The sequence below is a fragment of the Streptomyces peucetius genome, from assembly GCF_025854275.1.
GTDB classification, from domain to species: Bacteria; Actinomycetota; Actinomycetes; order Streptomycetales; family Streptomycetaceae; genus Streptomyces; species Streptomyces peucetius_A.
The window spans coordinates 1312594-1425026 of record NZ_CP107567.1; the positions used below are offsets into that span (position 1 = coordinate 1312594).

106 protein-coding genes and 7 tRNA genes (2 of these 113 only partly in view) are annotated in these 112433 nt (G+C 71.6%); 25 read left to right on the forward strand and 88 right to left on the reverse strand.

Annotation, left to right across the window (positions count from 1 at the left end; translation table 11 throughout):
* Both OGH68_RS06000 and fmt read right to left on the reverse strand, forming a co-directional pair.
* Window positions 1-713, reverse strand: partial view of an RsmB/NOP family class I SAM-dependent RNA methyltransferase gene (locus tag OGH68_RS06000; RefSeq protein ID WP_264242267.1) — the beginning only. Its footprint begins 721 nt before the window's first position; only the first 713 of its 1434 coding nucleotides appear in the window; the start codon lies at window positions 711-713; its stop codon lies beyond the left edge, outside the window.
* A 32-nt stretch (window positions 714-745) separates the two neighbouring features.
* A complete protein-coding gene (fmt, locus tag OGH68_RS06005) occupies window positions 746-1690 on the reverse strand; it encodes a methionyl-tRNA formyltransferase (protein ID WP_264242268.1) in 945 nt (314 codons plus the stop codon).
* A 199-nt stretch (window positions 1691-1889) separates the two neighbouring features.
* Between fmt and OGH68_RS06010 the strand changes: the two genes are divergently transcribed.
* Window positions 1890-2399, forward strand: coding sequence for a hypothetical protein (locus tag OGH68_RS06010; RefSeq protein WP_264242270.1), 510 nt, complete (start codon window positions 1890-1892; stop codon window positions 2397-2399).
* A 735-nt stretch (window positions 2400-3134) separates the two neighbouring features.
* On the opposite strand, the gene OGH68_RS06015 is transcribed toward OGH68_RS06010, so the two are convergent.
* From OGH68_RS06015 to pyrR, 14 genes are all read right to left on the reverse strand, one after another.
* Window positions 3135-5279: a primosomal protein N' gene (locus OGH68_RS06015; RefSeq protein WP_264242271.1), complete on the reverse strand. Its 2145-nt coding sequence runs from the start codon at window positions 5277-5279 to the stop codon at window positions 3135-3137.
* Between the two features lie 122 nt (window positions 5280-5401).
* Complete coding sequence (gene metK, locus OGH68_RS06020; protein WP_264242272.1) at window positions 5402-6610, reverse strand: methionine adenosyltransferase; 1209 nt, start codon at window positions 6608-6610, stop codon at window positions 5402-5404.
* A 259-nt stretch (window positions 6611-6869) separates the two neighbouring features.
* A complete protein-coding gene (gene coaBC, locus OGH68_RS06025; RefSeq protein ID WP_413470941.1) occupies window positions 6870-8111 on the reverse strand; it encodes a bifunctional phosphopantothenoylcysteine decarboxylase/phosphopantothenate--cysteine ligase CoaBC in 1242 nt (413 codons plus the stop codon).
* A 74-nt stretch (window positions 8112-8185) separates the two neighbouring features.
* Window positions 8186-8458: a DNA-directed RNA polymerase subunit omega gene (gene rpoZ, locus OGH68_RS06030; RefSeq protein WP_005319902.1), complete on the reverse strand. Its 273-nt coding sequence runs from the start codon at window positions 8456-8458 to the stop codon at window positions 8186-8188.
* Window positions 8459-8500: 42 nt separating this feature from the next.
* Window positions 8501-9064 carry a guanylate kinase gene (gene gmk, locus OGH68_RS06035; RefSeq protein WP_264242274.1) on the reverse strand — a complete coding sequence of 188 codons (564 nt, stop codon included), beginning with the start codon at window positions 9062-9064 and terminating at the stop codon, window positions 8501-8503.
* 38 nt (window positions 9065-9102) lie between these two features.
* Entirely contained in the window at window positions 9103-9426 is a 324-nt protein-coding gene (locus tag OGH68_RS06040) for an integration host factor (protein ID WP_005319887.1), read from the reverse strand.
* Between the two features lie 344 nt (window positions 9427-9770).
* Window positions 9771-10613: an orotidine-5'-phosphate decarboxylase gene (gene pyrF / locus OGH68_RS06045; protein ID WP_264242275.1), complete on the reverse strand. Its 843-nt coding sequence runs from the start codon at window positions 10611-10613 to the stop codon at window positions 9771-9773.
* Window positions 10610-11716: a quinone-dependent dihydroorotate dehydrogenase gene (locus OGH68_RS06050; RefSeq protein ID WP_264242276.1), complete on the reverse strand. Its 1107-nt coding sequence runs from the start codon at window positions 11714-11716 to the stop codon at window positions 10610-10612. Before OGH68_RS06050 ends, pyrF begins: the two co-directional genes overlap by 4 nt.
* A gap of 58 nt (window positions 11717-11774) precedes the next feature.
* Entirely contained in the window at window positions 11775-15083 is a 3309-nt protein-coding gene (gene carB, locus OGH68_RS06055) for a carbamoyl-phosphate synthase large subunit (protein WP_264242277.1), read from the reverse strand.
* Complete coding sequence (carA, locus tag OGH68_RS06060; protein ID WP_264242278.1) at window positions 15076-16212, reverse strand: glutamine-hydrolyzing carbamoyl-phosphate synthase small subunit; 1137 nt, start codon at window positions 16210-16212, stop codon at window positions 15076-15078. Before carA ends, carB begins: the two co-directional genes overlap by 8 nt.
* Window positions 16209-16754, reverse strand: coding sequence for a hypothetical protein (locus OGH68_RS06065; protein WP_413471088.1), 546 nt, complete (start codon window positions 16752-16754; stop codon window positions 16209-16211). Before OGH68_RS06065 ends, carA begins: the two co-directional genes overlap by 4 nt.
* 17 nt (window positions 16755-16771) lie before the next feature.
* Window positions 16772-18058, reverse strand: coding sequence for a dihydroorotase (locus tag OGH68_RS06070; RefSeq protein ID WP_264242281.1), 1287 nt, complete (start codon window positions 18056-18058; stop codon window positions 16772-16774).
* A 4-nt stretch (window positions 18059-18062) separates the two neighbouring features.
* Entirely contained in the window at window positions 18063-19040 is a 978-nt protein-coding gene (locus tag OGH68_RS06075; RefSeq protein ID WP_264242282.1) for an aspartate carbamoyltransferase catalytic subunit, read from the reverse strand.
* A gap of 90 nt (window positions 19041-19130) precedes the next feature.
* On the reverse strand, window positions 19131-19706 hold the full coding sequence (gene pyrR, locus OGH68_RS06080) for a bifunctional pyr operon transcriptional regulator/uracil phosphoribosyltransferase PyrR (RefSeq protein ID WP_264242283.1): 576 nt from the start codon (window positions 19704-19706) through the stop codon (window positions 19131-19133).
* 229 nt (window positions 19707-19935) lie between these two features.
* Between pyrR and bldD the strand changes: the two genes are divergently transcribed.
* Entirely contained in the window at window positions 19936-20436 is a 501-nt protein-coding gene (gene bldD, locus OGH68_RS06085; RefSeq protein WP_005319862.1) for a transcriptional regulator BldD, read from the forward strand.
* 168 nt (window positions 20437-20604) lie between these two features.
* Here bldD and nusB read toward each other — a convergent pair whose 3' ends face one another.
* From nusB to OGH68_RS06160, 15 genes are all read right to left on the reverse strand, one after another.
* Window positions 20605-21033 carry a transcription antitermination factor NusB gene (gene nusB / locus OGH68_RS06090; RefSeq protein WP_264242284.1) on the reverse strand — a complete coding sequence of 143 codons (429 nt, stop codon included), beginning with the start codon at window positions 21031-21033 and terminating at the stop codon, window positions 20605-20607.
* A 2-nt stretch (window positions 21034-21035) separates the two neighbouring features.
* Window positions 21036-21602 carry an elongation factor P gene (gene efp, locus OGH68_RS06095; protein ID WP_264242285.1) on the reverse strand — a complete coding sequence of 189 codons (567 nt, stop codon included), beginning with the start codon at window positions 21600-21602 and terminating at the stop codon, window positions 21036-21038.
* A gap of 62 nt (window positions 21603-21664) precedes the next feature.
* Window positions 21665-22774, reverse strand: coding sequence for an aminopeptidase P family protein (locus OGH68_RS06100; protein WP_264242286.1), 1110 nt, complete (start codon window positions 22772-22774; stop codon window positions 21665-21667).
* A 153-nt stretch (window positions 22775-22927) separates the two neighbouring features.
* The gene (locus tag OGH68_RS06105; protein WP_264242287.1) at window positions 22928-23800 is read right to left on the reverse strand and encodes an ATP-binding protein; all 873 of its coding nucleotides are present in this window, start codon (window positions 23798-23800) and stop codon (window positions 22928-22930) included.
* Window positions 23801-23976: 176 nt separating this feature from the next.
* Window positions 23977-24417, reverse strand: a complete 441-nt coding sequence (locus OGH68_RS06110) for a type II 3-dehydroquinate dehydratase (protein ID WP_264242288.1) — start codon at window positions 24415-24417, stop codon at window positions 23977-23979.
* Window positions 24414-25508: a 3-dehydroquinate synthase gene (gene aroB / locus OGH68_RS06115; protein WP_264242289.1), complete on the reverse strand. Its 1095-nt coding sequence runs from the start codon at window positions 25506-25508 to the stop codon at window positions 24414-24416. Before aroB ends, OGH68_RS06110 begins: the two co-directional genes overlap by 4 nt.
* Entirely contained in the window at window positions 25505-25987 is a 483-nt protein-coding gene (locus OGH68_RS06120) for a shikimate kinase (protein ID WP_264249929.1), read from the reverse strand. Before OGH68_RS06120 ends, aroB begins: the two co-directional genes overlap by 4 nt.
* Before the next feature lie 29 nt (window positions 25988-26016).
* Complete coding sequence (gene aroC / locus OGH68_RS06125) at window positions 26017-27201, reverse strand: chorismate synthase (protein ID WP_264242290.1); 1185 nt, start codon at window positions 27199-27201, stop codon at window positions 26017-26019.
* Window positions 27202-27373: 172 nt separating this feature from the next.
* Window positions 27374-27703, reverse strand: coding sequence for a hypothetical protein (locus OGH68_RS06130; protein ID WP_264242291.1), 330 nt, complete (start codon window positions 27701-27703; stop codon window positions 27374-27376).
* A gap of 39 nt (window positions 27704-27742) precedes the next feature.
* Complete coding sequence (locus OGH68_RS06135) at window positions 27743-28573, reverse strand: shikimate dehydrogenase (protein WP_264242292.1); 831 nt, start codon at window positions 28571-28573, stop codon at window positions 27743-27745.
* Entirely contained in the window at window positions 28573-30321 is a 1749-nt protein-coding gene (gene mltG / locus OGH68_RS06140) for an endolytic transglycosylase MltG (protein WP_264242294.1), read from the reverse strand. Before mltG ends, OGH68_RS06135 begins: the two co-directional genes overlap by 1 nt.
* 102 nt (window positions 30322-30423) lie before the next feature.
* On the reverse strand, window positions 30424-30894 hold the full coding sequence (gene ruvX, locus OGH68_RS06145) for a Holliday junction resolvase RuvX (RefSeq protein WP_413470942.1): 471 nt from the start codon (window positions 30892-30894) through the stop codon (window positions 30424-30426).
* On the reverse strand, window positions 30894-33563 hold the full coding sequence (alaS, locus tag OGH68_RS06150) for an alanine--tRNA ligase (RefSeq protein WP_264242295.1): 2670 nt from the start codon (window positions 33561-33563) through the stop codon (window positions 30894-30896). The genes ruvX and alaS overlap by 1 nt, the downstream gene beginning before the upstream one ends.
* Entirely contained in the window at window positions 33563-33982 is a 420-nt protein-coding gene (locus tag OGH68_RS06155; protein WP_264242296.1) for a DUF6167 family protein, read from the reverse strand. The genes alaS and OGH68_RS06155 overlap by 1 nt, the downstream gene beginning before the upstream one ends.
* 3 nt (window positions 33983-33985) lie before the next feature.
* Window positions 33986-34417 (reverse strand): DUF948 domain-containing protein, encoded by a 432-nt coding sequence (locus OGH68_RS06160; RefSeq protein WP_264242297.1) that lies wholly within the window; start codon window positions 34415-34417, stop codon window positions 33986-33988.
* 155 nt (window positions 34418-34572) lie between these two features.
* Between OGH68_RS06160 and OGH68_RS06165 the strand changes: the two genes are divergently transcribed.
* Window positions 34573-36723, forward strand: coding sequence for an ATP-binding protein (locus OGH68_RS06165; RefSeq protein WP_264242298.1), 2151 nt, complete (start codon window positions 34573-34575; stop codon window positions 36721-36723).
* Between the two features lie 52 nt (window positions 36724-36775).
* Here the strand turns inward: OGH68_RS06165 and rpsD are convergent, their stop codons facing one another.
* The gene (gene rpsD / locus OGH68_RS06170) at window positions 36776-37390 is read right to left on the reverse strand and encodes a 30S ribosomal protein S4 (RefSeq protein WP_100106216.1); all 615 of its coding nucleotides are present in this window, start codon (window positions 37388-37390) and stop codon (window positions 36776-36778) included.
* Window positions 37391-37578: 188 nt separating this feature from the next.
* Here rpsD and OGH68_RS06175 point away from each other — a divergent pair, with 188 nt between their 5' ends.
* Window positions 37579-38274, forward strand: coding sequence for a DUF2470 domain-containing protein (locus OGH68_RS06175; protein ID WP_264242299.1), 696 nt, complete (start codon window positions 37579-37581; stop codon window positions 38272-38274).
* Between the two features lie 40 nt (window positions 38275-38314).
* Here OGH68_RS06175 and OGH68_RS06180 read toward each other — a convergent pair whose 3' ends face one another.
* The 4 genes from OGH68_RS06180 to OGH68_RS06195 all read right to left on the reverse strand — a co-directional run bounded on the left by OGH68_RS06180 (window position 38315) and on the right by OGH68_RS06195 (window position 42547).
* A complete protein-coding gene (locus OGH68_RS06180) occupies window positions 38315-39673 on the reverse strand; it encodes a replication-associated recombination protein A (RefSeq protein WP_264242300.1) in 1359 nt (452 codons plus the stop codon).
* Between the two features lie 70 nt (window positions 39674-39743).
* Window positions 39744-40391 (reverse strand): vitamin K epoxide reductase family protein, encoded by a 648-nt coding sequence (locus tag OGH68_RS06185; RefSeq protein ID WP_264242301.1) that lies wholly within the window; start codon window positions 40389-40391, stop codon window positions 39744-39746.
* Between the two features lie 172 nt (window positions 40392-40563).
* A complete protein-coding gene (hisS, locus tag OGH68_RS06190) occupies window positions 40564-41826 on the reverse strand; it encodes a histidine--tRNA ligase (protein ID WP_264242302.1) in 1263 nt (420 codons plus the stop codon).
* A 13-nt stretch (window positions 41827-41839) separates the two neighbouring features.
* Window positions 41840-42547: an MBL fold metallo-hydrolase gene (locus OGH68_RS06195; RefSeq protein WP_264242303.1), complete on the reverse strand. Its 708-nt coding sequence runs from the start codon at window positions 42545-42547 to the stop codon at window positions 41840-41842.
* Between the two features lie 184 nt (window positions 42548-42731).
* Here OGH68_RS06195 and OGH68_RS06200 point away from each other — a divergent pair, with 184 nt between their 5' ends.
* Together OGH68_RS06200 and OGH68_RS06205 are read left to right on the forward strand one after the other, a co-directional pair.
* On the forward strand, window positions 42732-43511 hold the full coding sequence (locus OGH68_RS06200; protein WP_264242304.1) for a peptidylprolyl isomerase: 780 nt from the start codon (window positions 42732-42734) through the stop codon (window positions 43509-43511).
* 174 nt (window positions 43512-43685) lie between these two features.
* Complete coding sequence (locus OGH68_RS06205) at window positions 43686-44915, forward strand: DUF349 domain-containing protein (protein WP_264242305.1); 1230 nt, start codon at window positions 43686-43688, stop codon at window positions 44913-44915.
* Window positions 44916-44994: 79 nt separating this feature from the next.
* On the opposite strand, the gene OGH68_RS06210 is transcribed toward OGH68_RS06205, so the two are convergent.
* From OGH68_RS06210 to pgsA, 15 genes are all read right to left on the reverse strand, one after another.
* Window positions 44995-47478 carry a RelA/SpoT family protein gene (locus OGH68_RS06210; RefSeq protein WP_264242307.1) on the reverse strand — a complete coding sequence of 828 codons (2484 nt, stop codon included), beginning with the start codon at window positions 47476-47478 and terminating at the stop codon, window positions 44995-44997.
* A gap of 189 nt (window positions 47479-47667) precedes the next feature.
* Window positions 47668-48213 (reverse strand): adenine phosphoribosyltransferase, encoded by a 546-nt coding sequence (locus tag OGH68_RS06215; protein ID WP_264242308.1) that lies wholly within the window; start codon window positions 48211-48213, stop codon window positions 47668-47670.
* A complete protein-coding gene (gene secF / locus OGH68_RS06220) occupies window positions 48210-49319 on the reverse strand; it encodes a protein translocase subunit SecF (protein WP_264242309.1) in 1110 nt (369 codons plus the stop codon). Before secF ends, OGH68_RS06215 begins: the two co-directional genes overlap by 4 nt.
* A 1-nt stretch (window position 49320) precedes the next feature.
* Entirely contained in the window at window positions 49321-51096 is a 1776-nt protein-coding gene (gene secD / locus OGH68_RS06225; protein WP_264242310.1) for a protein translocase subunit SecD, read from the reverse strand.
* Window positions 51097-51245: 149 nt separating this feature from the next.
* Window positions 51246-51719, reverse strand: coding sequence for a preprotein translocase subunit YajC (gene yajC, locus OGH68_RS06230; protein ID WP_264242311.1), 474 nt, complete (start codon window positions 51717-51719; stop codon window positions 51246-51248).
* A gap of 266 nt (window positions 51720-51985) precedes the next feature.
* Window positions 51986-53047 (reverse strand): Holliday junction branch migration DNA helicase RuvB, encoded by a 1062-nt coding sequence (ruvB, locus tag OGH68_RS06235; protein ID WP_264242312.1) that lies wholly within the window; start codon window positions 53045-53047, stop codon window positions 51986-51988.
* A 99-nt stretch (window positions 53048-53146) separates the two neighbouring features.
* Window positions 53147-53755, reverse strand: a complete 609-nt coding sequence (gene ruvA / locus OGH68_RS06240; RefSeq protein WP_264242313.1) for a Holliday junction branch migration protein RuvA — start codon at window positions 53753-53755, stop codon at window positions 53147-53149.
* The gene (gene ruvC / locus OGH68_RS06245) at window positions 53752-54294 is read right to left on the reverse strand and encodes a crossover junction endodeoxyribonuclease RuvC (protein ID WP_264242314.1); all 543 of its coding nucleotides are present in this window, start codon (window positions 54292-54294) and stop codon (window positions 53752-53754) included. Before ruvC ends, ruvA begins: the two co-directional genes overlap by 4 nt.
* A 118-nt stretch (window positions 54295-54412) precedes the next feature.
* Window positions 54413-55165: a YebC/PmpR family DNA-binding transcriptional regulator gene (locus OGH68_RS06250; protein ID WP_264242315.1), complete on the reverse strand. Its 753-nt coding sequence runs from the start codon at window positions 55163-55165 to the stop codon at window positions 54413-54415.
* A gap of 62 nt (window positions 55166-55227) precedes the next feature.
* Window positions 55228-55827 (reverse strand): pyridoxal 5'-phosphate synthase glutaminase subunit PdxT, encoded by a 600-nt coding sequence (gene pdxT, locus OGH68_RS06255; RefSeq protein ID WP_264242316.1) that lies wholly within the window; start codon window positions 55825-55827, stop codon window positions 55228-55230.
* Window positions 55827-56735 carry a pyridoxal 5'-phosphate synthase lyase subunit PdxS gene (gene pdxS, locus OGH68_RS06260; protein ID WP_264242317.1) on the reverse strand — a complete coding sequence of 303 codons (909 nt, stop codon included), beginning with the start codon at window positions 56733-56735 and terminating at the stop codon, window positions 55827-55829. The genes pdxT and pdxS overlap by 1 nt, the downstream gene beginning before the upstream one ends.
* A 163-nt stretch (window positions 56736-56898) precedes the next feature.
* Complete coding sequence (locus OGH68_RS06265; protein WP_264249933.1) at window positions 56899-57393, reverse strand: hypothetical protein; 495 nt, start codon at window positions 57391-57393, stop codon at window positions 56899-56901.
* Window positions 57394-57748: 355 nt separating this feature from the next.
* Window positions 57749-58912, reverse strand: a complete 1164-nt coding sequence (locus tag OGH68_RS06270) for a glycosyltransferase family 4 protein (RefSeq protein WP_264242318.1) — start codon at window positions 58910-58912, stop codon at window positions 57749-57751.
* Window positions 58909-59805, reverse strand: coding sequence for a phosphatidylinositol mannoside acyltransferase (locus OGH68_RS06275; protein ID WP_264242319.1), 897 nt, complete (start codon window positions 59803-59805; stop codon window positions 58909-58911). The genes OGH68_RS06270 and OGH68_RS06275 overlap by 4 nt, the downstream gene beginning before the upstream one ends.
* Window positions 59805-60470, reverse strand: a complete 666-nt coding sequence (gene pgsA, locus OGH68_RS06280) for a phosphatidylinositol phosphate synthase (RefSeq protein ID WP_264242320.1) — start codon at window positions 60468-60470, stop codon at window positions 59805-59807. The genes OGH68_RS06275 and pgsA overlap by 1 nt, the downstream gene beginning before the upstream one ends.
* 276 nt (window positions 60471-60746) lie before the next feature.
* Here pgsA and OGH68_RS06285 point away from each other — a divergent pair, with 276 nt between their 5' ends.
* Window positions 60747-62957, forward strand: coding sequence for an elongation factor G-like protein EF-G2 (locus OGH68_RS06285; protein ID WP_264249934.1), 2211 nt, complete (start codon window positions 60747-60749; stop codon window positions 62955-62957).
* A 197-nt stretch (window positions 62958-63154) separates the two neighbouring features.
* On the forward strand, window positions 63155-64810 hold the full coding sequence (locus tag OGH68_RS06290; RefSeq protein ID WP_413470943.1) for a hypothetical protein: 1656 nt from the start codon (window positions 63155-63157) through the stop codon (window positions 64808-64810).
* Window positions 64811-64813: 3 nt separating this feature from the next.
* Here OGH68_RS06290 and OGH68_RS06295 read toward each other — a convergent pair whose 3' ends face one another.
* The 4 genes from OGH68_RS06295 to OGH68_RS06310 all read right to left on the reverse strand — a co-directional run bounded on the left by OGH68_RS06295 (window position 64814) and on the right by OGH68_RS06310 (window position 69336).
* On the reverse strand, window positions 64814-65377 hold the full coding sequence (locus OGH68_RS06295) for an HIT family protein (RefSeq protein ID WP_264242322.1): 564 nt from the start codon (window positions 65375-65377) through the stop codon (window positions 64814-64816).
* 82 nt (window positions 65378-65459) lie between these two features.
* Window positions 65460-67433 carry a threonine--tRNA ligase gene (gene thrS / locus OGH68_RS06300; RefSeq protein ID WP_264242323.1) on the reverse strand — a complete coding sequence of 658 codons (1974 nt, stop codon included), beginning with the start codon at window positions 67431-67433 and terminating at the stop codon, window positions 65460-65462.
* 104 nt (window positions 67434-67537) lie between these two features.
* On the reverse strand, window positions 67538-68770 hold the full coding sequence (locus tag OGH68_RS06305) for a hypothetical protein (protein ID WP_264242324.1): 1233 nt from the start codon (window positions 68768-68770) through the stop codon (window positions 67538-67540).
* Window positions 68770-69336, reverse strand: coding sequence for a DUF4365 domain-containing protein (locus OGH68_RS06310; protein WP_264242325.1), 567 nt, complete (start codon window positions 69334-69336; stop codon window positions 68770-68772). Before OGH68_RS06310 ends, OGH68_RS06305 begins: the two co-directional genes overlap by 1 nt.
* Before the next feature lie 121 nt (window positions 69337-69457).
* Between OGH68_RS06310 and OGH68_RS06315 the strand changes: the two genes are divergently transcribed.
* The gene (locus OGH68_RS06315; RefSeq protein WP_264242326.1) at window positions 69458-70183 is read left to right on the forward strand and encodes a 3'-5' exonuclease; all 726 of its coding nucleotides are present in this window, start codon (window positions 69458-69460) and stop codon (window positions 70181-70183) included.
* A 55-nt stretch (window positions 70184-70238) separates the two neighbouring features.
* Here OGH68_RS06315 and OGH68_RS06320 read toward each other — a convergent pair.
* Both OGH68_RS06320 and OGH68_RS06325 read right to left on the reverse strand, forming a co-directional pair.
* Window positions 70239-70310, reverse strand: a tRNA-Val gene (locus OGH68_RS06320).
* Between the two features lie 39 nt (window positions 70311-70349).
* Entirely contained in the window at window positions 70350-70796 is a 447-nt protein-coding gene (locus OGH68_RS06325; protein WP_264242327.1) for an SRPBCC family protein, read from the reverse strand.
* Between the two features lie 92 nt (window positions 70797-70888).
* On the opposite strand from OGH68_RS06325, the gene OGH68_RS06330 reads away from it, so the two are divergent.
* Entirely contained in the window at window positions 70889-73405 is a 2517-nt protein-coding gene (locus tag OGH68_RS06330; protein WP_264242328.1) for an SCO7613 C-terminal domain-containing membrane protein, read from the forward strand.
* Between the two features lie 71 nt (window positions 73406-73476).
* Here OGH68_RS06330 and OGH68_RS06335 read toward each other — a convergent pair.
* A tRNA-Val gene (locus tag OGH68_RS06335) sits at window positions 73477-73548 on the reverse strand.
* Window positions 73549-73629: 81 nt separating this feature from the next.
* Complete coding sequence (locus OGH68_RS06340; RefSeq protein ID WP_264242329.1) at window positions 73630-74118, reverse strand: TIGR02611 family protein; 489 nt, start codon at window positions 74116-74118, stop codon at window positions 73630-73632.
* A 210-nt stretch (window positions 74119-74328) separates the two neighbouring features.
* Between OGH68_RS06340 and OGH68_RS06345 the strand changes: the two genes are divergently transcribed.
* Together OGH68_RS06345 and OGH68_RS06350 are read left to right on the forward strand one after the other, a co-directional pair.
* Window positions 74329-74742, forward strand: a complete 414-nt coding sequence (locus OGH68_RS06345) for an SsgA family sporulation/cell division regulator (protein ID WP_264242330.1) — start codon at window positions 74329-74331, stop codon at window positions 74740-74742.
* Between the two features lie 202 nt (window positions 74743-74944).
* The gene (locus OGH68_RS06350; protein WP_264242331.1) at window positions 74945-75502 is read left to right on the forward strand and encodes a CGNR zinc finger domain-containing protein; all 558 of its coding nucleotides are present in this window, start codon (window positions 74945-74947) and stop codon (window positions 75500-75502) included.
* 20 nt (window positions 75503-75522) lie between these two features.
* On the opposite strand, the gene OGH68_RS06355 is transcribed toward OGH68_RS06350, so the two are convergent.
* A complete protein-coding gene (locus tag OGH68_RS06355; protein ID WP_189884660.1) occupies window positions 75523-75675 on the reverse strand; it encodes a hypothetical protein in 153 nt (50 codons plus the stop codon).
* A gap of 116 nt (window positions 75676-75791) precedes the next feature.
* Window positions 75792-76262, reverse strand: coding sequence for a hypothetical protein (locus OGH68_RS06360; protein ID WP_264242333.1), 471 nt, complete (start codon window positions 76260-76262; stop codon window positions 75792-75794).
* A gap of 176 nt (window positions 76263-76438) precedes the next feature.
* Between OGH68_RS06360 and OGH68_RS06365 the strand changes: the two genes are divergently transcribed.
* On the forward strand, window positions 76439-76951 hold the full coding sequence (locus OGH68_RS06365) for a DsbA family protein (protein ID WP_264242334.1): 513 nt from the start codon (window positions 76439-76441) through the stop codon (window positions 76949-76951).
* A 6-nt stretch (window positions 76952-76957) separates the two neighbouring features.
* On the opposite strand, the gene OGH68_RS06370 is transcribed toward OGH68_RS06365, so the two are convergent.
* The 3 genes from OGH68_RS06370 to OGH68_RS06380 form a co-directional block, all read right to left on the reverse strand.
* Window positions 76958-77797: a GNAT family N-acetyltransferase gene (locus OGH68_RS06370; RefSeq protein ID WP_264242335.1), complete on the reverse strand. Its 840-nt coding sequence runs from the start codon at window positions 77795-77797 to the stop codon at window positions 76958-76960.
* A gap of 63 nt (window positions 77798-77860) precedes the next feature.
* Complete coding sequence (locus OGH68_RS06375) at window positions 77861-78691, reverse strand: aminotransferase class IV (RefSeq protein ID WP_264242336.1); 831 nt, start codon at window positions 78689-78691, stop codon at window positions 77861-77863.
* Entirely contained in the window at window positions 78688-79737 is a 1050-nt protein-coding gene (locus tag OGH68_RS06380; protein ID WP_264242337.1) for a chorismate-binding protein, read from the reverse strand. The genes OGH68_RS06375 and OGH68_RS06380 overlap by 4 nt, the downstream gene beginning before the upstream one ends.
* 189 nt (window positions 79738-79926) lie before the next feature.
* On the opposite strand from OGH68_RS06380, the gene OGH68_RS06385 reads away from it, so the two are divergent.
* From OGH68_RS06385 to OGH68_RS06405, 5 genes are all read left to right on the forward strand, one after another.
* Window positions 79927-79999: transfer RNA gene (locus tag OGH68_RS06385), tRNA-Gly, on the forward strand.
* Window positions 80000-80037: 38 nt separating this feature from the next.
* Window positions 80038-80111: transfer RNA gene (locus OGH68_RS06390), tRNA-Cys, on the forward strand.
* A 1-nt stretch (window position 80112) separates the two neighbouring features.
* Window positions 80113-80184: transfer RNA gene (locus OGH68_RS06395), tRNA-Val, on the forward strand.
* 20 nt (window positions 80185-80204) lie between these two features.
* Window positions 80205-80276: transfer RNA gene (locus OGH68_RS06400), tRNA-Val, on the forward strand.
* A gap of 43 nt (window positions 80277-80319) precedes the next feature.
* Window positions 80320-80394: transfer RNA gene (locus OGH68_RS06405), tRNA-Val, on the forward strand.
* A gap of 130 nt (window positions 80395-80524) precedes the next feature.
* Here the strand turns inward: OGH68_RS06405 and OGH68_RS06410 are convergent.
* The 4 genes from OGH68_RS06410 to OGH68_RS06425 all read right to left on the reverse strand — a co-directional run bounded on the left by OGH68_RS06410 (window position 80525) and on the right by OGH68_RS06425 (window position 82894).
* Window positions 80525-80812, reverse strand: coding sequence for a zf-TFIIB domain-containing protein (locus tag OGH68_RS06410; RefSeq protein WP_264242338.1), 288 nt, complete (start codon window positions 80810-80812; stop codon window positions 80525-80527).
* A 68-nt stretch (window positions 80813-80880) separates the two neighbouring features.
* On the reverse strand, window positions 80881-81861 hold the full coding sequence (locus OGH68_RS06415) for a phosphotransferase family protein (RefSeq protein ID WP_264242339.1): 981 nt from the start codon (window positions 81859-81861) through the stop codon (window positions 80881-80883).
* 373 nt (window positions 81862-82234) lie between these two features.
* A complete protein-coding gene (locus OGH68_RS06420; protein WP_264242341.1) occupies window positions 82235-82441 on the reverse strand; it encodes a hypothetical protein in 207 nt (68 codons plus the stop codon).
* 219 nt (window positions 82442-82660) lie between these two features.
* Window positions 82661-82894 carry a hypothetical protein gene (locus tag OGH68_RS06425; RefSeq protein ID WP_264242342.1) on the reverse strand — a complete coding sequence of 78 codons (234 nt, stop codon included), beginning with the start codon at window positions 82892-82894 and terminating at the stop codon, window positions 82661-82663.
* Between the two features lie 232 nt (window positions 82895-83126).
* Between OGH68_RS06425 and OGH68_RS06430 the strand changes: the two genes are divergently transcribed.
* The gene (locus OGH68_RS06430) at window positions 83127-84308 is read left to right on the forward strand and encodes a serine/threonine protein kinase (RefSeq protein WP_264242343.1); all 1182 of its coding nucleotides are present in this window, start codon (window positions 83127-83129) and stop codon (window positions 84306-84308) included.
* 3 nt (window positions 84309-84311) lie between these two features.
* Here OGH68_RS06430 and OGH68_RS06435 read toward each other — a convergent pair whose 3' ends face one another.
* From OGH68_RS06435 to OGH68_RS06475, 9 genes are all read right to left on the reverse strand, one after another.
* Window positions 84312-85127 carry a TrmH family RNA methyltransferase gene (locus tag OGH68_RS06435; protein WP_264242344.1) on the reverse strand — a complete coding sequence of 272 codons (816 nt, stop codon included), beginning with the start codon at window positions 85125-85127 and terminating at the stop codon, window positions 84312-84314.
* A 64-nt stretch (window positions 85128-85191) separates the two neighbouring features.
* Window positions 85192-86424, reverse strand: coding sequence for a uroporphyrinogen-III C-methyltransferase (gene cobA / locus OGH68_RS06440; protein WP_264242345.1), 1233 nt, complete (start codon window positions 86422-86424; stop codon window positions 85192-85194).
* A 230-nt stretch (window positions 86425-86654) separates the two neighbouring features.
* Window positions 86655-90530, reverse strand: coding sequence for a nicotinate-nucleotide--dimethylbenzimidazole phosphoribosyltransferase (cobT, locus tag OGH68_RS06445; RefSeq protein ID WP_264242346.1), 3876 nt, complete (start codon window positions 90528-90530; stop codon window positions 86655-86657).
* 308 nt (window positions 90531-90838) lie between these two features.
* Window positions 90839-92089 (reverse strand): precorrin-6y C5,15-methyltransferase (decarboxylating) subunit CbiE, encoded by a 1251-nt coding sequence (cbiE, locus tag OGH68_RS06450; protein ID WP_264242347.1) that lies wholly within the window; start codon window positions 92087-92089, stop codon window positions 90839-90841.
* A 123-nt stretch (window positions 92090-92212) separates the two neighbouring features.
* Complete coding sequence (locus tag OGH68_RS06455; protein WP_264242348.1) at window positions 92213-92860, reverse strand: GNAT family N-acetyltransferase; 648 nt, start codon at window positions 92858-92860, stop codon at window positions 92213-92215.
* 164 nt (window positions 92861-93024) lie between these two features.
* A complete protein-coding gene (locus OGH68_RS06460; RefSeq protein WP_264242349.1) occupies window positions 93025-93885 on the reverse strand; it encodes a MetQ/NlpA family ABC transporter substrate-binding protein in 861 nt (286 codons plus the stop codon).
* Window positions 93886-93960: 75 nt separating this feature from the next.
* A complete protein-coding gene (locus OGH68_RS06465) occupies window positions 93961-94632 on the reverse strand; it encodes a methionine ABC transporter permease (RefSeq protein WP_264242350.1) in 672 nt (223 codons plus the stop codon).
* Window positions 94629-95693: a methionine ABC transporter ATP-binding protein gene (locus tag OGH68_RS06470; protein WP_264242351.1), complete on the reverse strand. Its 1065-nt coding sequence runs from the start codon at window positions 95691-95693 to the stop codon at window positions 94629-94631. Before OGH68_RS06470 ends, OGH68_RS06465 begins: the two co-directional genes overlap by 4 nt.
* A gap of 380 nt (window positions 95694-96073) precedes the next feature.
* Window positions 96074-96721, reverse strand: a complete 648-nt coding sequence (locus OGH68_RS06475) for an HAD family hydrolase (RefSeq protein ID WP_264242352.1) — start codon at window positions 96719-96721, stop codon at window positions 96074-96076.
* A gap of 86 nt (window positions 96722-96807) precedes the next feature.
* Between OGH68_RS06475 and OGH68_RS06480 the strand changes: the two genes are divergently transcribed.
* Window positions 96808-97167 (forward strand): hypothetical protein, encoded by a 360-nt coding sequence (locus OGH68_RS06480; protein WP_264242353.1) that lies wholly within the window; start codon window positions 96808-96810, stop codon window positions 97165-97167.
* 2 nt (window positions 97168-97169) lie between these two features.
* Complete coding sequence (locus tag OGH68_RS06485) at window positions 97170-97586, forward strand: hypothetical protein (RefSeq protein ID WP_264242354.1); 417 nt, start codon at window positions 97170-97172, stop codon at window positions 97584-97586.
* Window positions 97587-97688: 102 nt separating this feature from the next.
* On the opposite strand, the gene OGH68_RS06490 is transcribed toward OGH68_RS06485, so the two are convergent.
* The 3 genes from OGH68_RS06490 to OGH68_RS06500 form a co-directional block, all read right to left on the reverse strand.
* Window positions 97689-98192, reverse strand: coding sequence for a GNAT family N-acetyltransferase (locus OGH68_RS06490; RefSeq protein WP_264242355.1), 504 nt, complete (start codon window positions 98190-98192; stop codon window positions 97689-97691).
* Between the two features lie 38 nt (window positions 98193-98230).
* A complete protein-coding gene (locus tag OGH68_RS06495; protein ID WP_264242357.1) occupies window positions 98231-98770 on the reverse strand; it encodes a sigma-70 family RNA polymerase sigma factor in 540 nt (179 codons plus the stop codon).
* A 153-nt stretch (window positions 98771-98923) separates the two neighbouring features.
* Window positions 98924-100087, reverse strand: a complete 1164-nt coding sequence (locus OGH68_RS06500) for a glycerophosphodiester phosphodiesterase (RefSeq protein ID WP_264242359.1) — start codon at window positions 100085-100087, stop codon at window positions 98924-98926.
* A 230-nt stretch (window positions 100088-100317) separates the two neighbouring features.
* Between OGH68_RS06500 and OGH68_RS06505 the strand changes: the two genes are divergently transcribed.
* A complete protein-coding gene (locus OGH68_RS06505) occupies window positions 100318-101007 on the forward strand; it encodes a lysophospholipid acyltransferase family protein (RefSeq protein WP_264242360.1) in 690 nt (229 codons plus the stop codon).
* Window positions 101008-101143: 136 nt separating this feature from the next.
* On the opposite strand, the gene OGH68_RS06510 is transcribed toward OGH68_RS06505, so the two are convergent.
* The 3 genes from OGH68_RS06510 to OGH68_RS06520 are packed head-to-tail and all read right to left on the reverse strand — an operon-like array spanning window position 101144 to window position 104612.
* The gene (locus OGH68_RS06510; protein ID WP_264242362.1) at window positions 101144-102688 is read right to left on the reverse strand and encodes an MFS transporter; all 1545 of its coding nucleotides are present in this window, start codon (window positions 102686-102688) and stop codon (window positions 101144-101146) included.
* Window positions 102685-103236, reverse strand: coding sequence for a TetR/AcrR family transcriptional regulator (locus tag OGH68_RS06515; protein WP_264242364.1), 552 nt, complete (start codon window positions 103234-103236; stop codon window positions 102685-102687). Before OGH68_RS06515 ends, OGH68_RS06510 begins: the two co-directional genes overlap by 4 nt.
* 38 nt (window positions 103237-103274) lie before the next feature.
* Window positions 103275-104612, reverse strand: coding sequence for a BTAD domain-containing putative transcriptional regulator (locus OGH68_RS06520; RefSeq protein WP_264249936.1), 1338 nt, complete (start codon window positions 104610-104612; stop codon window positions 103275-103277).
* Window positions 104613-104730: 118 nt separating this feature from the next.
* Here OGH68_RS06520 and OGH68_RS06525 point away from each other — a divergent pair, with 118 nt between their 5' ends.
* Both OGH68_RS06525 and OGH68_RS06530 read left to right on the forward strand, forming a co-directional pair.
* Complete coding sequence (locus OGH68_RS06525; protein WP_264242365.1) at window positions 104731-105273, forward strand: hypothetical protein; 543 nt, start codon at window positions 104731-104733, stop codon at window positions 105271-105273.
* Between the two features lie 216 nt (window positions 105274-105489).
* Window positions 105490-106695, forward strand: a complete 1206-nt coding sequence (locus OGH68_RS06530) for a glycosyltransferase (RefSeq protein WP_264249938.1) — start codon at window positions 105490-105492, stop codon at window positions 106693-106695.
* Window positions 106696-106977: 282 nt separating this feature from the next.
* On the opposite strand, the gene argH is transcribed toward OGH68_RS06530, so the two are convergent.
* Window positions 106978-108408, reverse strand: a complete 1431-nt coding sequence (gene argH, locus OGH68_RS06535; RefSeq protein ID WP_264242366.1) for an argininosuccinate lyase — start codon at window positions 108406-108408, stop codon at window positions 106978-106980.
* A 141-nt stretch (window positions 108409-108549) separates the two neighbouring features.
* A complete protein-coding gene (locus OGH68_RS06540; protein WP_264242367.1) occupies window positions 108550-109746 on the reverse strand; it encodes an argininosuccinate synthase in 1197 nt (398 codons plus the stop codon).
* Between the two features lie 217 nt (window positions 109747-109963).
* On the opposite strand from OGH68_RS06540, the gene OGH68_RS06545 reads away from it, so the two are divergent.
* On the forward strand, window positions 109964-110551 hold the full coding sequence (locus OGH68_RS06545; protein WP_264242368.1) for a pyridoxamine 5'-phosphate oxidase family protein: 588 nt from the start codon (window positions 109964-109966) through the stop codon (window positions 110549-110551).
* A gap of 109 nt (window positions 110552-110660) precedes the next feature.
* On the opposite strand, the gene OGH68_RS06550 is transcribed toward OGH68_RS06545, so the two are convergent.
* The 3 genes in view from OGH68_RS06550 to argB are tightly spaced (at most 7 nt apart) and all read right to left on the reverse strand, a layout consistent with a single transcriptional unit that may run on beyond the window.
* Entirely contained in the window at window positions 110661-111197 is a 537-nt protein-coding gene (locus tag OGH68_RS06550; RefSeq protein WP_264242369.1) for an arginine repressor, read from the reverse strand.
* A gap of 7 nt (window positions 111198-111204) precedes the next feature.
* Complete coding sequence (locus OGH68_RS06555) at window positions 111205-112410, reverse strand: acetylornithine transaminase (protein ID WP_264242371.1); 1206 nt, start codon at window positions 112408-112410, stop codon at window positions 111205-111207.
* On the reverse strand, window positions 112407-112433 hold the final stretch of the coding sequence (argB, locus tag OGH68_RS06560; protein WP_264242372.1) for an acetylglutamate kinase. 876 nt of this gene lie beyond the right edge of the window; the window shows 27 of its 903 coding nt (coding positions 877-903); its start codon lies off the right edge, out of view — the gene reads right to left on this strand; the stop codon is at window positions 112407-112409. The genes OGH68_RS06555 and argB overlap by 4 nt, the downstream gene beginning before the upstream one ends.

A 112433-nucleotide genomic window follows, 5' to 3' on the forward strand; every position in this document is an offset into this window, starting at 1 on the left:
TACGGGGACCAGCGGCCGGGCAGGCCGGAGTCCTCGCCGAGGACGTCGAGCAGCTCGTCGGGGGTCGAGCGCCCCGGCCGGGCGACCAGGGTGACCTCCGGCCTCTCGTTGTCGGCCTCCAGCAGGTCCTCGATGCCCGCCCGGCCGCCGCCGAGCGAGTCCCACAGCGCCGAGACGACCCACCTGGGGTGCGAGTGGACGACCGCGAGATGGTCCTCGGCGTCCTCTTCGTACGGCGGCGCGACCCGCTCCAGCCAGGCGTCCAGGTCGTGCTGCGAGATCCTGCGGAGCACGGCGTTCACGAACTTCGCACGCCCGTCGCCGAGCACCACCCGCGCCAGCTCCACGCTCGCGGAGACCGCGGCGTGGGTCGGGATGCGCGTGCCCAGCAGCTGGTGCGCGCCGAGCGCGAGTACGTCCAGCACCGGCGGGTCGACCTCGCGCAGCGGCCGGTCGATGCAGGCCGCGATGATCGCGTCGTAGGTGCCCTGGCGGCGCAGCGTCCCGTACACCAGCTCGGTGGCCAGCGCCGCGTCCCGGCCGTCGAAGTCCTTCTTCTCCCGCGCCTTCTTCAGCAGTGGCGGCAGGACGAGGTTGGCGTACGCGTCCCTCTCGTCGACGGCCCGCAGCGCCTCGAAGGCCAGGATCCGCACAGGGTCCTTCTTCGGGCGGCGGTGCGGCTTGGGGGGACGCTGACGGGACTGCTCGCTCAAAAGGTGCTCCGCGTTCGAAGGTCTGATCCCTCTCAGCCTACGACCGGTGCGCCGACGCTCTCACCATGGGCGATCCGCACACCGCGCGCCCAGTCGGCCGCACGCATCGGCTTCTTGCCCTGCGGCTGGACCCACACGAGCTCGACGGCGTGCGACCCGGTGCCGACGTGGACATGGTTCTTGCCCGCGTCGAGCTCGCCGGGCCCGAGGTCCGTGCGGTCCGGCAGCAGACCGACCTGGACGAGCTTGAGCCGCTCACCGCGGAAGACCGTCCAGGCACCCGGCGCCGGCGTGCAGCCCCGGACGACCCGGTCGACGCGGAGCGCGGGGGCGGCCCAGTCGACGTGGGCGTCCTCGACGGTGATCTTCGGCGCGAGCGTGACGCCGTCGGCCGGCTGCGGTACGGCGTGCAGCGTGCCGTCCTCGATTCCGTCCATGGTCGCCGCGAGCAGCCCGGCCCCGGCGAAGGCCAGCCGGGTCAGCAGGTCTCCGCTGGTGTCCGTCGGGCGGACGGGCTCGGTGATCACCCCGTAGACGGGCCCGGAGTCGAGCCCCTCCTCGATCTGGAACGTCGACGCGCCCGTCATCTCGTCGCCCGCCAGGATCGAGTGCTGCACGGGGGCGGCGCCGCGCCACGCCGGCAGCAGCGAGAAGTGGAGGTTCACCCAGCCACGGGCCGGTACGTCGAGGGCCACCTTGGGCAGCAGGGCGCCGTAGGCGACGACCGGGCAGCAGTCGGGGGCGATCTCGCGCAGCCGCGCCAGGAACTCCTCGTCCCGCGGCCTCACCGGCTTCAGCACCTCGATCCCGGCGTCGGCCGCGCGCTGGGCGACGGGGCTGGCGACCAGCCGCCGGCCGCGGCCCGCGGGTGCGTCGGGCCGGGTGACGACCGCGGCCACCTCGTGCCGGTCGGAGGCGATCAGGGCGTCCAGGGCGGGGACGGCGACCTCGGGTGTACCTGCGAAGACGAGCTTCATCTGTGGCTGACTGCCTCTCAGGCGGGTGTGTGCGGTGACGAGCAGCACACCAGTCTATGAGCCGTGACCGCAGGGGGCGTACGGGAGACCGTGCGCCCCGCGCATATGCGCATACGCTCCGAAGCGTGACCAGACCGGGCGCCGACGCGTTGGTCAAGAGAGATTGACCCTTTTAATCGCCGGTTCGAGAGGCTTGTCAATGGCCGACCACGCAACCCACGACGCCCAAGCCAGGGCCAGCCTGCACCTGTTGGTGCGGGACATCGAGCGGGTCCGCCGGCAGGTGGACGCGTTGCGCACGCTCACCGCCCAGCTGGGGAACGTCTACCGCCCGCGCCGCTCCGGCCCGTCCACGGGCTTCGTCGTCTACGGCAGGGCCCCCGCCCCGACCGTCCGCCTCGCCCAGGAGCTACGGGACAGCGTCGAAACCCTCGTGACCGCGGCCGTGGACTTCGACCGCTCTCTCGGCTTCTCCTGGGACGCCGTCGGCTCGGCGCTCGGGGTCACCAAGCAGGCGGTGCACCGCCGCTACGGCTCGCGGCGGCAGGCCGCGGCGGCGGCTGCCGCCGCGCCGGCGGAGGGGGAGGCGCCCGCGGCGACCCGGACGCTCCCGCCGCCCGGGCTGACCGCGGTCCCCGCGGCGCGCTCCATGCCACCCCAGCCGGCGGACACCCGCCCGAACGCCTTCCCGGGCCCCCGCAACGGCTGACCCCTCTCCACCTCCGACGGGGCCCCACCTCCCCACGAGCGTGTCCGGGCCCATGTCCGCGCCCTGCTCGGCGGGTATTACCGGGCCGGGCCGGGCCCGTGCGGCTCCGCCGGTGGGTGGTGCCGGGGGCCTCCGGAGCGCGGCACCCGGACTGCTTTCCCGTACCTGCCCCGCCCCAACTCACGACGCCTTACGTCCGGGCACCCCACTCCTCCGACCCCACCCCCCTCCCGCCCCGGCGCCTGTTCCGGCCAGGGGCCGCCGCCCGCGCAGGAGCCCATTCCGGCCGGGGACGGGCTCTCCCGCACGGGGGGCGCCTCCCCTTCCCGGGTCGGGAGGAGGGGGCGGAGCCCCTTCCGGCCGGGCCCGCGCGCGTGCGCGGGGCGACTCCCCGTCCCGGGCCGGGAGGTGAGGGCGGAGCCCCGCCGGGGCAGGTCCCCGTGCACGGGGACCTGCCCCGGGGTCCAGGGGTCTGGGGCGGAGCCCCGGTTTCGGGAAGGGGCGGGGTGGGGCTTCTCCCTGCCCCGCACCGGCGCACCGGTGGGGGCGACGGCGTCGGCCCGGGGGCAGGGGGACGCGCAGGGGGCGTGTTCGGGACGTAAAGCGTCGTGAGACAGGGCGAGGCAGGTACGGGAAAGCAGTCCTGGACATGCCCCCGGAGCGGCACCCGGACGCCACGCAACACGGACCGGGCCCCGCCCGAGAAGCACACGGAGCCGGTCACGCCCGGCGGTGTCAGCCGATGTCCGGGGGGTCTATGCGGAGGCGGACCTGGTCCGGGCCGCCGCGGGCCAGGCGGGACGCCTGGGCCGACTTGAGCGCGGCCGCCAGCGCCGCGCCCTTCCCCGGCGGCACCCGGACCAGCGCCCGCTCCCACTGCTCCCCCACGGGCGGCTCCCCCGGCCTCCGCGCCCGCCCCGGCCCGGGCACCGGCAGGGCCACCGGTCCCAGTACCTCCGCCTCCTCCGGGAGCTCCGCGCCCGCGAGGAAGGCGGTCACGGTCGACGCGCGCCCCGTCACTTCCGCCATCCGCGAGACCGGCGGGAAGCCGAGCTCCGCCCGCTCCGCGAGCTCCCGCAGCGCGTGCCCCACCGGGTCCCAGCGCACCAGTGCCTGCACGGGACGCAGCGTCGGTTCGGCGACGACGACCACGACGCCTCCTTCGGTCTGCGGCCGCACCAGCGCTCCCGCCGCGATCCAGCGGCGCAGCGCCTCCTCGCCGGCCCGCAGGTCGGGCCGGCCGAGCATGGCCCAGCCGTCGAGGAGCAATGCCGCCGCGTATCCGCCGTCGGCGACGGGCTCGGCGCCGGGCGTGGAGACGACGAGCGCGGGCCGTGAGGGCACCGAGTCGAGGATGTGGTCCCGCCCGGAGGTCCGTACCGGCACGGCCGGGAACGCGCGTCCGAGTTCCTCGGCCGTGCGCCGGGCGCCCACGATCTGCGCCCGCAGCCGTACGGACCCGCACGCGGCGCAGTGCCACGCGGGTTCGCCGCGTCCGCACCAGGCGCACCGGAGGTCGTGTTCGTCGGGTGCTTCGAGGGGGCCGGCGCACTGGCGGCAGCGGGCAGGCGTGCGACAGCGCTCGCAGGCGAGCCTGGGGGCGTAGCCGCGCCGCGGCACCTGTACGAGCACAGGGCCGTGTGCGAGGCCGTCGCGCGCGGCCTGCCAGGCGATGCTGGGCAGCCGTGCGGCGCGGGCGGCCTCGTCACGGGCCAGGTCGTGGTCGCCGACGGTCCGCACCAGGGGCGCGAGGTCGCGGACCTGCGGCCGGTCGGCGACGAGCGGCGCCGCCCAGCCGCTCTGCACGAGCTGGGCGGCCTCGACGGTGCAGCTCGTGCTGCCCAGCAGGAAGGCGCATCTGTCGTGGGCGGCCCGCAGCTCGAGGACCTCGCGGACGTGCGGGAAGGGTGCGTTGTCGTCGCTGTGGCTGGCGTCCCCGTCGTCCCAGACGACGACGAGCCCCGGATCCCGCACGGGCGCGAACATCGCGGCCCTGGTGCCGACCACCGCGCGGACGGAGCCCCGGCGCACGGCGAGCCACTGGCGGTACCGCTTCTGGGGCCCTGACTCCGCGGTCAGCAGGGCGTGGTGGCCTGCGCCGAGCAGCGCGGTGAGCGCGGCGTCGACCCGGGCGGCGCGCCGGCCGTCGGGGACGACGACGACCGCGCCCCGCCCGGAGGCGAGGGTCGCGGCGACGGCGCGGGCGAGTTCGTCGGGCCAGTGGGGCCCGGGCAGCGCGGTCCACACGGCACGCGGTGCTCCGCCGGCGGCGAGCGATTCGATGAAGGCGGGGCCGCGTCCGTACCGCTCCCAGGTGCCGGGGGCGGGCGGGGGCGGCGGCGGCAGGGGCTCGGGCGAGGGTTCGGCCTCGGCCCGGCCGTTCCTGGGCGGTACGGCGAGCTGGAGGACGTCGGCGAGGCTGCCCGCGTACCGGTCGGCGACAGCGCGGGCGAGGCCGAGGATCTCCGGGCTGAGCACCGGCTCGGGCGAGACGACGTAGGCGAGCGCGGCGAGCGCGCCCGGGTAGTCGGATTCGGCGCGGCGCTCGATGAGGAAGCCGTCCACCAGTCCGCCGCCCTCGCGGCGTCCGTCGCGGACCCGGTGCGCTCCGGCGCCGAAGCGCACCCGCACCCGCACTCCGGGGCGGGCGTCGGCGTCGAGCTCCTCGGGGACGGCGTAGTCGAAGAACTGGTCGAGGTGGAGCACGCCCTTGTTGACCATGACGCGCGCGACGGGCAGTTCCTTGGCGAGCGCGGCCCCCCGCCAGGTGCGCGGCTTGGCCTTGGGCACCTTCGCCTTGCGGACGCTCTCGCGGATGAGCGCAAGCTGCTCCGGCCCGTCACCTGCGGGCTCCGAGGGCTGCTTGTCTTCGCTGCTCACAGAAAGATCCTGCCAGAGGCCACTGACAGCGCCGCCCCCGGACGCCGGTCCTGCCGGGCACACGCCGGGGCCCCGGACCGTTCCCGGTCCGGGGCCCTGAGCGATGCTTGGGTGCGTGCGGCCTAGAGGCCCGCCGCCGCGCGCAGCGCGTCGACGCGGTCGGTGCGCTCCCAGGTGAAGTCGGGCAGCTCGCGGCCGAAGTGGCCGTACGCCGCGGTCTGGGCGTAGATCGGGCGCAGCAGGTCGAGGTCGCGGATGATCGCGGCCGGGCGCAGGTCGAAGACCTGGGCGATGGCCTGCTCGATCTTGTCGACGTCGACGGTCGCGGTGCCGAAGGTCTCGACGAACAGACCCACCGGCTCGGCCTTGCCGATCGCGTACGCGACCTGGACCTCGCAGCGCGCGGCGAGGCCGGCGGCCACCACGTTCTTCGCGACCCAGCGCATGGCGTACGCGGCCGAGCGGTCGACCTTGGACGGGTCCTTGCCGGAGAACGCGCCGCCGCCGTGGCGGGCCATGCCGCCGTACGTGTCGATGATGATCTTCCGGCCGGTCAGTCCGGCGTCACCCATCGGGCCGCCGATCTCGAAACGTCCGGTCGGGTTCACCAGGAGGCGGTAGCCGTCGGTGTCCAGCTTGATGCCGTCCTCGACCAGCTGCTTCAGCACGTGCTCGACGACGAACTCGCGGATGTCGGGCGCGAGCAGCGAGTCGAGGTCGATGTCGGAGGCGTGCTGCGAGGAGACGACCACGGTGTCGAGGCGGACGGCCTTGTCGCCGTCGTACTCGATGGTGACCTGCGTCTTGCCGTCCGGGCGCAGGTAGGGGATGGTCCCGTTCTTGCGGACCTCGGACAGGCGGCGCGAGAGCCGGTGCGCGAGGTTGATCGGCAGCGGCATCAGCTCGGGCGTCTCGTCGCACGCGTACCCGAACATCAGGCCCTGGTCGCCGGCGCCCTGCTTGTCGAGCTCGTCCTCGTCGCCCTCGACGCGCTTCTCGTAGGCCGTGTCGACGCCCTGCGCGATGTCCGGCGACTGGGCGCCGATGGAGACGGAGACACCGCAGGAGGCGCCGTCGAAGCCCTTCTTGGAGGAGTCGTAGCCGATCTCGAGGATCTTGTTCCGCACGAGGGTGGGGATGTCGGCGTACGCCTTGGTGGTCACTTCACCGGCGACGTGCACGAGGCCGGTGGTGATCAAGGTCTCCACGGCTACCCGGGACGTCGGGTCCTCCCGGAGGAGGGCGTCGAGAATGGTGTCGCTGATCTGATCGGCGATCTTGTCGGGGTGACCCTCGGTCACGGACTCCGAGGTGAAGAGACGGCGGGACACATCGCTCCCTGGGGTTGCAGCGGCTGCTGGCTGATCATTGGCGGACCGGCAGGGGGCTGCGCCCCGCGACGTTCCGCGACCAGTTTATCGGTCCGACTCCGGCACCGGACAACCCGTCTCGCAGGCTGGGAGTCCGCTGACCTGGGGTCACGGCCGTGGTCGGTACGACGATAGCGCCTGAAGCCGAGCGATTCGCCACATTCCGCGGGTTTCCGTGGCCGAGCCGTCGCCCAGCCTCGCTTCCTTCGGGGCGAGCTTCTCAGCGCAGCCGCGGGTCGACCAGGTCCCAGACGGTGTCGGCGAGGGCTTCCTTGGGGCCGTGCGGCACCGGCGTCTCGGCGCCGTCGGCGGCCAGTACGACGGCCTCGTTCTCCTCCGAGCCGAATGTCCTGCCCTCCCCCACCTCATTGACGACGAGCAGGTCACAGCCCTTGCGGCGCAGCTTTTCGCGGCCGTTGGCGAGGACGTTGTCGGTCTCCGCGGCGAAGCCGACGATCACCTGGCCGGGGCGGGCGCGGTCGGCCGAGATCTCGGCGAGGATGTCGGGATTGCGCACCAGCGGGACGGTCGGCGCCTCGACGCCGTCCTTCTTCTTGATCTTTCCCTCGGCGTACGCGGCGGGGCGGAAGTCGGCGACCGCGGCCGCCATGACCACGGCGTCGGCGTCCGCGGCGGCCTTGAGTACGGCTTCGCGGAGCTGCACCGCCGTACCGACGTGGACGACGTCGACGCCGGCGGGGTCCGGCAGCCCGGTGTTCGCCTCGACGAGCGTGACCCTGGCGCCGCGGGCGGCGGCCGTGCGGGCCAGTGCGTAGCCCTGCTTCCCGGAGGAGCGGTTGCCCAGGTAGCGGACCGGGTCGAGAGGTTCGCGGGTGCCGCCGGCGCTGACGACGACATGCCGTCCGGCCAGGTCGGGCGCCTGGACACCACGGGCGAGGACCCGCCGGCAGATCTCGAAGATCTCGTCCGGGTCGGGCAGCCTGCCCTTGCCCGTGTCGACGCCGGTGAGCCGGCCGACGGCGGGTTCGACGACGACGGCCCCGCGGCGGCGCAGCGTGGCGACGTTCTCCTGCGTGGCGGGGTGCTCCCACATCTCGGTGTGCATGGCCGGGGCGAACACGACCGGGCAGCGGGCGGTGAGGAGGGTGTTGGTCAGCAGGTCGTCGGCGAGGCCGTGGGCGGCCTTGGCGAGCATGTCGGCGGTGGCGGGGGCGACCACGACGAGGTCGGCGTGCTGCCCGATGCGTACGTGCGGCACCTCGTGGACGTCGGACCACACCTCGGTGGAGACGGGATGGCCGGACAGCGCCGACCATGTCGCCGCGCCGACGAAGTGCAGGGCCGACGCGGTCGGCACGACCCGGACGTCATGAGCGGACTCGGTCAGTCTGCGCAGCAGTTCGCACGCCTTGTAGGCGGCGATGCCGCCGCTGACTCCGAGAACGACCTTCGGCCTGTTCGCCGCCCGGCCCACTGCCTGATCCACTGCGTCTCCCCGCACTCGGCTATTCCTTCATGACACACCACAGGCCCGGCAGCTGCTGCGCCGGGCCTGTGGTGAAGGACTTCTCGCGACTACTGCGCCGGGCCCTCGATGGCCTCGGACGTCAGCAGACCCGCGTTGATCTCGCGCAGGGCGATCGAGAGCGGCTTCTCGTGGACGTGGGTGTCCACCAGCGGCCCGACGTACTCGAGCAGGCCCTCACCGAGCTGCGAGTAGTACGCGTTGATCTGACGGGCACGCTTGGCCGCGTAGATCACGAGGCTGTACTTCGAGTCGGTGGCCTCGAGCAGCTCGTCGATCGGAGGGTTGATGATGCCCTCGGGCGCGGTGATGGAAGAGGACACGCTATGCCTTCCGAAGAACTTGCAGAAAGATCGGACAAAAGATCAAACAACTGCCATCAAGGCTAGCAGCTCACGCGCCACGTCCTCGACGGAGGTGTTGACCAGGGTGGTGTCGAACTCCGACTCGGCCGCCAGTTCCACCCTGGCGACGGCGAGACGGCGCTCGATGACCTCGGGGGACTCGGTGCCGCGGCCGGTGAGGCGGCGGACCAGTTCCTCCCAGCTCGGCGGGGCCAGGAAGACCAGCTGCGCCTGAGGCATGGACTCCTTGACCTGACGGGCGCCCTGGAGATCGATCTCCAGCAGCACGGGCTCGCCCGCCTCGATGCGGTCGAGGACCGCACGGCGGGGCGTGCCGTAGCGGTTGCCCGCGAACTCGGCCCACTCCAGCAGCTCGCCGTTGGCGACCAGCTTGTCGAACTCCTCGTCACCGACGAAGAAGTACTGGACGCCGTGCTTCTCGCCGGGGCGCGGCTTCCGGGTCGTTGCCGACACCGAGAGCCAGACGTCGGGGTGGACCTTGCGCATATGAGCGACGACCGTGCTCTTGCCGACCCCGGAGGGGCCGGAGAGCACGGTCAGCCGCGGACGTACCTCTGCTGCCATGCAGCGATTATCCAGCTTCTCGGGAGTGCCCGGGAACGTCAGGCGGCGCCACCGCCGAACTCGCGCTCCAGGGAGGCGATCTGGTTGGAGCCGAGACCTCGCACCCGGCGGCTCTCGGAGATGCCGAGCCTTTCCATGATCTGCTTGGCGCGGACCTTGCCCACGCCCGGCAGGGACTCGAGGAGGGCGGAGACCTTCATCTTGCCGATGACGTCGTTCTCCTGGCCCTGCTTGATGACCTCGTGGAGCGAGGCGCCGGAGTGCTTGAGTCGATTCTTGACCTCGGCCCGCTCCCGGCGAGCCGCGGCGGCCTTTTCGAGCGCGGCTGCGCGCTGTTCAGGGGTAAGGGGCGGAAGAGCCACGCCTACGTCACCTCGGATGTCGAACTGTCGGATACGGACCGGTGAGGAACCTAGTCGCCCCACACCAGGCGAGCAACGAGCAACGCAGTGCGTCTGCCCTGCACGTTCTCTCTCCGACGGAGACTAGCGGCCATGACCGCTCCAGTCAGCGAGAACAGACGAAAAGTCCTGGTCAGCATCGACCGACCAGGACATTTCCGGCATATCGACCGGGTTTTGCGTGAAGAAAATGTCAAGGCAGCCTCCGGCAGGACCCTGACTCCGCTCCGGCACCGCTCCGCCACCCGTCAGCCGCCGGTGCGCCGCCGGTCCCGCGCGGGTCCCGCACCGGTCCGCGGACGCCGCTACGCGCCCGCCACGGCCTCGCGCACCTCGTCGGCGAACCGTTCCGCCGCCGACCGCAGCCCCGCCACATCCGGTCCCTGCCTCAGGACGCCGCGGCTCACGCTCGGCACCACGTTGCGCACCGCCGCGCCGAAGACCCGCGGGAGGTCGGCCGGCGTCGCGCCCTGCGCCCCGATACCGGGGGCGAGCAGCGGTCCGTTGATGTCGAGATCCGCGCCGGCGTCCCCGAGGGTCGCGCCCACGACGGCGCCGACCGGGCCGAGGGGCTGCGCGCCCGCGTTCTCGGCGGCCATGTGGTCGAGCATCACCTGGGCCAGCGACCTGCCGCCGGCCGCAGTGGAGCGCTGGACCTCCGCACCCTCCGGGTTGGAGGTGAGCGCGAGGACGAAGACACCGCAGCCGCTCAGCACGGCCTGGTCCAGCGCGGGCCGCAGAGAGCCGAAGCCCAGGTACGGGGAGACCGTGACCGCGTCGGAGAAGAGCGGGGAGTCCTTGCGCAGGTACGTCTCTGCGTACGCGCCCATGGTGGAGCCGATGTCGCCGCGCTTGGCGTCCATCAGCACCAGCGCACCGGCCGCGCGCGCCTCCGCCACCGCCTTCTCCAGCACGGCGATGCCGCGCGACCCGAAGCGCTCGAAGAACGCCGACTGCGGCTTGAGCACGGCGACCCGGTCGGCCAGCGCCTCGACCGTCGTGCGGGTGAACCGTTCCAGACCGGCCACGTCGTCGTTCAGGCCCCACGCGGTGAGCAGCGAGGCGTGCGGGTCGATGCCGACGCACAGCGGGCCACGGGTGTCCATGGCGTGGCGCAGCCGTGCGCCGAAGGTCTCAGGGAGGGTCATGCGCGGGTGGCCTTTCGCGTCTCGGCGCCGACGGCCTCGGCGAGGGTGGCGTACGGGCTCGCCGCGAGGCGCGCGGCGAGGCCCTTGTGGATGGCGCGGGCGTAGAACGGGCCCTCGTAGATGAAGGCGCTGTAGCCCTGGACGAGGGTGGCGCCGGCGAGGATGCGCTGCCAGGCGTCCTCTGCGGTCTCGACGCCGCCGACGCCGACGAGGGTGATGCGGTCGCCGACACGGGCGTAGAGGCGGCGCAGGACCTCCAGGGAGCGTTCCTTGACCGGCGCGCCCGACAGGCCGCCGGTCTCGCTCGTGAGGTGTGCCGGGGACTTCAGGCCCTCGCGGGCGATGGTGGTGTTGGTGGCGATGATGCCGTCCAGGCCCAGCTCCAGGGCGAGGTCGGCGACGGCGTCGACGTCCTCGTCGGCGAGGTCGGGCGCGATCTTGACGAGCAACGGCACGCGGCGGCCGGTGACCGTGCGGTCGGCGGCCTCGCGGACGGCGGTCAGCAGCGGGCGCAGCGACTCGGTGGCCTGGAGGTTGCGAAGGCCCGGGGTGTTCGGCGAGGAGACGTTGACGACGAGGTAGTCGGCGTGGACGGCGAGGCGCTCGGTGGAGGTGACGTAGTCCCCGACCGCTTCCTCCTCCGGGACGACCTTGGTCTTGCCGATGTTGACGCCGACGACCGTACGGAAGATCTCACGGCGGGCGGCGAGCCGTTCGGCGACTGCCGCCGAGCCGTCGTTGTTGAAGCCCATGCGGTTGATCAGGGCACGGTCAGCGACCAGCCGGAAGAGGCGCTTTGGGGGGTTGCCGGGCTGCGGTCGAGCGGTGACCGTGCCGATCTCGACGTGGTCGAAGCCGAGCATCGCCATGCCGTCGATCGCGACGGCGTTCTTGTCGAAGCCGGCCGCGAGCCCGAAGGGGCCGTGCATCCGCAGGCCGAGCGCCTCGGTGCGCAGTTCCTTGTGGCGGGGTGCGAGCACGGCGGCGACGAAGGTGCGCAGCACGGGGACGCGGACCGCGAGCCGGATCCAGCGGAAGGCGAGGTGGTGGGCCTGCTCCGGGTCCATCCGCTTGAAGACCAGGTGGAAGAAGAACTTGTACATGGGAAGTGGTGTCCTCATGAGGAGGGGGACACCGTTTCCGGTGTCCCCCTCGTGGTGGCTAGTCGCGGGCCGCGGTCAGGTGCTGTGCGTGTTCCTGCAGGGAACGGACGCCGACGTTGCCTTGGTTGAGTGCGTCGATGCCCTGGACGGCGGCGGCGAGCGCCTGCACCGTCGTCAGGCACGGGACGCCGCGCGCGACGGCTGCGGTGCGGATGTCGTAGCCGTCGAGGCGGCCGCCGGTGCCGTAGGGGGTGTTGACGATGAGGTCGACCTCCCCGTCGTGGATCAGCTGGACGATGGTCTTCTCGCCGTTCGGGCCCTCGCCCTCGGACTGCTTGCGCACGACGGTCGCGTTGAGGCCGTTGCGCTTGAGGACCTCGGCGGTGCCGGAGGTGGCCAGCAGCTCGAAGCCGTGGGCGACCAGTTCGCGGGCCGGGAAGATCATCGAGCGCTTGTCGCGGTTGGCGACGGAGACGAACGCGCGGCCCTTGGTCGGCAGCGGGCCGTACGCGCCGGCCTGCGACTTGGCGTACGCCGTGCCGAAGACCGTGTCGATGCCCATGACCTCGCCGGTGGAGCGCATCTCCGGGCCCAGCACGGTGTCCACACCGCGGCCGTGGACGTCCCGGAAGCGGGACCACGGCATGACGGCCTCCTTGACGGAGATCGGCGCGTCGAGCGGCAGCGTGCCGCCGTCACCGGTCTTCGGCAGCAGGCCCTCCTCGCGCAGTTCGGCGACGGTGGCGCCGAGCGAGATACGGGCGGCGGCCTTCGCCAGCGGCACCGCGGTCGCCTTCGAGGTGAAGGGGACGGTGCGGGAGGCGCGCGGGTTGGCCTCCAGCACGTAGAGGATGTCGCCGGCCATCGCGAACTGGATGTTGATCAGTCCGCGGACGCCGACGCCCTTGGCGATGGCCTCGGTGGAGGCGCGCAGGCGCTTGATGTCGAAGCCGCCGAGCGTGATCGGGGGCAGGGCGCACGCCGAGTCGCCGGAGTGGATGCCGGCCTCCTCGATGTGCTCCATGACGCCCCCGAGGTAGAGCTCGTGGCCGTCGTAGAGCGCGTCGACGTCGATCTCGATGGCGTCGTCGAGGAAGCGGTCGACGAGGACGGGGCGGGTCGGGGAGATCTCGGTGGACTCGGCGATGTACGCCTCGAGGCGCGCCTCGTCGTAGACGATCTCCATGCCGCGGCCGCCGAGCACGTACGACGGGCGGACCAGGACCGGGTAGCCGATCTCGTCGGCGATGGCCTTGGCGCCGGCGAAGGTGGTGGCGGTGCCGTGCTTCGGCGCGGGCAGCCCTGCCTCGGCGAGCACCTGGCCGAACGCGCCGCGGTCCTCCGCGGCGTGGATGGCCTCCGGCGGGGTGCCGACGACCGGGACGCCGTTGTCCTTCAGCGCCTGGGCCAGGCCCAGCGGGGTCTGGCCGCCGAGCTGCACGACGACACCGGCGATCGGGCCGGCCAGCGACTCGGCGTGCACGATCTCGAGCACGTCCTCGAGCGTCAGCGGCTCGAAGTACAGGCGGTCGGAGGTGTCGTAGTCGGTGGAGACCGTCTCCGGGTTGCAGTTGACCATCACGGTCTCGTACCCGGCGTCGTGCAGCGCGAAGGAGGCGTGGACGCAGGAGTAGTCGAACTCGATTCCCTGGCCGATGCGGTTCGGCCCGGAGCCGAGGATGATCACGGCGGACTTGGAGCGCGGCGCGACCTCGGACTCCTCGTCGTAGGACGAGTAGAAGTACGGGGTGCGGGCGGCGAACTCGGCCGCGCAGGTGTCGACCGTCTTGTAGACCGGGCGGATGCCGAGGGCGTGCCGGACCTCGCGCACGACGTCCTCGCGCAGCCCGCGGATCTCGGCGATCTGGGCGTCGGAGAAGCCGTGGCGCTTGGCGTCCGCGAGCAGCTCCGGGTGGAGTTTCTCGGCGGCGGCGAGCTCGTCCGCGTGCTCCTTGATCAGGAACAGCTGGTCGGTGAACCAGGGGTCGATCTTCGTCGCCTCGAAGACCTCCTCGGGCGTGGCGCCCGCGCGGATGGCCTGCATGACGGTGTTGATCCGGCCGTCCGTGGGGCGCACGGCCTCGCGCAGCAGCTCGTCCTTGTCCCCCGGCTCACCGGTGAAGGAGAACTGGCTGCCCTTCTTCTCCAGGGAGCGCAGAGCCTTCTGCAGCGCCTCGGTGAAGTTGCGGCCGATGGCCATGGCCTCGCCGACCGACTTCATGGTGGTGGTGAGGGTGGCGTCCGCCTGCGGGAACTTCTCGAAGGCGAATCGGGGGGCCTTCACGACCACGTAGTCGAGGGTCGGCTCGAAGGAGGCGGGCGTCTTCTCGGTGATGTCGTTCGGGATCTCGTCCAGCGTGTAGCCGACGGCGAGCTTCGCGGCGATCTTGGCGATCGGGAAGCCGGTGGCCTTGGACGCGAGCGCGGAGGACCGGGAGACGCGCGGGTTCATCTCGATGACGATGATCCGGCCGTCGTCCGGGTTCACCGCGAACTGGATGTTGCAGCCGCCGGTGTCGACGCCGACCTCGCGGATGATCGCGATGCCGATGTCGCGCAGCCGCTGGTACTCGCGGTCGGTGAGCGTCATCGCCGGGGCGACCGTGATCGAGTCGCCGGTGTGGACGCCCATCGGGTCGAAGTTCTCGATGGAGCAGACGACCACGACGTTGTCGTGGTTGTCGCGCATGAGCTCCAGCTCGTACTCCTTCCAGCCGAGGATGGACTCCTCCAGGAGCACCTCGGTGGTCGGCGACAGGGTCAGGCCCTGGCCGGCGATGCGGCGCAGCTCGTCCTCGTCGTGGGCGAAGCCGGAACCGGCGCCGCCCATCGTGAAGGAGGGACGGACGACGACGGGGTATCCGCCGAGCGTCTCGACGCCGCCCAGGACGTCGTCCATGGAGTGGCAGATGACCGAGCGGGCGGACTCGCCGTGCCCGATCTTCTCCCGGACGGCCTCCACGACCTCCTTGAAGAGGTCGCGGTCCTCGCCCTTGTTGATGGCCTCGACATTGGCGCCGATCAGCTCGACGCCGTACTTCTCCAGCACACCCTGCTCGTGCATGGAGATGGCGGTGTTGAGCGCGGTCTGGCCGCCGAGGGTGGGCAGCAGCGCGTCGGGGCGCTCCTTGGCGATGATCTTCTCGACGAACTCCGGGGTGATCGGCTCGACGTACGTGGCGTCGGCGATCTCCGGGTCGGTCATGATCGTCGCCGGGTTGGAGTTGACCAGGATGACGCGCAGACCCTCGGACTTGAGGACGCGGCACGCCTGGGTACCGGAGTAGTCGAACTCGGCGGCCTGGCCGATGACGATCGGGCCGGAGCCGATGACCAGGACGGACTGGATATCGGTGCGCTTAGGCACGCTCGGCCTCCATCAGGGATACGAAGCGGTCGAAGAGGTACGCGGCGTCGTGCGGGCCGGCGGCCGCCTCGGGGTGGTACTGGACGCTGAAGGCCGGCTGGTCGAGCAGCTGGAGGCCCTCCACCACGTTGTCGTTGAGGCAGACGTGGGAGACCTCGGCGCGGCCGTACGGCGTGTCGGAGACCTTGTCGAGCGGGGCCTCGACGGCGAATCCGTGGTTGTGCGCGGTGACCTCGACCTTGCCGGTCGTGCGGTCCTGCACGGGCTGGTTGATGCCGCGGTGGCCGTACTTCAGCTTGTACGTGCCGAAGCCGAGGGCGCGGCCGAGCAGCTGGTTGCCGAAGCAGATGCCGAACAGCGGGGTCCTGCGCTCCAGCACCGCCTTGATGACGGTCAGGTCGGCGGTGGCGGGGTCGCCGGGGCCGTTGGAGAGGAAGACGCCGTCGGGGTTCACGGCGTACACCTCCTCGGCGGTGGCGGTGGAGGGCAGGACGTGGACCTCGATGCCGCGCTCGGCCATCCGGTGCGGGGTCATGCCCTTGATGCCGAGGTCGAGGGCGGCGACGGTGAACTTCTTCTCGCCGATCGCCGGGACGACGTACGCCTCGGTGGTGGCGACCTCAAAGGAGAGGTCGGCGCCCTTCATCTCGGGGGCCTGCTGGACCCGGGCGAGCAGTGCGGCGTCGTCGGCCAGTGCCTCGCCGGAGAAGATGCCGACGCGCATCGCGCCGCGCTCACGCAGGTGGCGGGTGAGGGCGCGGGTGTCGATGCCGCTGATGCCGACGATGCCCTGGGACTCCAGTTCGTCGTCGAGCGTGCGGCGCGAGCGCCAGTTCGAGGGGATGCGGGCGGGGTCGCGTACGACGTACCCGGCGACCCAGATCTTCCTCGACTCGTCGTCCTCGTCGTTGACGCCGGTGTTGCCGACGTGCGGCGCGGTCATCACGACCACCTGGCGGTGGTACGAGGGGTCGGTGAGGGTCTCCTGGTAGCCGGTCATGCCGGTGTTGAACACCGCCTCGCCGAAGGTCTCCCCCACGGCCCCGTAGGCACGGCCGCGGAACGTGCGGCCGTCCTCCAGGACGAGTACGGCGGGAGCTTGTGCGGCTCCCCGGGTGGAGATCGTCATCGTGCGGTGCCTTCCGTCGTGTTGATCATGTTGTTGAGGGTCTCGACCCACTCGCTCTGCTCGGCCGCGTGGTCGGAGCGGAAGCCGGAGTCGATCAGCTTGCCGCCGTGCGCCCAGGTGACGATCAGCAGACCGCCCTCGGCGAGGACCTTGCCGGCGATGCCCTTGTCGAGCCGGGCCTCGCGCAGCGCCGCCGCCGGTACGAAGAAGTCCTGCGCACCGGGACGCTCCACCGCCAGTCCCGCGTCGGTGAGCGTGAGCTCGGCGCGGCTGCGGGTCCCGAGCCCGTGGGCGACGATCCGGTCGAGCCACTGCCCGGCGGTGGTGGAGCCGTGGTAGCGGCCGGTCATCGTCAGTTTCGCGTCACTGGGCGCGGTCGGCGCAGTGGGCAGCTCGGGCAGGTCGGACTGCAGCGAGCCGCGCCACTTCCAGCCCTGGCGCATCAGCCAGTAGACGAACGCGATGAACAGCAGCAGGCCGACGACCCAGCCGATGCGCGCGGCCCAGTCGGTCACCTCCGCCGACTTCTGTTCCACGGCCATGGTGATGAGTGCAGGTGTCACGCCAGCTTCCCGTCCACGAGCGTCGCCCGGCCCCGCAGGAAGGTGTGGGTGACGCGTCCCGGCAGCTCGCGGCCCTCGTAGGGGGTGTTGCGGCTGCGGGAGGCGAAGCCCGCGGGGTCCACCTCACCACGGTATGCCGGATCGACCAGGGTGAGGTTCGCGGGCTCACCAGCCGAGACGGGCCGACCGTGTCCCTTGGCCTGTCCGATCTGCGCGGGCTTGAACGACATCCGGTCGGCGACGCCCGCCCAGTCGAGCAGACCGGTCTCGACCATCGTCTGCTGGACGACGGAGAGCGCCGTCTCCAGGCCGACCATGCCCATGGCGGCCGCGGCCCACTCGCAGTCCTTGTCCTCGTGCGGGTGCGGGGCGTGGTCGGTGGCGACGATGTCGATCGTGCCGTCGGCGAGGGCCTCGCGCAGGGCCATGACGTCCCGCTCGGTGCGCAGCGGCGGGTTGACCTTGTAGACCGGGTTGTAGGAGCGGACCAGCTCGTCGGTGAGGAGCAGGTGGTGCGGGGTTACCTCGGCGGTGACGTCGATGCCGCGGGACTTGGCCCAGCGCACGATCTCGACGGAGCCGGCGGTGGAGAGGTGGCAGATGTGGACCCGGGAGCCGACGTGCTCGGCGAGCAGCACGTCGCGCGCGATGATCGACTCCTCGGCGACGGCGGGCCAGCCGCCGAGCCCGAGCTCGGCGGAGACGATGCCCTCGTTCATCTGGGCGCCCTCGGTGAGCCGCGGCTCCTGGGCGTGCTGGGCGACGACACCGCCGAACGCCTTCACGTACTCCAGCGCCCGGCGCATCATCACGGCGTCGTCGACGCACTTGCCGTCGTCGGAGAAGACGGTTACGCCGGCCGCGGACTCGTGCATGGCGCCGAGTTCGGCGAGCTTCTTGCCCTCGAGGCCCACGGTGACGGCGCCGATGGGCTGGACGTCGCAGTAACCGGACTCCTTGCCGAGCCGGTAGACCTGCTCGACGACACCGGCGGTGTCGGCGACGGGGAAGGTGTTGGCCATGGCGAACACGGCCGTGTAGCCGCCGCTCGCGGCGGCGCGGGTGCCGGTGAGGACGGTCTCGGAGTCCTCCCGGCCGGGCTCGCGCAGGTGGGTGTGCAGGTCGACGAGGCCCGGCAGCAGGATCTGTCCCTGGGCCTCGATCACGGTCGCACCCTCGGCCTCGAGGCCGGTGCCGACCCGGGCGACGGTGCCGTCCTCGATCAGGACGTCCTGGGCCTCGCCGCCGAGTACCTTCGCACCGCGGATCAGGGTCTTGCTCATGGTCTTACTTCTCCTCGGTACGGGTGGTGGGGGCGTCGGATTCGTTGCCGCCGAGCAGCAGGTACAGCACGGCCATGCGGATGGAGACGCCGTTGGCGACCTGCTCGACGACCGTGCAGCGGTCGGAGTCGGCGACCTCGGCGGTGATCTCCATGCCGCGGACCATCGGGCCGGGGTGCATCACGATCGCGTGCCCCGGCATCTTCGCCATCCGCTCGCCGTCCAGGCCGTAGCGCCGTGAGTACTCGCGCTCGGTCGGGAAGAAGGCGGCGTTCATCCGCTCGCGCTGGACGCGCAGCATCATCACGGCGTCGGATTTGGTGAGGGTGGAGTCCAGGTCGTACGAGACCTCGCAGGGCCAGGTCTGAACGCCGACGGGCACCAGGGTCGGCGGGGCGACGAGGGTGACCTCGGCGCCGAGGGTGTGCAGCAGGTCGACGTTGGAGCGGGCGACCCGGCTGTGCAGCACGTCGCCGACGATCGTGATGCGCCGGCCGGCCAGGTCCTGGCCGATCCCGGCGTCCTTGCCGACGAGGCGGCGGCGCATGGTGAAGGCGTCGAGCAGGGCCTGCGTGGGGTGCTGGTGGGTGCCGTCGCCGGCGTTGATGACGGGCGCGTCGATCCAGCCGGAGTTGGCGAGGCGGTAGGGGGCGCCGGACGCCCCGTGCCGGATGACGACGGCGTCGACGCCCATCGCCTCCAGCGTCTGCGCCGTGTCCTTGAGGGACTCGCCCTTGGAAACGCTCGAGCCTTTGGCGGCGAAGTTGATGACGTCGGCGGAGAGGCGCTTCTCCGCCGCTTCGAAGGAGATCCGGGTCCGGGTGGAGTCCTCGAAGAAGAGGTTGCACACGGTGCGGCCGCGCAGGGCCGGCAGCTTCTTGATCGGCCGGTCGGCGACCCGGGCCATCTCCTCAGCGGTGTCGAGGATGAGGACGGCTTCGTCGCGGGTGAGGTCGGCGGCCGAGATGAGGTGGCGCATCATCGGGGGTTTTCTCCAGGTCTGTGGAGGTTTTCGAGACATGCGGGCGCACGGAAGGGCACGCCGTACGAAGGGGTGGGCCGTACGGGGGTGCTACCGCTCGCCGGCCGCGGTCTCTCTCACGCCGAGCAGCACGGTGTCGCGACCGTCCTCCTCGTCGAGCAGGACCTTGACCGTCTCCCGCAGCGACGTTGGGAGGTTCTTGCCGACGTAGTCGGCACGGATGGGCAGCTCGCGGTGGCCGCGGTCGACCAGGACGGCGAGCTGCACGGCCCGGGGGCGGCCGAGGTCGCCGAGGGCGTCGAGGGCCGCACGGATGGTGCGGCCGGAGAAGAGGACGTCGTCGACGAGGACGACGAGACGGCCGTCGATGCCGTCGCCGGGGATCTCGGTGCGGGCCAGCGCGCGGGCGGGCTTGAGCCGCAGATCGTCCCGGTACATGGTGATGTCGAGCGAGCCCACCGGGATCTTCCGCCCGGTGATGCCCTGAAGCTTTTCGGCCAGCCTGCGGGCCAGGCAGACACCGCGGGTGGGAATGCCGAGGAGAACCACGTCGTCGGCGCCCTTGGCGCGCTCGACGATCTCGTGGGCGATGCGGGTCAGTACCCGCGCGATGTCGGGGCCCTCGAGAACGGGCCGGGCGGCATCGGAACTGCTGGAAGCGTCCATGAAAAAGGACCTCCTTCTCCGCCTCACGGGACGGACCTTAAAGGACGTCGGAATTGCGCCGTCCACGTTACCAGGGCTTGATGGGTGTATTGATCCGCGTCGGCCGGCCGCTGGCCGAAACCGGTCCGGACCATTCGGCTTGACTCATCCAAGTCACGCTGCGTAACCTCACAGTGAGTTACCAGTCGCGCGGCGGAGCCGCACGTTGTCACAGCGTCCGGGGAGCTATATGTCCAGCGAATACGCAAAGCAGCTCGGGGCCAAGCTCCGCGCCATCCGCACCCAGCAGGGGCTGTCCCTCCATGGTGTCGAGGAGAAGTCCCAGGGCCGCTGGAAGGCCGTCGTCGTCGGCTCGTACGAGCGCGGCGACCGTGCCGTGACGGTGCAGCGCCTCGCCGAGCTGGCGGACTTCTACGGCGTCCCGGTCCAGGAGCTGCTCCCGGGCACGACGCCGGGCGGGGCCGCCGAGCCGCCGCCGAAGCTCGTCCTCGACCTCGAGCGCCTGGCCCACGTCCCCCAGGAGAAGGCCGGCCCGCTGCAGCGGTACGCGGCGACGATCCAGTCGCAGCGCGGGGACTACAACGGCAAGGTGCTGTCGATCCGCCAGGACGACCTGCGCACCCTGGCCGTGATCTACGACCAGTCGCCGTCGGTGCTGACCGAGCAGCTCATCAGCTGGGGCGTGCTGGACGCGGACGCGCGCCGTGCGGTCGCGCACGAGGAGAGCTGACCGCGGCTGAGCAGAAAAAACGTCACGCCGGAGGGCGGGACCGGTCCGGACCGGTCCCGCCCTCCGGCGTCCCCGCCCGCTCCCTCACACGTCCGGGCAGACGTCAGGCCCGGGGCGGAAGACCATGGTCTTCCGCCCCGGGCCTGATGCAACCGGTACCGGCTCGCGTCAGTCGCGGCGCAGGCTCGGCTTGAGGTCCTTGAAACGGCCCAGCAGGCCGTTCACGAACGCCGGGGACTCGTCCGTGGAGAACTCCTTGGCGAGCTGGACCGCCTCGTCGATCACCACCGCGTCCGGAGTCTCGTCCTTCCAGACCAGCTCGTAGGCCCCGAGCCGGAGGATGTTCCGGTCGACGACCGGCATGCGGTCGATCGTCCAGCCGACGGCGTAGGTGGCGATGAGCTCGTCGATACGGTCCGCGTGCTCCGCGTACCCCTCGACGAGGTCCATCGTGTACTCGGCGACCGGCGGCTGCCGCTCGTCGGTACGGGCGTGCCGGACCCAGTCCGCGAGGACGCTCTGCACGGACGCCCCGCGCTGGTCGGCCTCGAAGAGGATCTGGAAGGCGCGCTTGCGGGCCTTGTTACGGGCAGCCACGGTTAGCTGTTCACCCGGCCGAGGTAGTCGCCGGAACGGGTGTCGACCTTGATCTTCTCGCCCGTCGTGATGAAGAGCGGGACCTGGATCTCGTAGCCGGTCTCGAGGGTGGCCGGCTTGGAGCCACCGGTGGAACGGTCACCCTGCACGCCGGGCTCGGTGTGCTGGATGGTCAGCTCGACGGCGGCCGGCAGCTCCACGTAGAGCACCTCGCCCTCGTGCTGGGCGACGCTGGCGGTGAAGCCCTCGACGAGGAAGTTCGCGGCGTCGCCGACCTGCTTGCGGTCGACCATCAGCTGGTCGTACGTCTGCATGTCCATGAAGACGAAGTACTCGCCGTCCATGTACGAGAACTGCATGTCGCGCCGGTCGACGGTGGCCGTCTCGACCTTCACGCCGGCGTTGAAGGTCTTGTCGACGACCTTGCCGGAGAGCACGTTCTTGAGCTTGGTGCGCACGAAGGCAGGGCCCTTGCCGGGCTTGACGTGCTGGAACTCGACGACGGACCAGAGCTGGCCTCCGTCGAGCTTGAGCACCATGCCGTTCTTGAGGTCGTTCGTGGAAGCCACGGTTGCGGAATCTCCTGGACTGACGCTGGGTGGACGACCAAGGCTTTCGCACCGCAGCTCGGCTACAGCGCGAGCAGCTCCTTGGTCGTGATGGTGAGTAGCTCGGGTCCGCCGTCCGCCTCCTGGCGCACGACGAGCGTGTCATCGATCCGGACCCCGCCCCGGCCCGGGAGGTGGACCCCCGGTTCGACGGTGACCGGCACACAAGCGTCCAGTTTACCCATGGCCGCAGGGGCGAGCTGCGGGTCCTCGTCGATTTCGAGCCCGACACCGTGGCCCGTACGCCGCGCGAGCTCCTCCCCGTGGCCCGCGGCGTCCAGGATCTGCCGGGCCGCGTGATCGACCTCCCGGTACGCGGTCCCGGGCACCAGGGCCTCCCGGCCGGCCCGCTGAGCGGCGAAGACGAGATCGTACAGCTCGATCTGCCAGCCGGCCGGGGACGTGCCGATCACAAAGGTCCGGCCGATCTCGCAGCGGTAGCCGCGGTAGTTCGCGCCGAGGCACACGGAGAGGAAATCCCCCTCCTCGACCCGGCGGTCGCCCGGACGGTGGTCCACGCGGCCCGAGTTGGGACCGGTGGCGACGGAGGTCGCGAACGCGGGGCCGTCGGCGCCGTGGTCGACGAGCCGGCGCTCCAGCTCGAGGGCGAGATGCCGCTCGGTGCGGCCCACCAGGATGGACTCCAGCAGCTCGCCGAGGGCCTGGTCGGTGATCTCGGCCGCGATCCGCAGACAGGCGATCTCGTCCTCGTCCTTGACGATCCGCTGCTGCTCGACCGCGAGCCCCAGATCGGCGAGGCGCAGGCGGGGTGCGACGGAGCCGAGCGCGCGGTGTCTGGCGACGGTCAGATGGTGCTCCTCGACCGCGAGCGACTCCACACCGTCCGTGCGTGCCAGCTCCGCGGCCGCGACCGCGGCGTCGCCCGCGGACGTCGGCAGTACGACGAGCCGCAGCCCGTCGTCCGGCCGGCCGTCGGCGGGGTCGCCGGCGGCGGGCGTGCGGGGGCAGAGCAGCACGTCGTCGTCGGGCCCGAGGAGCAGTACGGCGCCGGGCGGGGCGCCGCCCGCGAGATAGCGGACGTTGGCGGGCCGGGAGATCAGGGCTGCCGCGCTGCCGGTCGCGGCACAGCGGTCCCGCAGTAGGCCGCGGCGGACGCCATACACCTCAGACATTCTCCGAGCGTACGAGTGCGGGGGGCCGGGGGCCCGGTGACACGGCCGAGCGGCTCCGCCACGTGGGTCGCGGGCGCGGGTCGCCGTGCGGGCGGGCGCGGCGCCTGCGGCGGGGAGGGGAGAAGGCTCCGCGCAGCGGGCACCGCACGGTCCCTACCAGCTCGGCGGGCTCGCGATCGCCCGTGCCAGGACGTCGTCCAGCACCCGCGCCGTCGTCTCCACGTCGTACTTCGAGTTGTCGATGATCGGCAGGCCCGATCCGTACCACCCGGCCATCCGGCCGTGGATGCCGGCGACCTCCTCGTCGGACAGGCGGCGGTTGCCGCTGCGCTCCGCGTTGCGCTCGAGGACGATCTCGAGGCCGGGCAGGAGCACCACGGGCAGCAGACCGGGGCCGACGTGGCGCTTCCAGCCGCCGAGGCCGACGGCGGGGCGGTCGGGAAAGACGGCGTCGTCGAGGATGCAGGAGATGCCGTTCGCCAGGAAGTTGCGGGCGGCGAAGCCGCAGGTGCGGCGGGCGAGGCGGTACTGGGCCTCGGAGTTGTCGTTCCAGCCCGACTGGGGATCGGCGAAGCCAGAGCAGACCCATTCGCGTACGTCGTCGAGGCTGATGTGCGCCGTGGGCACCCGGCGGTTGTTGGCCCAGTGGCGTGCCACCGTGGTCTTGCCCGCTCCGGCCGGGCCGATGAGCAGCACGGCCAGCATGGCCGCGCCCGTGCCGCTGTCCGCCGGGGGCGGGGCGGGTATGGGAACGGGCCCGCCGGGCGGGAGCTGGACGTGGCCGGTCGACTCACGCGGAGGCTGCTGCGACGGCGCCGGTCCGGTCCAGCCGGGAGGCGGCGGCCCTGCGGGGGCCCCGGGCGGCGCGGAGGGCGGTGGGGGACCGGCCGGGGCCGCGGGCGGCGGTGGCGGCCCCGGGGGCAGACCCGGGCCGGGGCCCGGGTGCTGTGCGCTGTGTATCCATCCGGCCGGTCCCTGCCCCGGTCCGTGGGGCGGCGGCAGCGGAGCCCCCACTGCGTCCTGCATCCGGTGCCACTCCGTCTCGTGCGACTGACGCTTGATCGGACGGCCGATGGCCGTCGCGCTACCGAACGGTACCTTCCTGGTGCCGCTCGGATGTGCCGCCGGCCCGGCCGCCGTAGCGTCAACGGCCGGGAACGGCGTGAAGTGCCCTCGTGCAGGGCGGCCCGGCACGGGGCGGTTCAGCCGCCGAGCTCCTCCGCCAGCGCGCGCAGCGCGAGCCGGTAGGAGCCGATGCCGAAGCCGGCGACCGTGCCGCTGGCCACCGCCGCGACGACCGACGTGTGGCGGAAGGTCTCGCGGGTGTACGGGTTCGAGATGTGGACCTCGATGAGCGGGGCGGTGCGCTGGGCGGCGGCGTCGCGCATCCCGTACGAGTAGTGCGTGAAGGCACCGGGATTGAGAACGACCGGAATCGAACCGTCCGCCGCCTCGTGCAGCCAGCGGATCATCTCCCCCTCGTCGTTCGTCTCCCGGACGTCCACGTCGAAGCCGAGCTCCTTGCCCAGCGCCCGGCAGGTGTCGACCAGACCGGCGTAGGAGGTCGCTCCGTAGACGTCGGGCTCACGGGAGCCCAGGCGTCCGAGGTTCGGCCCGTTGAGCACCAGCACCCGGCGGCTCATGCGGAGACCTCGCCGTAGGCCGCCAGCAGCACCGCAGGGTCGGGGCCCTCCAGCACGGTCGGCTTGCCGAGGCCGTCGAGGACGATGAAGCGCAGCACGTTGCCGCGGGACTTCTTGTCGACCTTCATGGTCTCGAGCAGCTTGGGCCACTGGTCGCCCCGGTAGGTGAGCGGCAGTCCGACGGACTCCAGCACGGCGCGGTGGCGGTCGGCGGTGGCGTCGTCCAGCCGTCCCGCCAAGCGGCCGAGTTCGGCGGCGAAGACCATGCCGACGGAGACGGCCGCGCCGTGCCGCCACTTGTAGCGCTCGTTCTTCTCGATGGCGTGGGCGAGGGTGTGCCCGTAGTTGAGGATCTCGCGGAGGCCGGACTCCTTGAGGTCGCTGGAGACGACGTCGGCCTTCACCTGGATGGAGCGCACGATCAGCTCCGCGGTGTGCGGCCCCGCGGGCGTACGGGCGCCCTGCGGGTCGGCCTCGACGAGGTCGAGGATGACCGGGTCGGCGATGAAGCCGGCCTTGATGATCTCCGCCATGCCGCTGACGTAGTCGTTGACCGGCAGCGAGTCCAGCGCGGCGAGGTCGCACAGCACACCGGCCGGCGGGTGGAAGGCGCCGACGAGGTTCTTGCCCTCCGCGGTGTTGATGCCGGTCTTGCCGCCGACGGCGGCGTCGACCATGCCGAGCACGGTGGTGGGCACGGCGATCCAGCGCACGCCGCGCAGCCAGGTCGCCGCGACGAAACCCGCGAGATCGGTCGTGGCGCCGCCGCCGACGCCGACGACGACGTCGGTGCGGGTGAACCCGGTCTGGCCGAGCGCCTTCCAGCAGTAGGCCGCGACCTCGGCGGTCTTGGCCTCCTCCGCGTTCGGCACCTGGATCGCGACGGCCTCGTAGCCCTGGCCGGCGAGGTCCGCGCGCAGCGCCTCACCGGTCTCCGCGAGCGCCTCCGGGTGGATGACGGCCACCCGCTGGGCCCTCGTCCCGATCAGGCCCGGCAGTTCGCCGAGCAGCTGCCGGCCGACCAGTACCTCGTACGGGTCGGAGCCGGCCGTGCCGCCGACCTGGATACGGGTCATTGCCTGGTCAGTCATGCGTCCTTCAGCTCCAGTGCGTCGAGGACCGCCTGCGCGACCTCTTCGGGGGTGCGGTCGTCGGTGGCCACGACCACGCGGGCGACGTCGGTGTACAGGTGGCGGCGGGCGTCCATCAGCTCGCGCCACTGGCGGCGCGGGTTGACGGCGAGCAGCGGCCTGGCGGTGTTGAGGCCGACGCGCTTCACCGCCTCCTCCACCTCCATCGAGAGGTAGGCGACGGGCAGGCCCGCGAGCAGTGCACGCGTGCCGTCGTCGAGGATCGCGCCGCCGCCGAGGGCGAGTACGCCCGTGTGCTCGGCGACGGCCGTCCGCACGGCCGCACGTTCGAGGGCGCGGAAGTGGGCCTCCCCCTCCTCGACGAAGATGTCGGAGATCTCGCGTCCCTCTGCGGCGACGATGTCGGCGTCGGTGTCCCGGAAGGCCACGCCCAGCCGGTCGGCGAGCAGTTCGCCGACCGTGGACTTGCCCGAGCCCATCGGCCCGATCAGGACGATCTGCGGCCCGCTCACCGGATGTGGAGGTTGTCGAGGTAACCGCGGACGTTGCGGCGCGTCTCGGTGACGCTGTCGCCGCCGAACTTCTCGGCGACGGCGTCCGCGAGGACGAGGGCCACCATCGCCTCGGCCACGATGCCCGCGGCGGGCACGGCGCACACGTCGGAACGCTGGTGGTGGGCCGCCGCGGGCTCGCCCGTCTCGACGTCGATGGTCTTCAGGGCCCGCGGCACGGTCGCGATCGGCTTCATCGCGGCGCGGACGCGCAGCAGCTCACCGGTGGTCATGCCGCCCTCGGTGCCGCCGGAGCGACCGGACGTGCGGCGGACGCCCTCGTCGGTGGGGACGATCTCGTCGTGAGCCTTGGAGCCGGGCACCCGCGCCAGCTCGAAGCCGTCGCCGACCTCGACGCCCTTGATGGCCTGGATGCCCATCAGGGCGGCCGCGAGGCGCGCGTCGAGCCGGCGGTCCCAGTGGACGTGCGATCCGAGGCCGACCGGCACGTTGTACGCCAGGACCTCGACCACGCCGCCGAGGGTGTCGCCGTCCTTGTGGGCCTGGTCGATCTCGGCGACCATCGCCTTGCTCGCGTCGGCGTCGAGGCAGCGCACCGGGTCCGCGTCGAGGCGTTCCTCGTCGGCGGGGACGGGGACCACCCCGTACGGCGCCTTGGCCGCGGCCAGCTCCACCACGTGGGAGACGATCTCGATGCCCGTCGTCTCCTTCAGGTACGACCGGGCCACCGCGCCGAGCGCGACGCGTGCCGCGGTCTCCCGGGCGCTCGCGCGCTCCAGGATCGGGCGCGCCTCTTCGAGCGCGTACTTCTGCATGCCGGCGAGGTCGGCGTGACCGGGCCGGGGCCGGGTCAGCGGCGCGTTGCGGGCGAGCTGGGCCAGCTCGTCGGGGTCGACGGGGTCGGCCGCCATGACCTTCTCCCACTTCGGCCACTCGGTGTTGCCGACCATGACGGCCACCGGCGACCCCATGGTCAGACCGTGGCGCACACCCCCGAGGAAGGTGACCTCGTCACGCTCGAACTTCATCCGGGCACCGCGCCCATAGCCGAGGCGCCGCCGGGCGAGATGGTCCGCCACCATGTCGGTGGTGATGGGCACACCGGCGGGAAGACCCTCCAGCGTCGCCACCAGTGCGGGTCCGTGCGACTCGCCCGCGGTCAGCCAACGCAACCTGCTCAACGGTGCTCCTCATGCTCGCGCCTCGAACTGCGACGGCGCGACCGGGTGCGCGGCCCTGGCCCGCCTGCTCCGATCCTCCCACGTCCCGGGCCACAACTCGGTCGCCGGTCCAGCAGGCGGACGTCGGACGGACAGCCGACGGACGGCCGACGGAGCCCGCGAAGGACGCTGGTCAGTCGCCGTCGCGGCGCTGCGCCGGGGCGTACGGGCCGAGGAAGTCCGCCCCGCTCGGCGTGTGCGGCGTGGGCTGGGCGGCGGTGGGGGCGTACGGACCGAGGTGGTCGGCGCCACGTCCCTGGCCGCCCGGCGGCGGGGGAACGGGCTGCGGGGCCCTGGCGGCACGCCGCCGGGCGACCCTCCCCCGGATCGACTGCACCCACCCGAACAGGATCACCGCGAGGAGCAGGCACAGGAGCGGGATCTCCAGCCAGTCGGGCAGGAACTGGATCAGCCCCTCGAAGACGTTCTTCAGGATCGACGCCTGCGGCGTGCCGGTGTCCATGACTGCTCTCCCCCAGCGCTCTGTCGGAACCAGGAGATCCTAGCGGGAACCGAGCGCCTGTTCGCCTGCTGCCCGCATCTCCCGCAAAGGTGCCGGTGAGCGGCCCGTCATCCGCTCGACCTGGAACACCGCCTGGTGGACGAGGAGGTCGAGTCCTCCCACGACCCTGCCGCCGTTGCCCGACCAGGCCGCCGCGAGGGCCGTCGGCCACGGTTCGTACAGCACGTCGAAGAGGGTGCCGGGAGCGGCTGGGATCTGGTCGGCGAGGGCGTCCGTCGTACCGGCGGGCGTCGTGGCGATCACCAGCGGGGCGCGCAGCGCCTCGGGCGCGTCCGACCAGTCCGCGATGCGCACGTCCACCCCGAGGCGCTCGCCCCAGCCGCGCATCTCGGCGGCCCGGGCCTCACTGCGCACATACGCGGTGACGGGGCCGGTGCAGACACGGGCGAGGGCGGCGAGCGCAGAGGACGCGGTGGCGCCGGCGCCGAGGATCCCGGCGGAGTCCACCTTCTCGACGCCGCGCTCCCGCAGCGCGGCGATCATCCCGGGGATGTCGGTGTTGTCGCCGAGACGGCGGCCGTCCTCGGTGAACACCACCGTGTTGACGGCCTCGACGGAGGCCGCCGTGTCGCTGATCCCGTCGAGCAGCGGGATGATCGCCCGCTTCAGCGGCATGGTCAGCGACAGTCCGGCCCAGGTCGCGTCCAGCCCGGCGACGAACCCGGGCAGCGCGGCCTCGTCGACCTCGAACCGGTCGTAGGACCAGGCGGTCAGGCCGAGCGCGGCATAAGCGGCGCGGTGCAGCACCGGGGAGAGAGAGTGCGCGATGGGCGAGCCGAGCACCGCTGCGCGGTTGCGGGACGGAGTCATCAGTTGCCCCGCGAGTCGTTGAACTTGTCCACCAGCTTCTGGTGTTCGGCGAGCGTCTTGGCGAACTCGGTCTTCTTCATCCCGTCGGTCGCCACGAAGTAGAGCCAGCCGTCGTCCGTCGGATTGAGGGCCGCCGTCAGGGCCTCGTTGCCGGGGTTGCTGATGGGCCCCGGGGTCAGACCCCTCTGGGTGTACGTGTTGTACGGGTCCTGGTTGCTGTTGATCTCGTCCTCAGAGATGTCGATCTTGCTCTGACCCTTGAGGTAGTTGAACGCGGAGTCGAACTGCAGCAGCTGGTTCGTCTCCGTGTTGTCGGGCTTGAGACGGTTGTAGATGACCTCGGACATCTTGCGGAAGTCGTCGTGCGTCTTCCCCTCGACCTGGACCAGGCTGGCGAGCGTGAGCAGCTGCCAGGGGCCTTCGAGACCGAGACCCTCGGCCTTCGACTCGAGGTCGACCTTCTCGTACTCCGCGTCGGCGCGGGCGACCATCTTCTTGAGGACCGACTCGGGCTTGTCGTCCTTGGAGACCGGGTACGCGGCGGGGAAGAGGAAGCCTTCCAGGGGGTCCTTGACGTCCTCATGGTTCTTGGCCCAGTCAGGCAGGCCGAGGCTGTCCGCCTTCTCCTCCGCGACCTTCTCGGTGGTGCCTGCCTTGAGTTCGAGGCGCTTGTCGATCCGCTCGTAGACCTTCGCGTTCCGCCAGCCCTCGGGAATCGTCAGGTTGTTGCGGCTGGCCGGGTTCAGCATCGACTCGACCGCGCTCTTCGCCGACTGCTCCTTCTTCAGGAGGTAGACGCCGTCCTGAATGGTGCCGCCCTTGGGGTTCTTGATCTGGGCGGAGATGAACGCGTCGACGCTCTTGACCACGCCGTGCTTCTTGAGGATGTTGCCGATCTCGCTGCCGGTGGCGCCCTTGGGGATCGTCACCTCGACGGTCGTGGCGATGCCGGTGCCCTCGTAGTCCTCAGGCTCGCCGAACTGGCCCTGGACGAACTGGTAGCCGAAGTAGCCGACGGCCCCGAGGCCGCCCACGAGGACCGCGGCGACCACCAGGCAGGCCAGGCCGTTGCGGCCGCCCTTCTTCTTGGTCTTGCCCTTGCCGCGGCGGTCGCGGCCGTCGCCGCCACCGCGCGGCTCGCGCGGGTCGTCGTCGGGGTCGTCGCGGTCGTCACGGGTTTGGTCATCGTCGTCCGCGCCGGTGAAGAAGGGGTGGGTCTCCTCCTGCCGGGCCTCGGCCTCCCAGTCGGTGGCCGGTTCCGGCTCGGCCTGCCGCCGGCCCGGGGGCTGCGGCGGCGGGTAGGCCTCGGACGTGCCGTAGTAGTCGGCCTGCTGCTGGGGCGCGTAGCCGTCCGGCTGGCCGCCGTAGGTGGCCGACGGGTCGTCCCCGTACGGAACGGGCGCCTGCCGGCCGGTCTCCCAGCCGCCGTCGTAGTGCTGCTGCTGGTACTGCTGCTGTCCGCCCTGCTGCTGGTACGGATCGTGGTACTGCTGCTGTCCGCCGGGCTGCTGATACGGGTCCTGGTACTGCTCTCCGCCCAGTTGCTGTCCGCCCTGCTGGTGGCCGTACTGCGCCTGGGCGTACTGCTCCTGGGCGTACGGGTCCTGCTGCGGATACTGCTGCTGGGCCTGGTCGCCGTACTGAGCGTGGCCGGCCGCGGCCTGCTGTCCTCCCCATCCCTGGTCCCCGTAGAGGGGGTCCTCGGGGTGCCACGGTTCGGAGCCGGGGCCCCGGCCATACTCAGTCATCGATCCCCTAGGGCCGCGAGACGGTGCGAAACGATCCGCCTCTTCTCTGTGCGGCGGCTGTTCGAACACCGCCGCATCGCGCGGAACGTTACCGTATCGCGATCAGACAATCGGTTCGACGCCCTCGCCCGGGGCAGTGCCTGACGCCCGTTCGGACTCCAGAGCGTTCTGAAGGATCACCACAGCGGCAGCCTGGTCGATGACGGACCTCCCCTTTTTGGACTTCACGCCCGAAGCGCGCAGCCCCTGAGTGGCCGTCACTGTGGTCATCCTCTCGTCGACGAGGCGGACCGGTACCGGTTTGACGCCCTGGGCGAGCGTCTGTGCGAAGCTCCGGATCTTCTTCGCCGCCGGCCCTTCCCGTCCGCTGAGCGAGCGGGGCAGACCGACCACGATCTCGATCGGCTCGTACTCCTCGACGAGTTGGCGCAGCCGCCGGTGGGCGGCCGGGACGTCGCGTCCCGGCACGGTCTCCACCGGTGTGGCGAGGAGCCCGTCGGGGTCGCACGAGGCGACCCCGATCCGGGCGTCCCCGACGTCGATCGCGAGCCGACGCCCTCTGCGCATGGTCATCAGGCGGTCTCGGCGACGAGGCGCTCGACGGCGGCCACGGCGTCGCCGATGGCGTCCGGGTTCTGGCCGCCGCCCTGGGCGACGTCCGGCTTGCCGCCTCCGCCGCCGCCGAGGGTCTTGGCGGCGGTACGGACCAGGTCGCCGGCCTTGAGACCGCGCTCGCGGGCGGCCTCGTTGGTGGCGATGACGGTCAGCGGACGCCCGTTCGCCGTGGTGAACACGGCGACGACGGCCGGACGGTCACCCGGAATGCGGCCGCGGACGTCGAGGACCAGCTTGCGCAGGTCGTCGGCGGAGGTGCCGTCCGGCACCGTGCCCGTCACCAGGGCGACGCCGCGGACGTCCTTGGCGCCCTGGGCGAGACCGGCGGCGGCGCCGAGCACCTTCTCCGCGCGGAACTTCTCGATCTCCTTCTCGGCGTCCTTCAGCTTGCCGAGCATGGCGGCGATCTTCTCCGGCAGTTCCTCGGAACGGCCCTTGACCAGCTCCTGGAGCTGGGCGACGACCGTGTGCTCCTTGGCGAGGAAGTTGTACGCGTCGACGCCGACCAGGGCCTCGACACGGCGGACACCGGAGCCGATGGACGACTCGCCGAGCAGCTTCACCAGACCCAGCTGGGCGGTGTTGTGGACGTGCGTGCCGCCGCACAGCTCCTTGGAGAAGTCGCCGATGGTCACGACGCGCACCCGCTCGCCGTACTTCTCGCCGAACTCGGCGATGGCGCCCTGCTTCTTGGCCTCGTCGATGCTCATCACCTCGGCGTGCACGTCGAGTTCGCGGGCGAGGACTTCGTTGATCTTCTGCTCGACGTCGGTGAGTACCGTGCCGGGGACGGCGTTCGGCGAGCCGAAGTCGAAGCGGAAGCGGCCCGGGGAGTTCTCCGAGCCGGCCTGGGCGGCCGTCGGGCCGAGGGCGTCGCGCAGCGCCTGGTGGGTCAGGTGGGTGGCGCTGTGGGCGCGGGCGATGGCCCGGCGGCGGCGTACGTCGATGACGGCGTAGGCGGAGGCGCCGACGGTCACCTCGCCGACCTGGACGACACCCTTGTGGACGCTGACGCCGGGGACGGGCTGCTGCACGTCGCGGACCTGGATGACGGCCCCGGAGTGCAGCTTGATCCGGCCCTGGTCGGCGAGCTGGCCGCCGCCCTCGGCGTAGAAGGGGGTGCGGTCGAGGACGACCTCGACCTCGTCGCCCTCGGAGGCGGCCGGGGAGGAGACGCCGTCGACGAGCAGGCCGACGACGGTGGACTCGCCCTCGGTTGAGGTGTAGCCCGTGAACTCGGTGTTGCCCGAGCTGTCGGCGATCTCGCGGTAGGCGGTGAGGTTGGCGTGGCCGGTCTTCTTGGCCTTGGCGTCGGCCTTGGCCCGGTCCCGCTGCTCCTTCATCAGGCGGCGGAAGCCGTCCTCGTCCACGGACAGGCCCTGCTCGGCGGCCATCTCGAGGGTGAGGTCGATCGGGAAGCCCCAGGTGTCGTGGAGCAGGAACGCCTTGTCGCCGGAGAGGACGGTGCCGCCGGCGGCCTTGGTCTCCGTGACGGCGGTGTCCAGGATGTTGGTGCCGCCCTTGAGGGCCTTGAGGAAGGCGGCCTCCTCGGCGAGCGCGACGGTCTCGATCCGCTTGCGGTCGGTGATCAGCTCCGGGTACTGCTGCCCCATGGTGTCGATGACGACGTCGACGAGGTCCTTCACGACCGGGCCGTTGGCGCCCATCAGACGCATGTTGCGGATGGCACGGCGCATGATGCGGCGCAGCACGTAGCCGCGGCCCTCGTTGCCGGGGGTGACGCCGTCGCCGATGAGCATCGTGGACGTGCGGATGTGGTCGGCGACCACGCGCAGGGAGACGTCGGAGTCGTGCTTGTCGCCGTAGCGGACGCCGGTCAGCTCCGTGGCCTTGTCCATGACGACGCGCAGGGTGTCGGTCTCGTACATGTTCTGCACGCCCTGCAGGATCATGGCGAGGCGCTCGAGGCCGAGACCGGTGTCGATGTTCTTCGACGGCAGGTCGCCGAGGATCGGGAAGTCCTCCTTGCCGTCGCCGGCGCCGCGCTCGTACTGCATGAAGACCAGGTTCCAGATCTCCACGTAGCGCTCGTCGTTGACGGCGGGGCCGCCCTCCTCACCGAACTCCGGGCCGCGGTCGTAGTTGATCTCGGAGCACGGGCCGCAGGGGCCGGGGACGCCCATGGACCAGAAGTTGTCCTTCTTGCCGAGGCGCTGGATGCGCTCGGCGGGGACACCGATCTTCTCGCGCCAGATCTGCTCGGCCTCGTCGTCGTCCAGGTAGACGGTGATCCAGAGCTTCTCCGGGTCGAGGCCGTAACCGCCCTTGTCCTGGGGGCTGGTGAGCAGCTCCCAGGCGAGCTCGATGGCGCCTTCCTTGAAGTAGTCGCCGAACGAGAAGTTGCCGCACATCTGGAAGAACGTGCCGTGCCGGGTGGTCTTGCCGACCTCTTCGATGTCGGGCGTGCGCACGCACTTCTGCACGCTGGTCACGCGCGGGGCGGGCGGCTTGACCTCGCCGAGGAAGTACGGCTTGAACGGGACCATGCCCGCGGGGACGAGGAGCAGAGTCGGGTCGTCCGCGATGACCGACGCCGAAGGGACGACGGTGTGCCCGCGCTCCTCGAAGAAGCTCAGCCAGCGGCGGCGGATTTCAGCCGACTCCATCAGTGGTCCTCATTCCGGTTGTACGAGTGGTCGTCGTAGGGCTCTTCGCCGTGCGACGGCTCGGTGTTCGAACGCCTGTCGTGCTGCGCAGGCTTGTGGTGTGACGTCTTGCTGTGCAGGTAGGTGATCTGCGCGGGCTCACCCCGCCCGATCGCCGCCTTTCCCCGCTGCGCGGGGAGTCCGGGGTCCGCGGACGCGCGCAGCCCCAGCACCTCGGCGAGTTCGCCTTCGCGCTGGACCATGCCCGACCTGACGTCGAGGGCGAAGTCCTTCAGCCGGTGGCCGGCGTCGACCGCCTTGTTCGCGGCCTGTGCGGCGAGGCTCTCGGGGGTGAGCTGCTTGAGCTTGCGGTTCACCTTGGTGGTGGCCCACACACCGGCTGCGGCGCCGGCGGTGAACCAGAAAGTGCGGCGGAACATGCCTCAGCCCTTCCGGTCCTTGCGCCGGGCACCCGGCACGGTACGGCCGACGATCACGGCTCGGCGCGACGGCCCGGCCGGCTTGTCGTCGTCCTTGCGGCTCATGGCGCGGCGGACGCCGTAACCGAACGCGGCGACCTTGACCAGCGGGCCGCCGAAGGTGGAGGCCACCGTCGTGGAGAGCGCGGAGGCGTTGGAGGTGACCTCCTGGACGTCCGTCGCGATGGCGTCCACCCGGTCGAGCTGGGTCTGCGCGGAGCGGACCGTCGCGGAGGCGTCGGCCAGCAGGGGCACGGCCTGTTCGGTCACGTCCGCCACGAGTTCGGTGGTCGCCCTGAGCGTCTGGGCCAGCCTCACCAGCACCACGGCGAGGAAGGAGACCAAGATCGCCCAGAAGACGGCCACCAGAATTCCGGCAACCTCTCCACCGGTCACTGCGCACCGCTCTCTGCTCGTCTACGGGTACTCGGAAATCGTCCTCCGAGCCTATCGCGCCCCAGGCGGCGGGCCGCACCGCATTACCGGTGCACAGGGGGAGTCACCCGGAGCGATTGTACGCACTGCTTACGCACGAGTACGCTGCGTGTTCCATGCGACGCCGTCATCACACTCTTCCCGCGGAACTGAACCGGTTCGTGGGCCGCAGCAGCGAGTTGACCGCGCTGACCGCAGCGCTCGAGGACTCCCGGCTGGTCACTGTCGTCGGGGTCGGCGGTGTCGGCAAGTCACGCCTGGTGTCGCACGCGGCGGCGACCGTGCAGAATCGGTACACCGACGGGATCCGGCTCTGCGAACTGTCACCGCTGCGCGATCCGGGCCTGCTCGCCCACGCCCTCGCCGAGTCGCTCGGCATCACCGACCACACCAGCAGGCCGCCTCACGAGGTCCTGCTGGACGAACTGTCCGACAGCCGCATGCTGCTCGTCCTGGACGGCTTCGAGCACCTCGTCGACGCGTGCGCCCGGCTCGTACGGGACCTGCTGCGCCACGCGCCGGGTGTGCGGGTGCTCGCGGCCGGCCGCCGGCCGCTGCGGGTCGACGGGGAGCAGGTTTTCGACCTGGCCCCGATGACGGAAGGCGATGCCGCGAAGCTGTTCACGGCCAGGGCGGCGGCGGTGGTCCCGGGCTTCCGCGGCGGTGACGCCGACCGGGCCTCGGTTCTCGAGGTGTGCCGCCGGCTCGAGGGCATTCCGCTGGCGCTCGAACTCGCCGCCGGACGCATGCCCGTGCTCTGCCTCGACCAGTTGCTGCGCCGGCTCGACGACCGTTTCGACCTGCTCACCGGGGGCTGCCGGGGCTCCCTGCCGCGCCACCGGACCCTGCGCACCGCCATCGGCTGGAGCCATGAACTGTGCACGCCCGAGGAGCGGCTCCTGTGGGCCCGGCTGTCCGTCTTCGCCGGACAGTTCGACCTGGACGCGGTCGAGTACATCTGCAGTGGCCCCGAACTGCCCGTCGACAGCATCCTGGACGTCCTGGCGGAGCTGGTCGCCCAGTCGGTGGTCCGCCGCGAGGAGTCGCCCGCGGGTCTGCGCTACCGCTTGCTGGACACGGTCCGCGCGTACGGTGCCGAGTGGCTGGAGGCGATCGGCGACGCCGAGCGGCTGCGCAGACGTCACCGCGACTGGTACATGGGGCTCGCCACCTGGTGCGAGCTCGAATGGTTCAGCCCCCGCCAGGCCGAGGTGGCGGCCTGCGCCGACAGTGCGCTCCCCGATCTGCGGGCAGCGCTGGAGCTGTGTCTGGACAACCCGCGGGAGGCGCATCTGGGCCGGCACCTGGCCGGCACGCTGTGGTTCTACTGGGTCGGCTGCGGCCGGCTGGCGGAAGGCAGGCACTGGCTGGACCGGTGTCTGGCCCAGGAGTCGGATCCGGGCCACGCGGACGCGAGGCTCAAGGCGCTGTGGGTGCTCGGCTATGTGGCGATCCTGCAGGGCGACTTCACGGCGGCCGCGGGTGCGCTGCACGAGTGCGCCGAGGGGGCGGACCGCGCCGGCAACCGGCTCGCCGCCGCCTATGCCACGCACCGCAAGGGCTGTCTGGCGCTGCTCTCCGGTGAGCCGGGCCGCGCCGAGGAGCTGCTGCGCTCGGCACTCGCCTCGTACGAGGCGGTGGGCGAACTCAACAGCAACGTCCTGATGGCCAGGGTCGAACTGGCCATGGCGCTCGTCTTCCAGGACCGGCTGGACGTGGCGGTGGGGCTGTGCGAGGACGTCGGCCGGGTCTGCGAGGAACACGGCGAGCGCTGGACCCGTGCGTACGCGCTGTACGTGCTGGCGTACGCGGCCTGGACGGCGGGCGAGCACCGGCGGGCGCGTGCGCTGCTGTGCGAGTGCATCACCATCGACCACCGGTTCAACGACCTGGTGGGACTGGTCCTCGCCTTGGAGCTGCTGGCCCTGGTGACGGCGAGCGAGGGGAACCCGGCGGAGGCGGCGGTGCTCCAGGGCGCGGCCGCCCCGGTCTGGGGCTCGGTGGGCCCGGCACTGTTGGGTTCCGGCCACCTCGGCGCGCCCCGGGCACTGTGCGAGGAGCAGGCCGTCGCGCTGCTGGGTGCCGAGCGTTACGAGGCCTGTGTACGGGAGGGGGCCGCGCTCGGTGTCGATGCGGCGGTGCGGCGGGCCCTGTCGGCGCCGGAGCCACCGCGGCCCCGGCCGGTGGTTCCGCAGCAGGTGCAGCCTCCGGAAACGCGGGAGCCCGCCGGCTCCCCCGCCGGGAACGGCGGGGGAGCGGCGGGCTGACGCGCTGTGAGCGGCTACTCCCCCAGCGCTGCCGCTGGAAGAGGCCCCCGGATCAGCGGGCGTAGTACTCGACGACCAGCTGCTCGTCGCAGATGACCGGAACTTCCTTGCGCTGCGGGTCACGGTCCAGGCGGAACGCCAGGGCCTTGAGGTTGACCTGCAGGTAGCGCGGGGTCTCACCGTCGGCGGCGAAGCCACCCTCGCGAGCGACCTGGAACAGGGCCTTCTCACGGGAGCGCTCGCGGACCATCACGACATCGTCGGGGCGCACGCGGAACGACGGCTTGTCGACCTTGCCACCGTTGACCTCGATGTGGCCGTGGACGACCATCTGACGGGCCTGGTAGATGGTGCGGGCGATGCCGGAACGCAGGACCAGGGCGTCGAGACGACGCTCGAGCTCGATGACCAGGGCCTCGCCCGTCTTGCCCTCGGCCTTGCGGGCGCGGTCGTAGGCGCGGGCCATCTGCTTCTCGCTGATGTCGTACTGCGCGCGCAGGCGCTGCTTCTCGAGCAGACGCACCTTGTAGTCCGAGTTCTGCTTGCGGCCACGGCCGTGCTCGCCCGGCGGGTAGGGGCGGGCTTCGAAGTACTTGACAGCCTTCGGCGTCAGCGCAATACCGAGCGCACGCGACTTCTTGACCTTGGGACGCGACTGGTTAGGCACGTTCTCCAGACCTCCGTTGTAGGTTAGGTTAGGCTCACCTTACTCAAGGAGATCGCATGTCTCGCCCTGGGAACACCAAGCGCATCACGGACAGCACGAAGAACACCGACGCTTCTGCGAGCGTCGAAGTGACGGAGGTCCGATCAGCTCATGGTCAGCCGCGTCCCAGCGGGCTTGAAATCACTCGGATGCCGTCAGCAGCCGAGCGCACACGAACTCTCGTACAGAGTACATGCTCAAGTGTGCTGCTCGTGCCCGGCCTCGAAGGGGCCCGGCCGGAGCAGCTGAGCCCGCAGGCCCGGGCCGTCGGCACCGACGGCGAGGTCTTCCTGCTGTTCCCGGCCGACTCCCCCGCCGTACGGGCCGCGACCCACGCCCAGGACGACGAGCTCTCCGCCGTGCTGGAGATCACCGACGTGGCGCCGGTCGCCGTGCCCAACCGTATCCGGGGGCGCGCCTGGGTCTCCGGCCGGCTGACCAGCGTGCCGGGCCTCGCCACCGAACCCGGGTACATGATGCTCCGGCTGGAGGTAGGCGAAGCGGAGGTCGACGACCTGTGGGGCGCCTCGCACGTGGAGCCCGAGGCGTTCGCGAGCGCGTCCGCCGATCCTCTCGTGGCCCACGAGACCGAGCTGCTGCAGCACCTCGCCTCGGCCCACAGCGACCAGGTGCAGGCGCTCGGCTCCCTGCTCGGCGAGCGGGGACGACTTCAGGAAGCGGCCGGGCGGCGGGCCGTGCCGCTGGCGCTGGACCGCTTCGGGCTCCGGGTGCGGTTCACCGGCGAACGCTGCTTCGACGCACGCTTCGACTTCCCCGCGCCGGTGGCGGACATCACGGAGCTGCGCCGCGCCATGCACACCCTCTTCGAGGCCGCGGCCGCCTGACACGGGACGGCGGGGCGCGCGCCCGACCGGCCGGCGCCGGTCAGTCGCCGTCGCCGCGCAGGTGCTCGCGCACCTTCTCCACCACGTCCGCGTACCGCGCCTCCGCGCCGTAGCGCGTCGGCTCGTAGTACCGCCGGCCGTGCACGGCGTCAGGGGCGTACTGCTGGGCGGCGATGGCGCCCGGGACGTCGTGCGGATACACATAGCCCTGGGCGTGGCCGAGCTTGGCCGCACCCTTGTAGTGGCCGTCGCGCAGATGCGGCGGCACCGGGCCCGCGAGGCCGTCGCGCACGTCCTGCCGGGCGGCGGAGATCGCCGTCGTCGCCGCGTTCGACTTCGGGGCGAGCGCCAGGGCGATGGTGGCATGGCTGAGGGTCAGGGCCGCCTCGGGGAAGCCGATCATGGCGACGGCCTGGGCCGCCGCCACCGCCGTCGGCAGAGCGGTCGGGTCGGCCAGTCCGATGTCCTCGCTCGCCGAGATCATCAGCCTCCGGGCGATGAACCGCGGGTCCTCCCCCGCCTCGATCATCCGGGCCAGATAGTGCAGCGCCGCGTCCACGTCGGAGCCGCGAATCGACTTGATGAGCGCACTGGCGACGTCGTAGTGCTGATCGCCGTCGCGGTCGTACTTCACGGCCGCCCGGTCGACGGTCTCCTCCACGGTCAGGAGGCTGACGGCGCCCTCGCCCTTGTCCAGGGCCGCGCCCGCCGCGGCCTCCAGGGCGGTCAGCGCCCTGCGGGCGTCGCCGCCCGCGATGCGCAGCAGATGCGCCTCCGCCTCCTCGGGAAGCGAGACGGTGCCGCCGAGACCGCGGTCCTCCGTGAGCGCACGGCGCAGCAGACCTCGGACGTCGTCGTCGGTGAGGGACTCCAGCGTGAGGAGCAACGAGCGGGAGAGCAGGGGCGAGATCACCGAGAAGTACGGATTCTCCGTGGTGGCCGCGATCAGCGTGACCCATCGGTTCTCGACGGCCGGCAGCAGGGAGTCCTGCTGGGCCTTGGAGAAACGGTGGATCTCGTCGAGGAAGAGGACCGTCTCCTTGCCGAAGCCGCCTGCGGCGCGCTTCGCGCCCTCGATGACCGCGCGGACCTCCTTGACACCCGCGGTGATCGCGGAGAGTTCGACGAAGCGCTTGTTGGTCGCCCTGGAGACGACATAGGCGAGCGTGGTCTTGCCGGTGCCGGGCGGGCCCCAGAGGATCACCGACGAGACGCCGGCCGGCCCTCCTCCCCCGCCCTCGCCGACCAGGCGGCGCAGCGGTGATCCGGGCTTGAGCAGATGCTGCTGGCCGACCACCTCGTCCAGGGTGCGCGGACGCATCCGGACCGCCAGCGGGCTGCTGGTCGGGTCCTTCTCCTGGCGTTCTTCGGCTGCGGCGGTAAAGAGGTCGGGCTCCACGCTGTGAAGCCTATGCCAGCCCACTGACAGCGCCGGTCCCGGTCACGGGTCCCGGCAGGCCTGGTCCCGGTCAGCTGGTCCAGAAGTCCCACCAGCGGGTCAGGATCAGCATCCCGATCACGCCGATGTGCAGGACCGGCACCACCCAGGTGAACTCGTCGAGGAAGCCGCGCACCCACGTGGGGGCGGGCAGCAGCCCGTGGCGGACGTTGTGCGAGGTCACGTACCAGAACATGAGGATCGTGGCGACCCAGGCCAGGCAGCACCACAGGCAGAGAGCGTTGATCTCGTACAGCGACTGCTGCATCAGCCAGGTGCAGAAGCCGACGCCGAAGAGCGTGCCCGCGTTGAACGTCAGCCAGTACCAGCGGGGGAACCGCGCCCCGGCCAGCAGGCTCATGCCGACGCAGATGACGATGCCGTAGGTGACGAGCCCCAGCATCGGGTTGGGGAAGCCGAAGACGGACGCCTGGTCGCTCTCCATGACGCTGCCGCAGGAGACCACCGGGTTGAGGCTGCAGCCGGGCGTGAAGGTGGTCCCGGCGACCTTCGCCTCGAGGATCTTGAACTTGTCGATCGTGATGACCCACGCGGCCAGCACCCCGGCGGCGCCCGTGACGACGAGCAGCCAGGCAAGCCCGCGGCTGCCGCCGACGCGGCGGACGCCGTCGGGCACACCGTGGTCGGAGGACACGCCGTCAACTGCTGCAGTCGTCATATCGCTGTTCCGTCGCTCGCTGGTCCGTCGGGCAGGGTCATTGTGCCGTACCGGGGCGGCCTTCCTCCGTTCGATCCGCATAAGGGCATCCGAAGGAGGAGGCTGCTTCGGCGCACAACACAGCGGGGGCCCGGGGCAGTTGCCCGCCCCGGGCCCCCGCACGCGCAGTGCGTCAGCCGAGCCTGGCCCGCAGCTGGGTCACCAGTTCGGCGAGCGCCACCGGCTCCTGCTCGCCGGACTCCATGTCCTTGAGCTGGACCACGCCCTCGGCGAGGTCGCGCTCGCCGGCGACGATCGTGTAGCGGGCGCCGCTGCGGTTGGCGTTCTTCATCGCGCCCTTGAGGCCCTTCCCGCCGTACGAGAAGTCGGTCGCGACACCCGCCTTGCGCAGCTCGGTCACGACGCCGAACAGCACGCGCCGCGCCTCGTCGCCCAACGGCACCGCGAACACGCTGGTGGCAGCCGGGATGTCGAGCTCGACGCCCTCCGCCTCCAGGGCCAGGACCGTGCGGTCCACACCGAGGGCCCAGCCGACGGACGGGAGCGCGGGGCCGCCGATCATCTCGGACAGTCCGTCGTAGCGGCCGCCGCCGCCCACCGCGGACTGCGAGCCGAGACCGTCGTGGACGAACTCGAAGGTCGTACGGGTGTAGTAGTCGAGGCCGCGCACCAGCTTCTCGTCGTCCTCGAAGACCACGCCCGCCGCGGTCAGCAGTTCCCGCACCTGCTCGTGGTACGTCTTGCACGCGTCGCACAGGTAGTCGCGCAGCATCGGCGCGCCGACCAGCTGCTTCTGCACCGCGTCGCGCTTGTCGTCGAGGACCCGCAGCGGGTTGATCTCGATACGCCGACGGGTGTCCTCGTCCAGGTCGAGGTCGCGCAGGAAGGTCTGGAGCGCCTCGCGGTACACGGGCCGGCAGGTGCTGTCCCCGAGCGAGTTGAGCAGGATGCGGAAGTTGCGCAGTCCCAGCGTGCGGTACGCCTGGTCGGCCAGGATGATCAACTCGGCGTCCAGCGCCGGGTCCTCGGCGCCGATCGCCTCGGCGCCGACCTGGGAGAAGTGCCGGTAGCGGCCGGCCTGCGGGCGCTCGTAGCGGTAGTACGAGCCCGAGTACCAAAGCTTCACCGGAAGGTTCCCGGCCTTGTGCAGGTTGGCCTCGAGCGCCGCGCGCAGCACGGACGCGGTGCCCTCGGGGCGCAGGGCCAGCTGATCGCCGCCCTTGGTGGTGAGCGTGTACATCTCCTTGGTGACGATGTCGGTCGACTCACCGACACCGCGCGCGAACAGCTCGACGCTCTCGAAACCGGGGGTCTCGATGTAGCCGTAGCCGGAGTTCTTCAGCGGGGCCGAGATCGCCTCGCGCACCGCGAGGTACACCGCGGAGCGCGGCGGGATCAGGTCGTACGTGCCCTTGGGGGCCTTGAAGGTGCTCACGGGGATTCTCTCGTCACATTCCTCGTCGGGGAGCGTCCATGCTCCCGAGGCCGGCGGCCACCTCGCGCAGATACGGGTTGGTGGCGCGCTCACGGCCGATGGTCGTCTGGGGGCCGTGGCCGGACAGCACCACGGTCGAGTCGTCGAGCGGCAGGCACACCCGTGCCAGCGACTCGAGCATCTCTTCCATGTCGCCGCCGGGCAGGTCCGTGCGTCCGATGGAGCCGGCGAACAGCAGGTCGCCCGAGAAGAAGACGGACGGGACGTCCGCGGACTCGGGCATCTTGAAGGTCACCGACCCCTTGGTATGGCCGGGCGCATGGGAGACGGAGAATTCGAGGCCGGCCAGGTTCAGCGCGGCACCGTCGGTCAGCTCCTTGACGTCGTCCGGTTCGCCCACGGTGAGCTCGCCCATCAGAGGCATCCCGATGGAGCGCCCGAGGGCCTTCTCCGGGTCGCTCATCATGTAGCGGTCCTCGGGGTGGATCCAGGCCGGTACGTCGTGGGCACCGCAGACGGGGACGACGGAGGCCACGTGGTCGATGTGGCCATGGGTGAGGACGACCGCGACGGGCTTGAGCCGATGCTTCTTCAGCGCTTCCTCGACACCCTCGGTGGCCTGGTGGCCCGGGTCGATGATCACGCACTCCTCGCCTGCGGCCGGGGCGACCAGGTAGCAGTTGGTCCCCCAGGCCCCGGCGGGGAACCCGGCAATAAGCACGATCGTCCTCAGTTCGGTCGTCGTCGGACAGCTAAGGCGGTGGATTGCAGCAGATCAGAGCCTACCGGCGCTGCTCATCGCACAGCCAACCCGTATACGGTACGGGGCAAGCTCGGCGGTCGTGACTACGCGACGTGATGACGCGACGTATCCAGACGGACAAGACGCACAAGGAGAAGACCCGGTGGTCAGCAGCGATCAGCGGCGGCGGCAGCTCGCCAGGGAGAAGTTCGAGCGCCAGCAGCAGCGTCGGGAGCAGGCGCGGCGGAAGGCCAAGGTGCGCAACTCCGCCATCGCGGCGGCGGTGGCCGTGGTGCTCTGCGCCGGCGGCGGCGTCTACGCCATGGGCCTCACCGGTGACGAGAAGGACGACGCCGCGTCGCCCGGCGCCTCGCCGAGCCCCTCCGCCTCGGAGACGAGCAACCCCGAGCCGGCGATGGCGATCGACCAGAAGGCGAAGTACTCGTTCTCGATCGCAACCAGCGCGGGCGACATCAAGATCGCCATGGACGCCGCGAAGACGCCGCACACGGTGAACTCGTTCAAGTCGCTGGCGGACAAGGGTTACTTCGACGGCACGAAGTGTCACCGTCTGACCACGGAGAACATCTTCGTGCTGCAGTGCGGCGACCCGAAGGGCGACGGCACCGGCGGTCCCGGCTACACCATCCCCGACGAGAACCTCGACGCTCTCGGCAAGGCGGCCGCGGACGGCACGGTCACCTTCCCGGCGGGCACGGTCGCGATGGCGAACACCGGCCAGCCGGGCTCGGGCGGCAGCCAGTTCTTCCTCGTCTACAAGGACACCAAACTGCCGCCCGCCTACACGCCCTTCGGGACCATGGACGACAAGGGCCTGAAGGCCGTGAAGGACGTGGCGAAGGCCGGAGTCGAGGGCGGCGGCGCCGACGGTCCCCCGAAGAAGGCCGTCACTGTCGAGAAGGCCACGGTCACGAAGGTGTGAGCGGCGTAATTTCGGTCGCGCTGAGTGCGGACAGCCGGGCGGCCGGTCGCCTAGATTGGGCGTTGTGCAGCGTGCGCTGACGCGCGTTGTGGAGGGCGGGCGAGGCCCGTCCAGGAAACTGTGGACGATGCCCGGGGGGACGAACCCTCGTCGGCATCAGGTTGAGGAGGCGCTGTGAGCAGCGACCCGTGGGGCCGCGTCGACGAGACGGGCACCGTGTACGTGCGTACTGCCGAGGGCGAGCAGGTCGTCGGATCGTGGCAGGCCGGGAGTCCAGAGGAGGCTCTGGCCTACTTCGAGCGCAAGTACGAGGGCCTGGTGGTCGAGATCGGCCTCCTCGAGCGGCGGGTGAAGACGACCGACCTGTCGGCCAAGGACGCCCAGGCCGCCATCGACCATCTGCGTCAGCAGGTGGACGAGCACCACGCGGTGGGCGACCTGCAGGCGCTCCGGGTGCGGCTCGACGCGCTGGTGGAGACGGTCGAGAAGCGTCGCGAGGAGCGCAAGGCCCAGAGGGCGAAGCAGACCGACGAGGCACGCCGGGCCAAGGAGGCCCTGGTCACCGAGGCGGAGGAGCTGGCGCAGAGCGAGCAGTGGCGGGCGGCGGGCGAGCGGCTGCGTGCACTGGTGGACACCTGGAAGGGCCTGCCCAGGCTCGACCGGAAGTCCGACGACGAGCTGTGGCACCGCTTCTCACACGCGCGTTCCGCGTTCTCCAAGCGCCGCAAGGCGCACTTCGCGTCGCTGGACGCGCAGCGCGAGGAGGCCCGCCAGGTCAAGGAGCGGCTGGTCGCGGAGGCCGAGGCGCTCTCCGGTTCCAAGGACTGGGGCCCCACCGCGGCCCGCTACCGGGACCTGATGGCGCAGTGGAAGGCCGCGGGCCGTGCCCAGCGCGAGGCGGAGGACGACCTGTGGAACCGTTTCCGCGGTGCGCAGGACGTCTTCTTCGCCGCGCGCAGCGGTGTGTTCGCCGAGCGTGACGCGGAGCAGGCGGAGAACCTCAAGCTGAAGGAGGAGCTCGCCGCCGAGGCCGAGAAGCTGGTGCCGGTGACCGACCTGAAGGCCGCGCGTGCCGCCTTCCGTTCGATCAACGAGCGCTGGGAGGCCATCGGCCATGTGCCGCGCGACGCCCGTCCCAAGGTCGAGGGCCGGATGCACGCGGTGGAGCGGGCCCTTCAGGAGTCCGAGGAGAACGAGTGGCGCCGGACGAACCCGGAGGCGCGTGCGCGTGCCGAGGGTCTGACCGGTCAGCTCCAGGCGGCCGTCGACAAGCTGCGCGGGCAGATCGACGCGGCCCGCGCCTCGGGCAACAACGCCAGGGCGGACAAGCTCGCCAAGGAGCTCGAGGGCCGTCAGGCGCTGCTGGACCAGGCGCTGAAGGGTCTGCAGGAGTTCGGGGGCTGAGACAGTCGGCCGCACACGAAAGGGGCCCGGTACGGATGCGTAATGCGTACCGGGCCCTTTCGTGTGCCGAGTCCGCCGGCTACGGCCGCCGGGCGGAGGTCACGCGGTAGACGTCGTACACGCCCTCCACACCCCTGACGGCCTTGAGGACGTGGCCCAGGTGCTTGGGGTCGCCCATCTCGAAGGTGAAGCGCGAGGTGGCCACCCGGTCGCGGGAGGTCTGCACGGCCGCCGAGAGGATGTTGACGTGCTGGTCGGACAGGACCCGGGTCACGTCGGACAGCAGCCGGGAGCGGTCCAGCGCCTCGACCTGGATGGCGACGAGGAAGACGGACGACTGGGTGGGGGCCCATTCGACGTCGAGGATCCGTTCGGGCTGTTGCGAGAGCGAGTCGACGTTGACGCAGTCCGCGCGGTGCACCGACACGCCGCTGCCGCGCGTGACGAAGCCGATGATCGGGTCGCCCGGTACCGGCGTACAGCAGCGGGCGAGCTTGACCCAGACGTCCTCGACGCCCTTGACCACGACACCGGGGTCGGCGCTCTTGCGGCGCTTGCCGCGGCCGTGGGACGGCGGGGTGGACTCGGCGATGTCCTCGTTGGCGGCCTCCTCGCCGCCGAGGGCCTGCACCAGCTTCTGCACGACGCCTTGCGCGGCCACATGGCCCTCGCCGATGGCCGCGTACAGCGACGAGATGTCGGGGTAGCGCATCTCGTGCGCGAGGGTGACCAGGGAGTCGCCGGTGAGGATGCGCTGGATCGGCAGGTTCTGCTTGCGCATGGCCCGCGCGATGGCGTCCTTGCCCTGTTCGATGGCCTCGTCCCGGCGCTCCTTGGAGAACCAGGCGCGGATCTTGTTGCGGGCCCGCGGCGACTTGACGAAGCCGAGCCAGTCGCGGGAGGGCCCCGCGCCTTCGGCCTTGGAGGTGAAGACCTCCACCAGGTCACCGTTGTCGAGGGTGGATTCGAGCGGCACGAGACGCCCGTTGACGCGGGCGCCTATGGTGCGGTGGCCGACCTCGGTGTGCACCGCGTAGGCGAAGTCGACGGGGGTGGCGCCCGCGGGGAGCGCTATGACGTCGCCCTTGGGCGTGAAGACGAAGACCTCGTTGCGGGAGAGGTCGAAGCGCAGCGACTCCAGGAACTCGCCCGGGTCCTCCGTCTCCTTCTGCCAGTCCAGCAGCTGCCGCAGCCAGGCCATGTCGTTGACGGTGTCCTGGCCGGCGGTGCCCTTGCCTGCCTTGGGGACGTCGGTGCGGATCTTGGAGGCGCCGGCGACGGTCTCCTGCTTGTACTTCCAGTGCGCGGCGATGCCGTACTCGGCGCGGCGGTGCATGTCGAACGTGCGGATCTGGAGCTCGACCGGCTTGCCGTTGGGACCGATGACGGTCGTGTGCAGCGACTGGTACATGTTGAACTTCGGCATCGCGATGTAGTCCTTGAACCGGCCGGGGACCGGGTTCCATCGCGCGTGCACGGTGCCGAGGGCGGCGTAGCAGTCGCGGACCGTGTCGACCAGGACACGGATGCCCACCAGGTCGTAGATCTCCGCGAAGTCACGGCCTCGGACGATCATCTTCTGGTAGACGCTGTAGTAGTGCTTCGGCCGGCCCGTGACGGTGGCCTTGATACGGGCGGCCCGCAGGTCGGACTGGACCTCGTCGGTCACTATGGCGAGGTACTCGTCGCGCTTGGGCGCGCGCTCGGCGACGAGGCGCACGATCTCGTCGTACATCTTGGGGTAGAGGATCGCGAAGGCGAGGTCCTCGAGCTCCCACTTGATGGTGTTCATGCCCAGCCGGTGGGCCAGGGGCGCGTAGATCTCGAGGGTCTCGCGGGCCTTCTTCTCCTGCTTCTCCCGCTTGAGGTAGCGCATGGTGCGCATGTTGTGCAGCCGGTCGGCGAGCTTGATGACCAGGACCCGCGGGTCCTTGGCCATGGCGACGACCATCTTGCGCACGGTCTCGGCCTGCGCGGCCTCGCCGAACTTGACCTTGTCGAGCTTGGTGACACCGTCGACGAGGAGCGCCACCGAGTCGCCGAAGTCGCGGCGCAGCTGGTCGAGGCCGTACTCGGTGTCCTCGACCGTGTCGTGCAGCAGGCCGGCCATCAGGGTCGCCGGGTCCATGCCGAGTTCGGCGAGGATGGTGGTCACGGCGAGCGGATGCGTGATGTACGGGTCGCCGCTCTTGCGCTTCTGGCCGCGGTGCCAGCGCTCGGCGACCTGGTAGGCCTTCTCGACCTGGCGCAGCGTGGACGTCTCGATCTTCGGGTCGTTGCTGCGCACGATCCGCAGCAGCGGTTCGAGCACGGGGTTGTACGGCGAGGAGCGCTGCACGCCCAGGCGCGCGAGGCGTGCGCGCACGCGGTTCGAGGAGCCGCCGGTGCGTGCCGGGCCGGGCGGCAGCGGCTTCGGGGCGGTGACGGGGACCTGGCTCACCCGCTCGGGCGCGGCGGGGGCCGGCCCCTGGGTCCGCTTCGGCTCGGGCGTGACAGGGTATGCCGCGGCCTGGTCGGCCTTCTGGTCGGGCTGCGGGGCGGCGGGCTGGGCCTCGTCTGGCAAGAGCGCTCCTCGTGCGGTTCCGGGTCCCCCGGTCAGGCCCGGAAAGGCCATGGTATCGACCTCGGCGTCCCCGATCGCGCGGGGACCAGGGCCTCTCACAACGCGAGACGGGCGCCCAGGTGTTCCCGGGCGCCCGTCTCGGCGGGACGCTCTGTGAGCGAGGCGGAGAATCCGCAGCTCACAGGCGTGTCACAGGGTGATCAGTGCCTCCAGCGGCGCACCGGCCAGCGCCGGCTCGAGCCGGGCACGGCCGCCCAGGAATCCCAGCTCCATCAGGACCACGACGCCGACGACGTCCGCCCCGGCGCGTCGGATCAGCTCCAGCGACGCCTCGGCGGTGCCGCCGGTGGCGAGCACGTCGTCGATGACCACGACACGGTCTCCCGCGCTGAGGTCCTCGGCGTGCACCTCGATCTCGGCGCTGCCGTACTCCAGCTCGTACGCCTGGGAGAGCGTCGCTCCGGGGAGCTTGCCCGCCTTGCGCACCGGGATGAACCCGATGCCGGCGCGCACGGCGACCGGGGCGGCGAGGATGAAGCCGCGCGCCTCGAGGCCGATGATCTTCGTCGCGCCGTGGCGCACACAGAACTCGCTCAGCGCGTCCGTCAGCGCCGTGAACGCGACCGGGTCGGCGAGCAGCGGCGTGATGTCCTTGAAGACCACGCCCGGCTTCGGATGGTCCGCGACGTCACGGATGCGGCTGAGCAGCAGCTCCTGGGTGGCGTTCACCGTCATCGACGCCTGCCCGAAGGACGGCCCCGGCCGCGGCCGCGCGGTCCGACGACCGCTCCGGCGGCCGCCGCCTCGGCGGGCGCCAGGTCGGCCGGCCCGTCCTGCTCGTCCGCCTCGTCCTGCCCGGTCTCGCCCTTGGCCTCGGCGGCCGCGCGCTTGGCGAGCACCCGCTTCTTCAGGGCCTTGATCTGCGGGTCGCGTTCCTTGAGGTCGGCGACGAGCGGTGTGGCGATGAAGATCGAGGAGTAGGCACCGGCCGCGAGACCGACGAACAGCGACAGCGAGATGTCGTTGAGCATGCCCGCGCCGAGGAAACCGCCGCCGATGAACAGCAGACCGGCTACCGGCAGCAGCGCGACGACCGTGGTGTTGATGGAACGCACCAGGGTGCTGTTGATGCTGCGGTTGGCGATCTCGCTGTAGGTGAAGCGGGTCTGCTTGGTGATGCCCTTCTGCCCCTCCTTCAGGCTGTCGAAGACGACCACCGTGTCGTACAGCGAGTAACCGAGGATCGTCAGCAGACCGATGACCGTACCGACGGTGACCTCGAAGCCGACGAGGGAGTAGATGCCGACCGTGATGGTGATGTCGTGGATCAGCGCGACCAGGGCCGCCACGGCCATCCGCCACTCGAAGGCGATGGCCAGGTAGACCACGACGAGGAGCATGAAGACGGCGAGGCCGGTCCATGCCTTGTTGGCGATCTGCTCACCCCAGCTGGGTCCGACCAGATCGGCGTTGATCTGCTCGGCCGGGATGTTGAGTTCCTGGGCGAGGTCCTTCTGGACACGGTCGGCCTCGGCCGTGTCCACACCGCTGATCTGGATGCGCAGACCGCCGGTGCCCAGCTCCTGCACGATCGGGATGTGGTCGGAGACCGCTTCCGCCGCCTCGGTGGCCTGGCTGACGCTGACGTCCGCCTTGGGCGTCGTGAAGACGGCGCCGCCCTTGAACTCGATGCCCATGTTCAGGCCCTGAACGGCGAGGGCGACGACCGCGGTGATCGTGATCAGGATGGAGACGCCGTACCAGAGCATGCGCTTGCCGACGAAGTCGTACCCGACCTCGCCCTGGTAGAGCCTGGCGCCGAGATTGCCGAGTCGGGACATCTCACGCCTCCTTCGGGTCGGTCGTCGGGGCGGTGGTGCGGCGCGAACGCCGCAGCGGCGGCTTGGCGCCGAGCCGCTTCGGGTCGAGTCCGGACCACGGGTGGCCGTCGGCGAAGAACTTCCTGCGGGCCAGCAGCGTCATCACCGGCTTGGTGAAGAGGAACACCACGACCACGTCGAGGAGGGTGGTCAGGCCCAGCGTGAACGCGAAGCCCTTGACCTTGCCGACGGTGACCGCGAACAGCACCGCGGCGGCGAGGAACGACACGAAGTCGGAGACGAGGACGGTGCGGCGGGCACGCGGCCAGGCGCGCTCGACCGCCGGCCGCAGGGTGCGGCCTTCCCTGATCTCGTCCCGGATGCGTTCGAAGTAGACGATGAACGAGTCGGCGGTGATACCGATGGCGACGATGGCGCCGCAGACGGCCGGCAGGTTCAGCGCGAAGCCGATGGCCGGGCCGAGCAGAGTCATCAGCGTGTACGTCAGGATCGCCGAGGCGGCGAGGCTCAGCAGGGCGATCAGTGACAGGCCCCGGTAGTAGACGACCAGGTAGATGACGACGAGGGCGAGGCCGATCGCACCGGCGATCAGGCCGGCCCTGAGCTGCTCACCACCGAGGGCGGCCGTGACGGTGGTGACGCTGTCCTCCTCGAAGGACAGCGGCAGCGCGCCGTACGACAGGATGTTGCCCAGGTTCTGGGCGGACTCCTGATCGAAGTCGCCGGTGATCTCGGCGCTGGCGCTCAGCGTCTGGTTCACCTGCGGGGCGGAGACCACTTCACCGTCGAGGACGATGGCGAACTGGTTCATCGGGGGCTGCTGCTGGGAAAGACGGCTGGTGATCTTCTGGAACTTCTTGGCACCGGTGTCGGTGAAGTCCATCGTGACGATCCACATGCCGCGCGTCTGGTCGAGCTGGCCCTTGGCCTCGTCGACGTCCCGGCCGTCCACCTCGGCGGGGCCGAGGATGTACTTCTCCCACTGGCCGGCGCTGTTCTTGCCGCAGGCGATGGCCGTGTCGGACGGCTTGACGTTGTCGCCGAGCTTGCCGCGGGCCTTCGGGTCGGTGCAGTCCAGAGCGGTGAACTGCTTCTCGAGCGCGCCGGTGGCCGGGTCGGACGGCTTCGGCTCGGGGCTCTCACCGGGCTTGGGGCTCTCGGATGCCTTCGGCTCACCGGAGCCGGAAGGGCTCGGGCTCGCGGCGGGCGCCTTGAGGCCGTCGGTGACCGCGCGGCCCTGGGCGGTGGTGCTGGGCGAGGGGCTGGAGGACGGGGAGCCCGACGGCGTGGTGCCCGCCTTGTCCTTGTCCTCCTTCGCCTTGTCGCTCGACGAGGCGCTGGGCGAGGGCTCCGGGGCGGCGGGACCGCCGGCGGCGACCGTCAGAACGGGCCGGAAGAACAGCTGGGCGGTGGTGCCGACCTGCTGACGGGCCTGCTCCGAGTTCGTGCCCTTGGGGATGTTCACAATGATGTGATTGTCGCCCTGGGTCTGAACCTCGGCCTCGGAGACACCGAGACCGTTGACACGGCGCTCGAGGATCCCGACCGCCGTGTTCATGTTGGTCTCGTTGACGGCGTCCTTCTGGCCGGGCAGGCTCTTGGCCTGGAGCGTGATGGACGTACCGCCCGCCAGGTCGATGCCCAGACGTGGCGTGAACTCGCCCGCTGCGAACATCCCGCCCGTGAGCGCGACCATGGCGATCAGGATCAGAGCCAGGGCACGCCCCGGCTTGCCCTGAGCCCCCGCGGGCCTTCGGCCCCTGTTCGGTGCTGCCACCTTCTCGTTTCTCCCTGTCCAACCGCCCACGGCGCCGGGTGTGCGCCCGTGGCGGCCACGAAGTGTTGTGGGGACCTGCCCCCGCGATCAGTCGACACGCCGCGGGACCGCCCGACGCCTGCCGGCGTCATCGCGGTCCCCGATCGTGGCTACTTCGCGTCGGCCTCGCCGTCGGCCTTGCCGTCCTTCGGCCGGGCGTCGTCGGACGCGGCCTGCTCCGGCTCCCCGCCGTCCTCGGCCTTCTTGCCGAGGTCGACCTTGGCGTCGTCCGCCTCGGCGTCGTCGGCCTCGATCAGCGAGGACGCGTCGTCCGGGACGACGTGCGTGTCGGCCTCGGGGTCGTCGCCGTGGACGATGCGGTTGTACTCCTCGTCGGAGAGCACGGCGCCGATCGCGTTCTTCGCGAACATCAGGTGGACGCCGGGAGCCGCCTCGAGGAGGACCGTGTCGTCTGTGACCTCCTTGACGGTGCCGTAAAGGCCACCAATGGTTCGCACTCCGGTGCCGGGCTGCATCTGGTCGCGCATGTTGGCGGCCGCCTGCTGCTTCTTCTTGGCGGAGCGGGTCATCAGGAACATGGCCCCGATGAGCACGATGAAGGGGAGGAGGGTCAAGATATCCACGGGGGAATTCCTTCGCATGACCGCGCTGAGCGAGCGGCCGATCTACGGGGGTGGGCACGCCGACCTGTAAGGGCGGCATCGGCGGAGTCTAAGCGAGTCCGCACCGATGGAACAACGCTCAGCATGGCACCGTAGTTCCTCCGATGCCATTGTCCTCGTCGTGTCCCTCCGGCGAGGACATAGCAGGCACCCGTTGAGTCCTGGTTCAGGCCGGGACGTCCAGAGGTCCCGCCCGCAGCGCCACGCCGTTGATCGGTCCCCGGACGTCAGAACGCGGCCTGCTGCCCCCCGCCGGAGGCCGGCGGGGGCACCAGACCGAGATGTGCCCAGGCCGCGGGGGTCGCGACCCGCCCTCGCGGGGTGCGGGCCAGCAGGCCCTCCCGTACGAGGAACGGCTCGGCGACCTCCTCGACGGTCTCGCGCTCCTCGCCGACGGCCACAGCGAGCGTCGACAGGCCCACGGGACCGCCGCCGAACAGTTTGAGCAGCGCCTGGAGCACGGCACGGTCGAGCCGGTCCAGGCCGCGGTCGTCGACCTCGTACACCTTCAGCGCCGCTGCGGCCACCTCACGGTCGACCCACCCGTCGGCCTCCACCTGCGCGTAGTCGCGGACCCGGCGCAGCAGACGGTTGGCGATACGGGGGGTGCCGCGGGAGCGGCCGGCGATCTCGGCGGCGCCGTCGGTGTCGATCTCGACGTCGAGAAGCTGTGCGGATCGGTGGATGACGCGTTCCAGCTCGGACGGCTCGTAGAACTCCATGTGCGCGGTGAAGCCGAAGCGGTCGCGCAGCGGTGGCGGCAGCAGACCCGCCCGCGTCGTCGCGCCGACCAGGGTGAACGGAGGGAGCTCCAGCGGGATGGCGGTGGCGCCCGGGCCCTTGCCGACGATGACGTCGACCCGGAAGTCCTCCATCGCCATGTACAGCATCTCCTCGGCGGGCCGGGACATCCGGTGGATCTCGTCGAGGAAGAGCACCTCGCCCTCCTGGAGGGAGGAGAGGATGGCCGCGAGATCACCGGCGTGCTGGATGGCGGGGCCGGAGGTGATACGGATCGGCGCGTTCATCTCGGACGCGATGATCATGGACAGAGTGGTCTTGCCGAGGCCGGGCGCGCCGGACAGCAGGACGTGGTCGGCGGTGGCGCCGCGCTGACGGGCCGCCCTCAGCACGAGGTCGAGCTGCTGGCGGACCCTCTCCTGGCCGACGAACTCGTCGAGGCTCTTGGGGCGCAGGGCCGCCTCGACGGCGCTGTCCTCACCGTCGGCCAAGGGCGCGACCAGCCGCGCGTCCGCGGAGTGGGTGGTCGTCTCGTCGTCCCGGTTCACGTGGTGTCTGCCTTTGTGGTGGTGGTCTGTGCGGTTGGTGGGGCGGGTGCGAGGGCGCCTGCGGCGGGGAGGGGAACGGCTCCGCGCAGCGCGCGGGGGTCATCGCGCGCGGCTCAGGGACTGGAGCGCCGCCCGCAGCAGCGGGCCCACCTGCGGCGCGTCCCCCATCGCCGCCGCCTGCGGAGCCACCGTCGCGACCGCCTCGTCCGCCTCCCGCGTCGCATAGCCGAGGCCGATCAGCGCCGCGTGCAGCTGGTCGCGCCACGACTGGCCGGCCGGGGAGCCGACGGGCGGGGCGGAGCCCACCGGCTCGCCGAGCCGGTCCTTCAGCTCGAGCAGCAGCTTCTGCGCACCCTTCTTGCCGATGCCGGGCACCGCGGTGAGGGCCTTCTCGTCCCCGCCGGCGACGGCGGTCCGAAGCGCGTCGGGGCTGTGCACGGCGAGCATGGCCTGCGCGAGCCGCGGTCCGACACCGCTCGCGGTCTGGAGCAGCTCGAACACCTGACGCTCGTCGTCGTCGGCGAAGCCGTACAGCGTGAGCGAGTCCTCACGGACGACGAGCGAGGTCGCGAGCTTCGCGCCCTGCCCGATACGCAGCGTGGCCAGCGTGCCCGGCGTGCACTGGACGGCCATGCCGATGCCGCCGACCTCGATCACGGCGGTGGTCGGTGCGAGCGCGGCGACAGGGCCGCTCACGAAGGCGATCATGCGGTACGGCCTTTCGATGCGTACGCCGTGCGGTGCGCGGCGACGGCTTGCTGGAGGCGGTTCTGGGCCGGTGCGCGCCAGATGTGGCAGATGGCGAGGGCGAGGGCGTCCGCGGCGTCGGCCGGCTTCGGCGGGGCGTCGAGCCGCAGCAGCCGCGTCACCATCGCGCTGATCTGCGCCTTGTCGGCGCGCCCGCTGCCGGTGACGGCGGCCTTCACCTCGCTGGGGGTGTGCAGGGCCACGGGGATGCCGCGCCGGGCCGCACAGAGCGTGGCGACGGCGCTGGCCTGGGCGGTGCCCATCACCGTACGCACATTGTGCTGGCTGAAGACCCGCTCCACGGCGACGAATTCGGGCTGGTGTTCGTCGAGCCACTGCTCGATTCCCTGCTCGATCGCGACCAGCCGGCTGCCCAGCTCGGCGTCGGCGGGGGTCCGGACGACCCCGACGCCGATCATCGTCAGCGGACGGCCGGCGACGCCGTCGACGACGCCGACACCGCACCGGGTCAGCCCCGGGTCCACCCCCAGCACGCGCACGCCGTCGCCTCCTTCGCTCAACTGTTTGTGCAGGCTATCGGTAGGCACCGACAAAGCGCGGACGGGCCGACGGGAGCGTGTCCCGTCGGCCCGTCCGTGTACGCGCCATGAGGGTGCGTCAGGCGTCGACCTTCTCCATGACCTCGTCGGACACGTCGAAGTTGGCGAAGACGTTCTGCACGTCGTCGCTGTCCTCGAGGGCGTCGATGAGCTTGAAGATCTTGCGCGCGCCCTCTTCGTCCAGTTCGACCTGCATGGTCGGGACGAAGTTGGCCTCGGCCGAGTCGTAGTCGATGCCGTTGTCCTGCAGGGCGGTGCGGACCGCGACCAGGTCGGTGGCCTCGCTGAGCACCTCGAACGACTCGCCGAGGTCGTTGACCTCCTCGGCGCCCGCGTCGAGCACCGCGCCCAGGACGTCGTCCTCGGACAGCTCGCCCTTGGGGACGATCACGACGCCCTTGCGGTTGAAGAGGTACGACACCGAGCCCGGGTCGGCCATGGAGCCGCCGTTGCGGGTCATGGCGACACGCACGTCGGAGGCGGCGCGGTTGCGGTTGTCGGTCAGGCACTCGATGAGTACCGCGACACCGTTCGGACCGTAACCCTCGTACATGATCGTCTCGTAGTCGACGCCGCCGGCCTCGAGGCCGCCGCCGCGCTTGATCGCCGAGTCGATGTTCTTGTTCGGGACCGAGCTCTTCTTGGCCTTCTGCACGGCGTCGAAGAGAGTCGGGTTGCCGTCCAGGTCGGCGCCGCCGGTACGGGCGGCCACCTCGATGTTCTTGATCAGCTTCGCGAAGAGTTTGCCGCGCTTGGCGTCGATCACGGCCTTCTTGTGCTTCGTCGTAGCCCATTTAGAGTGGCCGGACATCTGCCTGTCTCCTTCGCGTAACCCTTTACTGAACGAACCCGAGAGATCCTACCGGGATCGTGTCACCCGCCCGCGCGCACCATGTCCACGAACAGGCCGTGCACGCGGTGGTCGCCCGTCAGTTCGGGGTGGAAGGAGGTGGCCAGGGCGTTGCCCTGCCGGACGGCGACGATGTGGCCGTCGTGCTCGGCGAGCACCTCGACCTCCGCGCCGACGGACTCCACCCACGGTGCGCGGATGAAGACGCCCTCGACCGGGTCGCCGTCGACCCCCTTGACGTCGACGGCCGCCTCGAACGACTCGTTCTGCCGGCCGAAGGCGTTCCGGCGGACGATCATGTCGATGCCGCCGAACGTCTCCTGCCCCGACCTGGGGTCGAGGATCTTGTCGGCGAGCATGATCAGGCCGGCGCAGGTGCCGTAGACGGGCATGCCCGCGCCCAGCCGCTCGCGCAGCGGCTCCATCAGTCCGAACAGGACGGCCAGTTTGGAGATGGTGGTGGACTCGCCGCCCGGGATCACCAGGGCGTCGACGTCGGCCAGCTCCTCGGGGCGCCGGACCGGCCTGGCCACGGCATCGGCCGCGGCCAGGGCGATCAGGTGCTCCCGTACGTCGCCCTGCAGCGCCAGAACCCCGATGACAGGGACGTCGGGAGTGGTCATTACCAGCCCCGGTTGGCGTAGCGCTCGGCCTCGGGCAGGGTGTCGCAGTTGATGCCGACCATGGCCTCGCCCAGGTTGCGGGACGCGTCCGCGATGATCTTCGGGTCGTCGTAGAAGGTCGTGGCCTTCACGATGGCCGCGGCGCGCTTGGCCGGGTCGCCCGACTTGAAGATGCCGGAGCCCACGAAGACGCCCTCGGCACCGAGCTGGCGCATCAGCGCGGCGTCCGCGGGAGTGGCCACACCACCGGCGGAGAACAGCACGACCGGCAGCTTGCCGAGCTCGGAGACCTCCTTGACAAGCTCGTACGGGGCGCGGAGCTCCTTCGCGGCGGCGAACAGCTCGTTGTTGTCGAAGCCGCGCAGCTTGGCGATCTCGTTCTTGATCTGGCGCAGGTGGCGGACGGCCTCCACGACGTTGCCCGTGCCGGCCTCGCCCTTGGAGCGGATCATCGCCGCGCCCTCGGCGATACGGCGCAGCGCCTCGCCCAGGTTGGTGGCGCCGCACACGAACGGAGTGGTGAAAGCCCACTTGTCGGAGTGGTTGACCTCGTCGGCCGGGGTGAGGACCTCGGACTCGTCGATGTAGTCGACGCCGAGGGACTGCAGCACCTGGGCCTCGACGAAGTGGCCGATGCGCGACTTGGCCATCACCGGGATGGAGACCGCGTCGATGATCTCCTCGATCATGTTCGGGTCGGACATCCGGGCGACGCCGCCGTCCTTGCGGATGTCGGCGGGCACGCGCTCCAGCGCCATGACGGCCACAGCGCCCGCGTCTTCTGCGATCTTCGCCTGCTCGGCGTTGACCACGTCCATGATCACGCCGCCCTTGAGCTGCTCGGCCATACCGCGCTTCACGCGCGCGGTGCCGGTCTCGGGGGTCTGCGGGGTGGGGGTGACGGACACGGGTACCTCACTCGATGACGACGTTGTGGTGCGTTGTGGTGCGTTGTGGTGCGTCACCGATGGAACATGCGCCGACCAGTCCACTGCAAGGGCCAATGAACGGCCGGTGGATCGTTTTCGCCGGTCAGGCGGCGATCATGTGGCATTCGACCCCCAGCACGGGTCAGGTGGGCCGGTCCGCCAGTGCCGCGGGCGGCTCGTCGTCCATCTCGAACGCCAGCGGGAACGGGGCGTAACCCGCGAGCCGGAACCAGCGGACCGTACGGTGCCGCCGCAGCGCGCGGGCCGCACGGACGGCGTCGTTGTGGAACCGGCGCGCCATGGGCACCCGGCGCACCGCCTGCGCGAGCTCCCCGGCGGCGTCCTCGCCGCCCGGCACCTCCCGTACCGCCTCGACCTGCTCGGCCGCCCCGAACACGGCCCGGAGCGCTGCGCTCAGCTCGCTCTCCGCGACCTCGCGGTGCTCCTCCTCCGCCTGGCGGGCCTCGTGCGCCGCCTCGTAGAGAACGATCGACGCGGCGGGATCGAGCACGCCGGAGGTCGCGAGCTCCTGCGCGACGGAAGCACGCCGCAGCAGCTGCGCGTCGAGCGCGGCGCGGGCCGCGTCGATCCGGGCGTGCAGCCGGTCGAGGCGGCCGGCGGTCCAGGAGAGGTACATGCCGATGGCGACGAGCGCGACGACGATCCAGATCAGGGTGCTCACGGGCGGCAAGGCTACCGGTGAGCGCTACGCGCTCGTTCCCCACCGGGTCCGCTGCGCGGGACCTGTCCCCTCCCCTTCCCCGAAACCGGGGCAGGCCCCGGACCCGTTCCCGGGGGCTCCCCCCGGACCCCCGCGCCTCAAGCGCCGGCGGGGCTGGTTTCGCCTCCGCCCGGCGGGCTGGTGTGCCGCTGCGCGGCACATCCAGCCCGGCCGGCGTTCGAGGCCACAGCGCGAAGCGCGGTACCGGGGTCCGGGGGGAGCCCGCCGCAGGCGCCACGCACTCGCACCCGCAACGCCCCCGGCGCCCCCGTCAGTCCCGTGCCGCCAGCCCGAACCGCGCCCGCAACCCCACGCGTTCGTCAGCCGCCACCGACGCCGCGCCGTCCGTCACGGTCTCGTACACCGCCAGCACGTCCGCCCCGACCGTCGACCAGTCGAAGCGCCGCACATGCGCGCTGCCCCGCGCCCGCAGTTCCGCGCGCCGCGCCGGGTCACGGAGCAGCCGCACCGCCGCAGCCGACAGCGCCGCCGCGTCCTCGTTGGTGAACAGCTCGCCCGCCGCGCCCTGGTCGAGGACCTGCGCGAACGCGTCCAGGTCGGAGGCGAGCACCGGCGCTCCCGCCGACATCGCCTCGACGAGGATGATGCCGAAGCTCTCACCGCCGGTGTTGGGCGCCACGTACACGTCGACGCTGCGCAGCAGCCGCGCCTTGTCCTCGTCGCTGACCATCCCGAGGAACTCCACTCGGTCGCGCATGGCCGGCGGCAGCATCGCGACGGCCTCCTCCTCGTCGCCGCGCCCCGCGACCAGAAGCCGCGCGTCCGGGCACTGTTCGAGGATCGCCGGCAGCGCCTTCATCAGGACCGGCAGGCCCTTGCGGGGTTCGTCGATGCGGCCGATGAAGCCGATCGTGTTCCCCTGCCACTCCTTCTTGGGCTCTGCCTTCTCGAAGAAGCCGACGTCGACGCCGTTCGGGATGACGACGGCGTCGCCGCCGAGGTGCTCGACCAGGGTGCGCCGCGCGTACTCGCTCACCGCGATCCGGGCGCTGATCTTCTCCAGCGCCGGCTGCAGGATCGGATACGCGGCGATCATGGCCCGTGAGCGCGGGTTCGACGTGTGGAAGGTGGCCACGATCGGCCCCTGCGCCGCCCAGCACGACAGCAGTCCCAGCGAGGGCGACGCCGGCTCATGGATGTGGATCACGTCGAAGGTGCCGTCGTGCAGCCACCGCCGCACCCGGGCCGCCGACAGGAAGCCGAAGTTCAGCCGTGCCACGGAACCGTTGTACGGGACGGGCACGGCCCGCCCGGCGGAAACGACGTACGGCGGCAGCGGGGTCTCGTCGTCCGCCGGGGCGAGCACGGAGACGTCGTGGCCGAGCCGGATGAGGTGTTCGGCGAGGTCCCGGATGTGGAACTGCACACCACCGGGCACGTCCCACGAGTACGGGCAGACGATGCCGATCTTCACGTCCGGCGCTCCTCGAGGTCCGCGAGCCACAGCCGCTGCAACATGTGCCAGTCCTCCGGGTGTTCGGCGATCCCTGTGGCGAAGGCATCGGCCAGCGCCTGTGTCATGGAGGACGTCTTCTCGGCCCGCGTACCTGCCTCCGGCACCTCGACGGGCGGGTGGACGCGGGCGTTCATGGCGGGAGCGCGGTCGTACCAGAGGGTCACGGGCAGCAGCAGCGCACCGGTCTGCTGGGCGAGCAGCGCCGGCCCGGCGGGCATGCGGGCCGTCTCGCCGAAGTACTTCACCTCGACGCCGGAGGCGGACAGGTCCCGGTCCGCGACCAGGCACACCAGGCCGCCCGAGCGCAGCCGCCGCGCCAGCGTCCCGAACGCCGCGCCGCCGGCGTGCGGCAGGACCTCCATGCCGAGGCTCTCGCGGTAGGCGACGAACCGGTCGTAGAGGCTCTCCGGCTTGAGGCGTTCGGCGACCGTCGTGAACGGCACGCCGACCGTCCTGGTGGCCCAGGCACCGGCGAGGTCCCAGTTCGCCAGGTGGGGAAGGGCCACGACCACCCCGCGTCCGGCGGCGAGGCCGTCGATCAGATGGTGGGAGTCCTGGACCCGTACGTTCCGCTCGATCTGCTCACGGCTCCAGTTCGGCAGCCGGAACGACTCCATCCAGTAGCGCATGTACGAACGCATCCCGGCCCTGGACAGCTCCCGGAGCTGCTCGGCACCGGCGTCCGGCACCACCCGGGCGAGATTCGACTCGAGCCGCAGCACGCCCTTGCCGCGCCGCTTCCACGCCGTGTCCGCGATGGTGCGGCCCAGCCGGGCCGCCATCGGCTCCGGCATCTTCCTGACGGCGCCCCAGCCCAGTCCGTACAGCGCGTCCGTGAGCCTGTCCCGCATCACGAGGCCTCCGCCCCGTGGTCGCGCGCCGCGGCCGCGTCGGCCTCCGCCGACTCACGCCGCACGGTCACCACCCGCTGCCCCAGCGTCACGGCACTGCCCACGGCGACGATCCACAGCGCGATCGGCAGCAGGATGTCGATCCCCGGCACACCGAACCCGTGCAGCCCCGCGAGCCCCGCGGCCACCAGCGAGATCACCAGGCGCTCGGCGCGTTCGACGAGCCCGTTGACCGCCACCGGCAGACCGATCGATTCGCCGCGCGCCTTCGTGTACGACACCACCTGCCCGCTGGCCAGGCAGAAGATGGCCACCGCGCACAGCACGTTGTCGTCGCCGCGGCCCGCGTACCAGAGCGCGAAGCCGCCGAAGATCGCTCCGTCGGCGACCCGGTCCAGAGTCGAGTCCAGGAACGCACCCCAGCGGCTCGAGATCCCCGCCTGGCGCGCCATGTTGCCGTCCACCAGGTCGGAGAAGACGAACAGCGTGATGACGATCGTGCCCCAGAAGAACTCCCCGCGGGGGAAGAAGACCAGCGCCCCCGCCATCACCCCGGCCGTCCCGATGAGGGTGACCGCGTCCGGGCTCACCCCGCGGCGGAGGAGAAACGCGGCGAACGGTGTGAGGACACGCGTGAAAAATGCACGCGCGTACTTGTTCAGCATGGCCTTCCCGAGGGTCCGGTGGGCCGTGTGGCCCCTACGGCCACCGGCTGGCCCATCGTAGCCACGACCGCCGAGCCGCAGCGCCGCGCACCCGCCCCGGAGGCGGCGTCGGACGTATGGACGCACAGTGACGGGAGTGGAAAGCTCGAAGGACCACCGCGGGCATCGCCGGAGCTGCCCCGGACGCCCTTCGGGACGCCTTCACGGCTCCCCCGCCGCCCGCGGCTTCCTTCCTCGCCGTGCAATCGAGCCGTGAATCGATCGGGAGGCAAGATCATGGGCGACAAGGCGCATGCGAACCACCCCGGAGCCGCCGGCAGGGCAGTAACGGCCGACCGCCCCGCATCCGTACGGAATGTGGTGCTGGTCGGCCACAGCGGATCCGGCAAGACGACCCTGGTCGAGGCACTCGCACTGACCGCCGGAGCGGTCAACCGGGCAGGCCGGGTCGAGGACGGTGCCACGGTCTCCGACTACGACGAGATCGAGCACCGCCAGCAACGCTCCGTACAGCTCTCGCTCGTCCCACTCGAATGGGGCGGCTGCAAGATCAACCTGCTGGACACCCCCGGATACGCCGACTTCGTCGGCGAACTGCGCGCCGGTCTGCGCGCCGCGGACGCGGCACTCTTCGTCGTCTCGGCCGCGCAGGAGGCCGACGCCGTCGACGGCGCGACCCGGATGGTCTGGGAGGAGTGCGCCGCGGTCGGCATGCCACGCGCGATCGTGGTGACCCACCTGGAGACCGCACGCACCGGCTTCGACGAGCTCACCGGCGTCTGCGCCCGCATCTTCGGCGGCGACGACCCCGACGCCGTACTGCCGCTGTACCTGCCGCAGTACGGGCCCCAGCACGCCGACGGCCACGCACCCGTCACCGGCCTCCTCGGGCTGCTCACGCAGAAGATCTACGACTACTCGAACGGCGAACGGAAGGGGAACCCGCCGGACCCCGGGCAGGCACCGGTGATCGAGGAGGCCCGCGGCCGCCTGATCGAAGGGATCATCGCGGAGAGCGAGGACGAGACCCTCATGGACCGCTATCTCGGCGGCGAGGAGATCGACCTCAAGACACTGATCGACGACCTCGAGAAGGCGGTCGCCCGCGGCACCTTCCATCCCGTCCTCGCCGCCGCCCCCGCCGTGAACGGAGCCAGGCAGGGCCTCGGCACCGTCGAGCTGCTCGAGCTGATCACCGGCGGCTTCCCCACGCCGCTCGAGCCCGAACCGCCCACCGTGACCACCCCCGACGGCAGGCCGGGCCCGCAGATCAGCTGCGACCCCGCCGGTCCGCTCGTCGCCGAGGTCGTCAAGACGGCCTCCGACCCGTACGTCGGCCGGATCTCGCTGGTCCGCGTCTTCTCCGGGACGCTACGGCCCGACGACACCGTGCATGTGTCGGGGCACGGCCTCGCCGACCGAGGCCACGAGGACCACGATGTCGACGAACGTGTCGGCGCCCTGTCCGCACCCTTCGGCAAACAGCAGCGTCCTCTCCCCCACGCCATCGCCGGCGACCTGGCCTGCGTCGCGAAACTCACCCGCGCGGAGACCGGGGACACCCTGTCCGCCAAGGACAACCCGCTCCTCATGGAGCCCTGGGCCATGCCGGACCCGCTGCTGCCGCTGGCCATCGAGGCCCACAGCAAGGCCGACGAGGACAAACTCTCCCAGGGCCTCGCCCGCCTCGTCGCCGAGGACCCGACCATGCGCCTCGAACAGAACCAGGCCACCCACCAGGTCGTCCTGTGGTGCCTGGGCGAGGCACACGCGGACGTCGCCCTCGAACGGCTCCGCAACCGCTACGGCGTCCAGGTCGACGTGGTCCCGCACAAGGTGTCGCTCCGCGAGACCTTCAGCGGCAGCTCCGCCGGCCGCGGCCGGCACGTCAAACAGTCCGGCGGACACGGCCAGTACGCGATCTGCGAGATCGACGTCGACCCGCTGCCGCCCGGCTCGGGCGTCGAGTTCGTCGACAAGGTCGTCGGCGGCGCGGTGCCACGCCAGTTCATCCCGTCCGTGGAGAAGGGCGTACGCGCCCAGGCCGCCCGCGGCGTCGCCGCCGGCTACCCCCTCGTCGACGTACGGATAACCCTCCGCGACGGCAAGGCGCACTCCGTCGACTCCTCCGACGCCGCCTTCCAGACGGCCGGCGCCCTCGCCCTGCGCGAAGCCGCCGCCGACACCCGCATCAACCTGCTCGAACCCGTCGCGGAACTGCAGATCCTGGTCGCAGACGAATACGTGGGACCGGTCATGAGCGACCTGTCCGGCCGCCGCGGCAGAGTCATCGGCACCGAACAGACCGCCGGATCGCGCACCCTCGTACGCGCCGAGGTACCCGAACTCGAAATCGGCAGGTACGCCGTGGACCTCCGCTCCATCTCCCACGGCACCGGCCGGTTCAGCCGCCGCTACGCACGCCACGAGGCGATGCCGCAGCAGGTCGCCGACAGAATGCGCGAACAGGCCACCGCCAACGCCTGAACACCGCCCCGCCGGCGCCGCCCGCCCACCCCACGCCCCACGGGCGGTGGGCGGGCGGCCGACCGGATCGCGCCCTTAACCGACGGCCGCACCCTCGATAGGCTGGGCAATCCGACTGGGCCGGCCGGCTCAGAAGGTGTGCGAGGCACGGCAGTTGGGAACAGGCCGCAGTGAAACACGCGGCGATGGGGGCGGCAGTGGCGAACGACCTATTCGATTTCACGCCCGGGGCGCAGGTCCCGCTCATGGGCGCGGCCGGCCAGACCGCGGCGACCCACGCCCTCGCCTCGGCCGCCTACCGGGACAGCGAACTCAAAGAGATCCTCAAAGCCAACAGCGACTGGCACAAGTCCGAGGTCAAACCCGGCAAGATCTCGCTCTTCGAACCCAACCTCGGAGAAGCCTTCTCCCGGGCGGTGCAGAACCGCGTGCTCGGCGGCGACCGCAAGCCCCTCATCCAGTCCTTCGGCACCGAACCCCAGACCGTCGTCGAACACTGCCTCGCCGCCACCCGCCTGCGCCGGGAACGCGACAGCAGACTCACCGCCGTGATGGCCGTCTGCGGGCTCCTCTTCCTGCCCGGGCTGCTCCTGTGGCTGGGGGTCTTCCAGCTCCGCCGCACCCTCGCCGGCTCGCAGAACAAGGGCGCCGGAGCCCTCGGCAGCCTCCTGCTCGTCGGCATCGGCATCCTCGCCGTGATCTTCCTCGTCCGGCTCCCCTTCGGCGGCTTCTGGGCGTACTACGTCCGCGCCATGCTCGTCGCACCCGTCCTCGGCTGGTTCCTCGCCAAACGCATCTGCGAGTCCTCCGCCCAGGACATGCGCGCCCGCTGGGACGCCCTGCTCTCCGGCGGCGGCATCGGCGCCAAGGTGCCCGAGGCCGTACCGGGGAACCCGGGCGACGCCTCCCGCGAACAGCTCCGTCAGGGCCTCGAGAAGCTCACCGCGGAACAGCATTCCAACGTCGTCTTCTACGCCGGGCCCAAGGGCATACTCGGCATGGGCACCCGCTGGGGCAGCTGGCAGATGGCCGAAGAGCTCGTCTCCAAGGACGCCGGCAAGGAGATCAACCAGTTCCGCAGCTGGGACGTCGTACGAGCCATCCACGACAAGCTCAAGCTCCTGGAACGCGGCCCCCTCAACTCCGGCGGCTTCCCCACCCCCTCGGTCAAGCACTGGATCGTCTCCCCCGTCGGCGAGAACGCCGGCGCCGTCGCCCGGCCCGAGGGCCAGGAGGTCGAGACCTTCCAGATCAAGAGCCACGAAATACAGCGCATCTGCAACCACCAGCAGTTCGGCAGCGGCAACCGCCACTACCTGGGCGTGCAGTTCACCCTCTGGGACGGCCAGCTGGTCATCACCATGATGATCACCGTGACCGTGCTCCACGAGACCCTGCGCGTCGAGGTCACCGGCCACGCCCTCGGCCCCGTCCACTCGCTGTTCACGACGAAACCGGAGCCCAAGACCGAAACCGTCAGCAAGCCGATCCGCTTCTGGGAGACCGTCGACCGGGTACTGCCCCTGGTCGCCACCAAAGAGGTCGTGCGCCTCGCCGTCCGCGCACCCTTCACCTGGTACCCGCCGCTGCTCGACTACCTCGGCGGCAAACTCGTGCTCCCCGAGCCGTTCGGCCTCCGCCACGCCTGGGCGGACAAGCCGTGGCGCCACCGGTTCATGGCCGACGACGCCATGCGCGCCGCCGCACCAGTACTGCGCGTGGCGCACACGGCCGCGCTCAAGGTCCTCGAGGACAACGGCGTCGACACCGAGCGCTTCGGCAACCGCGCGTCGATCGTCAGCGGCCTGATCCAGGACCCGGCACCGGGGAAGGCGGACGTCTACGACGCGTGAGCGTCAGCCCTTCGGCCAGTGCTCGGCGAGCATCCTGCGGGTGTCGCCGAGCAGCTGCGGCAGCACCTTGGTGTTGCCCACGACCGGCATGAAATTGGTGTCGCCGCCCCAGCGGGGCACGATGTGCTGGTGCAGGTGCGCGGCGATACCGGCACCGGCGGCCGAGCCCTGGTTCAGACCCACATTGAATCCGTGGGCACCGGAGGCCGCACGCAGCGCGGTCATCGCCTGCTTGGTCAGCGTGGCGAGCTCCACGGTCTCCGCGTCGTCCAGTTCCGTGTAGTCGGCGACGTGGCGGTACGGGACGACCATGAGGTGCCCGCCGTTGTACGGGTAGAGGTTGAGAACCGCGTAGACGCGCTCGCCGCGGGCGACGACCAGACCGTCCTCGTCGGACTTCGACGGGATCGTGCAGAACGGGCAGCCGTCGCCGGAACCCGGGCCGGTGGGCTTGTTCTCCCCCTGGATGTACGCCATCCGATGGGGCGTCCACAGTCGCTGGAACGCGTCCGGCGTCCCGACCCCGATCTGCTGCTCCGGCTGCTCTGTCGTCATGCGAGCCAGCATATTCGGCGCTGGTGGCGGCATGCGGCGAGGGGCGGCCCGGGAAGGGCCGCCCCTGTCCATCCCCGCTCACGCGGGGACCACGTCATACCTGCACGCGTGACTCGACCACATCAACGAGCTTGGCCAGCGCCTGGTCACGGGGGATCCCGTTCTCCTGCGACCCGTCGCGGTAGCGGAAGGAGACCGTGCCGGCGTTCATGTCGTCGTCGCCGACGATGATCATGAACGGGACCTTCTGCTTCTGCTGGTTGCGGATCTTCTTCTGCATCCGGTCCGAGGACGAGTCCACCTCGACCCGCAGGCCCTTCTTCTTGGCGTCCGCCGCGAAGGCCTCCAGATACTCGACGTGCGCGTCGCCGATCGGGATGCCGACCGCCTGGACCGGCGCCAGCCACGGCGGCATCGCACCCGCGTAGTGCTCCAGCAGCACCGCGAAGAACCGCTCGATGCTGCCGAACAGCGCGCGGTGGATCATTACCGGACGCTGCTTGGTCCCGTCCGGACCGGTGTACTCCAGGTCGAAGCGCTCCGGCAGGTTGAAGTCCAGCTGGACCGTCGACATCTGCCAGGTCCGGCCGATCGCATCGCGTGCCTGCACCGAGATCTTCGGCCCGTAGAAGGCGGCGCCGCCCGGGTCCGGGACCAGGGGCAGACCCTGCTTCTCTGCCACCTGCCGCAGCGTCTCGGTGGCCTCCTCCCAGATCTCGTCCGAGCCGACGAACTTCGTCTCGTCCTTGGTGGAGAGTTCCAGGTAGAAGTCGGTCAGACCGTAGTCGCGCAGCAGGTTCAGCACGAAGGTGAGCGTCGAGTCGAGCTCGTCCGCCATCTGCTCCTTGGTGCAGTAGATGTGCGCGTCGTCCTGGGTGAAGCCACGGGCGCGGGTCAGGCCGTGCACGACGCCCGACTTCTCGTACCGGTACACGGTCCCGAACTCGAAGAGCCGCAGGGGCAACTCGCGGTACGACCGCCCGCGCGCGTCGAAGATCAGGTTGTGCATCGGGCAGTTCATGGGCTTGAGGTAGTAGTCCACGCCCTGGTCGAGCTGCATGGGCGGGTACATGCCCTCGGCATACCAGTCCAGGTGGCCCGACTTCTCGAACAGGGCGCCCTTGGTCGCGTGGGGGCTGTAGACGAACTCGTAGCCCTCCTCCTCGTGCCGCTTGCGCGAGTAGTCCTCCATGACCCGGCGGATGATGCCGCCCTTGGGGTGGAAGACGGCGAGGCCGGAGCCGATCTCGTCCGGGATGGAGAACAGGTCGAGCTCGTTGCCCAGCTTGCGGTGGTCGCGCTTCTCGGCCTCGGCGAGGAACTCGAGGTGGGCCTTCAGCTCGTCCTTCGACGGCCACGCGGTGCCGTAGATGCGCTGGAGCATCGGGTTCTTCTCGCTGCCGCGCCAGTACGCGGCGGCGTTGCGCATCAGCTTGAACGCCGGGATGTTGCGGGTGGTCGGCAGGTGCGGACCGCGGCAGAGGTCCTTCCAGCACAGCTCGCCCGTCTTGGCGTCCAGGTTGTCGTAGATGGTCAGCTCGCCCGCGCCGACCTCCACGTCCGCGCCGTCGTCCGAGGACGCCGAGCCCTTGAGCCCGATGAGCTCCAGCTTGTACGGCTCGTCCGCGAGCTCCTCGCGCGCGGCCTCGTCGGTGACGACGCGGCGCGAGAAGCGCTGGCCGCGCTTCTGGATCTCCTGCATGCGCTTCTCGATGGCCTTGAGGTCATCGGGGTGGAAGGGCTTCTCGACGTCGAAGTCGTAATAGAAGCCGTCCTTGACCGGCGGGCCGATGCCGAGCTTGGCCTCCGGGAAGAGCTCCTGCACTGCCTGGGCCATGACGTGCGCGGTGGAGTGGCGCAGGATGTTCAGGCCGTCCTCGGAGGAGATCTCGACGGGCTCGACCTCCTCGCCGTCCTGCAGCTCGTACGCGAGGTCCTTCAGCTCCCCGGCCACGCGGGCGGCGACGACGGTGCGCTCGGGGAAGAGGTCGGCGGCCGTAGTGCCCGTCGTCACCACGCGCTCTTCCCGCTCGGAATCGCGTTGGATGATCACACGGACGTCTGACACCGGTCTCTCCTGACTGAAGGCGGACGCGTACGCGATTCGTGGGGCGTACGCACTCGGAATCGTACCGAGCCGGAGAGGCCGCTCGCGAAACGGTTACGGGCGCGCTATCCGTCCGCCTCCTGCCCGCCCGGTTCCTCGAAGAAGTCCGCGTTCTCCTGGAGCGACTTCATCAGCCGGTCGCGTTCCGCCTCGTCCACGGGTACCGGCACGAGTCCGGAGGCGTCAGTGAGCCGGCGGAAGCCGCCCCTGCTCTCCAGCCGTCCCGCCACCCGGATCGGCAGTCCCGCCAGGTGGGCGTGGCCGGCCGTGCGGTAGGCGTCCTCGTCGAGCGCCACCCGGACATGGGGGACGTCGACGCCCGTCAGGACCCGCAGCCGTACGGTGCCGGCGCCGCGCGGCCCCGAGCGCCGCATGCGGACGACGGTGCCGGTGATGCGCACGGGCACGGACGGCTCGTCCTGCAGGTAGCGGGCGCCGGCGGCCCGCAGCGCGGGGAGGTCGCCGGGTGAGAACTCGACCGGTTCCATGCGGGCGGCGCAGCCCTGCGGCACTCCTGCGGCCGGTGACCATCCGAGCGCGATGCGGGCGCCCTCCGAGCCGCGCACGAGGGCGATGACGGACTCGGTCAGTTCGCGGCTGACGCCGGCCCGGACCGCCGCGTCGAAGGCCTCGGTGCCGCCGGTCGCGCGCTGGTAGTCGATGGCTTCCCTGGTGGCCTGGAGGGCGTGGCTCAGCCGCACCGCGAGGGCCCGGCCGGTCCGCACGGGCACGAAGGCGGTGAGGGAGCGGCCGGCCGGCGCGGGTCCGACGAGGACGCCTTCGAGGAGGGCCTGGGCCGCTCTGCGGTGGCGTGCGCCGTAGTAGCCGGCGCGTTCGCGTGCGGCCAGCGCTCCGGCGAGCAGCATCTGCCGGGCGGCCGAGCGCAGCTGTTCCTGGACGGTCCAGGAGGCGGTGCCGGGCGGCCCGCCCTGGGGGATGTCGCGCCACCAGCGGATCTCGTCGCTGGGGACGGTGAGCCCGACCAGGACGTCCTTGGCGGACGGCGCGGCGCTGCGGGCCAGGGCGGTGATGGCCTCGCCGAGCAGGTCCTCGCAGTCCGGGAAGGCCCGGCTCTCGGGGACGAGCAGGCTGGTGTTGGCGGCGGGTTCCGGCGGTGTCCAGCGGGTGTAGCGGCCCGCGGCACCGCCGCGGCGGCGCCAGCCGTGCCGGTCGAGGAGGGCGCCGAGGACGACGGGGTCGACCTCGGCGGGGTCGGGTTCGGCCGCGCCGAGCCAGGGACCGGAAGGTTCCGTGGTGCTCGGATGGGGGCGCACATGGTCGTCGAAGGGCCGGTGCATCAGGGTCTCCCTCCCGCCCCGACACGCGTCATGATCTCGCAGAGTGCCCGGTCGTCGAAGATCCGCGAGGTCGGGATGCGCACGGTGGTCCTGCGCCTGCCGGTCACCGCTTGGCCGGCGAGGTTGGTCCAGTAGCAGCAGTGCCGCAGGTCGAGCCGGTCGTGGCCGGCCCGCAGCCATTCGTCCTGTGTCCGGGGGACGAGCATCACGACCAGGATCTTGTGCACGGAGACGGGGGTGCGGGCGAGCTTCACCAGGTGGTCGTTGTCGAGGGTGAAGGAGAACGCGGGCCCCGGTGGGTGCGGCGGGATCTGGTACGTGCACTTGAGCTGCACCTTGATGGTCACTTCGTCGTCGACCGTGTGTCCGGCCGAGCTGTGGCTGACGTGCCAGTCGATGCCGTTGTCCGGGAACGGCTGGGAGAGCGAGCAGCCGGCGGCGGCGGCGACGGCGTGCAGATAGCCCACCTGAAGCGTCTCCATGCAGGCGGTGGTGGCGAGTGCTCCGCGCAGCGGGGGCGTCCGCTGGGGCAGCAGCCCTCCCTGCTCGGGCTGGGCGAGCGCCATGGCAATTCCCTTCCCCGTCATCTGTGTTGTCACCGGCCCGCGTACGGTGCAAACAGCCCGGGTATCACCGATTCGGGCAGGGGCTTACGCCATCTGCCGTTCGGGTGCGAGGAGTTCGGGGATGACGGAATGGTTCGACGGCCCCCTGGCCGCATTTGACACAGAGACAACCGGAGTGGACGTCGAGGAGGACCGGATCGTGTCGGCGGCGGTCGTGGTCCAGGATTCGCCCGGCGGGCGGCCGAGGATCAGACGCTGGCTGGTGAATCCGGGGGTGCCGGTGCCGCCGGGCGCCGTCGAGGTGCACGGGCTGACGGAGGACCATCTGCAGCGCAACGGCCGTTGGCCGGCGCCGGTGATGGAGGAGATAGCGAGGGCGCTGGCGGAGCAGTGCGCGGCGGCACGGCCACTGGTGGTGATGAACGCGCCGTTCGATCTGACGCTGCTCGACCGGGAGTTGAGGCGCCATCGGGCGTCGTCGCTGAGCCGCTACCTGGACCGGTCGCCGCTGTGTGTGCTGGATCCGCGGGTGCTGGACAAGCATCTGGACCGCTATCGCAAGGGCCGGCGGACGCTGACGGATCTGTGCGCGCACTACGAGGTGGTGCTGGACGGCGCCCATGACGCGGCGGCGGACGCGCTCGCGGCGCTGGAGGTCGTACGGGCGGTGGGGCGGCGTTACAACGCCCGGCTGGAGCGGTTGTCCCCGGCGGAGCTGCACACGCTGCAGGCGGTGTGGCACGCGGCGCAGGCGCGGGGGCTGCAGGCGTGGTTCGCGCGCAGCGGTACGCCGGAGGCGGTCGATCCCGCGTGGCCGCTGCGGCCCGATCTGCCGGCGGCGGCCTGAGGGTCCGCGACAATGAGCAAGGCCGGTCCGTCTTCGACGGACCGGCCTCTCCCGGTGGGCGATACTGGGTTCGAACCAGTGACCTCTTCGGTGTGAACGAAGCGCTCTCCCACTGAGCTAATCGCCCGGGAACGGACTGAACCATACAGGGATCCGCGGGCTTGGTTCAAACTGCTTCGAGGTACGCCTCCAGCCCTCGCCGTCCACCGCGCATCATCAGCGCGTGGTTGGCGCGGAAGAAGGGGCGGCAGGGGATCGCGAGCCGTCTCATCAGGGGCTTGCGCACGACGACTTCCTGCTCGTACAGCACCCGGGTGCCTCTGCCGCCTGCCCGCAGGGTCCATCGCGACCATCCCTCGAGGTCCCCCGCCATCCCGATCTCCAGCACACCGCCCGCCGGGTCGCGGCGCTGTGCGCGGACGCTGACACACAGGTCGTACGGGAGGAGCGAACGGAACCGGGCGATGCCGGAGTCGTCGTCGGCGGGTCTCACCTCGCGCACCTGGGGCCACCAGCGAGGGTAGTCCTCGGCTCTGGACAGCACGTCGTAGACCCGGCTCGGTGCGGCGGGCAGGTCCCAGGAGCTGCGGAAGCGGTAGCGGCACCAGTCCATGGGTCAAGTCTGCGCCTCCCGGGGCCGGTACTCAGCGGGATCTGAGTATCCGCACCCATGCCGGCGACTGTGGCGGCGGCCACACTGCGGCCATGGAGAACGTGCCGTCACCGGCGGAGGAACTGGCGATGCTCGATCGTGAGCTGCGTCAACTGGATGCGCGGCGTGGCCAGTTGCTGGCCCGCCGGGCCTGGCTGCTGGCCGCGCTGCGTCCTGCTGCCGCACCACTCGCACCGCCGGTGGCGCCGCCGGCCGGCTTCGGCGGTCCGGCCGCGTCGCCCGAGACCTCGGCGCCGGGTGTGCAGAACCTGCTGCTGACGCTGGGTGGTGTGCTGCTGGCGATCGCGGCGATCGCCTTCACTCTCGTCAGCTGGGGCGAGATGGGCATCGGGGGGCGTGCGGTGGTCCTGGGCGCGGTGACGGTCGCGGCTCTCGGCACGCCGGCCGTGCTGCTGCGCCGGGGTCTGGCCGCGACGGCGGAGTCCGTGGCCGTGCTGGGTCTGGTGCTGACGGTGCTCGACGCGTACGCCTTGCACCGTACGGTGCTCGCGGGCACGGACGGGCTCGGCTACTCGGCCGTGGCGTCGGCGGCGCTCGCGGCCCTGTGGTGCGGGTACGGGGTGTCGCTGCCGCGCCTGCGCTCGCCGCTGCCAGCGGCTGTGGCGGCCGCGCAGCTTCCGTTGCCGCTGTGGGCACTGACCGCCGATGCCGCCGCGCCGCCGATGGAGTGGGCGCTGCTGCTGACCGCCGTGCTGGACGTGGCCGTCGTGCTGTGGACGCGGCCTGCCGCGGTGCGGGTGGTCGCGTGGGCGGGGGCCGGGGTGACGGGCGGCGGGGCTCTGCTGATGGGGGTGTTCCGGTCGTCGGTGGCGGACGGTGCGGGGGCTGCCGCCGGTCCGGCGGTGCTGCTGGTCGTGGCGGCGGCGGTGGCGTTGTTCGCCGCGTGGCAGGTGCCTGCGGCGGGCCGGCTCTCCGCCCTGTCTGTCCTGGCGGTGGTGGCGGGCGCCGGCGGTGTGATCCGCGCGGTGGTGCCGGACGGCTGGGCGGTCACGGGTTACCTGCTCTGCGCGGTGGCCGTGCTGGGCGTCGCGCGGGCCGTGCTGCCGGGGCGGCTGCTGCCCGGTGCGGCAGGCGCGGCCGGTGCGGTGCATGTGGCCGCGGTGGCGACGGCGCTGCCGTTGACGCTGATGGCGCTGGCGGGTCCTGCGGTGCTGCTGGCCGACGTCTGGTCCGGCACGTCGTCCCTGCCGGATCCGGACGCCACGACGAGGGATCTGCTGCCGATTCCGGTCGTGCTGTTGATCGCCGCTGCGGTGCCGGCCGCGGTCGCGCGTCAGTACGTCCCGGCCGCCGCTTCACCGACCGCGCCCGGCCCGACGGGAGCCTCTGCGAAGCCGCGGGGTCCCGGCGGGGACGAACCGGCCGGGGACCGGGGAGCACCCGCCGGACCGGCTCCTGCCGGGGCCTGTGGGCCGGGGACGCCGGCCGCCGGACGGCTGCGGGACGCCGCGCGTTGCGGGGCTCTGGTGTCGGTGTGGGCGGCGCTGACGGTCGTGCCGCTCGTGCTCGGTGCGGCCCACGCCGCCGCTGTCCTGTGGCAGCTGGCGCTGACGACGGCAGTGCTCGTGCTCGGTGCCCGCCGGGCCGGCGCCGTGGCGACCACCGCGCTGGTGTGTGCGCTCGGCGGATCGGTGAGCGTCGCGCTGCTGTCCCTCGCGACGCGGCCGGCGACGTTCGCCGTGCTCGGTGCTCTGGTCGTGGCGCTCGCGGCGGCCGCGCCGCGGACCCGCGGTCCGGTCCAGGCACTGCTCGCCTGTACGGCGACGCTCTACGGTGCCGCCCTCGCCGGGGCGTCGGCCGCGGCCTGGGAGCTGCCGCCGCACCGTGCCGCAATGCTGCTGCTGGCTGTGCCGGCGGCGACCGCGCTGGTCGGCGCCGTGCTGCGGCGCCGACCGGCCGCCCTGCCCGTGGAGGTCACGGGCGCGGCGGCGGGCCTCGTCGCGCTGCCGCTCGCGGCGGGCGATGCGCCGACGCTGGCGCTGGTCCTCGCGCTGGCCGGGGTGATCGCCGCGGGTACGGCCGTCCGCCCGGAGCGGCGTCCGGTCGCCGGCGTGGTCGCGGCGGTCCTGTTCGTGGCGGCGACGTGGGTGCGGCTGGCCGCCTCGGACGTCGCGTCCCCTGAGGCGTACACGCTGCCGGTCACCGTCCCGGCGCTGGCCGTCGGTGTGCTGCGGCGCCGCCGGGACGCGCAGTCGTCGTCGTGGACGGCGTACGGGCCGGGCCTGGCGGCGACCCTCGTGCCGAGCCTCGTCGCCGCCTGGGGCGACGAGCACTGGCTGCGTCCGCTGCTGCTGGGACTCGCGGCGCTGACGGTCACCCTGGTGGGGGCGAGGTGGCGGCTGCAGGCGCTGCTGGTGCTCGGCGGCGCGGTGCTGGCGCTGGTCGCGCTGCACGAGCTGGCGCCGTACGTGGTGCAGGTCGTCGGGGCGCTGCCCCGCTGGCTCCCGCCGGCGTTCGCCGGCCTGCTGCTGCTCGCGGTCGGGGCGACGTACGAGCAGCGTCTGCATGACGCCCGCAGGCTGCGGGACCACCTGAGCCGGATGCGGTGACGGGAAGGGTCGGCGGACGCGCCGACGACGAAGCCCCGGAGACTTCCAAGTCTCCGGGGCTTCGGTCCGGGTGGGCGATACTGGGTTCGAACCAGTGACCTCTTCGGTGTGAACGAAGCGCTCTCCCACTGAGCTAATCGCCCGGGCGCACCGCAAACATTACCGCATGTCGGAGGTGCTCCAGGCCGCGGTCCGGGGCAAGGCAGCCCCGGACCGTCCTCCGGTCACTGGTCGAGCTTCCACGGCATGGCGAGGCCGAACTTCCAGAGGTAGATGCCGCAGAGCACCGCGACGATGACGAGGCCGATCGTGGTGAGGATGATGTTGCGACGCCGGACCTTGGGATCGAGGGCGCGCTGAGCCGCCTCGGTGACCTTGCGCTTGGTCCAGCGCAGGACCAGCTGGGCCCAGACGAACTCGGTCGCCCAGATCGCCATGCCGCCGAAGATCACGACCCAGCCGGGTCCGGGCAGCACCAGCATCGAGACGCCGGCGGCGACGACGGCGAGGCCGACGATGAAGACGCCGACCTGCCAGCTCACATGCAGTGGCTTGGATCGCTTGATGAAGTGCGGTGCCCTGGAGCCGAGCTCCGGTTCCTCCTTCGCGGCCTCCGGGACCGGCTCCGCCGTCCCCGCCGTCACGTCCCCCGTCACGGGGCGGTCCGCCGTCGCTGCGGCGTGCTCGCCCCGCTCGTCACTCTGCGCTTTCATACGTCCAAAGCTACCGGATCGAACTCGATCACCCCGGATCGAACCGGGTCACCGGAATGGCCGTACAACGCAAAGTAATGCACCGCCGTACGAGCGACCTGAAGGATCCCAAAACGGTCAGAGGGGTTTACAACGGCACCCCAGGTGGCATGTCGATTTCGCCGACGTGCGAATCCCCGAGCGCACACTGAGCGAAAGGCCCTGGCGCTTATGAACACCACGGTCAGCTGCGAGCTGCACCTGCGCCTCGTTGTATCGAGCGAGTCCTCACTGCCTGTACCCGCGGGCCTGCGGTATGACACGGCCGATCCTTATGCCGTGCACGCCACCTTCCACACCGGAGCCGAAGAGACGGTCGAGTGGGTCTTCGCCCGCGACCTTCTCGCCGAGGGCCTGCACAGGCCCACCGGCACGGGCGACGTACGCGTCTGGCCGTCACGCAGCCATGGCCAGGGCGTCGTCTGCATCGCGCTGAGCTCCCCGGAGGGCGAGGCACTGCTCGAGGCCCCGGCGCGGGCCCTGGAAGCGTTCCTCAAGCGGACGGACGCCGCGGTGCCTCCGGGCACCGAGCATCGGCACTTCGATCTCGACACGGAGCTGTCGCACATTCTGGCCGAGAACTGACTCCAGTCCGGCCGGCCGAAAGCCGCACGGCGCCGTCCGTCTCGGGGAGACGGCGCCGCGCGGACAACCTCATACGGCGAACACCGGCGCCGTCGTCGCGGAATCCACCGCGGCGGCGGCGCCGGTGCGCTCTCGGCACGAACCGCTAGAGTCAGCGCAATTCGGCGGGCACCGGCCCGCATCCGGCCAGGGAGCGAATTACGTGCTGATCCCCCACGACACCCGTAGCGCCCTCGACACCGTCGTCGACCTGATGAACACCGCACCGGAGAGCGGCCAGGACGACGATCTGGCGAATGTCGAAGCGCTCTACGACTTCGTACGGAAGCACTCGGTCAGCGGCGTGGGGGAACTGACCCAGCGGGATCTCAGGGCGGTGCACGGCATCCGCGCGCTGTTCGCGGAGGTGTTCGCGGCGCCCGACAGCAGGAGCGCCGCGGAGACGATCAACCGGCTGGTGGCGGCGGCCGGTACGACTCCGCAGCTCACGGACCACGACGGTCACCATTGGCATGTCCACTACTTCGCACCGGGCGCCTCGGTGGCGGACCATCTCGCGGCGGACTGCGGGATGGCGCTGGCGTTCATCGTCGTCGCCGGTGAGCAGGAGCGGCTGCGGCGCTGTGACGCGCCGGACTGCGGGCGCGCGTTCGTGGACCTGTCACGCAACCGGTCACGTCGCTACTGCGACAGCCGCACCTGCGGCAACCGTCTGCATGTCGCCGCATACCGGGCGCGCCGCCGGGAGGCCGCGGGCTGAGGGGGCACCTCGTCGCGGCCTCACAGCCAGAAGAGATCGTGGACGGCCGCCATGAGCAGCAGGACGCCGATCACCCCGAGGAAGATCATCAGGGGCGGCTGGGAGAGCGCGAAGAGGCAACCGCGCGGCTCCTGGGTCGGTGCGGGGGGACGACCCCGCGAGGTATCGAGCATCTCGGGGTGATGATGACGCAGCCCGGACCCCGGTGATCGACCAACACGCCCCATGGGCAGGGTTGTTCATCACATCCCGTGGCGCGGCGCCGGACGGGGTCCCCGGCCGGCGGGCGTCAGATGCCGTGCTTCTTGAGGATCGCCTCGATGTCGCTGAAGTCGTCGTCCGCCGCGGACGCCTTGGGCCGGGCGGCCTTGGATGCTTCGGCGGCCTTGGGTGCTTCGGCGGCCGGGGCGGAGCCGCCCAGCGAGGGCCGGGAGGCGGCGGGTTCGACGGTGTCCCCGCGGGCCGCCGCGGCAGCCGCCTTGCGTTCCTTCCGGGAGCCGCCCGCTCGGCGCCGCTCGACGGCCCGGGTGGTGATGAACAGCAGCCATGCGCCACCGAGGAGACCGAAGCCGACCCAGGCGGTCGGGCTGAAGGCCGTGCTGACGGCCCAGTCGACGGCTCCGGTCATCACCAGGCCGACGGGCACCAGGGAGTAGGCCGCGATACGCGCCGCGGCGAGGAAGCGCCTGCGGTACGCCGTGATCGCGGCGATGCCCAGGCCCGCCGCGGACACCGCGGAACAAATGGTCTCGGCAAGCATCCGGTCCTCCAGGCATAGGCGGCTTGAGCGCTTGTGTCCCTTCCATCCTGCACCGCCGAGGGGGTCCGGGGCCACGGTCCGGGGCGGGGCCGGTCACATCTGGGGGAGATCTCCGGGGCGGCCTCCGCCCCAGGTCCCGGTTGGGGCGGCGGCCGCCGGGCTGGGAGACTGGCGGCATGAGCGACTCCTCGACCGGCTCCCCCGTCGTCCTCGACGTCTGGTGCGAGCTCCAGTGCTCCGACTGTCACAGCGCCCTGGAGGACCTGCGGGCCCTCCGGGCCCGCTACGGCGACCGGCTGGAACTGCGACTGCGGCACTTCCCCCTCGACAAGCACAAGTACGCGTTCACCGCGGCGCAGGCCGCGGAGGAGGCGGCGGCCCAGGGCCAGGCGTGGCCGTACGTGGAGGCGGTGCTGGCGCGCACCGAGGAGCTGGCCGTCAGGGGCGAGCCCCTGCTGCTGGACATCGCGCGCGAACTAGGCCTGGACGCCGAGGAGTTCGACACCGCCCTGGTCGACGGCCGGCACATTCTGATCGTCGATGCCGACCAGGCGGAGGGCAAGGCCATCGGCGTGACCGGCACGCCGACGTACGTCATCGGCACCGAGCGTCTGGACGGCGGCAAGAGCCAGGAAGGGCTGCGCGCCCGCATCGAGGAGATCGCCGACCGGCTGCTGGCCGGGCAGTGAGCCTCCTCAGAGGAGCCGCTTGACGAGGTTGCGGTGGGTCGTGCGGTAGCCGAGGGACTCGTAGAGGGTGCGTGCGGGCTCATTGCCCTCGAAGACGTGCAGCGCGATCAGCCGCTGACCGGCCCCGGCCGCGATCCGTTCGGCGAGCAGCATCAGAGCCCGTCCGTGACCCCGCCGCCGGAACGCCTCGGCCACCTCGACGTCGAAGACGTACGCCCCGTCCTCGCCGGGGCGCACCTCGCGCTCGGAGAGCCAGACGTGGCCGACCGGGGTGCTGTCGGCGAGGAGTATGTGGAGGTGGGCGCCCGGCGTCGCGAGGCCGCCCGGGAGGAGGCGCGCGTGGACGGCCTCCGAGCGGGCGAGGGCCTCGTCCTCGGGCACGCCGCCGGAGATCCAGTCGCGGGCGAAGTGCCGTACCGCCTGGGCGCGCCAGTGGCCGAACTCCGTCTCGGTCATGGGGCGGCCCTCGACGTGCTCGGGCAGTGAGGGCGGCGGCGCGGCCACCTCCTTGATCATGTTGCGGCCGCGTTCCGTGTAGCCGAGGGCGCGGGCCAGGCGCAGTGCGGGGTCCGCGTCGGCGGGTACGGCCGCGCGGACCTCGGTGCAGTCCCAGCCGCGCAGCACCTCCTCGGCCGCGAGAGCCGCGACGGTGCCGCGGCCCCGACGGCGGTCGGCGTCGTCGATGCGCAGCGACCGTATGTACCCGACGGGCCGGCCCGCCCCGGGGTCGGCGGCGAGCTCGACGGCGCCGACGGGTCGGCCGTTCACGCACACGTCGTAGGTACGGGAGGTGGCGCCCGACTCGTCGCGCTGGATCGGCCCGGTGGGCCGCAGGGTTGTCGTCATCGAGGAGTTTCTACCTGGGCGGCGGCCCTCCGACACCCGGTTTTCCTCCCGATCACGGTTCGGTCAGACGGACTTCGGGTTTGGATCCGCCGCCGAGCGCTCCTCGAAGACGCGCATCGCCTTCGTCGTCACCGGCCCGGGGCCCTCGCCGATACCGCGCCCGTCGAGGCGTACGACCGCCTGGACGTCGCGGAGCGTGGAGGTCAGGAAGATCTCCTCGGCGCTGTCGAGCACCTCGAAGGGCAGGTCCGTCTCCTTGGCGCCCGTCCATTCGACGGTCAGGGCGCGGGTGATGCCCGCGAGACAGCCGGAGGCCAGGGTCGGGGTGTGCAGCTCACCGTCGAGGACGACGAAGACGTTCGAGCCGGTGCCCTCGCAGAGCTGCCCCACGGTGTTGGCGAACAGGGCCTCGGAGGCGCCGTGCTGGTGGGCCCTCGCGAGCGCGACCACGTTCTCGGCGTAGGAGGTGGTCTTCAGGCCGGTCAGCGCGCCGCGTTCGTTGCGGGTCCAGGGGACCGTGACGACCGACGTGGTGTCGGGGCGGCGGGCGGTCTCGCCGACCGCGACGATCAGGGTCGGGCCGTCGGCGCCCCGGTCCGAGCCGAGGGGCGAGAGCCCTCCGGTGTAGGTGATGCGCAGCCGGCCGAGCGGCATCGGGTTGGCGGCCAGCACGGCGGCACAGGCGCGGCGGACCTCGTCGAGATCGGGTTCCGGCAGTCCGAGCCCCTCGGCGGAGCGGGTGAGGCGTTCCAGATGGCGGGTGAGGGCGAAGGGCCGGCCGTGGACGGCCTTCACGGTCTCGAAGATGCCGTCGCCCACGGTCATGCCGTGGTCGAGCACGGACACCCGGGCGTTCTCGAGCTCCGAGAGCCCGCCGCCTACCCAAACCTTCATCGCGCTGTCCTTCCGATCGCCGCGTACGCGCCCGACGCTACCGCCAGCAGCCGCGATGCCTTCAGTTCTGTCTCGGCCCACTCGCGCTCCGGGTCGGAGCCCCAGGTGATGCCCGCACCGGTGCCGAACCGCAGGAGGTTCTCCCGGCGGTCGATCCAGAAGGTGCGTATGCCGACGGCCAGCTCGGCGGTGCCCCGGTCGGCGTCGACCCAGCCGATGCCTCCGCAGTACGGCCCGCGGGGTGTGGTCTCCAGCGCCTCGATGATCTTCAGAGCGCTGGACTTGGGGGCGCCGGTGACCGACCCCGGCGGGAACGTGGCCGCGAGCAGCTCGCCCCAGCCCGCTTCCGGCGCCAGCTCGCCACGGACCGTCGAGACCAGGTGCACGAGTCCGGGGTGGGGCTCGATCGCGCAGAGGGCGGGCACGGTGACGCTGCCGGTGGCGCAGACCCGGCCCAGGTCGTTGCGGACCAGGTCCACGATCATGACGTTCTCCGCGTGGTCCTTCTCCAGGAGATCGTCGGCGGTGCGGCCCGTCCCCTTGATGGGCCCGGACTCGACGGTGCGGCCCGCGCGGCGCAGATACAGCTCCGGCGAGGCGGTCGCGATCTCCACGCCGTGCGCGGGCAGCCGAACCGTTCCTGCGTACGGGGCCGGGTTGCCGCGTGCCAGCAGGGCGGTCAGCTCGTCGACGTCCGCCGCGTCCGGTTCGGGCAGCGGCGCGGACAGCACCCGGCACAGGTTGGCCTGGTAGACCTCGCCGGCCGCGATGTGTTCCCGGACACGCCGCACGCCGGCGGTGTAGGCGGCACGGTCGAGCGAGGACGTCCAGTCCTCGGCCGTGGGCCCCCGCCAGCGTCCCGGGACGGGCTCGGGAACCGGCTCACTGCGGACATCAGCGAAGCGGGCGCAGGTCAGACGGCCCTCGAAGTCGGCCACGACCGCCCAGAAGCCGGTGGAGTCGAGGGCCGCGGGGTCGCTGGTGACGTCCCTGAGGTCGGTGGCGACGAGGGAGCCGAAGCGGGCCAGAGGAGCGAGGTCGTGCACGTCTGCGAGTGTATGACCGGCACGGATCGGGTGCGGACGGGCGGCGGGTGAGCCACTCGCGAGCTGCCGGTGAGCTGCCACGACGCGAACACATGGCGGCAAGCTGCACAAACGCGTTTTTGTACTGGCCCGGGAATCCGCTAGAGTTCAACACGTCGCCGGGACGCGCAAGCGGAACGGAAACGACAAGCGGACGTGGCTCAGTTGGTAGAGCATCACCTTGCCAAGGTGAGGGTCGCGAGTTCGAATCTCGTCGTCCGCTCGAGAAAGTGGGGGATCTTCCCGACCCCCCGCACTCCGGGTGGAGTGGCCGAGAGGCGAGGCAACGGCCTGCAAAGCCGTCTACACGGGTTCAAATCCCGTCTCCACCTCCAAGGACGATTAGCTCAGCGGGAGAGCGCTTCCCTGACACGGAAGAGGTCACTGGTTCAATCCCAGTATCGTCCACTGGGTCCGCGAGGACCCGAGCGCGATTAGCTCAGCGGGAGAGCGCTTCCCTGACACGGAAGAGGTCACTGGTTCAATCCCAGTATCGCGCACGCTGTACGCAGTGAAGCGGGGCTTTGACGGCCCTGCCGCCCTGCGCGATTAGCTCAGCGGGAGAGCGCTTCCCTGACACGGAAGAGGTCACTGGTTCAATCCCAGTATCGCGCACCAGCCGAAGCCCCCGGTCGTCGAGAACGACCGGGGGCTTCGTCATGCTCCCCCCGCCGGCTCTCCCCGGCTGCCTCCCGACGGAGGACCTCCGTCGGGGGGCTTTCCGTCAGGAGGAGATCAGGAGAGGAGATCAGGAGGAGAAGAGCATCCGGCCGAAGCTGCGCTGACGGTGGTGGCCGTGGTGACCACCGTGATGCGGCGCCCCCCAGGCCGGCGCCGCCGGAGCATGAGGCGCCGGGTACGCCTGCGGGGCCGGCGGCGCGGGCGGAGCCTGCTGCGTCCACTGCGACTCGAGACGGGTCAGGGACTCCAGCTCGCCGTAGTCGAGGAATATGCCCCGGCAGCCGCTGCACTGCTCGATCTGGACGCCATTGCGGTTGTATGTGTGCATCGCTGCATGGCACTTGGGACACTGCATCGTCTACTCAGCTCCTCGCCGTGTTGTCGACGTCGCCGGGATGCATGCCCGGCGACGAGACCTTCACCCTACGACGGAGCCTCGAACTCCAACTCGGGTGCCAGTGTCCCGATTCGGGTACAGGCGTCGAGCACCGCCTGCTCGACCGCGTCCGGTCGACGCCCCTCCCCCGCCGACTTCGCCAGCGCGAGCGCCGCCGTCTGGACGGTCAGCGCCCTGGCCGGCACGTCCAGTTGGGGCCAGGGGTCGTCGACGCAGGCCACCGCGGGGCCGCCGGCACCCGTGTACGCGCCGAGGAACCGCTGCCAGACCTCCGGCGGCAGCAGGCCCGCCGCGAACCACGCAGCAGGGCGGGCAAGGTCCCAGGCCGGGTCGCCGAGGCCGAGATCGTCGACGTCTATCAGCAGCCAGGGGCCGTCGGGGGCGGGGTGGCGCACGAGTTGGCCGAGGTGGAGGTCACCGTGGCAGACGTTTGGGCACGCAGGGCCGGAGGGAGTGGGCGGTCCCTCGCCGCGGGCCCAGGCGGGCAGGCGCGCCCAGGCGCGCCGCACGTCGCGGGTGGCCGGGTGGTCCGCCGCGGCCGCGTCCATGCGGGCCACGGCGGCCGCCGCCTTCGCCGGGCCCCGCATCGGCGGGAGCGGACCGGGCAGGCCCGCGGGCTCGACACGGTGCAGTCGCGCCAGGAGGACCGCCGCGTCCTCCCAGGGCGCGGCGTCCGGGTCGCCGGGGTCGACGGGAGCGCCGTAGGGCCAGGTGGTGACGGGGCGGTCCTGGGCGCTCGTGTTGTGCGGCAGCGGCGGCAGGAGGATGCCCGCCAGCGCCGGGTGGGCCGCCAGGGCGAGGCGTGCGCGGTGGGCGACCGGGTCCGTCCCGGAGGCGTGCGCCTTGGCGACGGCCGAGCCGTGGCGTACGACGGTTCCGTCGGGGCGGTCGGCGAGCGTCTGGCCGTCCTGGGCGGCCCCGCACGCCGGGCAGCCACCACGCGGCGCCGCCCGGTGGGCGGCGCTCCGGGCGACGGAGGCGAGTACGCGAACGACGGAGGCGGTCACGGGGGGAGCGTAGCGGCAGCGTGGTGCGCGCTTGCGCGCTTTGGGTTCCGGGGCGGGCCGGCGCGGGGGGCGCGCTTCGAGTATGCGGCCGGGCCCGGCGGCCTGCGCCGGTGGGTGGTTGCGAAGCGGAGCCTCCGGAGCGCGGCACCCTGACGCCACACCACACGGACCGGGCCACGCCCGAGAAGCGCCCGGACCGGGCCACGCCCGGAAACGTGGACCCGGTACGCCGCCCGCCCGAGGGCAACGCGCGATGGCCGGTCAGCTCCCCAGCTGACCGGCCAAACGCTGCCGTCCGCCGCACCCCCGTCCCCACGGGGTTGTTGGCCGGATGTCCCCGACCCGGACCGCTCTTCCGGGCCCGGGGCGCCGTTCAGCGCCCCAGCATCACGCCCACGGACGACGCCTGTGTGACCACTGCGTCCCAGCCGCCGAAGACGACCACGAGCAGTGCCGCGAGGGGAAGGACCATGGCCGTCGCCACCAGCGGATGGCGCGTGCCGGACTGGCGGCCGCCGAACGCGGCGGATGCCTTGCGTCCCTGCGTGCGGATCATCGTCCGCGATGCCGTGTCCGCCATGGTCCTTCTCCTGTCGTGGTTGGCAGCGGCGGGTGTCTGACCTCGGGGGACGAGTGCTGCACCCGCCGCTTGACATCAACATTAGGGAAACGGCGGGGCCGGGACGTCATGCCCTCGTACCGATTGCCTGGCCTCCCGGAGGATGAGCCGTCACCCCCCGGAGTACTCCCCTGGGTGGAGACGGGGCTCCGGGTCTTGGGGTCTTCCCGGAGGGGGCCCTCAGTCGGTGGTTTCGTCGTCGCGCGGGACGGGCTGTTCCACCAGGGCCAGTACCCGGGTCGCCATGAAACGGGCCGTGCGGACGACGGAGCCTGACCGAGTGACTTCACTCACTTCGACCACTCCCCTGCGCACCGCGGTCTCGACCCTGCGGCCCGCCCGGCTTGCCACCACTTCGTACGTGCGCGTCGTGTCCCCCGCGTCCACCACTATCTCCACGCGGTCGCCCTTCATCGATCCAATCCCCCTTCTGTGCCGAGTCGTTGAGATCTCGCACGGGTCGGGGGCAAGGGATCCGCTCTCCGCCGACCACTCCTCAAGTGTCCCATCGGGCACTGACAATCGATCCGAACGCGAGGGCGCGGCCTATGAGCGCACCGGCGCGGGGGTACGTAAGCTGTGGCACGTCACAAGCGGACGACCGGGCAGCGGGGTGGGGCCTCCCCACCGTAGGTAGGGGACGGACATGGCGATGATGCGGCTCCGGCGCGAGGACCCGCGAGTCGTCGGCTCGTTCAGAATTCACCGGCGGCTCGGTGCGGGCGGCATGGGTGTGGTGTATCTGGGGTCCGACCGGCGGGGGCAGCGGGTCGCGTTGAAGGTGATCCGGCCGGACCTGGCGGAGGATCAGGAGTTCCGGTCGCGGTTCGCCCGCGAGGTGTCGGCGGCGCGGCGTATCCGCGGCGGCTGTACGGCCCGGCTGGTGGCCGCGGATCTGGAGGCGGACCGGCCGTGGTTCGCGACCCAGTACGTACCGGGGCCGTCGCTGCACGACAAGGTGGTCGAGGAGGGTCCGCTGCGGGCCGCCGACGTGGCCGCGGTGGGTGCCGCGCTGTCGGAGGGGCTGGTGGCCGTCCACGAGGCCGGTGTGGTGCACCGTGATCTGAAGCCGTCGAACATCCTGCTGTCGCCCAAGGGGCCACGGATCATCGATTTCGGTATCGCCTGGGCCACGGGCGCGAGCACGCTGACGCATGTGGGTACGGCCGTGGGGTCTCCGGGTTTCCTCGCGCCGGAGCAGGTGCGCGGCGCGGCGGTGACGCCGGCGACCGATGTCTTCGCGCTGGGAGCGACGCTGGCGTACGCGGCGATGGGCGACTCCCCGTTCGGGCACGGCAGTTCCGAGGTGATGCTGTACCGGGTGGTGCACGAGGAGGCGCAGCTGCACGGAGTGCACGACGCGCTGGCGCCGCTGGTGTCGGCGTGTCTGGCGAAGGACCCCGAGGAGCGGCCCAGCACCTTGCAACTGTCCATGCGGCTCAAGGAGATCGCGGCCCGGGAGGCGCAGGGCCTGCATGACGCCCGGCCGCCGGCGCAGCGGGACCGCGAACGGGAGCGGGTCGACTCGAACCGGCCGACCGCGCGCTATCCGGAGCGGCCGGACCGCACCGAACGCATGGAGCGGCGGACGGGTGGCTCCTCGCGGCCGCAGGCGCCGGCCCGCACCGGTGGCGGGTCCCGGCCGCAGCAGCCGCGCACGGCGGGCCGTACGAACGGCCGTCAGGGCGGCGGGACCAGGCCGGGTGCGCGGACGACGTCGACGGGCCGGCGGCCGGCCAATCCGCGGCTGCTGCGCCAGCGGATCACGGTCTTCTTCGTGGTGACGCTGATCGTGGCGCTGGGGATCGCCGCGGCGCAGAAGCTGTAGCGGCTACGCGGGGCGGCCGGTGGCGACCGCGTAGAAGGCGACGGCGGCCGCCGCGCCCACGTTGAGCGAGTCGACGCCGTGGGCCATGGGGATGCGCACCCATTCGTCGGCGGCCATGAGTGCCTTGGTGGACAGCCCGTCGCCTTCCGCTCCGAGCATGAGTGCCACGCGGTCCAGGCGGTGCGGGGCGGCCTCGTCGATCGAGGACGCCTTCTCGTCGGGGGTGAGGGCGAGCAGCCTGAAGCCGGCTTCGCGGACCGCTTCGAGGCCCTTCGGCCAGGTGTCGAGGCGGGCGTACGGCACGGAGAACACCGCGCCCATGGAGACCTTCACGGAACGGCGGTAGAGCGGGTCCGCGCAGTCCGGTGAGAGCAGCACGGCGTCCATGCCGAGGGCCGCCGCGCTGCGGAAGACGGCGCCGATGTTGGTGTGGTCGTTGACCGACTCCATGACGACCACCCGGCGTGCGCCGGTGAGCAGGTCGCCGGCGTCCGGCAGCGGTTTGCGCTGCATGGAGGCGAGGGCCCCGCGGTGGACGTGGTAGCCGGTGACGCGTTCGGCGAGGGCGGGGTCGACCGCGTACACGGGCGCGGGGACCTCTTCGATGACGTCGCGCATGACGTCGAGCCACTTGGCGGAGAGCAGCATGGAGCGCATCTCGTAACCCGCCTGCCCCGCGCGGCGGATGACCTTCTCGCCCTCGGCGATGAACAGGCCCTCCGCGGGTTCGCGACGGCGGCGCAGCTCGACGTCGGTCAGGCCCGTGTAGTCGCGCAGACGGGGGTCGTCGGGGTCGTCGATGGTGATGAGATCGGCCACGGGGTGATACTGCCTTCTTGGATGTGCGGTGCCAACGGTTCCCGCAAGGTCGGGTTACCGGTGGTTACTTGTGCGGGCCGACGGCGACGACGTCGCCGATGACGATGACGGCCGGGGGGCGTACGTCCTGGGCCCTGACCGTCTCGGCGACGGTCGCGAGCGTGGCGTCCACCCTGCGCTGGGCCGCGGTCGTCCCCTCCTGGACGAGGGCGAGCGGGGTGTCGGGCGCCTTGCCGTGCGCGATGAGGGCCTGGGCGATGGCGCCGATCTTGTCGACGCCCATGAGCACCACGAGCGTGCCGCGCAGCCGGGCGAGGGACTTCCAGTCGACGAGCGAACGCGGGTCGTCGGGGGCGACATGGCCGCTGACGACGGTGAACTCGTGCGCCACGCCGCGGTGGGTCACCGGGATACCGGCCGCCGAGGGGACCGAGATGGAGCTGGAGATGCCGGGCACGACCGTGCAGGGGATACCGGCCTCGGCGAGCGCCTGGGCCTCCTCCATGCCGCGGCCGAAGACGTACGGGTCGCCGCCCTTCAGCCGTACGACGGCCTTGCCGGCCTTCGCATGCTCGATGAGCGCGTTGTTGATGGCCTCCTGGGCCATGAACCGCCCGTAGGGGATCTTGGCCGCGTCGATCACCTCGACGTGCGGCGGGAGTTCGTCGAGGAGGTCGCGCGGACCGAGCCGGTCGGCGATGACCACGTCAGCCTCCGCGAGCAGGCGGCGCCCCCGGACGGTGATCAGGTCGGGGTCGCCCGGGCCGCCGCCGACAAGGGCGACGAACGGGGCGCGGCTGCGGCGGTGGGGCGCCGCGAGGGTGCCGTCGCGCAGCCCCTCGACGACGGCGTCGCGCACGGCGGCGGAGCGGCGCGGGTCGCGGCCGGTGAGGACGGCGACCGTCACACCGTCGCTGCGGCCGGTGGCCGGGGTCCAGGCGGTCGCCGCGTCCGCGTCGTCGCTGCGTACGCACCAGGTCTTGGTGCGCTCGGCCTCCTCTGAGGCGCGGGCGTTGGCCTCGGGGTCGCTGGTGGCGACCAGGGCGTACCAGGCGTCGGCGATGTCGCCGTCCTCGTAGCGGCGGCGGGTCCAGGTGATCTCGCCGGACTCGGCCATCGCCTCGACGGAGGGCGTCGCGGAGGGGGAGATCAGGGTGACGTCGGCCCCGGCGGCCACCAGGGCCGGGAGCCTGCGCTGGGCGACCTGCCCGCCGCCGATGACGACGACGCGGCGCCCGGCGAGTCGCAGGCCGACGGGGTAGGCGGGGTGCTCGGCGGGCGGAACGTGCTCAGCCATGGCGGTGCGGCTCCTCGGGCGGGGCAGTGCGGAGGCCGCTGCGACGGTGAAGCGGCTGGTGGGGACGGGTGAGGGGTCCTGGCGACCACGATACGGCCCCGCTCACGGGGCCGGCGGGGACCGTTGCGGAACGGTTGCCTCCGAGTGCGTCACGCACCCGGTGCTCAGCGGACCGGGGGCGTGACGCGGGTGCGTCCTGCGGGTGCGTGACGCGGGTGCGTGACGCGGGGCTACTTCTCGGTGACTCCGGCCGAATCGAAGGTCGCCACCTCGTGCATGGCCCGAGCCGCGCTCTGGACCAGGGGAAGTGCCAGCAGCGCTCCCGTGCCCTCGCCGAGGCGGAGATCCAGGTCGACCAGAGGGCGCAGGCCCAGCTTGTTCAGCGCCGCGACGTGGCCCGGTTCGGCGCTGCGGTGGCCGGCGATACAGGCGGCCAGCGCCTCGGGGGCGACGGCGCGGGCCACCAGGGCCGCGGCGCCGGTGCTGACGCCGTCGAGGATCACGGGTGTGCGCAGGGAGGCGCCGCCGAGGATGAGGCCGACCAGCGCGCAGTGCTCCAGGCCGCCGACGGCCGCCAGGACGCCGATCGGGTCGGCCGGGTCGGGCCGGTGGAGCTCGAGGGCGCGGCGGACGACGTCGACCTTGCGGGCGTGCATCTCGTCGTTGATGCCGGTGCCTCGGCCGGTGATCTCCGACGGGTCGGCGCCCGTGTAGACGGCGATGAGCGCGGCGGACGCGGTGGTGTTGGCAATGCCCATCTCACCGGCGAGCAGAGCCTTGTTGCCGGCGGCCACCAGATCACGGGCGGTCTCGATGCCGACCTCGATCGCCGAGAGGACCTCCTCACGGCTCAGGGCCTGCCCGGTGGTGAAGTCGGCGGTGCCGGGCCGGACCTTGCGCGGCAGCAGTCCCGGAGTGGCGGGCAGGTCGGAGGCCACGCCGACGTCGATGACGCAGACCTCGGCGCCGACCTGGTTGGCGAAGGCGTTGCAGACCGCTCCCCCACCGAGGAAGTTGGCCACCATCTGGCTGGTGACCTCCTGGGGCCAGGCCGTGACGCCCTGGGCGTGCACGCCGTGGTCGCCCGCGAAGATCGCGACGGCGGCCGGCTCCGGGATCGGCGGGGGGCACATCCGGGAGAGGCCGGAGAGCTGTGCGGAGATGATCTCCAGCATGCCGAGCGCGCCGGAGGGCTTGGTCATCCGCTTCTGGCGTTCCCACGCCTCACCGAGCGCCTTGGCGTCCAGCGGACGGATGTTGGTGACGGTCTCCTGCAGCAGGTCGTGCGGCTGCTCGCCCGGCAGGGCACGGCGGCCGTACGTCTCCTCGTGGACCACCCAGGACAGCGGGCGGCGCTTCGACCAGCCCGCCTGCATCAGCTCGGGCTCCTCCGGGAACTCGTCGACGTAGCCCACGCAGAGGTAGGCGACGACCTCGAGGTGATCGGGCAGGCCGAGCGTACGGACCATCTCGCGCTCGTCGAAGAAGGAGACCCAGCCGACGCCCAGGCCCTCCGCGCGGGCGGCGAGCCACAGGTTCTCGACGGCGAGCGCCGAGGAGTAGGGCGCCATCTGCGGCTGGGTGTGCCGGCCGAGGGTGTGGCGGCCGCCGCGGGTGGGATCGGCGGTGACGACGATGTTCACCGGGGTGTCGAGGATGGCCTCGATCTTCAGTTCCTTGAACTGCTTCGCCCGGCCCTTGGGCAGCGACTTGGCGTACGCCTCGCGCTGACGCTGGGCCAGTTCGTGCATCGTCCGGCGGGTCTCCGCGGAGCGGATGACGACGAAGTCCCAGGGCTGTGAGTGGCCGACGCTGGGCGCGGTGTGCGCCGCTTCGAGGACGCGGAGCAGGACCTCGTGCGGGATGGGGTCGCTGCGGAAGCCGTTGCGGATGTCGCGCCGTTCACGCATCACGCGCAGGACGGCCTCGCGTTCGGCGTCGCCGTAACCCGGCGCCGGGGCGGTGGGGTGGGCCTCGGGCGACTCGGCACCGGCCGGGTCGCCGGAAACGGGTACGGGATCCGGCTGGGCGGCATCGGGTCCTGCCTCCGGCGCTGCCGCGGTGGCCGCGTCCGCGGGCGGGGCGTCGGGTGCGGCTTCGGGGTCCGGTCCGGCCGGCTCGGCGGCGGCCTGGGCCGTCTCCGCGCCGGGGGCGGTGGCGGGCTGTGCCGCGTCGGGCGACTGCCCGGCGACCGGGCCGGCGGTGGGTGCGGGACCGTCGGCGGGGGCCTCGGCGCCGGGCTCGACGGCATCGGCGGCCGTGGGCTGCGGGCCGGGCACGTGCTCGCCTGCCGGGCCGACGGCGCCCGGCTCCGCCGGCTCGGCCGCCACGACGGGCTGGCCCTCGGGCGACTCGGCACCGGCGGGCGCAGGGCCGGGCGTTGCCGCCTCGGCAGCCGGAGCGGTGCCGGGCGCAGGCGTCTCGGCCGCCGGGGTCTCGGCCGCAGAGGCTGCCGACGGGTCGGTATCGGCGGCGACGGCGACCGGGCCGGCGGCATCGGGCGTCTCGGGGGAGGCCGGTGCCGGCTCCGGGTTCTGAGGCACCGTGCCGTCCTGAGGGGCGGCCCAGCCTTCGGCGGCCGCCTCCGGGATGCTCTGCGCGGCGGCGGCTTCCGCCGCGTCCGCCGGGGCGTCCACGTCCGCTCCCTCTTCCGTCTCGGGGGCCGCTGCCTGCGCCGCGGCCACTGCGCTGTCCGTCGCCTCGGGTGCGACGGACGCCGGCTCGGTCTCGACGGGCGCCGGCTGCGCCTCGGCGGGGGCCGCGTCCTGCGCCGTCCCCTCGGCGACGGTGGTCTCGGGCTCGGCCGTCGCCGGCGACGGCGCGTCGGCGGCGGCCGGTGCGGCTGCCTCCGTGGGCGCGGGAGCGGGCGACGCCGCGTGTCCGGAGACCTCCGGCTCCGCGGCCGTGTCCGGTACGGCCCCCTCCGGGGCCACGGGGGGCTGCTGGTCGGAGCCGCCGGCCCGCGGTGCGGGCACGGTGGCCTCGGCGTTCGCCGGGTCGGTCGGGACGACCGTTTCTGCGGGGGCCGCCGTCTGCTCCTGTGGCGGCTGGGGGTCCCAGGGGGCGCCGGCCTGCGGCGGGATCTCACCCAGCTGGGGGCCGGGCAGCTCGGCGCCCGGGTCCTCCCGGGGCACGTCCAGGTACTCCACGCCGGTGGTCGCGACGGCCTGTGCCTGTGCCTGAGTGGTGCGGACGGCCATGGGGTGCGGCGGTGTGCCGGAGGCCGGTCCACGGTCGGCGAGCGAACGGACCACGCCGCTCGACGTGTCGGGCACGGGCGGTCCCATGTGGAGCGGGCGGCGCGCGGGCGCCGGCGTCGGCATGGCGGAGGTCGCGGCGGCCGGCGTCCGTACGGCACCGAGGTCGACGGCGCCGGAATCACGGCCGCCCGCCTCGTGGGCGCCGGCCTCGTGGACCGCCGCCTGGGCCTCGGCCTGCGGGTGCGCGGCCTGGGCCGCCTGCTGCGGCGCGGCATCCGCGACGGCCGGGGCCGCCTCGGCCGCCGGAGCCACCCCCGGTACGACCGACATGGTCCCCTGCACCTGCGCCAACGGCTCGTGTGCCGCCGCCGCCTGTGCCTGGCCCCCGTGGAACTGCTGCTGGGCGTGCCCGGAAGCTCCGGCGTCCGGGGTCACCTCGACGAACTCCGGGCCGGGCGCGGCGTTCTCCGTCACCGGCGGAACGGGCTGCGCCGCCGGCTGTTCCGCTCCGTGCACGACGGGGGCGGCCTGGTAGTCGTGCGGCGCGTAGCCCGCCGCGCCGTGGTCCATCTGGTACTCGCCGCTCCGGTGCTGCGGCCCGGCCTCCTGGTTCGCCGTCGCCTGAACGGACACGGGCGCGGCCGCGTACTGATCGGCGGCGGGCGCGGCCTGCTGATGCGCGCCCGGGGCGGGGGCCGGAACCGGGGAGTCGCTCCACGCTCCCTGGGAGCCCGGCATCAGGAGCAGGTCGTCCTCTTCGGGACCGTTCTCGGAGTGCACGGCGTTCTCGGGGCTCTCGGAGCTCTCGAGGTAGGTGTACGCGCCGGGAGCGGGGATCCCCGGCTGCTCCACCATGCCTGCGTTCTCCGGCAGCCCCTCGCCCGGGATCTGGCCGGTGTCAGTCATGCGCGTACCCCTCGCCCATCGGTTGCTCCTTCGCCCTTCGCCCGGGACGTCCGACAGCGGCACACCTGACGCCCGTGAACAAGAACGAGCGTGTGCGCCGCGCGGCACGATTGACCCACGGACCAAAGCATTGTCGCGGTCGTTCGCCACCACGGCAGCAAGATCCGCCGTGGTTCGCTGTGGGCTGCGCCACGTCGCGCGACCCCCCGGTGCCGACGTACCACATACGGGAACCAAAGCGGCTCCCTTTTCCGGACATTGACGAACGAAGCGACGAACGCCCGGCTGCGGTACGACGATCGGCCAGCCTACCCCGGACCGTCCGTCACGGAGGGCAGGGGCCGAGGACCGGACCGCCTTCCACAGAGCAGGAAGACCACCGAGCGTTCGCGTTCCGACCAGTCGGAGGTGTCCATTTCGACGGATTGGAGGAGTGCGCATTCGACGGTGTATCCGCCGGCGGCGAGGGCCGCGCCGATGGCCTCCGCCTCGTCGCGCGTGGAGGCATGGGTGACGATGCGCTCCGGCCGGCGGTCGGCGACGGCGGTGACGACCGGCACTCCCCCGCCACCGATGCGTACGACGTCGGGCTCGGGCAGCCGTTCCAGGACGTGCGGTGCCCGCCCGTGCACGACGTCGAGCTGGACGCCGAGGCGGCGTGCCGCGGCTTCGCTGCGACGGCAGGCTTCGGGATCGTTGTCGACCGCGATGACGGCGGCGCCGAAGCGGCCCGCTTCCGCGGCGAGCGCGCCGCTGCCGCAGCCGATGTCCCAGACGAGGTCGCCGGTGCGGGGCCCGAGCCGGGCCAGTTGGGCGGCGCGCAGCCCGGCGAACTCGCCCTCGCCGCGGGTGGGCGCCTCGGCGGGCGGCAGCGCCCAGCCGCGTTCGGCCGGCGGGTAGCCCGGGTCCCGGCCGGCGATCCAGCCACCCGTTCCGGTGAGGGAGGGCGTGCTGCCGGTGCCGCCGATGACGATGACGACGTTGGGGTCGCGCCACATGTGGTCGGCGACCTTGTCGGAGGTGAGGACGGTGACCTGCTCGCGGGCCGTACCCAGTTCCTCGCAGATGACGAAGGTGCGGTGGATGCCGTCGAGCAGCAGCGCCAGTTCGGCGGGGCCGGCGCCCGGAGAGGTGAGGACCGCGACCTTGGTGTGGGCGCGGCACACATTGACGGCGCGGCGCAGCGTGCGGCGGTGTGCGACGACGATCTGGGCGTCGTCCCAGGGCATACCGGCCCGGGCGAAGGCGGTGGCCACGGACGAGACCGCGGGGACGACCTCGACCTCCAGACCGTACTCGGGGGCGCGCAGGGTGCGTACGACGCCGAAGAGGCCCGGGTCGCCGTCGGCGAGGACGACGGCGCTGCCACGGTGCCCGGCGATCCGCCTGGCGGCGAGGCCGACGCTGCCGAGGCGGATGCGCTCGGCGCGGGGCGGGACCTCGGGCAGTGCCAGGTGGTGGGCGGCGCCGGCCACCAGAGTGGCGGCGGACAGGGCGGACCTGGCCGCTCGAGTGAGCGGCGAACCGTCCCAGCCGATCACCGTGACCCGGTCGGCCATCGTCGTCAGTCTCCTGGAATGTCGCAGGTGGGGGCAGTGCCGCGGGTAAGCGTCGCACCGTGAGGGTACCTGGCGGCCGTGTGGAGGGGCCGTGTGGAGGGGCGTCCGGCCGCCCGGGCGGAGTCAGTTCCAGTCGGTGAAGGAGCGGTAGCCGGCCTCGGCCATCCGGTCGGCCTCCAGGTCCTCGGGCAGCAGGCTCCAGACGATGAGGTCGGTGCGGATGTCCGTCCAGCTGCCGGTGCCGTCGTCGGGGCGGGTGCGCGCTATCCAGGCGTTGCGCAGGACACCTTCGCTGATGCAGCCGATCTTCTGCGCCACCTGCTGGGAGGCGGTGTTGTCGGCGGCGGTGCGCAGTTCCATGCGTTCGAACTTCTGGTTGCGGAAGAGCCACTGGGCCACGGCGAGGACGGACTCTGTGGCGTATCCCTCGCCGCGGGCCCAGGGGGCCGTGACGTAGGAGACCTCGGTGGACAGGGCCCGCCAGTCGGTGTTCCGCAGGTGGACGACGCCGACGAGCCGCTGGGTGAGGAACTCCGTGACGGCGAGGACGATGCCGCGGCCCTCCGTCCGCTCGGCAGGAGCGATCCTGCGGACCCAGTCCTCGGCATCGGCGGTCGTGTAGGGGTGGGGCACGGAGGTCCAGGCGGTGACCATGTCGTCGTTCATCATCTCGGTGTGGGCCGCGACGTCGGCGTCCTCGTAGGGGCGCAGCACCAACCGCTCCGTGCTGATGGACACGTCCGGGAAGGTGGTAGTCATGCGCAGCTCCATGCCGAAGACTGTCGATAAATGGTCAAAGCCGTTGGGTTGTCGTAGCCGTAAAGGCACAGCATGCAACATCGGGTGCGGGCTGCGCATGGCCGGGTGGGGTACGACGCGGCCCCGCGCACCTTGGTAGGTGCGCGGGGCCTGCGTCAAGTGGGGCTGCGGGGGCCTTACTTGGCGGCACCGAAGGCGGGGACGACGGATCCGGCGTACGTGTCCTCGATGAACTTCTTCACCTCGGGCGAGCCCAGGAGCTTCACGAGCTTCTGCACCCGCGCGTCGTCCTCGTTGCCCTCCTTGACGGCGAGGAAGTTGGCGTACGGGTTGCCTTCGGCCTTCTCCAGCGCCAGGGAGTCCGTGGCGGGCTTCAGGTCGGCCTCGATGGCGTAGTTGCCGTTGATGACGGCGGCGTCCACGTCGTTCAGGGCGCGGGGCAGCGTCGCGGCCTCGAGCTCCTTGAACTTCAGGCCCTTGGCGTCCGCGATGTCGGAGAGCTTGGCGTCCGTGCCGGCGCCGTCCTTGAGGGTGATGAGGCCGTTGTCGGCGAGCAGCGCGAGCGCGCGGCCCTCGTTGGTCGTGTCGTTGGGGACGGCAACGGTCTGGCCGGCCTTGATGTCCTTGATGCCCTTGGCCTTCTTGGAGTAGAGGCCGAGGGGCTCGAGGTGGACGTCGACGACGGGGACGATCGTCGTCCCGTTCTTCTTGTTGAAGTCGTCCAGGTACGGCTTGTGCTGGAAGAAGTTGGCGTCGACCTGGCCCTGCTGGGTGGCGGTGTTCGGCAGGACGTAGTCGGTGAACTCCTTCACCTCCAGCTTCAGGCCCGCTTCCTTCGCCAGGTTGTCCTTGACGTAGTTCAGGATGTCCGCGTGCGGCGTCGGCGAAGCGGCGACGACGAGGGCCTTGGACGTGTCGCCCTGGGATCCGTCGCCGGCCTGGGCGCCCGGGTCGGAGGCCGTGCCGCAGGCGGTGAGGCCGAGGGCGAGGGCGGCGGTGGCGGCGGCAGCCGCGGTGAACTTGATGTTGCTACGCACGAAAAGTGCCTCTTTCTGGTGGTGGTACGTCGCCCGGACAAGGAGTGCGGGCCGTGTGGGGACAGAGCCGGGGGTTCAGCCTGCGGCGCGTCCGCGGCGGGCCAGGAGCCGTACGACGCCGTCGCCGACGAGCTGCACGATCGTCACGAGGGCGATCAGGATCACGACCGTGACGAGCATGAACTGCGTCTCGAAGCGCTGGAATCCGTAGGTGACGGCCTTGGAACCGAGGCCTTCGCCGCCGACCGCGCCCGCCATCGCCGAGTAGCCGACGAGGACGATCACGGTGGTGGTGACGGCGGAGACGAGTGAGGGCAGGGCCTGCGGTAGCAGCACCTTGCGCACGACGGTGGGGACGGAGCCGCCCATTGCCAGGACCGCTTCGACGAGTCCGTGGTCGACCTCTCGGATCGCGGTCTCGACCAGCCGGGCGAAGAAGGGGATGGCGCCGACGGCGAGCGGCACGATCATCGCGGTGGGGCCGATGAAGGTGCCGACGACAAGGGTGGTGAAGGGGATCAGCGCGATCAGCAGGATGATGAACGGCAGCGAGCGGCCGATGTTCACGATCACGCCGACGACTTTGTTCACCGGCGTGTTCTGCAGCAGTCCGCCCTTGTCGGTGAGGACGAGCAGCACACCGAGCGGCAGCCCGCCGGCGACGGTGACGACGGTGGACCACAGAACCATGTAGAGGGTGTCGACGGTGCCCTGGCTCAGCAGGGGCTGCATCTCGGACCAGGTCACTTCGCGACCTCCTTGACCGGCGCGGGGCTGTTCTGCGCCGGGACGGCCACGTCCTCGGCGTCGAGGACGTCGATCTGCAGACCCTGCTCGCGCAGGAAGCCGACGGGGACGACGTTCTCCTCGTAACGGCCGGGGAGTTCGATGCGCATCCGGCCGATCTGGCGGCCGCCGACGGTGTCCATCGCGGCACCCAGGATCGATATGTCGATGTTGTAGGTGCGCGACAGCTGGGAGATGACCGGCTGGGTGGCGGCCTCGCCGTGGAAGGTGACGTCGACGACGGTGCGGTCGGGGCCGGACGCCTCGCCACCCACAGGGAAGAGCTCGTGGGCCAGCTCGGAGCCCGGCGTCGCGAGCAGTTCGCTCACCGTCCCGGATTCGACGATCTTCCCCTTCCTCATCAGGGCGGCCGAGTCGCAGATCGTCTTGACGACGTCCATCTCGTGCGTGATCAGCAGGACCGTGAGTCCGAGCTGCCGATTGAGGTCACGCAGCAGCTGGAGGATCGAGCGGGTGGTCTCCGGGTCGAGGGCGCTGGTCGCCTCGTCGGACAGCAGCACCTTGGGGTCGCCGGCAAGCGCGCGGGCGATGCCGACGCGCTGCTTCTGACCGCCGGAGAGCTGCCCCGGGTAGGTCTTGGCCTTGTCGGCGAGGCCCACCAGGTCGAGGAGTTCCAGGGCCTTGCGGGAGCGCAGGGCGCCGGGAACGCCGAGGATCTCCAGGGGCAGTTCGACGTTGTCCTTGACCGTGCGCGAGGACAGCAGGTTGAAGTGCTGGAAGACCATGCCGATGCGGCTGCGTGCCTCACGCAGTTCCCCGGAGGCCCGCCGGTTGCGTCCAGCCAGGGCGGTGAGGTCCTCACCGGCGACGGTCACGGTGCCGGAGGTAGGGCGCTCGAGGAGGTTGACGCAGCGGATCAGCGAGGACTTTCCGGCGCCGCTCTGTCCGATGACTCCGAAGACCTCGCCCTCACGGACGTGCAGATCGACGCCGTCCAGAGCGGTGACCTCGCGGCCGCCTCGCGACTGGTAGACCTTGGTAAGGCCCGTAGTGGTGATCACAGGGGTTTCCGTCACTGTCGAGTGCACGACGAAGGTGTCCGCCGGGCACGGGGCGTTTCGGTTCCGACGCGGCACGGCTGGTTCGGCTGGGTGGCCGGGGCAACGCGTGCGCGGGGCAGGCTCGGTCCGAGGCGTTTCTGATCTCCGGGGACGGTCGGACGCGGCGCGGCTGTCGGTCTCGCTTCGGGGCGCGAGGCTCAGGCAGGGGCCCTCAGATGGCGCACATTCGACACATACAACGAGCACCGGGCGTCGTGTTCGCCTCGGTCGCAAGGGTGCGGCTGCTCGTCGTGGTCATGGCTGCAAGTAAAACAGACAGGCCGATCGGCACTGGGTTCGTGTCCGTATAGCGGACAGGAGGACTGCGCTATACGGACAGTTCACTCCCCCGCGGTGATCTCGACGCCCTCCGGTGTGACCAGCGCGGACACGGCGGAGAGGTCCGGTACGACGATGTCTGCGGTGAGTTCGGCACGGGTGTGGGTTGTGGTCAACGCCACGGTGCGCATGCCGGCCGCTCGTCCGGCGGTGAGCCCCGCGGGGGCGTCCTCGAAGACGACGCAGCGGGCGGGATCGACGCCGAGCATGCGGGCCGCGAGCAGGAACGGCTCGGGGTCGGGCTTGCCGCGGGTGACGTCGTCGGCGGCGACCGTCATCTTGGGCCGTACGCCGACCTCGGCGAGCCGGGCCTCGGCGAGCCGCCGGGTGGCGGAGGTGACCACGGCCCACCGCTCCGGCGGCAGCTGCGCGAGCAGGCGGAGCGTGCCGGGCAGCGCCACCACTCCCTGGGCGACGTCCTCCACCTCGAGGTGCTCGATACGGGCAACCGCCTCGGGGACGAGGCGCGCGGGCAGCAGGTCGGCGGCTATCTCCGCGGCCGGGCGGCCGTGCAGTTCGACGCGGGCGAACGCGTCGGCGGTGATGCCGTACTCGCCGGCCCATCGGGTCCAGCAGCGGTTCACCGATTCCAGGGAGGAGACGAGCGTTCCGTCGTTGTCGAACAGCAGGGCTTCGGCGTGCAGCTTCATGCTCCCGACCCTAGGCTTCGGGTCCTTCCCGCCTTGCGCCGGGGCCGCGCGCATCGCGGCCTTTGGCCCGTAATACCCTCGGGCCCATGCTTGACGCCCTGACGGTCGCGGTCGGTGTGGCCGCGCTCGCCCTCGCCTCGTGGTGCGGCCTCGCCGCCTATCGGGACCAGCCCACCAAGGACTGGCACTTCATCGGCATGGCCGTGGTGACGGTACTGGCGGTGGCGCAGCTCGTCGTCGGCATCGTGCAGCTGGCGCGGGGCGAGGAACCGGACCAGGGCACCGCGATCTTCCTGTCGTATCTGATCGGCTCGGCCCTCGCGGTACCGGCGGCCGGGTTCCTGTCGCTGGCGGAGCGGACCCGCTGGGGATCCGCGACGGTCGCGGCCGGCGCGGTGGTGCTGGCCGTGCTCGAAGTACGGCTCCACGACATCTGGGGAGGCTGACGATGGCCAAGGCCGCCGCGAAGGAGAGGCGGACGAAGCTGGTCGAGGGCCCCGGGCTGCTGCTGGTCTGGCTCTACGGTGTGATGTCCGTCGGCGCCGTGTCCCGGTCGGTGTACCAGATCATCGACGACTTCGGCAGCGCGCCGCTCGCTCATGTGCTGTCGGCCGTCGCGGCCGTCGTGTACGCGTTCATCACCTACACGCTGGTGCGGGGCGGAGAGACCGCCCGCAAGGCGGCGCTGGTGTGCTGCGCCGCCGAGCTGGCGGGCGTCCTGGTCGTGGGGACATGGACGGTACTGGAGCCGTCGGCGTTCCCGGACTCGACGGTGTGGTCGGAGTACGGGATGGGCTACCTCTTCATCCCGGTGCTGCTGCCGGTGACCGGGATGCTCTGGCTGCGGCGCTCCCGGTCGTCCTGAACCACGCGGGCGCCCCGAGCCCGGGCGGCGCGGAGGCGACCACCGACGAGGCCCGCCGCTCGGGCGCCCGCGACGTACCTCGGGCGCCCGGGACGTACGGGCTCAGGCGCTGGCGACGTACGAACCGGCCTCCGAGACCTTCTCCAGCGTGACCAGCGTCAGCCGCGGCCCCACCTGCTCACGGGAGACCGGGACATAGCCGCGGCTGCGGTACAGCCGCAGATTGCTCTCACTGCGGTGCCCGGTGAACAGCTGGAACCGCTTGGCGGCCGGGTCCCCCGCGAAGCGCTCCTCGATCGCGTCGAGCAGCCGGCCGCCCAGGCCGTGCCGCTGCATCCGCGGATGGACGATGAGCTTGGCGATACGGGCCGTCCCGGTCTCGTCGATCCTGGCACGCACCGAGGCGACGACCTCGTCCCCGAGCCTCGCCACGAGCGCGGGGCCCTGGGTGAGCTCGGCACGGAGGTCGGCGAGCGACTGGGTCAGCGGCTCGATGCCGTAGTCGCCATAGAGCTCGGCCTCTGTCTGATAGCACAGATACTGCAGCTTGAGGATGTGCTCCGCGTCGGCCTCCGCCGCCGCCGAGATGGTCACGCTCATGCCCATGTGCGCACGCCTCCCGCTCACCTGCCACCGCCGGTTGTCTACCGCTCCTTTCCCAGATGTTCAGGAGCTGCAACCTCTGCCGCCAGCATTCTGCGCAGACATCCCAGGCATCGGGAACGCATCGGCCCCAGACTTCCTTGTGAGATACCCAACGTCCCTGCGATTTCCCGGTAGGTGGGGTCGTGCGGCGACAACATCGCAGTCAGCAGCCGGGGACAGTTCCCGGGGGTACGGGCGACGGCTGCCCTGAGGGAGCGGCGGCGCTCGTTGCGGAGGGCGGTGCGCTCCGGGCTGCCCGTGGCGTCGGCGCAGGGGTCGTGGCGGTAGGGGAGTTCACGCCAGGCCGTGCGGCGGGCGCGGCGCGCCTCCGCCCGTACGGCCTTCCTGACCCAGCGGGCGGCGTCGTCCGGCGGCCCGTCGCCGCCGAGCTGTTCCAGGAGCCGTACCCATACGGCCTGTTCGAGGTCGCCCGCTTCGATCGCGGCGGCGGGCGCTTCCGCTGTCGCCTCCGCGCTCACCAGTGCCTGGAGGGCGCCGACGACCTGGCCGGAGACGGCTGTTTCTCGGGATGCGGTCATGCCGGGCGGGACGGCGCCGGGCCGGGCTCCGGTTGCCCGGACCCGACGCCGTCACCCGTACGGGGGTGCCGCGGACACCGCGTTCCGGTGTCCGCGGCGGTGACGAGCCGTCAACCGCACACGTCCACCGGAGTTGACGCTCCGGCGGCGGGCTCAGCGGCCGGCGTCGGCTGCCGCCAGCAGGCCGGTGTCGGGGTTGTCGGTGAAGATGCCGTCGATGCCCGTGGCGAAGTACGCCCGGTACGCGCCGAAGACGTCGCCGTAGGCGTTCGGGTCCGTGCCGCGCCGGAAGTCGGCGGGGAGGAAGGTGTTCTCGTTGCGCATCGTGTACGGGTGCAGGACCAGGCCGCGGGCGTGGGCGTCCCGCACCAGCGTCGTGGGCTCGGTGAGCCGGCCGTCCGCGTCCTTGGGGATGACGAGGTCCAGCAGCGGGCCGATGCCCTGGGCGAATCCCGCGATCCAGTCCAGGCCCTCGGGCGTGATCAGGTCGGCGACCGTGCGCGGGTCGCCCGCCTCGCGGAAGTCCCACGGGCGGTCGTCCGGCGTCCACAGCAGGACGACGCGCGGGGTGCCCACCAGGCGGGCCATCCGCTCCATGCTCGTCGGCTCGAAGGACTGCAGGAACGTCGGGGAGTCCGCGCGGTGCCGCCCGTAACGGCGCAGCAGCTTCGCCAGCCGCTCCTCCAGGCCGAGCCCGATGCTCCGGAAATAGCTGGGGTGCTTGGTCTCGACGTAGAGCCACACGGGGCGGCCGCGGCGGCGGCCCTCCTTCTCGGCCCACTTCAGGACCTCCTCGAAGGTGGGCACGGTCCAGCGGCCGTCGTAGAGGGTGTTCTCCTGGCGGGTGCCCGGGATCCGCTCCTTGGCGCGCAGTGTCTTCAGCTCGGCGAGCGTGAAGTCCTCGGTGAACCAGCCGGTGAGGCTGACACCGTCGACGGACTTGGTGGTCCTGCGGGAGGCGAACTCGGGGTGGTCGGCGACGTCCGTCGTACCGGTGATGTCGTTCTCGTGACGGCATACGAGATGGCCGTCCTTGGTCGGCACCAGGTCCTGCTCGATGACGTGCGCGCCCACGTCGAGGGCGAACTGGTACGCGCCCATGGTGTGCTCGGGCCGGTAACCGCTCGCACCGCGGTGGGCGATCACCGTGGGCACGGGCAGCTCCCAGCGGTCCTTGCCGGACGGACGGCCGGCGCCCTGGCGCTCGTCCGCCCGCGCCGTCGCCGCACCCGCGCCGATCCCGAGCGCTGCGGTGGTCACGACCGCGGCTCCCAGCACGCTGCGGCGCGCCGGACTGCTGCTCGAACCCTGTGTCATGAAACGTTCCTCCATGTGATGTTCGTGCGATGTTCGTGTGATGTCGCGCACCTGCCGAGCGACGCCCGATGGTAGGCAGTTACGTCTTACCTGCGGCAGACCCTGCACGAACACCGTGGGAACGCGCATCAACACGGCGTATCTCCTGTGTGACCCGATGTGCGATCGGGCATGACCCGCGAGTATCGTCCTCACCTGCAAAGACTTCACCGGCCATAACCGTCCGTCCCATGACACCGGAGGACCCGTTGTCCCGCTTGACGCTCATCAAGGCAGTGCTGGGGCCGATCCTGCGCCTGATGTTCCGCCCGCGTGTGGAAGGCGCGGAGAACATCCCCGGGGACGGGGCGGTGATTCTCGCCGGGAACCACCTCACCTTCATCGACTCGATGATCCTCCCGCTGGTCTGCGACCGCCCGGTGTACTTCATCGGCAAGGACGAGTACGTCACGGGCAAGGGCCTCAAGGGCCGCGCGATGGCCTGGTTCTTCACCGGCTGCGGCATGATCCCGGTCGACCGCGACGGCGCCAACGGCGGTGTGGCGGCGCTGATGACGGGCCGCCGGGTGCTGGAGGAGGGCAAGATCTTCGGCATCTACCCGGAGGGCACCCGCTCCCCCGACGGCCGGCTCTACCGCGGCCGTACCGGCATCGCCCGCCTCACCCTGATGACCGGCGCGCCGGTCGTCCCGTTCGCCGTCATCGGCACCGACAAGCTCCAGCCGGGCGGCGCAGGCCTGCCCCGGCCGGGCCGGGTGACGCTCCGCTTCGGCGAGCCGATGGAGTTCTCGCGCTACGAGGGGATGGACCGGGACCGGTATGTGCTGCGGGCGGTGACGGACTCCGTGATGACGGAGGTCATGCGACTGTCGGGGCAGGAGTACGTGGACATGTACGCGACCAAGGCGAAGGCCGCGTAGCGGTTCCGCTGCGCGGAGCCTGACCCCTACCCGCCCCTTCCCGAAACCGGGGGCTCCGCCCCCGGTTTCGGGAAGGGGCGGGTAGGGAACAGCCCGCCGCAGGCGTCGCGCACCCGCAGGCGCGCCCCCGCCGTCGTCAGTGGTCGACCGTGTCCGCCAGCTTCTGGCCGCGCAGCAGGACCCACGCCGCCACCGCCGTTGCCAGCAGCACCACCGCTCCCGCGCCCGCCGCGAGCCGCAGGCCGTCGACGAACGCCTCCTGCGCGGCGCCGAGCAGTGCCTCCGCCCGTGCGGGACCGAGCACCGCGGATGCCTCCACCGCGCCGCCGAGCGACTCGTGGGCGGCCGAGGCAACGCTCTCCGGCGTGCCGTCCGGTGCGCTGAAGCCGCGGTAGACGCCGGTCACGATCGAGCCCAGCAGGGCGATGCCGAGTGCCGCTCCCAGCTCGTAGGCGGTCTCGGAGACCGCGGAGGCGGCACCCGCCTGTTCCTTGGGGACGCTGGAGAGGATCACGTCCGCGGTGACCGTGAACGAGAACCCCGCGCCCGCGCCGACGACCAGCAGCGCCGCGCCGAGCAGCGGGTAGCCGGTCGTCCTGCCGAGCAGCGTCAGGACGGCGAGGGAAAGCCCGACCGCCGCGAGGCCGCCCGCGACCACCGCCCGTACGGAGTAGCGGCGGGCGACCCTGCCGGCCACCAGACCGGTCGCCACCGCGCCGATCGCCGCGGGCAGTTCGGCCAGTCCCGCCTCGAACGGCGCACGGCCCTGGACGAGCTGCAGGAACTGGGACAGGAAGAACACGAGCCCCGACAGGCCGAGGATGGTAAGCAGGTCGGCGAGCACCGCGGCCGAGAAACCCCGGTGGCGGAACAGCCGCATGTCGAGAAGCGGTGTGCTCAGCGTGAGCTGCCGCCGGACGAATCCGTGGAGACCGGCGACACCGATGAGAGCCGCCGCGCCCGCCTCCCAGCTCACCCCGTGGCCGGCCGCCTCCTTGATCGCGTAGACGACGGCGACCATGCCGACGAGGGACAGGGCCACACTGGCCAGGTCCCAGGGACCGGTGACGTGGTTCTTCGACTCGGGCAGGAGCTTGACGCCGACGACGACGAGGACCGCCATCACGGGCAGGTTGATCAGGAAGACCGAGCCCCACCAGAAGTGCTCCAGCAGGAACCCGCCGACGACGGGTCCGACGGCGGCGCCGGCCGAGGCCATCGCGCCCCATATGCCAATGGCGAGACTGCGTTCCCTGGGGTCGTGGAAGATGTTGCGGATCAGCGCCAGGGTGGACGGCATCAGGGTCGCGCCGGCGACGCCGAGCAGCGCCCGCGCAAGGATCATCGTCTCGGGCGTGGTGGCGTACGCGTTGAGAACGGAGACTGCGCCGAAGGCGACGGCGCCGGTCAACAGCAGCTTCTTGCGGCCGATCCGGTCGCCGAGGCTGCCCATGGAGACGAGCAGGCCGGCGATGACGAACGAGTAGACGTCACCGATCCACAGCAGCTGTGCGCCTGTCGGCTTCAGGTCCTCGCTGAGGAACGGGGTCGCGAGACCGAGGACGGTCGCGTCGACGGCCACCAGCAGAACGGCGAGGACCAGGACGGCGAGCGCCAGCCAGCGCCCGGGGCGGTACACGGTCTCGTCCGTCCCGCTCGTGGGCTGGACGGTGCTGGTCATTTGTCCACTCTCCGTACGGCGCCGCCGAGCAGTAGCTCGACGGTCATGTGCTGGAAGTCCTTCTTGGCGACGCGGCCGTCCATGACGGCCCAGGCGCAGGAGGCGATGAGGGCGTAGAGCGCCTCGGTCAGCCAGGCCGGTGTCAGGTCGATCCGGAACTCGCCCTGCTCCTGGCCGCGCCGGAACAGGTCACAGACGCGGGCGTCGAGACGGGCCCAGCCCTCGTTGATCTCGTCGCCCTCGAAGAGCTGGCTCTCGTTGTAGAGGAAGGCGAGCAGGTCGGCGGCCGGTTCCATCTCGCCGATGAGCCGGCGCAGTGCGTGGCTCGCGTCGCCGTCGTCGAGGCGCGCCGCGTCGAGCGCGGCCTCGAACTCCTGGATGCCGAACTCTTCCAGTGCTCTGACCAGCGCATCCCGGCCGGCGAAGTGCCGGTGCAGGGTGGCTCGGCCGATCCCCGCGGCCCGGGCGACCTCGTCCATGGTGGCGGTCGACCTGCGGGCGAGGAGGGCGGCGGCGGTGCGGAGCACATGTTCTCGATCCATGGCCATGAGACGACTATAGACTATGTGAGACATCACTGTCTCATTCAGGACCCGGACGTCTCCTTACCGCAGGTCCCGAGGCTGCACCATCTGCGTCGCCCGCTGTGGTCCGGGAACAGCCAGCCGCAGCCCTTCCCCGGACAGGCGCGGACGGTGAATCGCCGCGGGTCGCCCAGCAGCTCCGAGGCGCTGCGGGCCACAGCGAGGACCGGCAGCCGCAGACCGGCGGACGGCGACAGCCGCCAGCGGCCGAGCCGGTCCTCGCCGCGGACGAACACGGACACCTTCGCGGCGTCCTCCGCGGCATCGGCCACCGCCTTGAACGCCCGCCCGTCCTGCGGATCGGTCAGACAGGCGTACAGCCGCGCACGGAGCTCCCGTCCCTCCTCCAGGACCGCGTTCGCCTCCTGCGGACGCTGCCGCGCCTGCTTGAGCAGCCCGGCCACCAGCCAGTTTTCCGCGAGGTCCAGATGCCCGGCCCACACGGCGAGGGTGCGGTAGGTGCGCAGCCACTCGGAGCCGGGCCGCGGCAGGCTGTTCCAGCCGGCATAGGTGTTGCAGAACTCGAGGGCCGGCTCGCCGCTCGTGCTCCACGGCAGCCATTCCTCGCCCACCCGCACCGCGTACACGGGCGGAGCCGGCCGGTTCAGCCGCGGGTCGCCGCGCAGGATGCGGTCGTGCAGGGTGCTCAGCCGGTCGCCGGGCTCGATGCCCAGGCGGGTCACGAGTGCCGTGCGGGTGGCACGGTACAGCTCCAGCGCCTCCGCCTGCCGTCCACTGCGATACAGGCCCGTCATCTGCGCCGCGACCAGCCGCTCCCGGCCCGGGTGCGCACCGGCGAGGGGTGTCAGGTCGGCCACGACCCGGTCGTGCGCGCCGAGTTCGAGCTGGGCCTCCGCGCGCTGCTCCAACGCGGACAGCCGCAGTTCGCCGAGCGGCCCGCCCAGCCGTTCGCGCAGACGGTCGTCGGCGTCGTCGGCCAGCAGCGGCCCTCGCCAGAGCGCGAGGGCCCTGTCGTACAGGCGTACGCGCTCCGCGCCGTCGCCGGCGCTCCCGGCACGGCGGACGAGCTCTGTGAAGTCCTGGGCGTCGATCGTGTGTCCGCCCGGGTCGAGGACATAGCCGTCGTGCCGGGTGTCGACGCGCAGCCCGTACGGACGCAGCCGGGCCCGGAGCCGGCCGATGTAGGTGTGGACGGTGCCGCGCGCGGAGGCGGGCGGGCCGCCGTCCCACAGCAGGTCGATGATGCGTCCGGTGGTCACCACCCGGCCCGCTCCCAGCAGCAGGGCCGACAGCAGACAGCGTTCCTGGCGGCGGGTTCCCGTCAGGACCCGCTCTCCTTCGTGACGGGCCTCGAACGGGCCCAGCAGCTGGAACTCCATGGCACCGGCGAGCCTAACCGGCGGCATCACCGGTGCCCAGGCGGTGGTGAGAGCGTGGTCAGACGCCGGGGTCACGCTCTGTCCGAGACAGTCGGCCCCGGACTCCAGGAGTGATGACATGCGACGCACCTTTGTTGCCCTGACGGCAGTTGCCGCCACCGCGCTGACGGGCGCGGCTCCGGTCTCGGCCGCGGAGCCCGTCCCCGCACCCGCCCCCGCCCTCGGCCTCGGTCTCGGCTGGGAGCCGGCGCCGTCCGCGCCCTGGGACGTCGCCGCGGGGCTGCGCTGCGACTTCGCCATCCACGGCGAACAGATCGTCGACGAGGTGGTGAAGCGCGTACTGAGCACCCACCCGGACGGTTCGCCGAATCTCGTCGCGTACAAGGGTGACCTGGTCGTACGGGTCACCAACAAGGACACGGGCGCCGCCTACGATGCGGACGCGAGCGGCACCGCGGTCGTCGACTACCGCAGCGACGGCTCCCAGTTCTGGTCGGTGCTGGGACCGGTTCTCGTCGGGGTCGGGGAGGACGCCGGCAATCTGGAGCGGGGCCTGTACATCATCGACGGCGTGTACACCCTGGACATCAGCTCGTCCGGCTACAAGACCGTGACCATGGCCCACGGGACGACGACGGACATCTGCGACCAGATCGACTGAGCCGTACACGGCGTCGCTTCGCGACGAGTCGGAGGAGGTGGTCGGAGGAGGAGGTCGTCCGTTCACTGCGGACGACCTCAGAGGCAAAAAAGCACACACACTCCTTGCCACTCTCAACTTATAGCGCACCGGGGGCCTTGCTACAAGGCCCCGGTGGTACCGCAGAATTGCCCGCCTGAGCCAGGGACCTGCGGAAATGGGAGCCACACAGTGCGTGTGTTGTTGTCGACGTACGGGTCGCGCGGGGATGTCGAACCGCTCGTGGGACTCGCGGTGCGGTTGCGGGCACTCGGCGCCGAGGTGCGGGTGTGCGCGCCGCCGGACGAGGACTTCGCGCAGCGGCTGGCCGGTGTCGGCGTGCCGCTGGTGCCGGCCGGCCCGTCGGCGCGTTCGCTGACGAAGGCGGCGCCGCCGCCCCCGTCCCTGCCCGAGCGCGCGGCCCGGCTGATCGCCGGTCAGCTCGACGCGGTCACCGCGGCAGCCGGGGGATGCGATGTGCTGGTGGCGACCGGTGTGCTGCCCGCCGCGGCCGCCGCGCTCTCGGTGGCCGAGAAACTGGGCATCCGCTCCGTGTCCGTGACCTTCCAGCAGCTCACTCTGCCGTCGCCGCACCGCCCGCCGCTCGCGTATCCGGGCCGGCCGCTCCCCCCGGAGGTGACCGACAACCGGGCGCTGTGGGACCTGGACGCCGAGAACGTCAACGCGCTGTTCGGTGAGGGACTCAACCTCCACCGGGCGTCGATCGGCCTGCCGTCCGTGGACAACGTCCGCGACTACGTCCTCGGCGACCGGCCGTGGCTGGCGACGGACCCGGCCCTGGACCCGTGGCGCGGGACGCCGGACCTCGACGTCGTGCAGACCGGCGCGTGGATCCTGCCGGACGAACGCCCGCTGCCGGACGACTTGGAGGCGTTCCTGGACGCCGGGGCACCACCGGTGTACGTGGGTTTCGGCAGCATGCCCATGCACGCGTCGGCGGACGTCGCCCGGGTGGCCGTCGAGGTGGTCCGCGCGCACGGTCACCGCGTGCTCGTCTCCCGCGGCTGGGCCGGCCTTGTCCCGGTCGACGACCGGGACGACTGCTTCGCCGTCGGCGAGGTCAACCACCAGGCCCTGTTCGGCCGGGTGGCCGCCGTCGTGCATCACGGCGGCGCCGGCACCACGACGACGGCCGCCCGGGCCGGTGCGCCTCAGGTGGTGGTGCCCCAGGCGGCCGACCAGCCGTACTGGGCGGGCCGGGTGGCCGAGTTGGGCACCGGCGCGGCACACGACGGCCCGACGCCGACGTTCGAGTCCCTGTCGGCCGCGCTCGGCACCGCCCTGGACCCCGGAACCCGCGTACGGGCCGAGGCCGTGGCCGGCACGATCCGCGCCGACGGGACGACGGTGGCCGCGAAGCTGCTGCTCGACGAAGCCGGCTGAGTACGTCTCCCCGGGTCGACAAGAGCGCCCTGCCCGGCACCGATCCGGACCTGCTGGCCGGCCCGTTCGCGCACGTCGTCGTGGACGAGGCGCAGGAACTGACCGACGGGGAGTGGCAGATGCTGCTGCTCCGGTGCCCGTCCCGGAGCTTCACGATCGTCGGGGACCGCGCCCAGGCCAGGTCCTGACCCCGCCCGGACCGACACCCGCTGCCCGCCCGCCCGGCCGGTACACCGGTGGTGTACCGGCCGGGCGGGCAGCGGCGGCACGGTGGGACGCGGGCTACTTCTGCTTCGCCGAGGCCCAGGCGTGCTGTACCACCAGGTCGGCCTTGACCTCGTTGAGCTGGATCCGGACGGCCGAGGGGGCCGTGCCGCCGCGGCCGTTGCGGGAGGCAAGGGCGCCGGGGACGTCGAGGACGGTGCGGACCTCGGGCGTGAGGTGCTCGGAGATCTTGGCGAACTGCTCGTCCGTGAGCTGGTCCAGCTCGATGCCCTGCTGCTCGCACTCCTTGACGCACTCGCCCGCGACCTCGTGGGCGACACGGAACGGGACGCCCTGCCTGACCAGCCACTCGGCGATGTCCGTGGCGAGCGAGAAGCCGGCCGGGGCGAGTTCCTCCATCCGCTCGCGGTTGACGGTGAGCGTGGCCGTCATGCCGGTGAACGCCGGGAGCAGGACCTCGAGCTGGTCGCAGGAGTCGAAGACCGGCTCCTTGTCCTCCTGGAGGTCACGGTTGTAGGCGAGCGGCAGGGCCTTGAGGGTGGCGAGCAGTCCCGTCAGGTTGCCGATGAGGCGGCCGGACTTGCCGCGGGCGAGCTCCGCGATGTCCGGGTTCTTCTTCTGCGGCATGATCGAGGAGCCGGTGGAGAAGGCGTCGTGGAGGGTGACGAAGGAGAACTCCTTCGTGTTCCAGATGATGATCTCCTCCGCGATCCTCGACAGATTGACGCCGATCATCGCGGTGATGAACGCGAACTCGGCGACGAAGTCCCGCGAGGCCGTGCCGTCGATGGAGTTCCCGGCCGAGCCGCGCTCGAAGCCCAGGTCGGCGGCGACCGCCTGCGGGTCGAGCCCGAGGGAGGACCCGGCGAGCGCGCCGGAGCCGTACGGGGAGACGGCGGTCCGGGCGTCCCACTGCCGCAGCCGCTCCGCGTCCCGGGACAGCGACTGCACATGCGCGAGGACGTGGTGGGCGAAGAGGACGGGCTGCGCGTGCTGGAGGTGCGTACGGCCCGGCATGGCGACGTCCGGGTGTGCCTCGGCGAGAGCGACGAGGGCGTCCTGGAGGTCGGCGATCAGGCCGCCGATGATGCGGGCGTGGTCGCGCAGATACATCCGGAAGAGCGTGGCGACCTGGTCGTTGCGGGACCGGCCGGCCCGGAGCTTGCCGCCGAGGTCGGGACCGAGCCGCTCCAGCAGGCCCCGCTCGAGGGCGGTGTGCACGTCCTCGTCGGCGATGGTGCCGGTGAAGTCACCGGACGCCACGTCCGCTTCGAGCCGGTCGAGTCCGGCGATCATGCGGGTCAGCTCGTCGTCGGTGAGCAGGCCCGCCTTGTTGAGGACACGGGCGTGCGCACGGGAGCCGGCGATGTCGTACGGCGCGAGGCGCCAGTCGAAGTGGACCGACGCGGACAGCTTGGCCAGCGCCTCGGCGGGGCCGTCGGCGAAGCGGCCGCCCCAGAGCCGGACGTCACCGTTGTTGCTGCTCACAGCTGAAACTCCTTGGAGTCCTCAAAGAGGTGGATGTGCGGCCTTCCCCGGGGGTTCCCCGTGGGTGCCTCCACCCCCTCCTTGCGGTGCGGGGGAGGCGGTCTGTACAACGTGTGCGGGTTACGCCGGGTCCCTGTCGGGCTACGCCCGCAGATCCCGCCGCGCGGCGATCTTCTGCGACAGGCCGAAGATCTCGATGAAGCCCTGGGCCTTCGACTGGTCGAAGGTGTCGCCCGAGTCGTAGGTGGCGAGGTTGAAGTCGTACAGCGACGCGTCGGACTTCCGGCCGGTGACGACGGCGCGGCCGCCGTGCAGGGTCATCCGGATGTCGCCGGTGACATGCTGGTTCGCCTCGTCGATGAAGCCGTCCAGGGCCCGCTTGAGCGGGGAGAACCACAGACCGTCGTAGACCAGTTCGCCCCAGCGCTGCTCGACCTGCCGCTTGTAGCGGGCGAGCTCCCGCTCGACGGTGACGTTCTCCAGCTCCTGGTGGGCGGTGATCAGCGCGATGGCGCCGGGCGCCTCGTAGACCTCGCGGGACTTGATGCCGACGAGCCGGTCCTCGACCATGTCGATCCGGCCGATCCCCTGGGCGCCGGCCCGCTCGTTGAGCTGCTGGATCGCCTGCAGGACGGTGACGGGCGTGCCGTCGACGGCGACGGGGACGCCGGCCTTGAAGGAGATGACGACCTCGTCGGCCTCCCGCGGCTCGGCCGGGTTCGAGGTGTACTCGTAGATGTCCTCGATCGGCCCGTTCCAGATGTCCTCCAGGAAGCCGGTCTCGACGGCCCGTCCGAAGACGTTCTGGTCGATCGAGTAGGGCGACTTCTTGGTGGTGGCGATCGAGAGCTGCTTGTCCTCGCAGAAGGCGATCGCCTTGTCCCGGGTCATCGCGTAGTCACGGACCGGGGCGATGCACTTGAGCTCGGGGGCGAGGGCGACGATGCCGGCCTCGAACCGCACCTGGTCGTTGCCCTTTCCGGTGCAGCCGTGGGCGACGGTGGTCGCGCCGTGCTTCCTGGCGGCGGCGACGAGGTGCTTGACGATCGTGGGGCGGGAGAGTGCGGAGACCAGCGGATAGCGGTCCATGTAGAGCGCGTTGGCCTTGATCGCGGGGAGGCAGTACTCCTCGGCGAACTCGTCCTTGGCGTCGGCGACCTCTGCCTCCACCGCACCGCAGGCGAGCGCGCGCTTGCGGATGACGTCCAGGTCCTCGCCACCCTGGCCGACGTCCACGGCGACGGCGATGACCTCGGCGCCCGTCTCCTCGGCGATCCAGCCGATGGCGACGGAGGTGTCCAGTCCGCCTGAGTAGGCGAGTACGACGCGCTCGGTCACGGGTTTCTCCTTACGGTGCATACGCTGATGGGTATAACTATGCAGACCTCTGTATGGTTTGTCAATTGACCGAAAAATCCCCTGGTCAGCCGGGGTCCGGTTGCACGGGTCGCCCCTGCGAGGCCACCCCTTCGAACGCGGGATGCCCGGCCACGGCCGCGGTGCCGGCGGGTGAAACAGCCGTTCGGCCGGATCATGGAGACGCGATAATCCGGCCATGGGAAAAACCTATGAACACATAGACGGCAGACTCCGCAGCTTCATCGAGGCACAACCCGTCTTCTTCACCGCGACCGCGCCCCTGTCGGGCGACGGCACGGTCAACCTCTCCCCCAAGGGCCTCACCGGTTCGTTCGCCGTGCTCGACGAACGGACGGTGGCCTACCTGGACTTCGCAGGAAGCAACGCGGAAACGGTCGCGCACCTGCGCGAGAACGGCCGCATCACGCTGATGTGGTGCGCGTTCCAGGGCCCGCCCAACATCGTGCGGGTGCATGGCCGCGGCGAGCCGGTGTTCCGCGACGACCCGCGTTTCGGGGAACTGCTCACCCACTTCCCCGACATCGATCCGTCCCTGCACGGGCTGCGTGCCGTCATCGTCGTGACCGCCGAACTCGTCCGTGACACCTGCGGTTACGCGGTGCCCCTCATGGCGTACGAGGAGGACCGCGACCTGCACGGCAGGCGTTTCGCGCGGGAGGACGACGCGTCCCTGGGCGGCTACTTCGAGAAGAAGGAGCACATCGCCACGAGCATCGACGGCCTGCCCGGTCTGCCGCTGCCGCTGCCGCCGCTCGACCGGTAGGGCCGGCCGCCCGGCGGGCCGTGTCCACGAACGGCCCGCGCCCACAACGTGCGACGGGCCCGTGAGCGGTTCGCTCACGGGCCCGTCGCACGGTCGCCGTCCGTGCCGGCTACCGGTCGTTCTGCGCCAGCCGCAGCAGATGGTCCGCCAGCGCCTGACCGCCCGCCGGGTCACGGCTGATCAGCATCAGCGTGTCGTCGCCCGCGATCGTCCCCAGGATGTCGTGGAGTTCCGCCTGGTCGATGGCCGACGCCAGGAACTGCGCCGCCCCCGGCGGCGTACGCAGCACCACGAGGTTGGCGGACGCCTCCGCCGAGATCAGCAGTTCACCGGCGAGGCGCCGCATGCGCTCCTCCTTCGCCGACTCCCCGAGCGGTGCCTGCGGCGTGCGGAAACCGCCCTCGCTGGGCACCGCGTAGATCAGCTCGCCGCCGGTGTTGCGGATCTTGACCGCACCAAGTTCGTCGAGGTCGCGGGAGAGCGTGGCCTGCGTGACGTTCAGTCCGCTGTCCGAGAGGAGCTTCGCCAGCTGGCTCTGGGAACGCACCGGCTGCCGGTTGAGGATGTCCACGATCCGGCGGTGGCGGGCCGTGCGGGTCTGCGGCACGGCCGGCCCGGCGTGCTCGTTGCCCTGCGCGTCGGTCATCGTCGTCTCATTCCCCGGTTCGTCCTTCCCCGTTGCTCGCCTCGAGGACGCCGGGCAGCGCCTGGAGGAACGCGTCCACCTCGGCGTCGCCGATGGTCAGTGCCGGCATGAGCCGTACGACATCGGGCGCGGGGGCGTTCACCAGGAAGCCGGCATCCTGAGCCGCCTGCTGCACCTTCGGCGCGAGGGGCTCGGTGAGCACGATACCCAGCAGCAGACCGCTGCCGCGGACGTGGGAGACGAGCGGATGGCCGAGGGCCTCGATTCCGTCGCGCAGCTTCTCGCCGAGCCGCTTGACCGAGTCGAGTGCGCCGTCGGCGGCGAGGGTGTCGAGTACGGCGAGGCCGGCGGCGCAGGCGACGGGGTTGCCGCCGAACGTCGTGCCGTGCTGGCCGGGCCTGAGCAGGTCGGCCGCCTCGCCGAAGACGACGGTGGCGCCGATGGGCAGGCCGCCGCCGAGCCCCTTGGCGAGGGTGACGACGTCCGGCTCGACGCCTTGGTGGGCCTGGTGCTCGAACCAGTGCCCGGTCCGCCCGATGCCGGTCTGCACCTCGTCGAGCACCAGCAGCGTGCCCGTGGCACGGGTGATCGCGCGGGCGGCCTCCAGATAGCCCTTGGGCGGCACGACGACGCCGTTCTCGCCCTGGACGGGCTCGATGATCACGAATGCGGTGCCCTCGGTGACCGCCCCCCGCAACGCCTCGGCATCGCCGTACGGGACGTGGGTGACGTCCCCGGGCAGCGGCAGGAACGGATCCTGCTTGGCGGGCTGCCCGGTCAGCGCGAGCGCCCCCATCGTACGGCCGTGGAAGCCGCCGGTGGTGGCGACCATGTGCCGGCGTCCCGTCAGCCGGCCGATCTTGAAGGCGGCCTCATTGGCCTCGGCGCCGGAGTTGGAGAAGAAGACACGGCCGGGGCGCCCGAAGAGCTGGAGCAGCCGCTCGGCGAGCGCGACGGGCGGCTCCGCCACGTACAAGTTGGAGACATGGCCGAGGGACGAGATCTGGCGGGTGACGGCCTCGACGACGGCGGGATGGGCGTGGCCGAGCGCGTTGACCGCGATGCCGCCGACGAAGTCGGTGTACTCGGTGCCGTCCGCGTCCCAGACCTTGGCCCCCTCGCCGCGGACGAGGGAGAGCTTCGGTGTGCCGTAGTTGTCGGTCATCACGCCCTGCCAGCGCTGCGCGAGCCGCTGGTTGCCGTTGTCGCTCATGCTTCCCCCTGTCCGTCGGGCAC

What these genes read in the sequence shown, in the direction of transcription:
- mltG (WP_264242294.1), bottom strand. Translation starts at nt 30,321, where the DNA reads ATGACTGAGTATGGCCGGGGCCCCGGCTCCGAACCGTGGCACCCCGAG.
- OGH68_RS06265 (WP_264249933.1), bottom strand. Translation starts at nt 57,393, where the DNA reads ATGTACCTCTCCTGGACCGCCGGCCGCCTCGACCGGCTGCACGCCCGG.
- OGH68_RS06250 (WP_264242315.1), bottom strand. Translation starts at nt 55,165, where the DNA reads ATGTCCGGCCACTCTAAATGGGCTACGACGAAGCACAAGAAGGCCGTG.
- OGH68_RS06100 (WP_264242286.1), bottom strand. Translation starts at nt 22,774, where the DNA reads ATGTCTGAGGTGTATGGCGTCCGCCGCGGCCTACTGCGGGACCGCTGT.
- OGH68_RS06105 (WP_264242287.1), bottom strand. Translation starts at nt 23,800, where the DNA reads ATGCAGGACGCAGTGGGGGCTCCGCTGCCGCCGCCCCACGGACCGGGG.
- OGH68_RS06215 (WP_264242308.1), bottom strand. Translation starts at nt 48,213, where the DNA reads ATGACGGTGAACGCCACCCAGGAGCTGCTGCTCAGCCGCATCCGTGAC.
- ruvX (WP_413470942.1), bottom strand. Translation starts at nt 30,894, where the DNA reads ATGACCATGCGCAGAGGGCGTCGGCTCGCGATCGACGTCGGGGACGCC.
- gmk (WP_264242274.1), bottom strand. Translation starts at nt 9,064, where the DNA reads ATGGCAGCAGAGGTACGTCCGCGGCTGACCGTGCTCTCCGGCCCCTCC.
- OGH68_RS06175 (WP_264242299.1), top strand. Translation starts at nt 37,579, where the DNA reads ATGCCGTCAGCAGCCGAGCGCACACGAACTCTCGTACAGAGTACATGC.
- OGH68_RS06370 (WP_264242335.1), bottom strand. Translation starts at nt 77,797, where the DNA reads ATGACGACAACCCTGCGGCCCACCGGGCCGATCCAGCGCGACGAGTCG.
- OGH68_RS06525 (WP_264242365.1), top strand. Translation starts at nt 104,731, where the DNA reads ATGCGACGCACCTTTGTTGCCCTGACGGCAGTTGCCGCCACCGCGCTG.
- pdxT (WP_264242316.1), bottom strand. Translation starts at nt 55,827, where the DNA reads ATGACCACTCCCGACGTCCCTGTCATCGGGGTTCTGGCGCTGCAGGGC.
- OGH68_RS06550 (WP_264242369.1), bottom strand. Translation starts at nt 111,197, where the DNA reads ATGACCGACGCGCAGGGCAACGAGCACGCCGGGCCGGCCGTGCCGCAG.
- OGH68_RS06010 (WP_264242270.1), top strand. Translation starts at nt 1,890, where the DNA reads ATGGCCGACCACGCAACCCACGACGCCCAAGCCAGGGCCAGCCTGCAC.
- fmt (WP_264242268.1), bottom strand. Translation starts at nt 1,690, where the DNA reads ATGAAGCTCGTCTTCGCAGGTACACCCGAGGTCGCCGTCCCCGCCCTG.
- OGH68_RS06165 (WP_264242298.1), top strand. Translation starts at nt 34,573, where the DNA reads ATGCGACGCCGTCATCACACTCTTCCCGCGGAACTGAACCGGTTCGTG.
- OGH68_RS06455 (WP_264242348.1), bottom strand. Translation starts at nt 92,860, where the DNA reads ATGGAGCTGCGCATGACTACCACCTTCCCGGACGTGTCCATCAGCACG.
- OGH68_RS06120 (WP_264249929.1), bottom strand. Translation starts at nt 25,987, where the DNA reads ATGGGCTCGGGCAAGTCCACGGTCGGCGAACTGCTCGCCGACCGGCTG.
- cobT (WP_264242346.1), bottom strand. Translation starts at nt 90,530, where the DNA reads ATGACTGACACCGGCCAGATCCCGGGCGAGGGGCTGCCGGAGAACGCA.
- OGH68_RS06295 (WP_264242322.1), bottom strand. Translation starts at nt 65,377, where the DNA reads ATGCTGGCTCGCATGACGACAGAGCAGCCGGAGCAGCAGATCGGGGTC.
- OGH68_RS06360 (WP_264242333.1), bottom strand. Translation starts at nt 76,262, where the DNA reads ATGCTTGCCGAGACCATTTGTTCCGCGGTGTCCGCGGCGGGCCTGGGC.
- OGH68_RS06345 (WP_264242330.1), top strand. Translation starts at nt 74,329, where the DNA reads ATGAACACCACGGTCAGCTGCGAGCTGCACCTGCGCCTCGTTGTATCG.
- OGH68_RS06110 (WP_264242288.1), bottom strand. Translation starts at nt 24,417, where the DNA reads ATGAGCCGCCGGGTGCTGGTGCTCAACGGGCCGAACCTCGGACGCCTG.
- OGH68_RS06510 (WP_264242362.1), bottom strand. Translation starts at nt 102,688, where the DNA reads ATGACCAGCACCGTCCAGCCCACGAGCGGGACGGACGAGACCGTGTAC.
- secF (WP_264242309.1), bottom strand. Translation starts at nt 49,319, where the DNA reads ATGTCCCGACTCGGCAATCTCGGCGCCAGGCTCTACCAGGGCGAGGTC.
- OGH68_RS06410 (WP_264242338.1), bottom strand. Translation starts at nt 80,812, where the DNA reads ATGCAGTGTCCCAAGTGCCATGCAGCGATGCACACATACAACCGCAAT.
- cbiE (WP_264242347.1), bottom strand. Translation starts at nt 92,089, where the DNA reads ATGGCCGACCGGGTCACGGTGATCGGCTGGGACGGTTCGCCGCTCACT.
- pgsA (WP_264242320.1), bottom strand. Translation starts at nt 60,470, where the DNA reads ATGCTGAACAAGTACGCGCGTGCATTTTTCACGCGTGTCCTCACACCG.
- OGH68_RS06505 (WP_264242360.1), top strand. Translation starts at nt 100,318, where the DNA reads ATGACACCGGAGGACCCGTTGTCCCGCTTGACGCTCATCAAGGCAGTG.
- OGH68_RS06375 (WP_264242336.1), bottom strand. Translation starts at nt 78,691, where the DNA reads ATGAAGGTTTGGGTAGGCGGCGGGCTCTCGGAGCTCGAGAACGCCCGG.
- OGH68_RS06325 (WP_264242327.1), bottom strand. Translation starts at nt 70,796, where the DNA reads ATGGACTGGTGCCGCTACCGCTTCCGCAGCTCCTGGGACCTGCCCGCC.
- OGH68_RS06515 (WP_264242364.1), bottom strand. Translation starts at nt 103,236, where the DNA reads ATGGCCATGGATCGAGAACATGTGCTCCGCACCGCCGCCGCCCTCCTC.
- carA (WP_264242278.1), bottom strand. Translation starts at nt 16,212, where the DNA reads ATGACGATCTCCACCCGGGGAGCCGCACAAGCTCCCGCCGTACTCGTC.
- OGH68_RS06485 (WP_264242354.1), top strand. Translation starts at nt 97,170, where the DNA reads ATGGCCAAGGCCGCCGCGAAGGAGAGGCGGACGAAGCTGGTCGAGGGC.
- OGH68_RS06340 (WP_264242329.1), bottom strand. Translation starts at nt 74,118, where the DNA reads ATGAAAGCGCAGAGTGACGAGCGGGGCGAGCACGCCGCAGCGACGGCG.
- bldD (WP_005319862.1), top strand. Translation starts at nt 19,936, where the DNA reads ATGTCCAGCGAATACGCAAAGCAGCTCGGGGCCAAGCTCCGCGCCATC.
- pyrF (WP_264242275.1), bottom strand. Translation starts at nt 10,613, where the DNA reads ATGACCCTCCCTGAGACCTTCGGCGCACGGCTGCGCCACGCCATGGAC.
- OGH68_RS06495 (WP_264242357.1), bottom strand. Translation starts at nt 98,770, where the DNA reads ATGACCGCATCCCGAGAAACAGCCGTCTCCGGCCAGGTCGTCGGCGCC.
- OGH68_RS06420 (WP_264242341.1), bottom strand. Translation starts at nt 82,441, where the DNA reads ATGGCGGACACGGCATCGCGGACGATGATCCGCACGCAGGGACGCAAG.
- OGH68_RS06135 (WP_264242292.1), bottom strand. Translation starts at nt 28,573, where the DNA reads ATGACTCCGTCCCGCAACCGCGCAGCGGTGCTCGGCTCGCCCATCGCG.
- OGH68_RS06155 (WP_264242296.1), bottom strand. Translation starts at nt 33,982, where the DNA reads ATGTTCCGCCGCACTTTCTGGTTCACCGCCGGCGCCGCAGCCGGTGTG.
- ruvA (WP_264242313.1), bottom strand. Translation starts at nt 53,755, where the DNA reads ATGATCGCCTTCGTGAGCGGCCCTGTCGCCGCGCTCGCACCGACCACC.
- OGH68_RS06185 (WP_264242301.1), bottom strand. Translation starts at nt 40,391, where the DNA reads ATGACGACTGCAGCAGTTGACGGCGTGTCCTCCGACCACGGTGTGCCC.
- OGH68_RS06130 (WP_264242291.1), bottom strand. Translation starts at nt 27,703, where the DNA reads ATGGACACCGGCACGCCGCAGGCGTCGATCCTGAAGAACGTCTTCGAG.
- aroB (WP_264242289.1), bottom strand. Translation starts at nt 25,508, where the DNA reads ATGACTGACCAGGCAATGACCCGTATCCAGGTCGGCGGCACGGCCGGC.
- OGH68_RS06430 (WP_264242343.1), top strand. Translation starts at nt 83,127, where the DNA reads ATGGCGATGATGCGGCTCCGGCGCGAGGACCCGCGAGTCGTCGGCTCG.
- OGH68_RS06500 (WP_264242359.1), bottom strand. Translation starts at nt 100,087, where the DNA reads ATGACACAGGGTTCGAGCAGCAGTCCGGCGCGCCGCAGCGTGCTGGGA.
- OGH68_RS06050 (WP_264242276.1), bottom strand. Translation starts at nt 11,716, where the DNA reads ATGTACAAGTTCTTCTTCCACCTGGTCTTCAAGCGGATGGACCCGGAG.
- OGH68_RS06480 (WP_264242353.1), top strand. Translation starts at nt 96,808, where the DNA reads ATGCTTGACGCCCTGACGGTCGCGGTCGGTGTGGCCGCGCTCGCCCTC.
- OGH68_RS06275 (WP_264242319.1), bottom strand. Translation starts at nt 59,805, where the DNA reads ATGCGGGACAGGCTCACGGACGCGCTGTACGGACTGGGCTGGGGCGCC.
- OGH68_RS06315 (WP_264242326.1), top strand. Translation starts at nt 69,458, where the DNA reads ATGACGGAATGGTTCGACGGCCCCCTGGCCGCATTTGACACAGAGACA.
- cobA (WP_264242345.1), bottom strand. Translation starts at nt 86,424, where the DNA reads ATGGCTGAGCACGTTCCGCCCGCCGAGCACCCCGCCTACCCCGTCGGC.
- OGH68_RS06330 (WP_264242328.1), top strand. Translation starts at nt 70,889, where the DNA reads ATGGAGAACGTGCCGTCACCGGCGGAGGAACTGGCGATGCTCGATCGT.
- OGH68_RS06555 (WP_264242371.1), bottom strand. Translation starts at nt 112,410, where the DNA reads ATGAGCGACAACGGCAACCAGCGGCTCGCGCAGCGCTGGCAGGGCGTG.
- OGH68_RS06355 (WP_189884660.1), bottom strand. Translation starts at nt 75,675, where the DNA reads ATGCTCGATACCTCGCGGGGTCGTCCCCCCGCACCGACCCAGGAGCCG.
- OGH68_RS06545 (WP_264242368.1), top strand. Translation starts at nt 109,964, where the DNA reads ATGGGAAAAACCTATGAACACATAGACGGCAGACTCCGCAGCTTCATC.
- pyrR (WP_264242283.1), bottom strand. Translation starts at nt 19,706, where the DNA reads ATGGACGCTTCCAGCAGTTCCGATGCCGCCCGGCCCGTTCTCGAGGGC.
- OGH68_RS06520 (WP_264249936.1), bottom strand. Translation starts at nt 104,612, where the DNA reads ATGGAGTTCCAGCTGCTGGGCCCGTTCGAGGCCCGTCACGAAGGAGAG.
- OGH68_RS06490 (WP_264242355.1), bottom strand. Translation starts at nt 98,192, where the DNA reads ATGGGCATGAGCGTGACCATCTCGGCGGCGGCGGAGGCCGACGCGGAG.
- alaS (WP_264242295.1), bottom strand. Translation starts at nt 33,563, where the DNA reads ATGGAGTCGGCTGAAATCCGCCGCCGCTGGCTGAGCTTCTTCGAGGAG.
- OGH68_RS06305 (WP_264242324.1), bottom strand. Translation starts at nt 68,770, where the DNA reads ATGCACCGGCCCTTCGACGACCATGTGCGCCCCCATCCGAGCACCACG.
- OGH68_RS06065 (WP_413471088.1), bottom strand. Translation starts at nt 16,754, where the DNA reads ATGGCCGTGGAACAGAAGTCGGCGGAGGTGACCGACTGGGCCGCGCGC.
- OGH68_RS06070 (WP_264242281.1), bottom strand. Translation starts at nt 18,058, where the DNA reads ATGAGCAAGACCCTGATCCGCGGTGCGAAGGTACTCGGCGGCGAGGCC.
- OGH68_RS06475 (WP_264242352.1), bottom strand. Translation starts at nt 96,721, where the DNA reads ATGAAGCTGCACGCCGAAGCCCTGCTGTTCGACAACGACGGAACGCTC.
- OGH68_RS06425 (WP_264242342.1), bottom strand. Translation starts at nt 82,894, where the DNA reads ATGAAGGGCGACCGCGTGGAGATAGTGGTGGACGCGGGGGACACGACG.
- OGH68_RS06075 (WP_264242282.1), bottom strand. Translation starts at nt 19,040, where the DNA reads ATGATGCGCCACCTCATCTCGGCCGCCGACCTCACCCGCGACGAAGCC.
- OGH68_RS06310 (WP_264242325.1), bottom strand. Translation starts at nt 69,336, where the DNA reads ATGGCGCTCGCCCAGCCCGAGCAGGGAGGGCTGCTGCCCCAGCGGACG.
- OGH68_RS06285 (WP_264249934.1), top strand. Translation starts at nt 60,747, where the DNA reads ATGGGCGACAAGGCGCATGCGAACCACCCCGGAGCCGCCGGCAGGGCA.
- OGH68_RS06365 (WP_264242334.1), top strand. Translation starts at nt 76,439, where the DNA reads ATGAGCGACTCCTCGACCGGCTCCCCCGTCGTCCTCGACGTCTGGTGC.